The organism is Clostridium sp. TF06-15AC (genome assembly GCF_003481165.1).
GTDB lineage: Bacteria > Bacillota > Clostridia > Lachnospirales > Lachnospiraceae > Otoolea > Otoolea fessa.
On the sequence record NZ_QUKS01000003.1, the window covers coordinates 168494 to 283836 of the forward strand.

The 115343-nt window shown below is 48.8% G+C and carries 108 protein-coding genes, 1 pseudogene, 2 riboswitches and 1 other annotated feature (2 of these 112 running past the window's edge); of the genes and pseudogenes, 10 read left to right on the top strand and 99 right to left on the bottom strand.

The annotated features are described in order from the left end of the window. From DXC57_RS08160 to DXC57_RS08215, 12 genes are all read right to left on the bottom strand, one after another. Positions 1–214 carry the 5' end (the start) of a hypothetical protein gene (locus DXC57_RS08160; protein ID WP_118652020.1) on the bottom strand. It extends 2243 nt beyond the left edge of the window, so 214 of the gene's 2457 nt are visible here — the first part of the coding sequence; it begins with the start codon at positions 212–214; its stop codon lies beyond the left edge, outside the window. Between the two features lie 195 nt (positions 215–409). Continuing rightward, positions 410–1549, bottom strand: a complete 1140-nt coding sequence (locus DXC57_RS08165; RefSeq protein ID WP_333490916.1) for a HAMP domain-containing sensor histidine kinase — start codon at positions 1547–1549, stop codon at positions 410–412. Continuing rightward, on the bottom strand, positions 1539–2243 hold the full coding sequence (locus DXC57_RS08170) for a response regulator transcription factor (RefSeq protein ID WP_118652022.1): 705 nt from the start codon (positions 2241–2243) through the stop codon (positions 1539–1541). Before DXC57_RS08170 ends, DXC57_RS08165 begins: the two co-directional genes overlap by 11 nt. Positions 2244–2401: 158 nt before the next feature. Further along, entirely contained in the window at positions 2402–4531 is a 2130-nt protein-coding gene (locus DXC57_RS08175) for an RNA degradosome polyphosphate kinase (protein ID WP_118652024.1), read from the bottom strand. A 2-nt stretch (positions 4532–4533) separates the two neighbouring features. Continuing rightward, positions 4534–6099: an HD domain-containing protein gene (locus DXC57_RS08180; RefSeq protein WP_117796049.1), complete on the bottom strand. Its 1566-nt coding sequence runs from the start codon at positions 6097–6099 to the stop codon at positions 4534–4536. Position 6100: 1 nt separating this feature from the next. Next, entirely contained in the window at positions 6101–7399 is a 1299-nt protein-coding gene (locus DXC57_RS08185; protein ID WP_182427984.1) for an ATP-binding protein, read from the bottom strand. 106 nt (positions 7400–7505) lie between these two features. Continuing rightward, positions 7506–8630: a bifunctional chorismate mutase/prephenate dehydratase gene (locus DXC57_RS08190; RefSeq protein ID WP_118652026.1), complete on the bottom strand. Its 1125-nt coding sequence runs from the start codon at positions 8628–8630 to the stop codon at positions 7506–7508. 3 nt (positions 8631–8633) lie between these two features. Continuing rightward, positions 8634–9377 (bottom strand): lysophospholipid acyltransferase family protein, encoded by a 744-nt coding sequence (locus tag DXC57_RS08195; RefSeq protein WP_118538551.1) that lies wholly within the window; start codon positions 9375–9377, stop codon positions 8634–8636. A 296-nt stretch (positions 9378–9673) separates the two neighbouring features. Next, entirely contained in the window at positions 9674–10117 is a 444-nt protein-coding gene (locus tag DXC57_RS08200) for a type II secretion system protein (RefSeq protein ID WP_182427983.1), read from the bottom strand. Further along, positions 10089–10271, bottom strand: coding sequence for a DUF4250 domain-containing protein (locus DXC57_RS08205; protein ID WP_022360303.1), 183 nt, complete (start codon positions 10269–10271; stop codon positions 10089–10091). Before DXC57_RS08205 ends, DXC57_RS08200 begins: the two co-directional genes overlap by 29 nt. Before the next feature lie 20 nt (positions 10272–10291). Beyond that, complete coding sequence (locus tag DXC57_RS08210; protein ID WP_243098996.1) at positions 10292–10579, bottom strand: hypothetical protein; 288 nt, start codon at positions 10577–10579, stop codon at positions 10292–10294. A 116-nt stretch (positions 10580–10695) separates the two neighbouring features. Next, positions 10696–11649 carry a hypothetical protein gene (locus tag DXC57_RS08215; protein WP_118743071.1) on the bottom strand — a complete coding sequence of 318 codons (954 nt, stop codon included), beginning with the start codon at positions 11647–11649 and terminating at the stop codon, positions 10696–10698. A 697-nt stretch (positions 11650–12346) separates the two neighbouring features. On the opposite strand from DXC57_RS08215, the gene DXC57_RS08220 reads away from it, so the two are divergent. Continuing rightward, positions 12347–13291 (top strand): D-2-hydroxyacid dehydrogenase, encoded by a 945-nt coding sequence (locus DXC57_RS08220; RefSeq protein WP_022360306.1) that lies wholly within the window; start codon positions 12347–12349, stop codon positions 13289–13291. 120 nt (positions 13292–13411) lie between these two features. On the opposite strand, the gene DXC57_RS08225 is transcribed toward DXC57_RS08220, so the two are convergent. The 9 genes from DXC57_RS08225 to DXC57_RS08265 all read right to left on the bottom strand — a co-directional run bounded on the left by DXC57_RS08225 (position 13412) and on the right by DXC57_RS08265 (position 22454). Then, on the bottom strand, positions 13412–13846 hold the full coding sequence (locus DXC57_RS08225; protein WP_118492385.1) for a protease complex subunit PrcB family protein: 435 nt from the start codon (positions 13844–13846) through the stop codon (positions 13412–13414). A gap of 55 nt (positions 13847–13901) precedes the next feature. Continuing rightward, on the bottom strand, positions 13902–15044 hold the full coding sequence (locus DXC57_RS08230; protein ID WP_118652032.1) for an ABC transporter ATP-binding protein: 1143 nt from the start codon (positions 15042–15044) through the stop codon (positions 13902–13904). 28 nt (positions 15045–15072) lie between these two features. Next, positions 15073–16149 (bottom strand): iron ABC transporter permease, encoded by a 1077-nt coding sequence (locus tag DXC57_RS08235; RefSeq protein WP_118652034.1) that lies wholly within the window; start codon positions 16147–16149, stop codon positions 15073–15075. A 36-nt stretch (positions 16150–16185) separates the two neighbouring features. Further along, the gene (locus DXC57_RS08240; protein ID WP_118652188.1) at positions 16186–17502 is read right to left on the bottom strand and encodes an ABC transporter substrate-binding protein; all 1317 of its coding nucleotides are present in this window, start codon (positions 17500–17502) and stop codon (positions 16186–16188) included. A gap of 170 nt (positions 17503–17672) precedes the next feature. Continuing rightward, positions 17673–18467 carry a sirohydrochlorin cobaltochelatase gene (locus DXC57_RS08245; RefSeq protein ID WP_118652036.1) on the bottom strand — a complete coding sequence of 265 codons (795 nt, stop codon included), beginning with the start codon at positions 18465–18467 and terminating at the stop codon, positions 17673–17675. Positions 18468–18686: 219 nt separating this feature from the next. Beyond that, positions 18687–18968 carry a sporulation transcriptional regulator SpoIIID gene (spoIIID, locus tag DXC57_RS08250; RefSeq protein ID WP_117796058.1) on the bottom strand — a complete coding sequence of 94 codons (282 nt, stop codon included), beginning with the start codon at positions 18966–18968 and terminating at the stop codon, positions 18687–18689. A gap of 88 nt (positions 18969–19056) precedes the next feature. After that, positions 19057–19536, bottom strand: a complete 480-nt coding sequence (locus DXC57_RS08255) for an acyl-CoA thioesterase (protein ID WP_118638281.1) — start codon at positions 19534–19536, stop codon at positions 19057–19059. A 244-nt stretch (positions 19537–19780) separates the two neighbouring features. Beyond that, on the bottom strand, positions 19781–20995 hold the full coding sequence (locus DXC57_RS08260; protein ID WP_022360314.1) for a cytidylate kinase-like family protein: 1215 nt from the start codon (positions 20993–20995) through the stop codon (positions 19781–19783). Between the two features lie 13 nt (positions 20996–21008). Continuing rightward, on the bottom strand, positions 21009–22454 hold the full coding sequence (locus DXC57_RS08265; protein ID WP_243023766.1) for a sodium:proton antiporter: 1446 nt from the start codon (positions 22452–22454) through the stop codon (positions 21009–21011). A gap of 799 nt (positions 22455–23253) precedes the next feature. On the opposite strand from DXC57_RS08265, the gene DXC57_RS08275 reads away from it, so the two are divergent. Next, positions 23254–24147 (top strand): glycyl-radical enzyme activating protein, encoded by an 894-nt coding sequence (locus DXC57_RS08275; RefSeq protein ID WP_118652040.1) that lies wholly within the window; start codon positions 23254–23256, stop codon positions 24145–24147. A gap of 176 nt (positions 24148–24323) precedes the next feature. Next, positions 24324–25865 (top strand): BCCT family transporter, encoded by a 1542-nt coding sequence (locus tag DXC57_RS08280; protein WP_118652042.1) that lies wholly within the window; start codon positions 24324–24326, stop codon positions 25863–25865. Positions 25866–25936: 71 nt separating this feature from the next. On the opposite strand, the gene DXC57_RS08285 is transcribed toward DXC57_RS08280, so the two are convergent. The 12 genes from DXC57_RS08285 to DXC57_RS08340 all read right to left on the bottom strand — a co-directional run bounded on the left by DXC57_RS08285 (position 25937) and on the right by DXC57_RS08340 (position 39486). Beyond that, positions 25937–28195, bottom strand: coding sequence for an excinuclease ABC subunit UvrA (locus DXC57_RS08285; RefSeq protein ID WP_118522447.1), 2259 nt, complete (start codon positions 28193–28195; stop codon positions 25937–25939). A gap of 146 nt (positions 28196–28341) precedes the next feature. Beyond that, the gene (locus DXC57_RS08290) at positions 28342–28935 is read right to left on the bottom strand and encodes a TetR/AcrR family transcriptional regulator (RefSeq protein ID WP_107001407.1); all 594 of its coding nucleotides are present in this window, start codon (positions 28933–28935) and stop codon (positions 28342–28344) included. Between the two features lie 204 nt (positions 28936–29139). Continuing rightward, the gene (locus DXC57_RS08295; RefSeq protein ID WP_118652044.1) at positions 29140–29895 is read right to left on the bottom strand and encodes a HesA/MoeB/ThiF family protein; all 756 of its coding nucleotides are present in this window, start codon (positions 29893–29895) and stop codon (positions 29140–29142) included. 20 nt (positions 29896–29915) lie between these two features. After that, complete coding sequence (gene thiS, locus DXC57_RS08300) at positions 29916–30113, bottom strand: sulfur carrier protein ThiS (protein WP_022360324.1); 198 nt, start codon at positions 30111–30113, stop codon at positions 29916–29918. Positions 30114–30152: 39 nt separating this feature from the next. Next, positions 30153–32363, bottom strand: a complete 2211-nt coding sequence (locus DXC57_RS08305) for an aldehyde ferredoxin oxidoreductase C-terminal domain-containing protein (RefSeq protein ID WP_207661050.1) — start codon at positions 32361–32363, stop codon at positions 30153–30155. Positions 32364–32378: 15 nt separating this feature from the next. Further along, positions 32379–32765: a 4Fe-4S binding protein gene (locus tag DXC57_RS08310; RefSeq protein WP_022360326.1), complete on the bottom strand. Its 387-nt coding sequence runs from the start codon at positions 32763–32765 to the stop codon at positions 32379–32381. Then, entirely contained in the window at positions 32765–33217 is a 453-nt protein-coding gene (locus tag DXC57_RS08315) for a hypothetical protein (protein WP_118652046.1), read from the bottom strand. The genes DXC57_RS08310 and DXC57_RS08315 overlap by 1 nt, the downstream gene beginning before the upstream one ends. Positions 33218–33230: 13 nt before the next feature. After that, entirely contained in the window at positions 33231–35138 is a 1908-nt protein-coding gene (locus DXC57_RS08320) for a molybdopterin biosynthesis protein (protein ID WP_118652048.1), read from the bottom strand. Between the two features lie 74 nt (positions 35139–35212). After that, positions 35213–36442, bottom strand: a complete 1230-nt coding sequence (gene glp, locus DXC57_RS08325; RefSeq protein ID WP_118652194.1) for a gephyrin-like molybdotransferase Glp — start codon at positions 36440–36442, stop codon at positions 35213–35215. Positions 36443–36692: 250 nt separating this feature from the next. Then, positions 36693–36833, bottom strand: a riboswitch (molybdenum cofactor riboswitch). 142 nt (positions 36834–36975) lie between these two features. Further along, positions 36976–37686: an ABC transporter ATP-binding protein gene (locus tag DXC57_RS08330; RefSeq protein WP_118629304.1), complete on the bottom strand. Its 711-nt coding sequence runs from the start codon at positions 37684–37686 to the stop codon at positions 36976–36978. Continuing rightward, entirely contained in the window at positions 37673–38356 is a 684-nt protein-coding gene (locus tag DXC57_RS08335; protein ID WP_022360331.1) for an ABC transporter permease, read from the bottom strand. Before DXC57_RS08335 ends, DXC57_RS08330 begins: the two co-directional genes overlap by 14 nt. Before the next feature lie 209 nt (positions 38357–38565). Beyond that, positions 38566–39486 (bottom strand): substrate-binding domain-containing protein, encoded by a 921-nt coding sequence (locus DXC57_RS08340; RefSeq protein ID WP_022360332.1) that lies wholly within the window; start codon positions 39484–39486, stop codon positions 38566–38568. Between the two features lie 127 nt (positions 39487–39613). Beyond that, a riboswitch (molybdenum cofactor riboswitch) is annotated at positions 39614–39735 on the bottom strand. Between the two features lie 586 nt (positions 39736–40321). On the opposite strand from DXC57_RS08340, the gene DXC57_RS08345 reads away from it, so the two are divergent. Together DXC57_RS08345 and hypD are read left to right on the top strand one after the other, a co-directional pair. Continuing rightward, entirely contained in the window at positions 40322–41242 is a 921-nt protein-coding gene (locus tag DXC57_RS08345) for a trans-4-hydroxy-L-proline dehydratase activase (protein ID WP_118523290.1), read from the top strand. 5 nt (positions 41243–41247) lie between these two features. Further along, entirely contained in the window at positions 41248–43695 is a 2448-nt protein-coding gene (hypD, locus tag DXC57_RS08350) for a trans-4-hydroxy-L-proline dehydratase (RefSeq protein ID WP_118652050.1), read from the top strand. Positions 43696–43879: 184 nt separating this feature from the next. Here the strand turns inward: hypD and DXC57_RS08355 are convergent, their stop codons facing one another. The 33 genes from DXC57_RS08355 to DXC57_RS08520 form a co-directional block, all read right to left on the bottom strand. Beyond that, positions 43880–44962 carry an ethanolamine utilization protein EutH gene (locus tag DXC57_RS08355; protein WP_118652052.1) on the bottom strand — a complete coding sequence of 361 codons (1083 nt, stop codon included), beginning with the start codon at positions 44960–44962 and terminating at the stop codon, positions 43880–43882. Positions 44963–45059: 97 nt separating this feature from the next. Then, positions 45060–46352 carry a 2-hydroxycarboxylate transporter family protein gene (locus DXC57_RS08360; protein ID WP_118522454.1) on the bottom strand — a complete coding sequence of 431 codons (1293 nt, stop codon included), beginning with the start codon at positions 46350–46352 and terminating at the stop codon, positions 45060–45062. Between the two features lie 21 nt (positions 46353–46373). Then, entirely contained in the window at positions 46374–47519 is a 1146-nt protein-coding gene (locus DXC57_RS08365) for an SEC-C metal-binding domain-containing protein (RefSeq protein WP_182457246.1), read from the bottom strand. Between the two features lie 360 nt (positions 47520–47879). Beyond that, a complete protein-coding gene (locus DXC57_RS08370; RefSeq protein ID WP_118652054.1) occupies positions 47880–48392 on the bottom strand; it encodes a nitroreductase family protein in 513 nt (170 codons plus the stop codon). Between the two features lie 29 nt (positions 48393–48421). After that, on the bottom strand, positions 48422–48925 hold the full coding sequence (gene greA / locus DXC57_RS08375; RefSeq protein ID WP_022360596.1) for a transcription elongation factor GreA: 504 nt from the start codon (positions 48923–48925) through the stop codon (positions 48422–48424). A gap of 3 nt (positions 48926–48928) precedes the next feature. Continuing rightward, on the bottom strand, positions 48929–50281 hold the full coding sequence (glmM, locus tag DXC57_RS08380; RefSeq protein ID WP_118652056.1) for a phosphoglucosamine mutase: 1353 nt from the start codon (positions 50279–50281) through the stop codon (positions 48929–48931). Between the two features lie 179 nt (positions 50282–50460). Next, complete coding sequence (rfbD, locus tag DXC57_RS08385; RefSeq protein ID WP_107001395.1) at positions 50461–51315, bottom strand: dTDP-4-dehydrorhamnose reductase; 855 nt, start codon at positions 51313–51315, stop codon at positions 50461–50463. Further along, the gene (gene rfbB, locus DXC57_RS08390; protein ID WP_118652058.1) at positions 51315–52337 is read right to left on the bottom strand and encodes a dTDP-glucose 4,6-dehydratase; all 1023 of its coding nucleotides are present in this window, start codon (positions 52335–52337) and stop codon (positions 51315–51317) included. Before rfbB ends, rfbD begins: the two co-directional genes overlap by 1 nt. 14 nt (positions 52338–52351) lie before the next feature. Further along, positions 52352–53245 carry a glucose-1-phosphate thymidylyltransferase RfbA gene (gene rfbA, locus DXC57_RS08395; protein ID WP_022360600.1) on the bottom strand — a complete coding sequence of 298 codons (894 nt, stop codon included), beginning with the start codon at positions 53243–53245 and terminating at the stop codon, positions 52352–52354. 288 nt (positions 53246–53533) lie between these two features. Next, positions 53534–54313: a class B sortase gene (locus DXC57_RS08405; RefSeq protein WP_118538561.1), complete on the bottom strand. Its 780-nt coding sequence runs from the start codon at positions 54311–54313 to the stop codon at positions 53534–53536. Beyond that, entirely contained in the window at positions 54282–54770 is a 489-nt protein-coding gene (locus DXC57_RS08410; RefSeq protein ID WP_022360603.1) for a deaminase, read from the bottom strand. Before DXC57_RS08410 ends, DXC57_RS08405 begins: the two co-directional genes overlap by 32 nt. A gap of 31 nt (positions 54771–54801) precedes the next feature. After that, entirely contained in the window at positions 54802–55878 is a 1077-nt protein-coding gene (prfA, locus tag DXC57_RS08415; RefSeq protein WP_107001390.1) for a peptide chain release factor 1, read from the bottom strand. Positions 55879–55896: 18 nt separating this feature from the next. After that, on the bottom strand, positions 55897–56895 hold the full coding sequence (locus DXC57_RS08420; RefSeq protein WP_118472589.1) for a HemK/PrmC family methyltransferase: 999 nt from the start codon (positions 56893–56895) through the stop codon (positions 55897–55899). Between the two features lie 32 nt (positions 56896–56927). Continuing rightward, the gene (locus DXC57_RS08425; protein WP_022360606.1) at positions 56928–57884 is read right to left on the bottom strand and encodes a DUF1385 domain-containing protein; all 957 of its coding nucleotides are present in this window, start codon (positions 57882–57884) and stop codon (positions 56928–56930) included. Between the two features lie 86 nt (positions 57885–57970). Then, positions 57971–58180 carry a 50S ribosomal protein L31 gene (gene rpmE / locus DXC57_RS08430; protein ID WP_022360607.1) on the bottom strand — a complete coding sequence of 70 codons (210 nt, stop codon included), beginning with the start codon at positions 58178–58180 and terminating at the stop codon, positions 57971–57973. Between the two features lie 316 nt (positions 58181–58496). Then, a complete protein-coding gene (gene rho, locus DXC57_RS08435; protein ID WP_118468411.1) occupies positions 58497–60308 on the bottom strand; it encodes a transcription termination factor Rho in 1812 nt (603 codons plus the stop codon). 373 nt (positions 60309–60681) lie between these two features. Then, positions 60682–62004 carry a replication-associated recombination protein A gene (locus DXC57_RS08440; protein ID WP_022360609.1) on the bottom strand — a complete coding sequence of 441 codons (1323 nt, stop codon included), beginning with the start codon at positions 62002–62004 and terminating at the stop codon, positions 60682–60684. 9 nt (positions 62005–62013) lie between these two features. Beyond that, the gene (locus DXC57_RS08445) at positions 62014–62730 is read right to left on the bottom strand and encodes a polysaccharide deacetylase family protein (RefSeq protein WP_118652200.1); all 717 of its coding nucleotides are present in this window, start codon (positions 62728–62730) and stop codon (positions 62014–62016) included. Positions 62731–62964: 234 nt separating this feature from the next. Next, entirely contained in the window at positions 62965–63804 is an 840-nt protein-coding gene (locus DXC57_RS08450) for an undecaprenyl-diphosphate phosphatase (RefSeq protein WP_022360611.1), read from the bottom strand. A gap of 12 nt (positions 63805–63816) precedes the next feature. Next, positions 63817–64491 (bottom strand): uracil-DNA glycosylase, encoded by a 675-nt coding sequence (locus tag DXC57_RS08455; RefSeq protein ID WP_118652060.1) that lies wholly within the window; start codon positions 64489–64491, stop codon positions 63817–63819. A 165-nt stretch (positions 64492–64656) separates the two neighbouring features. After that, a complete protein-coding gene (locus DXC57_RS08460) occupies positions 64657–65319 on the bottom strand; it encodes a hypothetical protein (RefSeq protein ID WP_118652062.1) in 663 nt (220 codons plus the stop codon). Positions 65320–65483: 164 nt separating this feature from the next. Further along, positions 65484–65855, bottom strand: coding sequence for a 50S ribosomal protein L7/L12 (rplL, locus tag DXC57_RS08465; RefSeq protein ID WP_107001383.1), 372 nt, complete (start codon positions 65853–65855; stop codon positions 65484–65486). 104 nt (positions 65856–65959) lie between these two features. Beyond that, positions 65960–66448 carry a 50S ribosomal protein L10 gene (gene rplJ, locus DXC57_RS08470; protein WP_022360614.1) on the bottom strand — a complete coding sequence of 163 codons (489 nt, stop codon included), beginning with the start codon at positions 66446–66448 and terminating at the stop codon, positions 65960–65962. 47 nt (positions 66449–66495) lie between these two features. Beyond that, positions 66496–66630 (bottom strand) — a sequence feature (ribosomal protein L10 leader region). 37 nt (positions 66631–66667) lie between these two features. After that, positions 66668–67435 carry a 2-C-methyl-D-erythritol 4-phosphate cytidylyltransferase gene (ispD, locus tag DXC57_RS08475; RefSeq protein ID WP_118652063.1) on the bottom strand — a complete coding sequence of 256 codons (768 nt, stop codon included), beginning with the start codon at positions 67433–67435 and terminating at the stop codon, positions 66668–66670. A gap of 116 nt (positions 67436–67551) precedes the next feature. Further along, positions 67552–68721 (bottom strand): tRNA (adenosine(37)-N6)-threonylcarbamoyltransferase complex transferase subunit TsaD, encoded by a 1170-nt coding sequence (gene tsaD, locus DXC57_RS08480; RefSeq protein WP_243101389.1) that lies wholly within the window; start codon positions 68719–68721, stop codon positions 67552–67554. A 5-nt stretch (positions 68722–68726) separates the two neighbouring features. Then, a complete protein-coding gene (locus tag DXC57_RS08485; RefSeq protein WP_118652065.1) occupies positions 68727–69638 on the bottom strand; it encodes a ribonuclease Z in 912 nt (303 codons plus the stop codon). Between the two features lie 221 nt (positions 69639–69859). Continuing rightward, positions 69860–70102 (bottom strand): hypothetical protein, encoded by a 243-nt coding sequence (locus DXC57_RS08490; protein ID WP_181357235.1) that lies wholly within the window; start codon positions 70100–70102, stop codon positions 69860–69862. Positions 70103–70218: 116 nt separating this feature from the next. Beyond that, positions 70219–70623, bottom strand: coding sequence for an amino acid-binding protein (locus tag DXC57_RS08495; protein WP_118652067.1), 405 nt, complete (start codon positions 70621–70623; stop codon positions 70219–70221). Between the two features lie 85 nt (positions 70624–70708). Continuing rightward, positions 70709–71197 (bottom strand): ribosomal protein S18-alanine N-acetyltransferase, encoded by a 489-nt coding sequence (gene rimI / locus DXC57_RS08500; protein WP_118652069.1) that lies wholly within the window; start codon positions 71195–71197, stop codon positions 70709–70711. Further along, positions 71197–71946: a tRNA (adenosine(37)-N6)-threonylcarbamoyltransferase complex dimerization subunit type 1 TsaB gene (gene tsaB / locus DXC57_RS08505; protein ID WP_118652071.1), complete on the bottom strand. Its 750-nt coding sequence runs from the start codon at positions 71944–71946 to the stop codon at positions 71197–71199. Before tsaB ends, rimI begins: the two co-directional genes overlap by 1 nt. 23 nt (positions 71947–71969) lie before the next feature. After that, the gene (tsaE, locus tag DXC57_RS08510; protein ID WP_022360622.1) at positions 71970–72395 is read right to left on the bottom strand and encodes a tRNA (adenosine(37)-N6)-threonylcarbamoyltransferase complex ATPase subunit type 1 TsaE; all 426 of its coding nucleotides are present in this window, start codon (positions 72393–72395) and stop codon (positions 71970–71972) included. Next, positions 72392–72889 (bottom strand): YcxB family protein, encoded by a 498-nt coding sequence (locus tag DXC57_RS08515; RefSeq protein ID WP_118293358.1) that lies wholly within the window; start codon positions 72887–72889, stop codon positions 72392–72394. Before DXC57_RS08515 ends, tsaE begins: the two co-directional genes overlap by 4 nt. Positions 72890–72982: 93 nt before the next feature. Next, a complete protein-coding gene (locus tag DXC57_RS08520) occupies positions 72983–75136 on the bottom strand; it encodes a Tex family protein (RefSeq protein WP_118652073.1) in 2154 nt (717 codons plus the stop codon). 232 nt (positions 75137–75368) lie between these two features. On the opposite strand from DXC57_RS08520, the gene DXC57_RS08525 reads away from it, so the two are divergent. Then, positions 75369–75749 carry a hypothetical protein gene (locus tag DXC57_RS08525; protein WP_118492426.1) on the top strand — a complete coding sequence of 127 codons (381 nt, stop codon included), beginning with the start codon at positions 75369–75371 and terminating at the stop codon, positions 75747–75749. A gap of 93 nt (positions 75750–75842) precedes the next feature. On the opposite strand, the gene DXC57_RS08530 is transcribed toward DXC57_RS08525, so the two are convergent. From DXC57_RS08530 to DXC57_RS08550, 5 genes are all read right to left on the bottom strand, one after another. Further along, positions 75843–77060, bottom strand: coding sequence for a homoserine dehydrogenase (locus DXC57_RS08530; RefSeq protein WP_117796088.1), 1218 nt, complete (start codon positions 77058–77060; stop codon positions 75843–75845). A gap of 5 nt (positions 77061–77065) precedes the next feature. Continuing rightward, a complete protein-coding gene (locus tag DXC57_RS08535) occupies positions 77066–77509 on the bottom strand; it encodes an ACT domain-containing protein (protein ID WP_107001373.1) in 444 nt (147 codons plus the stop codon). 204 nt (positions 77510–77713) lie between these two features. Next, complete coding sequence (prfB, locus tag DXC57_RS08540; RefSeq protein ID WP_117796089.1) at positions 77714–78841, bottom strand: peptide chain release factor 2; 1128 nt, start codon at positions 78839–78841, stop codon at positions 77714–77716. 212 nt (positions 78842–79053) lie between these two features. Beyond that, positions 79054–81636 (bottom strand): preprotein translocase subunit SecA, encoded by a 2583-nt coding sequence (secA, locus tag DXC57_RS08545; protein ID WP_118652075.1) that lies wholly within the window; start codon positions 81634–81636, stop codon positions 79054–79056. 145 nt (positions 81637–81781) lie between these two features. Beyond that, the gene (locus DXC57_RS08550) at positions 81782–82165 is read right to left on the bottom strand and encodes a hypothetical protein (protein ID WP_118652077.1); all 384 of its coding nucleotides are present in this window, start codon (positions 82163–82165) and stop codon (positions 81782–81784) included. Positions 82166–82537: 372 nt separating this feature from the next. Here DXC57_RS08550 and raiA point away from each other — a divergent pair, with 372 nt between their 5' ends. Then, positions 82538–83065: a ribosome-associated translation inhibitor RaiA gene (gene raiA / locus DXC57_RS08555; protein ID WP_022360630.1), complete on the top strand. Its 528-nt coding sequence runs from the start codon at positions 82538–82540 to the stop codon at positions 83063–83065. Positions 83066–83177: 112 nt separating this feature from the next. Here the strand turns inward: raiA and DXC57_RS08560 are convergent, their stop codons facing one another. The 4 genes from DXC57_RS08560 to trxB form a co-directional block, all read right to left on the bottom strand. After that, complete coding sequence (locus DXC57_RS08560; protein WP_118652079.1) at positions 83178–84845, bottom strand: formate--tetrahydrofolate ligase; 1668 nt, start codon at positions 84843–84845, stop codon at positions 83178–83180. 123 nt (positions 84846–84968) lie between these two features. Beyond that, a complete protein-coding gene (locus DXC57_RS08565; RefSeq protein WP_118652081.1) occupies positions 84969–85613 on the bottom strand; it encodes a cyclodeaminase/cyclohydrolase family protein in 645 nt (214 codons plus the stop codon). A 255-nt stretch (positions 85614–85868) separates the two neighbouring features. Beyond that, entirely contained in the window at positions 85869–87416 is a 1548-nt protein-coding gene (locus DXC57_RS08570) for an SH3 domain-containing C40 family peptidase (RefSeq protein WP_118652083.1), read from the bottom strand. 211 nt (positions 87417–87627) lie between these two features. Further along, complete coding sequence (gene trxB / locus DXC57_RS08575; protein ID WP_118652085.1) at positions 87628–88545, bottom strand: thioredoxin-disulfide reductase; 918 nt, start codon at positions 88543–88545, stop codon at positions 87628–87630. A gap of 448 nt (positions 88546–88993) precedes the next feature. On the opposite strand from trxB, the gene DXC57_RS08580 reads away from it, so the two are divergent. Further along, the gene (locus DXC57_RS08580; protein ID WP_118652087.1) at positions 88994–89725 is read left to right on the top strand and encodes an SDR family oxidoreductase; all 732 of its coding nucleotides are present in this window, start codon (positions 88994–88996) and stop codon (positions 89723–89725) included. On the opposite strand, the gene DXC57_RS08585 is transcribed toward DXC57_RS08580, so the two are convergent. The 7 genes from DXC57_RS08585 to DXC57_RS08615 form a co-directional block, all read right to left on the bottom strand. Continuing rightward, positions 89722–91095 (bottom strand): MBOAT family protein, encoded by a 1374-nt coding sequence (locus DXC57_RS08585; protein ID WP_347501922.1) that lies wholly within the window; start codon positions 91093–91095, stop codon positions 89722–89724. The two genes, DXC57_RS08580 and DXC57_RS08585, sit on opposite strands and share 4 nt — an antisense overlap. A 609-nt stretch (positions 91096–91704) precedes the next feature. After that, on the bottom strand, positions 91705–92760 hold the full coding sequence (locus tag DXC57_RS08590) for an electron transfer flavoprotein subunit alpha/FixB family protein (RefSeq protein WP_022360637.1): 1056 nt from the start codon (positions 92758–92760) through the stop codon (positions 91705–91707). A gap of 29 nt (positions 92761–92789) precedes the next feature. Continuing rightward, a complete protein-coding gene (locus DXC57_RS08595; protein ID WP_022360638.1) occupies positions 92790–93581 on the bottom strand; it encodes an electron transfer flavoprotein subunit beta/FixA family protein in 792 nt (263 codons plus the stop codon). Between the two features lie 71 nt (positions 93582–93652). After that, the gene (locus DXC57_RS08600; RefSeq protein ID WP_107001362.1) at positions 93653–94804 is read right to left on the bottom strand and encodes an acyl-CoA dehydrogenase; all 1152 of its coding nucleotides are present in this window, start codon (positions 94802–94804) and stop codon (positions 93653–93655) included. Between the two features lie 130 nt (positions 94805–94934). Then, entirely contained in the window at positions 94935–95771 is an 837-nt protein-coding gene (locus DXC57_RS08605) for a 3-hydroxyacyl-CoA dehydrogenase NAD-binding domain-containing protein (protein ID WP_118652091.1), read from the bottom strand. A gap of 40 nt (positions 95772–95811) precedes the next feature. Continuing rightward, positions 95812–96588: an enoyl-CoA hydratase-related protein gene (locus DXC57_RS08610; protein WP_022358585.1), complete on the bottom strand. Its 777-nt coding sequence runs from the start codon at positions 96586–96588 to the stop codon at positions 95812–95814. Between the two features lie 101 nt (positions 96589–96689). Then, positions 96690–97871: an acetyl-CoA C-acetyltransferase gene (locus DXC57_RS08615; protein WP_107001360.1), complete on the bottom strand. Its 1182-nt coding sequence runs from the start codon at positions 97869–97871 to the stop codon at positions 96690–96692. 505 nt (positions 97872–98376) lie between these two features. Here DXC57_RS08615 and DXC57_RS08620 point away from each other — a divergent pair. After that, the gene (locus DXC57_RS08620) at positions 98377–99720 is read left to right on the top strand and encodes a butyryl-CoA:acetate CoA-transferase (RefSeq protein ID WP_118472575.1); all 1344 of its coding nucleotides are present in this window, start codon (positions 98377–98379) and stop codon (positions 99718–99720) included. Between the two features lie 219 nt (positions 99721–99939). Here DXC57_RS08620 and DXC57_RS08625 read toward each other — a convergent pair whose 3' ends face one another. The 6 genes from DXC57_RS08625 to DXC57_RS08650 all read right to left on the bottom strand — a co-directional run bounded on the left by DXC57_RS08625 (position 99940) and on the right by DXC57_RS08650 (position 106669). Beyond that, positions 99940–101619, bottom strand: a complete 1680-nt coding sequence (locus DXC57_RS08625; RefSeq protein ID WP_118652093.1) for a DUF5722 domain-containing protein — start codon at positions 101617–101619, stop codon at positions 99940–99942. Positions 101620–101905: 286 nt separating this feature from the next. Further along, positions 101906–103909, bottom strand: a complete 2004-nt coding sequence (locus DXC57_RS08630; protein WP_117796105.1) for a heavy metal translocating P-type ATPase — start codon at positions 103907–103909, stop codon at positions 101906–101908. A gap of 168 nt (positions 103910–104077) precedes the next feature. Then, the gene (locus DXC57_RS08635; protein ID WP_022358590.1) at positions 104078–104296 is read right to left on the bottom strand and encodes a cation transporter; all 219 of its coding nucleotides are present in this window, start codon (positions 104294–104296) and stop codon (positions 104078–104080) included. Positions 104297–104424: 128 nt separating this feature from the next. Further along, a complete protein-coding gene (locus tag DXC57_RS08640) occupies positions 104425–104784 on the bottom strand; it encodes a metalloregulator ArsR/SmtB family transcription factor (protein ID WP_022358591.1) in 360 nt (119 codons plus the stop codon). 500 nt (positions 104785–105284) lie between these two features. Further along, on the bottom strand, positions 105285–105482 hold the full coding sequence (locus DXC57_RS08645; RefSeq protein ID WP_117796107.1) for a tautomerase family protein: 198 nt from the start codon (positions 105480–105482) through the stop codon (positions 105285–105287). A gap of 17 nt (positions 105483–105499) precedes the next feature. Next, the gene (locus tag DXC57_RS08650) at positions 105500–106669 is read right to left on the bottom strand and encodes an iron-containing alcohol dehydrogenase (RefSeq protein WP_118652206.1); all 1170 of its coding nucleotides are present in this window, start codon (positions 106667–106669) and stop codon (positions 105500–105502) included. A gap of 667 nt (positions 106670–107336) precedes the next feature. On the opposite strand from DXC57_RS08650, the gene DXC57_RS08655 reads away from it, so the two are divergent. Then, entirely contained in the window at positions 107337–107603 is a 267-nt protein-coding gene (locus tag DXC57_RS08655) for a phosphopantetheine-binding protein (protein WP_107001355.1), read from the top strand. Here DXC57_RS08655 and DXC57_RS08660 read toward each other — a convergent pair. From DXC57_RS08660 to DXC57_RS08710, 11 genes and pseudogenes are all read right to left on the bottom strand, one after another. Then, positions 107600–107824 (bottom strand): annotated as a pseudogene (locus DXC57_RS08660) (SAM-dependent methyltransferase); the annotation flags it as partial. The gene DXC57_RS08655 and the pseudogene DXC57_RS08660 overlap by 4 nt on opposite strands. 45 nt (positions 107825–107869) lie before the next feature. After that, positions 107870–108334, bottom strand: a complete 465-nt coding sequence (locus DXC57_RS08665; RefSeq protein ID WP_118472572.1) for a low molecular weight protein-tyrosine-phosphatase — start codon at positions 108332–108334, stop codon at positions 107870–107872. Positions 108335–108501: 167 nt separating this feature from the next. After that, positions 108502–110157, bottom strand: coding sequence for a hypothetical protein (locus tag DXC57_RS08670; protein ID WP_118599388.1), 1656 nt, complete (start codon positions 110155–110157; stop codon positions 108502–108504). A 98-nt stretch (positions 110158–110255) separates the two neighbouring features. Then, positions 110256–111536 carry a site-specific integrase gene (locus DXC57_RS08675; protein WP_118652095.1) on the bottom strand — a complete coding sequence of 427 codons (1281 nt, stop codon included), beginning with the start codon at positions 111534–111536 and terminating at the stop codon, positions 110256–110258. Further along, the gene (locus DXC57_RS08680; protein ID WP_118652097.1) at positions 111536–111745 is read right to left on the bottom strand and encodes an excisionase; all 210 of its coding nucleotides are present in this window, start codon (positions 111743–111745) and stop codon (positions 111536–111538) included. Before DXC57_RS08680 ends, DXC57_RS08675 begins: the two co-directional genes overlap by 1 nt. Before the next feature lie 111 nt (positions 111746–111856). Continuing rightward, entirely contained in the window at positions 111857–112066 is a 210-nt protein-coding gene (locus DXC57_RS08685; RefSeq protein ID WP_118378557.1) for an excisionase, read from the bottom strand. Positions 112067–112333: 267 nt separating this feature from the next. After that, positions 112334–113272, bottom strand: a complete 939-nt coding sequence (locus tag DXC57_RS08690) for a phage major capsid protein (protein ID WP_118652099.1) — start codon at positions 113270–113272, stop codon at positions 112334–112336. A gap of 13 nt (positions 113273–113285) precedes the next feature. Next, positions 113286–113591: a hypothetical protein gene (locus tag DXC57_RS08695; RefSeq protein WP_117449270.1), complete on the bottom strand. Its 306-nt coding sequence runs from the start codon at positions 113589–113591 to the stop codon at positions 113286–113288. 19 nt (positions 113592–113610) lie between these two features. Beyond that, positions 113611–113901 carry a hypothetical protein gene (locus tag DXC57_RS08700; protein ID WP_118652101.1) on the bottom strand — a complete coding sequence of 97 codons (291 nt, stop codon included), beginning with the start codon at positions 113899–113901 and terminating at the stop codon, positions 113611–113613. Positions 113902–113904: 3 nt separating this feature from the next. Then, the gene (locus DXC57_RS08705; protein WP_118652103.1) at positions 113905–114534 is read right to left on the bottom strand and encodes a hypothetical protein; all 630 of its coding nucleotides are present in this window, start codon (positions 114532–114534) and stop codon (positions 113905–113907) included. Between the two features lie 333 nt (positions 114535–114867). Continuing rightward, positions 114868–115343, bottom strand: partial view of a phage/plasmid primase, P4 family gene (locus tag DXC57_RS08710; protein ID WP_207665177.1) — the final stretch only. Its footprint extends 1828 nt past the window's final position; only the last 476 of its 2304 coding nucleotides appear in the window; its start codon lies off the right edge, out of view; the stop codon is at positions 114868–114870.

Below are 115343 nucleotides of genomic sequence, written 5' to 3' on the forward strand. Positions count from 1 at the left end.
CCTCAAACGGCGCTGTATCATTATTCAGAAGGACCGTTACCCGAAGGTAACGGTCACTCTTTGCCGTATTGTCAAATCCATAGGAAACATCCATCGACAGCGGCGCATCTGCTTCCTTCTGTGAGGCATATGCGTACCCTGCAGGAAGGCAGAATAGTGCCATCCATCCGATCAATATCGCAAAAAAGAACTGTATTCCCCTCTTTTTCTGCATCCTTTCTCTCCCTATCTGTAACTGTTCACGCATACGTGCCCAGTAACGGAATTTGCCGTGGCTTCGCATTAAATACGGCAAATTCCTGCTGCCACCATGTTTTCTTACGGCACTTTCGGTTCCAAAAGTGCCTACCTGTGAACAGTAACCAAAAATCCATTAAAATGTCTATTAGATTCTTTCCCACACTCGCCTTTACGGCATCTGGAAATTTTCCCTGTTGATGTCAAAATTCGTCCGCAGGCGCACCGTAAACACCGTTCCATTCAGATCGCTCGTCACCTGAATCGTGCCGCCGTGCATATCGACGATATTTTTGGCGATCGCCAGACCTAACCCTGTGCCGCCCGTGTTGGTCGATCGCGACTGTTCCACGCGGTAGAATTTATTAAATAAAAGAGGCAGCTCGTCCGCCGGAATCACGTAACCGTAGTTCGTCACCGAGACAGTCACGACCTCTTCCTCCGCATGAATCTGCACCAGCACCCGTTTTCCGTCTGCACCGTATTTGATCGCGTTATTGATCAGGTTGTCAAAGAGGCGCGCCAGAAGATTTCCGTCTGCCGTGATAACCTTGCCCGGGACATTGCTCTGCAGCTCGTAGGAGAGGTTTTTGTCCTTGAAGCTCGGATAAAATTCCTCCAACAGCTGGCTGAGCAGTTTGACGATGTCCACCTTCGACACGTGCATTGCCACTTTTCCATAATTCATTTTGGTAAAACCAAACAAATCTTCGATCAGTTTTTCCAGACGTTTCGATTTTGCATAGGCAATATCAATATATTTTTTCTGCATTTCTGCAGGAATCTCCACCTTGCCGGACAGAAGTTCAAGATAGCCGATGATCGAGGTCAGCGGTGTCCGCAGATCGTGTGCCACATTGGTAATCAGCTCGTTCTTCGTGCGCTCCGCCTCGCGCTCCTTGTCCATCAGATTCCGGATATCCCCGACCATCTTATTTAAATTAACCGCCATCGCCGTAAACTCGTCATCGCCCCGCACCTCGATCGTCGTATTCAAATCGCCCTCGGAAATATTCTGAATCGCGGACGAGATCCGGCTGATATAGCGCATGGACCGCTCCTGAAGGGCAAAAAAAGTGACTGAGAAGATCGCGATGCCCGACAGAAGATAGACAAATGCCATCAGTGTCTCTGTCTCCGTCAGGCGCAGGAAAAAAGAATCCCGGTACCGCGTCTCCCGCAGATAGCTGCTGATCATCGAAACATTGGCAATCAGAAACACCTCCACCAGGCATGCCACCACGGTGCTGTAAACGATGTTCATGACCATCCGTGTCCGGAATCGGCGACTCATATCTTTTTTATTTTTCAATTTTGTATCCTACCCCCCAGACCGTTGTAATGATCTTGTTCTGTCGGGTGTCCTCCTTCATCTTGCCGCGAAGCCGTCTGATATGTACCATAACCGTGTTATTTGCCTCGTAGACTTTCTCATTCCACACCTTCTCAAAGATTTCATCGGTGCTGAAGACCCGCCCCGGATTGGATGCCAGCAGATACACAATGTCAAATTCGATCGGCGTCAGCTTGATCTCCTCGCCGTACACCATCACTTTATGATTATCTTTGTTGATCGTGAGTCCTTTGATCGAGATCTCATTTTTAACCTGATTTCCTGCACCGCTCTGCGGATTTAACTGCGTATAGCGGCGAAGCTGTGATTTGACGCGCGCCGTCAGCTCCAGCGGGTTAAATGGTTTCGTCACGTAATCATCCGCGCCGGTTCCCAGTCCCAGAATCTTATCCAGATCCGCTGAGCGCGCGCTCAGCATGATGATCGGGATATTGTTCGTCTCCCGGATCTTGCGGCACATCTCCAGACCATCCATCCCCGGCATCATGATATCGAGAAGCACCAGATGAATCGTCTCCTTCTCCAGAATCTCCAATCCCTCTAACGCATTGGATGCTTTATATACTTTATAACCATCACTGACCAGATAAATCTCCACCAGATCGGCAATCTCTTTCTCATCATCCACCACCAGAACGTGTATTTCAGACATAAAAAAACCTCCCTCATATGTAATGCAGGTTCCCGGTATCTCTATGCGAAATACCAGACGAATATACCTGTTTCCAGTTTACCATATGGGGAGGATTTATGCTTTAAAAATTTATTACATTTTTGGAGAATTTTGCTTATCTGCGAACTGCAATTTCTTTATTGTTCCAGCGGAATAAACACCCTCATCGCCGCCGGGTCCTGCTTTTTTCCAGCTTCCTTCGCCGCCTGCACTGCCTCCGCACAGAAGGTATCCTGCGCGCAGACCGGCTCTTTGCCGCGGCGGTTGCGTTTAGCGTAGGTTCCATCCGGTCTCAGGTACTGCGCCTTGACATTGTCGGCAAGCTGTACCTCTAAGATGTGACAGATGCGTGCTTTCAGCTTCTCATCCTCAACCGGGAAGAGAATCTCCACACGACGGTCGAGGTTTCGCGGCATCCAGTCGGCACTTCCCATGAAAATCTGCGGTTCACCGTCGTTCTCGAAGTAGAAAATACGGCTGTGCTCAAGGAAATTTCCAACGATCGAGCAGACCGTTATATTCTCGCTTAATCCCGGAATCCCGGCGCGCAGACAGCAGATGCCGCGGACGATGAGCTGTATTTTTACCCCCGCATTGGACGCCTCGTAAAGACTCTCAATGATCTCACGGTCGCACAGGGAGTTCATCTTTGCCACGATCCGCGCTGGAATACCTTCGCGGGCGTTGCGCGTTTCCCGCTGGATCAGGCGCAGAAAACGTCCGCGCAGCCACAGCGGCGCCAGCGACAGCTTGTTCCAGCCAAGCGGCTCCGAATAACCCGACAGCATGTTAAAGACTGCAGTCGCATCCTCACCGATCAGCGGATCACAGGTTAAAAGACCGCAGTCGGTGTAAAGTTTTGCCGTCGAATCGTTGTAATTTCCAGTTCCCAGATGGACGTAGCGGCGGATGCCCTCTTCCTCGCGGCGCACTACCAGCGTGATCTTACTGTGTGTTTTCAGCCCCAGCAGACCGTAGATAACGTGGCAGCCGGCTTTTTCCAGCATCTTCGCCCAGAGAATATTGTTTTCCTCGTCAAAACGGGCTTTCAGCTCAACCAAGACCGACACCTGTTTTCCATTGTCCGCCGCTTCGGCGAGCGCCGCGATAATCGGGGAGTTGCCGCTGACACGGTAGAGTGTCTGCTTGATCGCCAGCACCTCCGGGTCGCGGGCAGCTTTCTTGATAAAATTGACGACCGGCTCAAAAGTCTCAAACGGGTGGGTCAGCAATATATCGCCTTTGCGGATATTGGCAAAAATATCATCCCCATTCATCAGCGCCGGAACCGGCTGCGGCGTGTACGGCGGTGTCTTAAATTCATCAAAGCCCGGCAGACCGAACACCTTCATGAGGACGGTCAGATCAAGCGGCCCGTCAATCTCATAGATCGCGTGCCCGCCAACGTGCAGCTCCTTTTTGAGGATGTCTAAGAGGCGCTTGTCCGCCTTTTTCTCGATATCCAGGCGAATAACCTCGCCCCACTGGCGTTTCTTGAGCTTCTGCTCGATCTCCTTGAGCAGATCCTCCGCCTCATCCTCGTCGATGCTCAGATCGGCATTTCGCATGACACGGAACGGATGGCAGCTGATAATATCATAATTTAAGAACAATTTGTCGATGTTCCGCTCGATGACTTCTTCCAGATAAATGATAGATTTGCCCTCCTGGCACGGCAGCTCCACCACGCGTGGAAGCCCGCCCGGCACGCAGACCATCGCAAATTCCAGCTCGCCGTCTCCCTTTTTCTTGCGGACCAGCGCGGCGATATTTAACGATTTATTGTGAATAAGCGGGAACGGGCGTGAGGAATCAACCGCCATCGGCGTGAGGACCGGATAGACCGATTCCTCAAAATACCGATCAACGTACACCGCTTCTTCCTTCGTAAGCTTCTCATGCTCGGTGACCACGCGCAGACCGTGCTGTTTTAAGAGCGGCAGGAGCATCCGGTTGTAGGTCCGGTACTGATTCTCGACCAGCTCATGCGTTTTTCCATCAATCGCATCCAGCTGTTCCTGTGCCGTCATACCCGCAATATCCCGCTTCGTATAATTGGCGTGAACCATGTCCTTGAGGGATGCCACGCGGACCATGAAAAACTCATCCAGGTTCGACGCCGTGATGCTTAAAAATTTCAGGCGTTCAAACAGTGGGGTCGTCTTATCGCGCGCCTCACCCAGAATCCGGTAGTTAAATTCCAGCCAGCTCAGTTCACGGTTTACATAATTTTCAGGTTCTCCGTATTTCAACACTGCATCCGACATCCTTATACCCCTCTTTTCTGCCTGAGTACAGGCCGTATTCCAAAGACTTCCTCAAAGAAATCTGCCTTCTGGTCAAATGAATACTGCTCCAGCACGATACTCTCCGGACAGTCCGTCGTAATCACCAGACTGCCGTTCCGCACAGCGATGCGGCTGTCGCTCAGCTTCTGGCGGTGGCTGCGGTCCATCGAATTGGCCAGACGCAAAATTGCCGTCAGCTTCGCAATCAGGATCGTCAGCTCTCTCCGGGAGGTTCCAAGCCCCGCATACTGGGACAGATCCGACTCCAGGATGACCTCATCGTAGGCATATTCCTGAATGTTGTAGCGCACGATATTGGCTACAACCTCGCGCTCCAGATGGGAAATTCCGATGATCTCCGTATCCATGATGATCTGGTACGAGCTTTCCGAGCCGCGCGTGATGCTGACAAACTTGCCGCAGTCATGCAGGGTCGCTGCGATCTTTAAAAGCAGGCGTTCCCGCGCTCCCAGACCATGGTATTTTTTCGTTGCATCAAAGATCATCTCCGCCGACCGCTCTACCTCGCGCACATGTGCGCCGTGGCAGCGGTAGCGCTTCGCCATCTGGCGCGCCGTTGAGAGAATATCTGCCTCAAAATCATGATGGAAGCGGACCAGACGGTTTTCCTGTGCGTACTCTGCTGCGATACCATCGCAGAGTGTCGTCCCCGGTGCCCAGATATAGGAAGCACCCGTCATGTCTAATATCTTCCGGTAGAGAATCGCACTTGGAATCAGCACTTCTGCGTAATCCTGCGGCAGCTCATAGCGCTCCTGAATCTCCTCCGAGGACATTCCAATCAGCTTCTCGCAGAACACGCCAAATTCCTTTGCCGTGAACCGCGCCCCGCCTTTTTCATGCATGCCTCGGCTGATCATATAGTTCATTGTCTCGCCGGTCGCAATCAGCGTCTCAATCTGATGCTCTTTTAAAAATATCTTCCGAAATGTGTATAATTCATTTTCTACCAGCTCATCGATGATCGCCGGGATCTTCCGGTAATCGACGCGCCAGTGTGCTGACATTTCACTTAAGCGCAGCACGCCGAGCAGAAGGTTCTGCGTCGATACCAGTACCTCCTCATCAAAGAGGGAGATCTGGGTGCTTCCGAATCCGACATCCATCAGCGCCGCGCCATTTTTCACGGTGCGCTGGAATTCTTCCTCCCTGGCTGCAACAGCTTTATAACTCTTAAAACGCAGCTCCGAGTTGTTCATCGTGCGGACCCGGAGTCCGGTACGCACCAGAATCCGGTCCAGTACCATCTGGCTGTTCCGCGCCTCCCGAAGCGCACTGCTCGCAAATGCCCGGTAATCCGATACCCGGTATGTTTTCATCACTTCCCGGAACTTATTCAGGACCTCGCACATTTCCTCCACGATCTCGTGGCTCAAACGTCCGTCATTGTACGTGTCTTTGCCAAGCGCCAGCGCATGGCGCACATGATCAATCTCGCGGATTCCGGCGGAAGCAGAAATCTCGAAAATTCCCAGCTCCAGTTCGAAGGAACCCACATCAATAGCGGCAAAGGTTTTAACGGTCATATTACTTGATCTCTCCTTTCAGCTTGCTGCGTAAGTTTGCAATAAACTGGGTGGCAGTACGTCCGGACAGCCCGCCGTGGCTTAACTCCCACTTGTTGGCTTCCAGAAGCAGATCTGCCTCCGGCATATGGATGTGGTATTTATCTGCCAGTACGCGGACGATGTTCTGGAACTCTTTCTTGTCCGGTGAGCCGTAGTAGATCGTGACGCCAAAACGCGCAACCAGGGACAGTTTTTCCTGCACCGTATCGTTGGAGTGCAGATCGTCGTCCAGCTCGCGCTTATCGCTGAATTTCTCGCGGATTAAGTGACGGCGGTTCGATGTCGCATAGATCAGGACATTCTGCGGCTTGATGCCGAGACCGCCTTCAATGATTGCTTTCAGATATTTATATTCCAGCTCATATTCCTCAAAGGAAAGATCGTCCATATAAATGATAAATTTGTAGTTGCGGTCTTTGATCTGCTCCAGGACATCTGACAGTCCGCGAAACTGGTGCTTGTACACCTCGATCATGCGGAGTCCGCGGTCATAATACTGATTTAAGATCGCCTTGATACTGGATGATTTACCAGTACCGCTGTCACCGAAAAGCAGGCAGTTGTTTGCCGCGCGCCCCTCGATAAATGCCTCGGTATTCTCAATCAGCTTGGCTTTCTGCAGCTCATAGCCGACCAGATCGCTCAGCTCGATATGTTCCACGCGCGTGATCGGCTCGATATCGACCTGCTTTGCCTCGTCATCCATGATAATATGGAATGCTTTGTTAAGACCAAACTTGCCGACACCAAATTCTTTATAAAATTCGGTCACGATATCCTGAAATTCCTGATCACTCTCCGCATTCTCCAGGGAAACCGATAATTCAACGATCCGGTCGCGGATGCGGTGGTTGAACGCCTTGCTGTTTTCCAGCGCATTTTCGTAATGCTTCATCTCCGACCAGATGCCGTTCTCAGCCTCGTCCAGACGGGCAATATCCAGGGAAAAAAGCTCTCTGACCTGTGCAAAATCGTGACGGGCAAGCTCGCTTAAGCTGCCGCCGACCGGTCCGATGATCTCGCAGGATGTGCTGTAGGCATTTTCATTGTTTGCCATGCAGAACGCCAGGAAACAATGCCACAGGTTTCCGCGGAATCCATAGGTCACTGCCAGATCGATGAGCTGACTCGCGCATGCATATGCATCCGGGCGTGCCTCGCCTTCCTCTGGTTTTAAGAGGCTGCACATATCGTCAAATAACTGCTGATACCGCAGGTTGCGGTATAAAATCATCGTATTTTTTCTTTTTTCTTCCATTATTCTGCCTTTCCGGTTACCATCACATTTTTTTACAGTACTTTCAGTCTCAAAAATGCCTGCCCGTGGACAGCAACCCATTCTGTCTTGTCCTAAGCTAAAGAGTCTAGTAATTTCCTAATATTTTTACATTTTTCGCTTCGCGCATGATTCCGTACAGTGCATTCTGCACACCGGCATCCTCCAGGTTTCCCTCGATGTCCACGAAGAAGCGGTACTGCCAACTCTCCTCCGGGATCGGACGGGACTCGATCATCCGCATATTGACATCATTGAAAATAAAATTGCCGAGCATACTGTACAGCGTACCGCTGCGGTGCGGCAGCTCGAAACAGAGGCTGATTTTCTCTGCACCCGCCTGATAGACGCGATCCTTCGCCAGAATCAGGAAACGGGTCGTATTGTCCGGACAGTTGTTGATCGGACCTGCCAGCTTTTTGAGCCTGTAAATCTCACCTGCCACCTCACCTGCGACTGCCGCCAGTGACGGATCTTTCTCATCGCGTACCTTCTGTGCCGCCACAGCATTATTTTCCATGCTGAGCTGCTGCCAGTCGTGCTGGTTTAAGAAGTCGCTGCTCTGCATCAACGCCTGCGGATGGGCAAAAACACGCTTCACATCGGAAAGTTCCGCGTCCGGTGTGCCAAGCAGGTAGTGATGTACCGGCAGAAATGTCTCCGCCACGATCACATTGTCGTATTTTAAAAGCAGATCATAGTTGTCCGTCACGGCACCGGCGGAAGAATTTTCAATCGGAAGCACCGCAAAATCGGCTTTTCCCTCCTGAATCTCCACCATCATATCCTCAAACCGGCGTACATGATGGATATCCGCGTCTTTTCCAAAGAACTGCAGCGCCGCCGCATGACCGTAAGCGCCCTCTAATCCCTGGAACACCACGCGTTTTCCGGCGGTTTCAAGCTTCTCCACCTTATGAAAGCCCAGATCCGGACCGCCGACGCGCCCTGCGATCGTCTGATACTGATACCGGCGGCTCAGCGTCATCATCTGCAAAAACAGCTCGGCAACCGCCTGCTTGTTAAACTCGCCCTCTGCCATCGCCTGAACTGACTCGATCTTCTGTTTCTCACGCTCGGCATCGTAAACCGCCTTTCCGGTCGCGATCTTATACTCTGCCACCTCGCTGCAAAGGCGCATTCTCTCCTCAAATAACTTTTCTATCTGGGTGTCAATCTGGTCCAGACGCCCTCTTATCTCCAGCAAATCCATCTCTTAGTTGTTCTCCTTTTCCATCTCTGAAAGCATCCCTGCGATCTTTTCTCTCGTATATGCGCCGACAAACTTCCGGTTCTCCGGATCCAGCTCTTTCACGATAAACGGCTCGCCGAACTCAATCACGACATGGCTTGGACAAATAAGCGGAATATGCTTCTCAAAGACCTCCGCTGTTCCCTTGATCGCAACTGGAACAACCGGACAGCCAGATTTCTCTGCAATCTTCAAGCTTCCCTCTTTAAATGGAAGTAGATCTGAAAGCTGTTCATTTTTATTGCGGGTTCCCTCCGGAAAAATCCAGACAGAAACGCCGCGGCGCACCTTCTCGATCCCCGCCAGAATCGTTTTTAAACCTTCTTTTATATTATTCCGATCTAAAAACAGACAGTTGACATTGAGCATCCATTTTGACAAGAGCGGAATCTTCTCCATCTCTTTCTTTGCCACAAATCCCATCAGTCCCGGAACCGTCGTATAGCCAACCAGGATATCAAAATAGCTCCGGTGGTTTCCCACATAGAGCACCGGGCGATCCTGCGGAATATTTTCATATCCGCGCACCTCTACCGTCACACCTGCCATTTTGAGCAGTTTTTCAAAAATATTACGCACCATCTGGGTGCTTTCTTCCTCCACTGCGACCGGATCTACCTGTCCCTGTTTATCCATACGGTGCAATGTGCCGATGGAACCAACAAGGAAACTGACGATCGTTCCTACTATCTTTATCGCGCGAAACATACTGATACCTCTCTTTTCTCTTGTATCTGTCCGAAACCGTCTGGTTTTTATCCTGCTATTTTCATTTCCAGACAGACAGCTTTACTGTCTCATTATATAGAAAGAAGCAGGGTTTTACAAGACTTTCCTTGTAAGACATCCTGCCTCTGTTACTGTTCACGCATACGTGCCCAGTATCGGAATTTGCCGTGGCTTCGCATTTAAATACGGCAAATTCCTGCTGCCACCACGTTTTCTTACGGCACTTTCGGTTCCAAAAGTGCCTACCTGTGAACAGTAACCTGCCTCTCTATTTTTTATGGATTCACAATCTCCGTCTTTCCGCTGATCAGCGCTTCCACCTCGATTCCACCTATCTCGCACAAGATTCCCTCATAGCTTTCCAGTGTATCACTGTAATACACGCTGTAGATAGACACATCCTCAGAAATCTCTCCATCCAGATAGTTTTCCAGCGGATTTTCTCCCAGATCCCGGAAAGAACCACCCAGATCCATCATCAGCTCCCAGCTTTCCGGATGAATGTCCTGCTCATCCAAATCATGTAGGTACATCCAGAGCGCCATGCATAGAATCCTCGCCTCGGCTTTCGCCCGCACTTCCTTCGCTTTCTGTACCTGTCCGGACATGATCGGGATCGAAACTGCAACGAGAATCGACACAATCCCGGTCACGATCAGCAGTTCTGCCAGCGTAAAGCCTGACCGTGCCCTAGCGGAACTGGTTCTTTTCTCTGTCATAGGTATATCCCACCGCCTGCAGCTTCTTCTCAAGCTCCGACCGTTCTGTATCAAACGCACTGCATAATTCATCTAAATCCGGGTAAAAATCTCTGAGCTGTGTGTTCACAAAGCTCAGGCACATAATCGGATCGTTCGGTATTTTTCCTGCCATCTTTTTCCCTTTCTGTCCTTTTATTCATACTCAAACGTAACCGTCACATAGTAACCGCGGTCATTTTCCTCGATCGCCTTTACCACGCCGTGATCGGCGGGAATCCGGTCATTCAGCTTAAAAAGCCCCGACATCGCCACCGCCGGTTCAATCATATAATTGACATTAAACGGCGTCACCGACTCCGTCACCTCTACTGTCTGTCCGACTTCTACCAGTCCCGGACGTTCCATTTTAAATACAACATCTCTTGTCACGCCGTTTTCCCTCTTCTTTCTGGTCTGATCCCCGATTCTGGCTGCCGGCATATCCTCACGCCGTGCCTCTGATTTCAAAATTTTTTTTTACATGAACCATAACCGCCAGCTTACCAGTTTTCTAGTATACGGCACTTTTTTCCTTTTATCAACTGCGCCCACATAACCTACCGTTCATTTTTTTCACGCGCCATCCGCCGCAGCTGCCGAAATCCAAGCCATGCCAGTAAAAGCAGCAGCAGACTTATACTGATCGTCAGTCCGTAGTGAATCCACCGTCTCCAGAACGGAAGCGGGAGGTTTTCCACCGGCGCAGTCTCTGTTTCCACCAGAGTTCCCGGATCCGCTTCTATTTCTGTCATCTCTTCCACCTCCGGTTCCGCTTTTTCATACTCCATCCGCCTCCGGTAACGCTCATATGCCGGAAGTCTGACCGTCCCCCCGTACACTGCCCGGCAGTCCCATACGCGGCGTTTTGCCTGTACCGCCGCATTGCGGCACCAGATGCCAGCCTCATCCTGATAAGCATCTCCCTCCCAGCTTGCCGACTCAATCTGCACCTCATCCTCCGATAGCCCTGCACTTGCAATCAGTTCTTCCCTGCACGCCTCCAACGGCGGTACTTTTTCATCATGCATCACGACAGTTCCACCCAGCCGGTATGTGTCCGCCCCGTATTCGTGAAATACGACCGAAATCTCAAATCCATCTTGCCAGTGTTCGTTCTCATAAGAGGTTCTTTTCAGATCCAGCATAACCGATACGGTCTTCCGGCTCTCCCGATCCTCCACCTCCATCGGCGCTCTCGCCGGGATCTCCTGTTCCCGCGTCACGGATGGATAGACCATCTCCCCCGAAACCTCCCGCGTTCTGCCGCGCACCGGCACCGCCTCTATCTCTGTCCCCACAAGCCGGTAGGTAATTTCCCCCTCTTCCAGATATTCTTCCGGCGCTTCTGGTATCTCAGCCTCTTTCAAATAGGAAGAAGAATAACGGATCCGCCGTTCTCCCGCCTTATCTTCCTGTGCGTAAGCCTGTCCGCCGGTGCCCTGCAGGCACAGCAGCACAAATGTCAGCACTGCCAGCCTCCCGCCATATCTTCTGTCTTCTCTTTTCCCCATACATTCTCCCTTTCTGCCATTCCCCGGCAAATGTCTCCTGCCAGCCGAACCGCATTCTTTCGTAAGCACGTTCTAAATTTCCGTACTCCTCTCTCAACCTTCTCCATCCTTTCTAAAATTGTTATTGTTCACGCATACGTGCCCCGTAACGGAATTTGCCGTGGCTTCGCATTAAATGAACCGTAACCTGAAATTTTCTGTGCTGAGTTTAAATCAGCATAAAATACCGCATCACACACAAATATCATTCAAGATATAAGATGCCATGTTTTCTAAATGCCGATATGATACTTATATTCAGCATCACGAAATCATATGACTGTTTTTTTGTTTCATAGGACGCAGTTTCCCCTGAAACAAAAAATGCATTATGAAATTTCATAAATACCCGGATATTTCTGTGAATCACAGATGCCCTCTTTGCGGGCAGAATCATCGAATGCCGTCCGGAACCGGACTTTGAACTGCATCGTACCTTTATTATAGTCTGCCCTATCTCAAAATACAATTTATAAATCGCTCTCGCGGCATTTTCTACAAAAACACCTTTTTATCCAGCATTTACTTATAAGTGTTATATAAAAAATCGAATACGAGTTTCTGTTTGGTACGGCAAAATGACTTGACTGAACAGCAGATTTTAGGTATACTTGCATATAGGTACATTTTACAAAATAAGAGCGGAGGAAATTAAACTATGAAGTGTCTTATCATTGACAAAGTATACGCTGGTATTGCTGAAGAACTCAGCAAATACATGGAAGTTAAAACTGCAGAGAATCTGCCGTCCACCAAGGATCAGTTATTAGCTGAAATCGGTGACGTAGACGTTCTGATCATGCGTGTAGATCCGAAGATCGATCAGGAGATCATCGACGCTGCTAAGAACCTGAAGGTTATCGGCGTTTGCTCCGTTGGTCTGAACCACATTGATATGGACTATGCAAAATCCAAAGGAATCCAGATCTTCAACGCACCGGGCTTAAACGCTAACGCAGTTGCAGAGCTGACCATTTCCAAGATGTTAGATATCTCCCGTGGTACTTTCACAGCTAACTACGATGTAAAAGTAAAACACGAGTGGAACAAATATAAATTCGAAGGTCGTGAGCTTCGCGGCAAGACTCTGGGTGTTATGGGCTTCGGTCGTATCGGTAAGAGAGTCGGCGAACTTGGTCGTGCATTTGGTATGACTGTCGTTGCTTACGATCCATTCCTGAAACCGGAAGATTTCGAGAAAGAGCATGCAACTGGCATGTCCGTAGACGAGATGTTAAAGGTAGCTGATTTCGTATCTATCCACGTACCGCTGACACCAGAGACAAAGGATCTGTTCAACGCTAAGTCCATCGCTGAGATGAAGGATGATGCAGTTGTTCTGAACATGAGCCGTGGTGGTATCGTAAACGAGAAAGACATGTACGAGGCTCTGAAAGCTGGCAAGATCGGCGGCTACGCAGCAGACGTTATGGAGAACGAGCTGGCTGGCAGCGGTCTGACAGGTGATGATACATTCGCAAGCCCGCTGTTCGAGTGCGACAACTTCATCGTTTCCCCGCACATCGGCGCTCAGTCCGTAGATGCTTCCAGAGACATCGGACTTCACATCATTTCCAAGGTAAAAGAGGCTCTTTCCCTGTAATCAGGAAACCAGTCTTATACTCATATAGGAAATCCTGCGGAAATCGTTCTGCAGAAACTGCATAAAGACAGGAACCGGATGATACTCTCGCCGGTTCCTGTTTTTTTGTTTCATAGGAAACTACTGGAATACCACTGGTTCCTCCAGCAGTTCCGTCCGCAGCACAATATACGGATACGACGGCTCTTCCCCGGTCGGCTCGCTTCTCTCCGGTCCTTTTAACTCGGTCTTGACGATGATCGAATTGTCCGTCAGGTACAACTCCGGAACCGTAATGCTGTAGCCGCCGGTCTCCTGCTTGCCGTACCCGGCAGCTATGTAGAGGTCATTTCCGCTTGTGTAAGTCAGGCGGAAGGAATCGTTCTTCTTTTCTTCTATGATCTGCGACAGCTCCTGCGGCGTCTCATCGGGACCTATGACGGCAAATTCCAGATCCCGCAATTTTTCTGCCTGTTTTTCACCGCCGCATGCAACCGCATAGACCCCCGCCAGAAAGATTCCCATCACAGCCATAAGGCTTAGAAGCCATTTTTTTCTGCTTTTCTTACTTTTCATCAAATAAAAAACCTCCCGCTCCCCTGCACGCAGCCACGCGGCAAAATGCTTTGATTTACTGCATTTTATGAAGCGGAAGGTTGTGATATTCAATCTTTTTTCCTTTTTCCCTGGCATACGCCAGCAGCCGGTCGTTCGCCGCCGCCCAGCCCCCATACTGCCTGCGGCACGCAATCACGCACTGGCACGCATCCAGACATTCTCTGGCTTCTTGTTCCTTTTCCTCTGATATTTCTTCAAATGCGGGGACTGCAATCAATCTGGACGCCAATGTACAAGCCGCCGGATAATCTAAGTCGGCTTCCGATACGATCCCTGCCGCAAACGTGGTTCCAGCTCTCTGAAGCTGCCAGAAGACAGCGCGCCCGCTTCCTCCTCCTGCCAGCACAAACACCTCTGGTGCCCCCTCCGGACGCGGAAGCTCCATACTGCCGCCTGTCTGACGGAAGCGCCCTTCCTCGACCTGGAAAAGCTCGGAAAGATGTTCTGGAGTCAGCATCTCTTCCGGGCGTCCAAACTGACTTTTCTGCCCCGGGCTGACGCACAGCACCCAGTCAGAGACGCGCTCCGCCAGATCAAGTTCATGAATGGATAAAATGACTGCCACCTTCTTGCGGCGCGCCAGCTCCTGCAAGACCGACATAAATTCCAGCTTATAACGGATATCCAGATAGGAAGTCGGCTCATCGAGAAGCAGCAGTTCCGGCTCCTGACAGAGCGCCCGCGCCAGCATCACCCGCTGCCGCTGACCGTCGCTGAGCGTCTGGAAGTCCCGCTCCCGAAGCTCTGATACCTGCACTGCCTCCATCGCCTCATCAACTGCCTTCCAGTCCTCCTCCGAGAGGACACCAAACCGCCCCGTGTACGGATAACGCCCGGCTGCCACAACATCCCGGCAGATCATCCACTCTGCATGAACCTTTTCCGTAAACATGACCGCCATCCTCCGTGCGCGCTCCGTTCCCTTCATTCCCAGAAGGTCCGCGCCGTCCAGGTAAACCGCGCCTCCCAGAGGGGGAAGCTGCGCGGCGACACTCTTTAAAATGGTCGATTTTCCGGCTCCATTCGGTCCGACTAAAGTCAGGATCTCACCCTTCTTTATCCCGATCCGAACTGGATTTAAGATCTGTTTTCCACCGTATCCAACCTGTAAGTCCTCTGTATAAAAGTAGATCTTCTCCTCATTTTCTGGATTCATGGTATTTTCTCCTCTGCTGCTCTATGCTTCAGGTGCTCTTTCGATGTTTCCGCATCATCACAAAAATCACGACCGGCGCACCGAAGACAGCTGTTACCGTGCTGATGCTCAATTCCGTCGGGGCAAAGACCGTCCGCGCCAGCCAGTCGCTGAACAGGCAGAACACGCTTCCGCCCAGGAAACAGCCCGGAATCAGTACCAGCGGTCTTGTATCGGCAAACAGCCAGCGGATCAGATGCGGAACCGCGATTCCAACAAAGGAAACCGGACCGGCAAATGCCGCTACGCAGCCAGATAAGATGCTGGACAAAATCACCATAAAGAAACGCAGATGTGCGACATTGACTCCCATGCTTTTCGCATACGTCTCCCCCATCTGGTATGCGCCGATCGGCTTGGATAACAGAAACACCGCTGCCGCTGAGACAAAGGTCACGCCCGCCATGACTGCCACATTTTCCCATGTCATACCAGAAAAACTTCCGCGCGACCAGTTATGCAGGTTGACAATATCCGCATCGCTGGCGAAGGTCACAACAAAATCCGTGATTGCCGAGCAAATATAGCCGATCATCACGCCCCCGACGATCAGCATTGCCATCTGTTCCATTTTCCGCGCGACCAGGAGCACAAACAGCATAGAGAGAAGCGCTCCGGCAAATGCCGCTGCCACCAGCATCCCCGAATTGATCGTAATATTCCATTCCAGAAATCCGACCATCACAAGTGCTACCAAAAGCTTTGAACCAGAAGAAATTCCCAGCACAAAGGGACCCGCGATCGGATTGTGGAAAAAGGTCTGTAACAGATACCCTGACAGTGCCAGCGCCCCGCCAAGGATCAGCGCCGCCAGCGCGCGCGGCAGGCGGATCTCCCAGATGATCGTCCACGCCATTCCACGCAGCTTAGGCTCCCGCAATTCCTGTAAAAATTCCATAATCGGAACCGATACACTGCCTGAACAGGCACTCCAGATAAGCGACAGGAGCAGCAACACAATCAGAAGCAGAAATGTGGCTGCGATCCGCACCTGTCTGCCTGCCTGCGCCAGGTTTCTTTGTTTTTTTTCCTGTTTTTGTCTGTTTGCTTCTGATACTGAACGCATCGTTTCTCCTATCTATCTTTATTACACTTTCCATCCTCACGACTGCAATTTATACAGATATGTCCCATCTTCCTGGCTTCCGCTGAAAATCGCATGGATATCTTCCAGCATTGCTCCAACCGACATGGATTCCTGATAGAGATTCTTCGTCGTGCACCAGACATTTCCCGCCTGTACCGCCTTGAAATCCTTGAGAACCGGCGCTTTTGCCAAAAGCTCCGAAATTGAGTGAATCTCCCCGTCGATTGTACTGTTATAAATCAGATAATCGGATTCTTTCGCGGCTGCATAAAATTCTTCCATCTGCATATTGACGGTCGAAGACCTCTTTCCGTCATCCCCCAGATGCCCGAATATGTATCTGCCGCCCGCTAATTCTATCATTTTCGGTATATAATCAGAGGAACGGCGCACGTTCACGCTGCCCTGGTTCGTAATATAGAAAAATGCCGCCGACGGCTTTTCCGCCTGTGCCGTCTGTTCTGTTTTTACGCTCCCGCCTGCGTTCTCCGCATCCGAACCTTCTTCTGTAACACGCTGCAAAGCCGCTTCCTGCTTTGCAAATGCCGCTTCCGCCTCTTTTTCTTTTCCGGTCAGCACTCCATACAGGCGGATCCATTCCGTCCGCCCCAGCGGATGTGCTTCGTAGCTGGAATGATCCACAAGCACCGGGATTCCGAAACTTTCCAACTTTTCTTTTACCTCCGGCGAATGGAGAATCATCGTATTTTCTATTGCCAGACCGCAGCCCTCCGAGACGATCCGCTCATAATCCGGTTCGCTGTACTTGCCTGCGTAGAGAATTGACCCATTCTCCATCGCCTCCTTTGCCTCCGGGATGTACCAGCCCGACGCATCGGTTCCCGAAAACCGGATATCCGGGAGCGCTCCCAGCATCCGGAACATATCCATGGTCGCGGTCGCTACCAGATAAATCTGTTTGACCGGGCGCTTAAGCACCTGGATCGAATCCGGAAGATCTTCCGGCACCTTTCCGCCCTCTGGAATCAGAAGAAAACGGCTTCCATCCGCAACCGAAACTGCTTCGTACTGCATCCCGTCCGCATCCTCATAGGTATCAACCACAAACTGGGTCGCATAGGCAAGCTCCATCCGCGATTTCCAGGTCAGGGACGCACTGATCGCCTCACCCGGCTGTGGAAGTGATGCCTCCGCCACCTGTGCATCCACGTTTTCTGCCGGCTGGGACACTTTCGTACCTTTACCCGCCTCATTGGATGTCTCACTGGCGGATGTAGACGACGCTGCCGCCACCGCACTCTTTCCCGTATTTCCACAGCCACTCAAGAGCAGCACCCCCATAAGCGACAGCCCTGCCATCCTAAGTGCCATTTTCTTGTTACTGTTCACGCATACGTGCCCAGTAACGGAATTTGCCGTGGCTTCGCATTTAAATACGGCAAATTTCTGCTGCCACCACGTTTTCTTACGGCACTTTCGGTTCCAAAAGTGCCTACCCGTGTACAGTAACCTTTTCTTTCCCGTTATCCATCCTATTTTCTTCATTTTTCCCACTCTGCCTCTCTCACGTGCGCCACATACAGCTTCCGGATCGCCTCAAACTCTCCCAGTCCCCGGATGCAGCATTCCACCTGGTATCCGGCGCGTTCCAGGCGGCTCTTCCAGGAATCCTCCTCTTCACCTGCCATATCCTGATTCGCATGGTCGCCTGCAACCACCATGAGCGGCTGCAGCACTGCCCTCTGATAGTGTTTCTGCGCGCCCAATTTCTCGATCACCGCCTGTAAATCCGGCTGCGCCTCCACGGTTCCGATGTAATAATTTGCATAGCCGCCCGCAATCATCCTATCCTGCATCTTCTGATACACCTGATTGGAAGCCGCGTTCGTCCCATGCCCCATCAGACAGAGTGCCGTTTTTCCATCGTCATATCCGCCCAATTCTCCTGCCATCGCCCGGATCACCGCATCCAGATCCGCTTCACTGGCAAGAAGCGGTGCTCCCAGCGCCAGCCGTTCAAAACGCCCCTGATTCGCTTCCACTTCCGCTTTTACATCCATGTATTCAAATCCATCCATCAAATGGGTCGGCTGCACAATCAGATTTTTAATCCCATCGGCTGCTGCCCGGTCAAGTGCCTCCTTCAAATTGTCGATCGACTGTTGATCCCGCTTTTTCAATTTATCAATGATCCTCTGGCTGGTAAATGCCCGGCGCACCTCATATGCCGGAAATGCCTCCGCCACTGCACGCTCAACCGCTCCGATCGTCTTTTCTCGGCTGTCATTGTAGCTTGTCCCGAAGCTGACTACCAGGATTGCCTGTCTTGGTTCCATCTATCCATTCTTCCTCTTTGTTTTTTATCTTTCAATTCAGAATTTTCCCGTTCCTCCTACGCTGCCATATGCCTGAATCTGGCTGACATATAGCTTTATGAATCGAAGCTACTATAGCATATTTTGAAATAGTTTGCAATGAAGCAGAAAAAATGGCACTCCGCCCGTCCAGGCGGAATGCCCCTTTTTCTGCTTTCAGCTTCAATTTTACCAGCTTTTCTATTTCTCGTCCCGGCTGCACGCGCGCAGCTGGTGCTCATGCTCATATTTTTCTTTCGTCGCCATCCCGCCCCGGATATGGCGTTCCGCTTTGTTGATGTCCAGTACCACACGCGCCCGGGATGCAAGCGGCGGATTGATATGGGAAAGGCGCTCGGCCACATCTTTATGCACGGTAGATTTACTGATCCCAAATTTCCGGGCCGCCTGCCGCACTGTCGCATTGTAGTCTATGATGTAATTAGCGATCGCAACCGCCCGTTCCTCGATATATTCCTTCATGGGAGTTCCCCTGAGAACGTTTTTTACATCTTATTACATCTGTTTCCGGTTTATGCAAATTCCCTTTCCCAAACAAAAACACTGCCGATTAGTAGTTCTCCGCACGGCGGTGTTTCCGCAAGTCGTTTCTCTTCACGCCAGCTTCCCACTCTGCCTTCTCCTCATCGGTCTCGATAAGCAGTCCCGGAACTTCCATCGGATGCTCGTTTTCATCCAGCGCTACCATAACCACATAAGCGGTATTAACCAGTTTACGCGCGCCGCTTAAAGACTCTACGAATGTATCGACACGCACTTCCATGGAGGTTCTTCCAACGTAAGTCAGCTTACCCTCGATAATCAGGGTATTGTTCAGGTGGACTGCCTCTTTGAACTGCAGGTTATCAACCGATGCAGTTGTCGGATTGCAATGCGCGTGGCGGCGCGCAACAACGGTCGCTACAATGTCGATCCATTCCATCAGCTGACCGCCAAACAAACGACCAGCACCATTTAAGTGACTATTTAATACAAGCTGTGTCTGGATAACAGCTGAATCCGCTACGCGGCGCATAATTCTTTCTTCCATAATTTATTTCTCCTTTCGAGAAGGATGCCTCTTCCAATCTCCCGCTTTCGAAGGACTTCCCTGTGATATGGTACCTAGTATACTGGCTTTCCCTCAAATTTGCAAGTATTCCGCCGCAAAAATTCTGAATCTTTTTAGTTATACATCCTATTGGCAGTAAACTATAAATGTAAAAAAACGACCGAAGAATCTGGGGGCAGCGTCTGTTGTCTTTCGCTGACTCCCATCATCTTCAGCCGTTCTCTTATTTATCCTCTTCCCGCGCCGTGATCATCCGATAGATGAAATCCACGGTTCCATCGATACCGTAGCTGGCACTGTTGATACAGAGATCATAGTTGTTGGAATGTCCCCAGTTTCGGTTTGTATAGTAATGATAGTACTGGCTGTGGACATGATCCAGATGCTTTAACATATGGCGTGCCTGCTTGACCGTCAGGGAGCTGTCAATCTCCATCGCACGTTTGATACGCTGCTCAAACGGCGCCGTGATGTAGATACTGATATGCGGGATGTTGTTGTTTGCCATGATGGCATCTCCGCATCGTCCCAGAATAACAAAATCTTCCTTCTTCGCCATGTCAACCAGAAGGTCGCTCTCGTTGAAGAAGACCGCATCACGCTTCGGCAGTCCGTGGAAACGGCTGAACTCGCGCATGCGCTGGCGCAGGGTCAGATGGCGCTCCGGGATGAATGCCTCACTCGGGTTTACATTGGCATCCTGATCGTGCGCCGGCTCTTTCTTGATTCCCGGCTTGATTCCGTAGCTGACAGAATCCTGTATAGAATCCTTCTGAGCCTCGAGACGTTTCAGAACCGCTTCAAAGATCTCCGCGTCGTAGAAATTGATTTTCAGCTTATCTGCCAGCTTAAATCCGATATTTACACCGCCGCTTCCGTAGGTCCAGCTGATACATACGATCAGGTGGTCATTTTCGGAAAAACGGTTTTTCAGGTTAAATGTATTCAGCTTCGCCAGCTCTGCGTTGATAACGTCGCCGCTCGCGAAACTGGTCGGCAGACTCATGACTTCGGTCAGAATCCGGTTGTACTCGGTCATGACGAGCTTCCGCTCTTCCTTATTCTCGATGGTACGCGCCATGTTTCCGATCAGGGCAATCTCACTTCGAACCAGGTTACCCTGCGGGCGTGTCAGCATCAGATGAGTCAGCTCATCCACGCAGCGCTTCCGGTCACGGTTGAAAACACGTCCCAGAGAAGAACCTAACTGTGCATAAACCTCCGCATCCAGATCGTAAATACTCTCCGCCAGTTCACGGATTCGTTTTTCATCTCTTCCAGGCACCGTGCTGCCCGGCTTCTTCCCTGCCGAATCCTTTTCGGCTGCATTTTCCGCACCCGTTACTTCATTCGCATACTGGGCGCTGTCCTTTTCAAGCGCCTGCTGCGTCTGATTTTCCATATTATCTGTATTGGTATGTTCCTGATTGTTGCTCATCGTCACTCACCCCCTATAAAAAGAATAACAGCATATCAAGTGCAAAGACCGGAACCAGAATACCGAACGACCAGAGCAGATATCCGAAGAAGGACGGCATACGCACACCGTTTTCATCCGCAATCGACTTAACCATGAAGTTCGGTGCATTTCCGATGTAGGTGTTCGCACCCATAAATACCGCACCACAGGAGATCGCCATCAGCATCTTGATCGGAACCGTTCCTAACGTCGTCACCATGCCCTCCGTAAATCCAAGCGCACCTGCCGTTGTTAAAAATACCAGATAGGTCGGCGTGTTATCCAGGAAGCTGGACAGCAGACCGGCCGCCCAGAACATTTCAAACGGCTCGGAGATGCCCAGGTTCGCGCCATTTGCTTTCAGAATCATCAGGGCTGGCTGCATCGTGATGAAAATACCGATAAACAGAACCGCAACCTCCTGAATCGCGCCCCAGGTAAAGTGGTTCTCACGGCGGATCTCAACCTTCGTGGTCTTGAAGGACAGGAAGGCCGCCACCAGAATGATCACAATCTCAATGATGGCCGGATAGCTTAATTCTACCTCTCCAAACAGATGGATGCCAAGCACCTTTCCGGCTGCATCCTGGAACTGCGGCATGGACGGTAAGGTACCGCTTAAAATAACGGCTGCCACGATCATAACCAGGAAAATCAGGTTGTGCGCACCGCGCAGCTTTACTTCGGTACCCGGTTTGCTGATATCCGGTTTCAGACCGCTCGCAATATCCTGACGATATGCCCTCTTATCAATGAAATAGAAGATTGTCAGCAGCACCAGCATATTGAAGAATAAGATCGGCGCCAGATGTAAGCTCCAGAAGAACGGTACGCCGCGCATGAAGCCCATCAGCAGCGGCGGGTCACCGATCGGGGTCAGACATCCGCCGATGTTGGATACAAGGAAAATAAAGAAGATAATGATATGACGTTTCTTCTTTCTCCATGCATTCATCTTGACAACCGGACGAATCATCAGCATACTGGCACCGGTCGTACCGATCCAGCTTGAAAGCAGGGTTCCCAGTGCCAGTAATCCCACGTTGACACGCGGAGAACCTGCCAGGTCACCGGACATCGTGATATTACCGGCAACGCAGAAAAGTCCAAATAACAAAATAATAAAGGTCAAATAGTCATTGACCAGGCATTCCAGAACCGTTTCCAGTGCTGTTCCCGCACTGTAACGCATTGCAAACGGAATGATAAAAAGAATTGACCAAAGAGCAACCGCATGAGGCTGGTGCTCTTCCCACCATTCTGCCTTCACAAGCGGCAGAATCGCAATACAGAGAAGCAGTCCCGCAAATGGAATACACATCCAGAGCGGCACAGAGGATGCCGATGCACCGCCTTCCTGTTCTGCTGCCAGAGCCGTCATCGGATTTGCCATCAAAAATAATCCCAGGCTCGCGCAAAACGCACTCAATCTTTTCACCTTCGTAACCTCCCAACTTTTTTCTTTTTTGTTTTACATTTTCCATTTCAGCCACTCATTATAACAATTTTATTTCCTAAATACAACCGTGTTTTTCACGTTGTAAGCGTGATTTTCCGTGAATTTTTCGTTAAAAGTACCTTATATTAATTCTTATTAATAAGTGTTGTAAGCCTGTGCTCATAACATAAACAAATACCTCTTTTGTATATAGAAATTATGTATAATACTGTAATTTCACAAATGCTATATTTAATTCTACTATGAAACAAAAAACCGCCCGCCGATATCCCGACAGACGCTTCCTACATTCATATATAACTTTTTCTTGAAATATACTCTCTTTCCAGAGTTCATATTTCAATTCCATATCTTCCCCGCCATCTTCCATCTTTTTCCTGCAGCTGTTTTCGCGCTTCATTTTAAGACAGCCGCCCGATCTCTCGCGGTATTCCTTCGTGGTTTCTTTTTCGATATGTGCCAGTTGGCAAATCTGCCGCTGTATAACCTGCTCTTTCGCAGCGTTCACACATATTCTCCCTCGAACCTGTTTTATTATAGCGCTTTTTTGTAAAATTTATTCCCGCTTTTTTGTCAAATCTTTGTAAAAAAATCAAGCAGCAAATTGGAGAATCTGTCTCATTTACTTTTTATCTTCTTTATGCTATAGTTAGCCTGTATTTTGCATTCAGATGTATTACGAATCCATTCGGAAATTCCGGTGCCATCCCGTGCCGGAATTCTCAATGTCTTATCGTATTTTATAAATATCAGAAGGATTTTCAGGAGTATTGTATTCATGCAGGCGAATATATTTAAGATCAAACGAAATGAATTGGCTGACGGTTCCGGGCTGCGGACTACGATTTATTTTAAAGGATGCCCCCTGCGCTGTGTCTGGTGTTCAACACCGCAGGCGCATGAGCGCCCGACCCGGATTCTCTGGGACAGCAAGCACTGTCTCTACTGCAATCTCTGTGTCAGCGAATGTCCCACCGGAAGTCTGGCATTTTCGGGCAACCGTCTCACCTTTACCCCGGACACCTGTACATTCTGCCGTGCCTGTACGGACCACTGTCCGTCCCGAATGCTTCATTTCGTCGGTCAGATGATGGATATGGATGAAATCATGGAAAAAATTCTTGCCGACCGGGAGCTCTATGGAAATGGCGGCGTCATTCTCTCCGGCGGCGATCCGCTGATGCAGCCGGAAGCAGCCACCGCTGTCCTGAAAAAATGTAAAGAACACGGCATCCGCACCGCGATTGAGACGACCGCTTTCGCCAAACCGCTGGCTTTCTCCCGCTTCATCGCCAACGCGGACATGATTATCATCGATTTAAAACATTATTCTGAAAAGAAATATGTCCAGTTCACCGGTGTCTCAAATCATTCGATTCTGGAAAATCTGGACTTTGCCATCGCTATCGGCAAAAAAGTGGCGGTCCGCATTACCATTACCCCCGGCATCAACGACACGCTCATCGATGCCCGCAGGTATGCCCACCTTTTGTCTGAGCACCACATCAGACATGTAATTCTGCTCTCCTATTCAAATCTGGGAATCATTAAATATGAAAAATACACGCAATCTCCGGCGCTTGCCCGCGAGCAGACCTTCTCCGGTCAGGATATGGAGAATTATGCGAACATGCTGCGCGGACTGGGATTTGATGTGCAGATTGAACAGTAGGGAGGCGGCAGGATTTTTCCATTGCCGCCTCCCATATATTTTTCTCCAATTTTTCATTGCTTTTTTTCCCTCCCAATGCTATAATGTGTTCAATATTTAATTTGTTTATTAAAAAATGAACATGAATCATTTGCAAAAATCCTCATTTTTTCAAATGATTTAAAAGGAGGTTTCCCATGCAAAATCCACAATTCCAAACAGCGCCTGAGCCGAAACGCCTGGACTGGACCACGATGGTCGTCCCATTTCTTCTTATTATAATACTCTGTCTCTGCTTTCTGGCTGCGCCAGATGCATCCAAGGCAGTGTTGGAAAATCTCCGGAGCTTTCTCGGGGAAAACTTCGGTGTCGGCTATCTTGCCATCGGACTCGGCATTTTTCTTCTGTCAATCTACATCGCCTTTTCCCGCTACGGAACCATCCGGCTCGGAAAACCGGATGAGAAGCCGCTCTATTCCAATTTTGCCTGGGGTTCGATGATGTTTACCTCCGGACTTGCGGCGGACATTCTCTTTTACTCCCTGTGTGAGTGGGTTCTCTACGCCAATGACCCGCATCTGGCAGAAATGGGCAGTATTCAGGACTGGGCGAGCACATACCCGCTCTTTCACTGGGGTCCGATCCCGTGGAGCTTCTATGTCGTGCTCGCCGCTGCCTTTGGCTTCATGCTTCATGTGCGCGGCTGCCATAAACAGAAATACTCCGAAGCCTGCCGCCCGATCCTCGGAAAACACACAGACGGGCTTGCCGGAACCCTGATTGATCTGATGGCGGTCTTCGCACTGCTGGCCGGCACAACCACGACTTTTACGCTGGCGACCCCTCTGATGAGCCAGATCGTCTCCGAACTCTTCGGATTCAGCGACACCCGCCTCATCACCATCGCGATTCTGGCAGTTACCTGCCTGGTATACACCGTTTCCGTCGTGAGCGGCATGAAGGGCATCCAGAAGCTCGCGGCGTCCTGCGTCTACCTCTTCTTCGCTCTTCTGGCATATGTGCTGCTGTTTGGCGGTGAAGCACGCTATATCATCGAAACCGGCTTTTCCTCCATCGGAAATCTGGTACAGAACTTTATCGGACTGTCCACCTACACCGACCCACAGCGCACCACCTCATTTCCGCAGACATGGACAATGTTCTACTGGGCATATTGGATGGTCTGGTGCGTCGCTGCCCCGTTCTTCATCGGAACCATCTCTCGTGGACGTACGATCCGGCAGACAATCCTCGGCGGCTACGTGTTCGGACTTGGCGGCACGTTTGTGAGCTTTATTATCCTCGGAAACTACAGCCTGGGACTCCAGGTGTTCGGAAAACTGGATGTCATGGGGCTTTATGCCGCCAGTGGCGACCTCTATTCCACAATCACTGCCATCATCCGCACGCTTCCGCTCGCCCCGATGGTCCTCGTTCTGCTCGCGGCGGCGATGATCGCCTTCTATGCCACCAGCTTTGACGCGATCGTACTGGTTGCCTCCGCCTACTCCTACAAGAACCTGACAAGCGAGGACGAACCGCACATGGCGATCAAAACCTTCTGGTCCCTGAGCCTGATTCTACTGCCTATGGTCCTCATTTTCAGTGATAATTCAATGGCAAACCTGCAGACCGTGTCCATCATTGCAGCATTTCCGATCGCGTTTATCATTCTCCTGATCGTGGCGGCGTTTTTTAAGGATGCGAAGAAATATCTTTCAAGCTACCATGGTATTTGAACGAATTGATTGAGTGTTGTTAAAAATATCCCGAATGTACGTTCCGATGCATTCGGGATATTTTTCTTTATCTATAAGCTCTCCCGCAGATACTCCCGCGTCACACTCCGCTCCGCTTCCAGCATCTCCTTCGGTGTCCCGGCAAAGAGCAGGTCGCCGCCTGCGAGTCCGCCGCCCGGTCCGAGCTCCACGATATAGTCGGCGTCCTTCATCACATCCAGGCTGTGCTCGATGATAAACAGCGTATTGCCCTGATCGGTCATCCGGTTGAAAAGCTTCATCAGACGGCGGATATCGTCGAGATGCAGCCCGTCGGTCGGCTCATCCAGAATGAATATCTGTCCCCGCTCATCCAGCTTGCTCGCCAGCTTCACACGCTGCAGCTCGCCGCCGGAAAGCGTCGTCATCGACTGATTCAGGTGCAGGTAACCGAGTCCGACCTGTACCAGCGTATCGAGTTTCTTCACAAAATCCTCAGCCTCAAAGAACTGGATCGCCTGACGGACGGTCATATCCATGACTTCCGCAATATTTTTTCCCTTGTACTGATAGTGCAGCACTTCCTCCGAATACCGCGTTCCGTGGCAGACCTCGCAAACCGTCTCAATCGAGTCCATATATGCCATATCCGATATAATCACACCTTTACCCTGACACGCCGGGCAGGCGCCCTTGGAATTGAAACTGAAATATGCCTGTGCGACATGGTTCGCTTTCGCAAAAAGCGCCCGGATCGCATCCGCGATATCCAGATACGTCGCCGGGGTTGAACGCAAATTGATACCGATATCCTTCTGCCGGATCGAGATCACCTCGCCTGGATACTGGCTCGTAAAATATTCCATCAGGGAGCTTTTTCCCGAACCAGCCACACCGGCGATGACCGTCATCACGCCAAGCGGCAGCTTTATGCTCAGATCTTTTAAGTTATGAAGCTTCGCGTGCTCGACCTGATACCATCCGGTCGGCTTGCGGTACTCCATCTTCATCGGCGTTTTCGTCCGCAGCATCCGCCCGGTCACAGTGTCCGCTTTCAAAAGGTTCTCGTAGCTTCCCTGATACATGATCTGTCCACCGTTTATGCCCGCTTCCGGTCCCATATCCACAATGTGATCCGCCAGCGCAATGACTTCCCGGTGGTGTTCCACAATCATCACGGTATTTCCGTGCTCTTTCAGCTTGATCAGCGAATTTTTAAGATTCTGGATATCGCGCGAATGCAGTCCGACGCTTGGCTCATCAAGCACATACATCATATCGGTAAGCGGAGAATTGATGTAACGCGCGATCTTGATACGCTGCGCCTCGCCGCCGGAGAGAGTGTCTGTTCCACGGCTTAAAGAAAGATAGCTGAGTCCGATCTCAATCAGCGCATTCATCCGCTTCAGGATCTCGGTCTTGATATCGCGCGCCAGCGGATCATCGATCTGGCGGATAAACTCTGCCGCCTCCGGGATCGGCATATCCGAAACCTCGCAGATATTTTTTCCGTTAATCAGGCAGCTCCGGATCTTCGCATTCAGCCTCGCCCCGTGGCACTCCGGACACGTAAAGGTGCTGACAATGCGATCCAGCTCTTTCTTATGAAGCTGTCCTTCCTTAGATGTAATGATACTGCGGTACATACGCGGATAAATGCCCTCATACTTCGCGGATTTCGGCCAGTTTGCCGGCGGGTTTTTCAGGCGGATCTGCGGCGAATAGAGAAATAAATCCATCTCCTCCTTCGAATAATCCTTGATCTTCTTGTCCAAATCAAACAGACCGCTGTACGCGTACCGCTTCCACCGCCATGCACCGGTCGTGAACGCCGGCCACTGGATAACGCCCTCATCGTTTAGGCATTTATCAAAATCCACCAGCTTGTGGATGTCCAGCTCCGTCACAACACCCAGGCCCTCACAGCGCTCACACTTGCCGCTCGGATGGTTGAAGGAAAAGCTGTCCGAATAGCCGACAAACGGTTTGCCCACACGTGAGAAGAGCAGGCGCAGCAGCGCATATATATCGGTGTATGTGCCGACCGTTGAGCGGGAGTTTGCCACCGGCTTTTTCTGATCGATCACGATCGTGACCGGAAGATTCTCCATGCGCTCAACCTCCGGACGACCATATTTCGGCAGAAACTGCTGGACAAAACTTGGAAATGTCACATTCAGCTCCCGCCGCGACTCTGCCGCAATCGTATCAAGGCAGAGCGATGATTTGCCCGAACCGGACACACCGGTAAAAACCGTGATTTTCTTTTTCGGAATTTTCAACGACACATGTTTCAAGTTGTTTTCCGTTGCATTCACAATGCTTATGTACTCCTGATTTTCTCGTTCCATCTGGCATTTTTCCTTTCTTAAGCTGCATTTTCCCGTCCCAGGTTCCTTTATTTTAAAGGTACTCAATGCTATCCTGATCTGTACGCGGCTATCACGCACAAAAGCAGACAGAAAATACCCCTAAGAAGCATTTTCCGTCTGCTTTTTTATTTGACTTCCTGCTTTACACGCACTCCGCCGAACAGCAAAGGCATTGTCTTTCTTGTATACTCTCCAAGCGCATAGCCACCATCTGAAATGCAGTAATCATAGATGATTGCCCTCTCGCAGAGTGCATACATATGTGCAATCTCGTAATATGGCATACTGCGGGTAATCTGCCCCCGGCGCTGCCCCTCATCGACCAGCTGATTTACCATCTTATAGTAAAAACGGTTCTGGTTTAAAAGATGCTTATCCCCCTTTGTCACCACCTGTGAGGAATAGAGTGACGCCAGAAGCCCTACCGGGATATCCGACTCTATCAGATCATGTACACTGAAGCAGAGCGTCATAAGCTTGTCAAAGCTGTCCATCTCCGGATCCAGCGCCTGCATTACCTCTTCATACTTTGCATCAAAGATCTCTGGGAGAGATGCCAGAAGCTCATCCTTTCCACTATAATAATGATAGAAGCTTCCCTTTGATGTTCCAGACTGCAGGATAATCTCATCGATCGTCGTCTCCTCATATCCCTTCTCATGAAACAATTTCCATGCAACACGGGCAATTTTTGCTTTTGTGTTATTACCCTTCGCCATTTGCCTTTTACCTCTTAACTTCTCAATAATCGTAATTTCAGGGAAACATTCCTGGTCATCTAATTTACCTTTTTGTTTACCTGAATCCAGCCGAAAGCAGAGTGGATAATCTTCCTCATCTGCTTTCGACAATTTAATTTATTTTATCATTCTTTTCCTGTGAAGTAAAGAGATTGTTCATAGTGTCTATTTTTAATACCATTTTCACGTCCGGTGAAGTTCAGTATGTGCATGGCAGCTGCACTGGGGATGCACTGGAACTTCTATCAGATCCGTGGACCACGTTTTGGCATCAATGAACAGCATTTTTCCAATCAGCGGCTCTCCCTTGCCCAAAAGAAGCTTCAATACTTCTGCCGCCTGCATACATCCGATCATACCGGGAATCACGCCAAGCACACCATAAGCAGCCGAATTCGGGTTTCCGGATGGGTCCTCTGCCTCCGGACAGAGACAGCGCAGACATGGTCCGTCCGATGCGAACACGGTAACCTGTCCCGCAAATTCACAGATAGCTCCATATACATCCGGCTTTCCCAGCTTCATACATGTGTCACTCAGCAGATAGCGGGTTGGAAAATTATCTGAAGCATCCACAATCACATCAAACTTTGCAAGAATTTCTTCTGCATTTTCAGCTGTAATCCCCTCTGGGTATAATTCTACCTGCACCGAATGGTTCCGGCTCTGAAGCTGCTCCGCCGCCAGTTCTGCTTTTGCCTTTCCAATGTCCTGTTCCCTGTAAAGGATTTGCCGCTGCAGATTGCTGACATCCACCCGGTCAAAATCAGCAATCCCGATCGTACCGACTCCTGCTGCTGCCAGATAGAGGCTGACGGGAGATCCAAGTCCCCCCGCCCCTACTACCAGCACCCGGCTTTCCGCCAGCTTTTTCTGTCCTTCTTCTCCTACCTCCGGCAGGAGAATATTTCTTTTATAGCGTTCTTTGTCTATCTCCATACCAGCGTCTCCTTTCTGAATCAACCGCCCCCCAGTAAATGATAAATCTTCAAATCATCTGCTTCTTCAAGTGTTACTTTATCATAGTCTTCTGGCCAGACCAGCTGTCCATTTACCTTCACGACCAGCTTGGGCCAGGTAAATTTCATGTGTTCCATCACACCCCTGATTGTCAGTCCTTCATGCCAGTCCGGATATGGACGGTTATTCAGTACCATTATATCCACTTCCCTTCTGCAACGTATTAATGAATAGTCTTACTGAAGCGGCTCAACTACTTCCAAAAGCTCCGGAAGATCCATGCCAAGCTCTTTCAGGTGTGCAATTGTCGGAACGCCGTTTAAATTCCAGCCGCGCTTCGGATATACCGCATCAATCAGCTTCTCATATTCCCCTTCTCTGTGCTTTCTGGTCGCAGCCATCTTTTCCTTTAAGGACATTTTTTCGACTTCTTCTTTTGTAAAACCAACCAGCTCTACCAGCTGACCATCGTAGCGCTCCTGACGGGACAGATATTCTTCTTCCGTAACCGGTCCCTGGGAGCGGTATGGAATCGCATCGTCCGCACGCAGTCCCTTGCCCAGACGAATGTTGAAAACACGCTGGAAATTGTAGACACGCTCGGACATTTTAATCATCTCATCCCTATCAATCTTGACCCCAGTAACACCATAATAAAGATCCAGATAGTTATCTACGTGCTCCGGTACCTTCGCCGGTTCATCGGTCAGGCTGTTGTCAGCCGGTACAATATCATTCCACGGCAGCTTGCAAAGTCCCAGAAGACCAAACCAGGTTCTAAACATCGGATAGTAATACAGCGCCTCCGCCTTATCCTCAAAGGTAGGGATCTGGTTATTTACCTGATCCATGAAAATCAGCCATGCCTCATCATGCTGCGGTCCCTTATTGGTCAGACCATAGCCGCCCTGCTGCGCCAGGGATTCTTTGGAAGCATACTCTGAATATTCAAGTCCCTTCTGTTCCATCGCAATATCATTCATGAAATCCATATCGCCCCAGCCCTGCGCTGCAAAATACTCTTTCTGCTTGTGGCTTCCAAGTGCCGCAATCTTGCCAAAGCCTTCGTTTCGCGCCATCTGGTGCAGCAGCTCCAGCTCCGCCTCTGCATTGCCCCATACAAGCTCCAGACCGCCGGTTCTCTCCTTATTCAGGATACCATTTTCATAGCATTCCATCAGGAAGGCAGTCATGGTGCCAAAGGAAATCGTATCAATGCCATATGTATCACAGTAGAAATTCACTTCCAGGATTACCTGCGGATCGGTTACGCCGCAGTTCGGACCAACACCGGCTGCTGTCTCATACTCCGGACCATCCACACATACTTTATGTCCCTTATACGGACCTGTCTTTAATTCAAACTGATCGGCTGTTTTAGCACACGCCATCGAACATCCATACCAGCATCCGTCCGCTCCGCCCTGGGTCAGCCATTTATTTCTCCATACCTCCGGTGCCATCTCATCGATCTTATCCGTTCCGCCATATTTATAATTGCGCGTCGGCAGAATATCATAATCGCTCATGATACGCAGGGAGTATGCTGTTCCGGATTTACGCATTGAATTCTGTTTGTCATCCTGTGTCGCCACCTCACGATGGAATTTCAGGCCATCCCGGTTCAGGATACTGATATCATATACATGGTTCAGATTTGCTTTTACGCCTTTAAAATGGCATACCAGCGCTTTAATGTGCTTGTCCGCAAAGACACGTCCGATACCACCACGTCCAGCCTGTTTTAAGCGGACTACATTTCTTTTCGGATCATAGAATGTAAAATTCAACATAGAGAGGTTGCAATGATCCGCCGCTGAACCAGAACATACGACCGCCACGTTTTTGCGATCATTGTCATCCTCCGCATACATGGTTGTCAGCTCTTCTCCCAGTACATGTGCATCTTTATGCTCTAACGGTGCTTTTTCAATTGAAACGGTTCCCTTATTGCCATCGATGACAATAATCACGTCTTCCTCCGCTTTTCCAGTCAGCTCGATCACATCAAATCCGGAGAATTTTAAGAATGGGCCAAAATATCCGCCGACGTTTGAATCAATCGGGATATCTGTCATCGGTGAAATGCTGCATACCAGGCATTTTCCGGTACCGCCGTACTGCGTAATTCCGGCAATCGGTCCTGCCGACATGGTAATGGCATTTTCCGGAGAGTTCCACTTTGTATCTGGATTCGTTGCATCCCACAGATAACGCAGGCAATAACCTTTGCCGCCGGTAAATTTTTCTTTGACCTCCTGAGGAATGTCGATCATATCGATGGTGTTATCTGTCACATTGATTCGAAGGCGCTTATCCGTATATCCATGATACAGCGGCTTTGGCTCGTATGTAACCTGATTGAGAACCGTGTGGGCCTCTTTCATTTTTTTGATTTCTTCCATATCTGCGTCCGCATAACGCGGAAGATCACACATTTTAATCATGCCTTTCTCCTCCCTTTACTCTTCTACCAGACGGATCGCTCCGGTCGGACATGCTTTTACGCACAATCCGCACGCCGTACATTTGGACGGCTCCAGATAATCATCACACTGTACCATAACATTCTCCGGACAGAATCCAACGCACATCAGACAGCCGGCACATTCTTTCTTATTCAGCCGGTAAACGCCTCTCGCATCCTCCGTAATCACACCCGTATTGCATACTTCTGAACATTTTCCACACTGTGTGCACACAGCAATATGATGGCTTCCATCCTCCTTGTCGGTAATGCGGATGCAGGATTTCATTGGATCCGAAACCTTGTAAAATGCCTTCGAACAGGCTTCTTCGCACTGGTGGCATCCAATGCAGAGTGATTCATCTTTCTCTAATCGTCTCATCACAGTTCCTCCTTTTTGTTCAATTTCATTATTTCATCCGAAACAGATACATACCCGTCCCGAATCACTTCCAAAAATATGGCTCCTGCCGAAAGGCGGCAGAAAACTCCTTTTTCATGGTAAATACACTCTGGAAAACACTTTTTTCCATACCCGGAGACACGGAATACCGCCCCTCCCGCCGCCAGAAGATCCCCCGTATTTAACTGGGTGGTATCTATTCCCTCCGTTATCAGGTTTGCCTTGTAGCGGCGGAAGCAGAGTCCCGGTTCTGTCTGCTTCTCCATCCAGTCCCGGGCTTCTCCCTCCAACAGCGAAGTCTGCCTTTCACCTCCCGCTGCATGCCGGTCACCCTCCATTCCGATCCCCCTTCGGAACCAGGCGCTCTCCACGGCTTCTCCCGGCTGTCCCCTCTGCCGGAACACATATAATTCACGCACAACTGCTCCCATCTAATCCCCTCTTTTATAAATATAAAATTTCTCCGGTTCTTGCCAGCCCATAACCACCGAGCTTCTCCACTCTCTCTGCAAACTCCCGGCTTTTCAAAACCGCCAGAAAATGCTGTACCGGTGGAAAATCCAGAAATCTGACTGGAATCGCAAAGTCATACTCTTCCCGTCCAATCTCAATAAAATCAAGTCCCATTGCCCTGGCTGCCGACTGGATTCCCATGCCCGCGTCTGCATCGCCGCCGGACACGGCAGCCGCCACTGCCATATGCGTTGCCGCCTCTCTGTCATATCCGTGAATCTCTTCCGGTGAAATACCGGCTTCCTTCAGCTTATAATCAAAAAGGACTCTTGTCCCCGCTCCTCTCTGTCGGTTGACATAATTCAAACCACGTAGATCTTCAATTTCATGGATTCCAAGCGGATTTCCTTTTTTTACGATAATTCCCTGAATTCGCTCAACGCCCTTGACAAGTGCCATTTTTTCACCCGCAAACAGTTTTTTCAGGATCGCAATATTATATTCTCCTGTCTCTTCATCCAGCAGGTGGGTCGGAGCCAGATGCGCTTCTCCCCGCTTTAATGCCATTAAACCGCCCATACTGCCTACATGCGTACTGGAAAGGTAATTACCCGGGTACATACACGGCAGCAAATCTGCCATCACATCCAGAATCAGATCATGGCTTCCGATTGCCACTGCCGTACTTCCAATTTCCTCCAGGGAACGGTATAGCTCTACGTCAACGGTATCTCCCGCCTCGACCCCCTCGCTGTTCTGAGGAATCACACAGAACCCGTCTGCCCGCACCAGGCTCATCGCTGCTCCCGCCCCGCGCGCCAGTGGAGAAGCGACGAGCTTGTCGCCCACTTCTCCTACCTTCACCCGCACATACTCTTTATGTTTCAGGGATGATACAAGGCGTTTGGATATGACAGCCCGCACCGTCGTGCCGACTGTTTCTGTACGTCCTGCCAGTTTCTGCAGCACAGGAATCACAAAATTTTCAAAGTTGATATAGGCGGATACCGGATATCCCGGAAGTCCAATCACCGGTTTTCCATTGACAATCGCCAATATTACCGGTTTTCCCGGCTTGATTGCCACCCCGTGTACCAGAACCTCCCCCAATTCCCGAAGTACATGAACCGTAAAATCTTCGGTTCCTGCACTGGAGCCGGCATTGACAATCACCATGTCATATTTTTCAACTGCCTCTGCCACCTTTTCTTTCAATGTTTCATACTCATCCGCAATCGGCGGAAAACGATGGGGCACACCGCCATGTTCCGTTACCAGCGCCTCAAACACTCTCGAATTCGATTCGATGATGTCCCCATCCTTGGGTTCCTGTCCCGGCTCTATGATTTCGGTTCCCGTCGGAAAAATCGCTACCGACGGCTTTTTCAATACCTCAATCTCTGTAATTCCGCCAGACAGGAGAACACCTATATCAATCGGGCGTATCTCATGATAACCGGGCATCAGCATCTCACCCGCTACGATATCTTCTCCGATCGGGCGCACATGCTGCCATGATGCAGCTGCATCCGTAATCTGCACCGATCCATCTTCCTGCTCCAGCAGATCCTCCGCCATGATAACTGCATCGCATGGTGCGTGAATCGGATCGCCCGTATCCACCACTGTAAAATCTGTACCCGGATATAGGGTAAGTGGTTTCCGCTCCGATGCTCCCTTTGTTTTCTCTGCCTCAACCGCGATTCCATCCATCGCCGCCGCATTGTAAAGCGGGGAACAATATTTCGCATAGACTGCCTCTTTTGTAATCCGGTGCAGACTTTCCGTCACGGGAATCCATTCTGCCTTGGGGCTTAATAATTCCCCCAGTGCTTTCTGGTAAAGGGCTTTTGCCTCGTCCACCGGTGTATTATTCAGATATAAATTTCTCTTTGCCATCTCTGCCTCTATTCTGTTTCCATCAGGCTCTGCCGATCCTTTATCCTCCGCCGCCCTTCTGGAAGCAATTCATTTTAAAAACGGTATACCTTCACCTGCTCACCCTTCTTCAGTCCCTCCTGATTCATATCAATCAGAACGTAGCCGTCTGCCTCTGCCATCGTCGAAATCAAGCCTGATTTTCCAAATACCGGTTCTGCCTCCAACCCCTGCGGAGCCATCTGAAGCTTTACCAGCAGGCAGGTTGTTTTTCCGGGTGCACCCGCCAGGTTCGTTGTCATAAAGGCTTCTAACGGAGGTTGATCCGGCTGATCGGTTACCTGCTTCCAGAGCCACACAAATAATAAGTGGAAAACGGCAAGCGCTGCTGCCGGATGCCCAGGAAGTCCTCCTAACAGCGTATGTTTCTCTTTATCATATCCCAGAATCGTCGGTTTTCCCGGTTTCAGTGCCAGCCCATGGGTAAATACTCCCTCCTTGGAGATGCGGTTTAATATCTCCATAGTCATATCTTTCTTTCCCTGGGAACTTCCTCCTGAGATCAGAATCAAATCACAGGCTTTGACCGCCTCCCGGATTTTCTCCTCTAAAAGCACTTCTTCATCCCTCACTGCCTCTGCCGAAACAAGCTCCAGACCTGTCTTCTTCACATAACAGGACAGCGCCCATGTATTAATATCCCGCACCTGCCCCGGTCCAGGAACCTGATCGATCCTGACCAGTTCGTCGCCCGTCGATAGAACCGCCACCTTCCACGGTTTAAAAACCGGCACCTGCACCACGCCAAGCGCTGCCAACGTTCCCGCCTGCGCCGGGCCAATCCGGGTTCCCGCTTTAAGGACTATATCCCCGGTTTTTACATCTTCTCCCGGAAGCACGATGCATTTTCCATACGGAACATTTTCATACAGGGCAACCTCATCTGTTCCGAACCGTTCACTGTATTCTACCATCACCATGGCATCTGCCCCTTCCGGAACCATGCCGCCGGTCGGTACATAGGCACAGGTACCCGGTTCAATCTTTGATACCGCCGGATGTCCTATCTCTACTTCTTCCAGCACCTTCAGAAAAACCGGGATACTTTCCGTTGCGCCCGCCGTGTCCTTTGAACAGACTGCGTACCCGTCTACACTGGAACGGCGGAATGCCGGAATCATTTCCCCAGAGACAATATCTTCTGCTAAAATACGGTCAGATGCATCTGCAAGCGCAACCTGCTCCGTTTCTGGCAGGCATTCTTTTGCCGCTTTAAGCAAACGTTCCCGCGCCTGCGCCAGCGTATCAACTTTCAATAACTTCATAGTTCCTCCCTTGCGGCATGATTCTTCTTTGCGAAGGTACGCATCCACGCGAAGTGCTTTTGATTCATAGACCGCCCTCTCCGAATGAAACAAAAAAACGAATACAGAAAACATTCCGCTCTCTGTATCCGTTCCTGATGATGCAGTCTGCCTCTTATGGCTTTCTGCTGATATGCACTTATCTACATCAGGCTTTGCTTGCGCTGGCGGAATTTACTGCTCTTTTCCAGAACTTCCGGGGCTTCATCCCGATCTTCCGAGAGCTATTCCTTTCCAATGCATCGTCTGATGCGGGGAGGCACCCGCGTTTCCCCGGATACCCATTGGCTTTTCTTCCATCCTGTCAATCGGTTCACAGCTTAGGCAGAAAAGCTCGAAATCAACTCTGTATAACTGCCGCTCTCGTGCGACAATTCTCTTTTTCATGATTTTCTACCAGAAATTATACCACATTTTCACAAACTGTGTCAATCATCCCAAGCAAAACTCTTCCCATTTTTTTCATATTCAGCGCAATCGCCTCGCATTTATATTCATATTTCTGAATTTTTTTCATTTTCACGATATGAAACCTCTGTATCTGCCAGATATCGTCGTATGGACGGGTGAGACGGGTGAAGAAGGATTTCTTCCGGTGTTCCGGACACCAGAACATTCCCCTGCTCCATAAAATGTACCTGGTCACAAATCTTGCGGACATGCACCAGCTGATGGCTGATTAGCAGCCATGTCATCTTATTTTTCGTCTGCTGCTCCCGCATCAGCTGTTCAAACAATTCTGTACTGTCAGGATCCAGGTTGGAAAGCGTTTCATCAACAATCACAAACGCAGGGTCAAATACCAGGGCCCTGATAAATGATAATTTCTGCTGTTCCCCGCTGCTCAGGGAACGAGCATACTGATTTTTTTTCTGCAAAAGCCCACATCGTTCCAGCCAGGCATCCATCTTCGCCTCATCTGGGCGGATTCCCCGTATTTTCAGTGGATAGATCAGGTTCTGATACACCGTATCATGCAAAAGATACGGTCTCTGTGTTGTCATCGTGATATCCCGGGGTGTCAGTCCCTCGTAATCAATCCTCCCACCATCCGGAACCAATATCCCCTGTATCAGCTTGGAAAGAGTTGTTTTTCCGCAGCCATTGGTTCCTATCAGACCATGGACCTTCCCGCTCTCCAGATACAGTTCCTCGATTTGAAGCGTAAACTGACCTATCTTCTTTTGCAGTTTAGAGATTTTCATCCGGTGTCTCCTCCTGTCTGAAATGTTCTGCCAATGTCTGTACCGCAAATGCCAGAAGCATCAGGATCACTCCCAAAAATACCCCTTCATAATAATCGCCTGCACCTTTCAGGGTTGAAATCGCAGTTGTCATTGTCCGGGTGCTGTTTTTTATATTTCCACCTACCAGAAAGACCGCCCCGACCTCACTGATGGAACGCCCATATCCAGACACAACCGCAAAATAAATTTCATTTTTCATTTCACGCAGCAGAAGCCGCGCGGTCTGATGCCGGTCAGCTCCCATCGTCCTGGCAAACGCCCGGATCGAAGGCGCCGTGCGGACCGCATATGAATATACCATTCCACAGACGATCGGAGTGATGATCAGAACCTGGGCTGCCACCATTCCTTTGATCGTAAATACCCATCGAAGCGCCCCAAACGGACCTTTTTTTCTCAAAAGCATATATGTAAGCAGTCCGATGACGACCGGAGGTGCTCCCATCAAGGTCCGGTTCACGCGGACTACCAGCTTTTTTCCTGGAAATTTCGTCTGCTCCAGCACAAGCCCCAGAAAAATTCCAAGCATGGACGCAATCAAGGTTGACCAGAAAGACATCACCAGCGTTACCCGGATAGAATCTATCACTCCGACCGTACCAAAAAATTTTGAAAACAAGTTTCCCATATTTTTTCTCCCAGCATATCCACTGAAACACCTTATGTTCTGCAGGCGTTCTCATTTTCTCAATTCTTAATGACAGAAAACCGGAAAAAGTGCATCCTCCCTTCTCCGGTTTCCTGTTTATACATTATAAATTCTGCAAGGTTCAACTGCCTGCTTTATTCGTTTAAATACGCTAATCCCAGCACTGCCGCATATCATCCGGCAGTATTCTATTTCTGCTCTGCATTCGGGAAGAATAGCGGCTCGCCGTACTCCTTTACGCCGTATTCACCGATCAGTGTCTGGATTTCCGGAGAACAGATCCACTTGATAAACGTATTCGCCGCCTCGTTGTTGACATCCGGATATTTCTCCGGATTTACTGCGATAACGCCGTACTGGTTTAAAAGTTCCTTGCTGCCTTCACATACAATATCCATATCCGGGAAATCTGCCTTCTTGGCAAGCCAGGTACCACGGTCAGACAGGCAGTAGCCGCCTTTTTCATCTGCCATCGCCAGTGTATCAGCCATTCCAGCGCCTGCCGATACATAGTTTGGATTGCTCTCATAATCTGTAATTCCCAGCTTCTCCCAGATTCCGGTCTCCTTGTTATGGGTACCAGAGTTGTCTCCACGGGACACAAATGTCAGCTGCTCGTCCATGATCTGTTTAAATGCAGCGTTGATATCATCCGTCTTTGCAATCGGACCATCCTTCGGTCCTACGATCACGAAATCATTATACATAACCTGGAAGCGCTCTACACCGTAGCCGCTCTCCACGAATTCTTCTTCTTTTGCTTTGGAATGAACCAGTATCACATCGACTTCACCATCTTTTGCTTTCTGAATCGCATCACCGGTTCCTACTGCCGTCCACTGTAAGTCAATACCTGTATCCTCTAAAAAGATTGGCTTTAAGTAATCCAGAAGACCCGTATTATCGGTACTGGTCGTCGTTGCCATCAGAAGCGTCTCTCCGGATGCTTCCTTGGTCTCCTCTGCACTGCTTTCCTCAGCAGCCTCTGCGGTTGTCTCTGCGGCGCTTTCCGCCTCCGTCGTCTCTTTTGCACTTCCAGAGCAGGCTGTCATAGACAATGCTGTCATAGCCGCCATTGCTAATGCAATGATTCTGTTTGTCTTCTTCATAAAATTGTTCTTCTCCCTTCTTTTGTTTAAGAATACTCTGAAAAACATTTCATCGGAACGAGACTCTGGCAGAGGATGCGCCGCCTTTTACCAGCTGCCTTTCTTCCTGATAAGCAGCAGGTCCTACTTCTCTTTCCAATGCATTTCTTTCCAAATGCGGGAGGCATCCGGGTTTCCCCTGATACCCATTGGCTGTAAACCCTGACAATATACTGTGTTAGGTTTTTCAGCTCGAAATATAGTTTTCCTGGCTTCTGCTGTCCGGGTTCTTCTAATACTTCCCGAAACATCCTTATACATTTTTACTATACCATGTCAAAATTCTTCTTGTCAACCGGGCAACTTTCACATGAGCGAAATTTTTTCATTTTTTCAAGCTTCTTATTTATTTTGTCTTTTGTTTTCTACTGCTCTTTTCTACTGTTATTCTGGATTTTTAGTCTTTTTTCACTTCTATCTTGATTTTCCCTTTTCATATTTGTGCGATGCCCTTTTAACTGTGCTTAATTTTTTGTTTTTATTTTATATATTATGAATATTCAAACCATTCTATCTTTTCTACAATTTTCACTTTCTTTTCATGCATAATATCCTCATTTTTGCCGATTGTAAGCCCCCATTTTCTATGATATCTTATATGTTATATTAATTTTCTTTTATAGCCATTCCGCATTCCGCTTGTTTCAGCGTAATCGGATGATTATTTTTCAGATTCGTCTGTTAAAAATTAAATTAATACATTTTTTTCAATTTACTCTTGTATTCTTGAGTTGGTTGTAGTATTATAGACTCAGAACTAGAACACAGTCTAGTTTTTGCAAAGGAGGGGGAAAGGATGGCAGAAACTCCTTACATATTTAACATCCAGAAATTTTCAACGCACGACGGCGATGGTGTCCGCACCACGATTTTCTTCAAGGGATGTCCCTTACGCTGTATGTGGTGCCACAACCCGGAGAGTCAGCATTATTATAAGGAACTGATTTTTCATCATCACAAATGTACCGCCTGTGGTCGATGTGTTGCAAAATGTAAACAGGGAGCCAATTCCATCGTAGACGGCAAGATTGTATTTGACCGTTCCAAGTGTACCGCCTGCGGCGTCTGTACCGACTGGTGCATCACAGAGGCCCGGGAGTTAGCCGGTAAGGAATACACGGTAGATGCACTTGTCAAGGAAGCGATGAAGGACAAAATCTTCTATGAGCAGTCCGGCGGCGGTGTGACACTCTCCGGTGGCGAGGTTATGGCTTCCCAGCATATGGACTATGTGGAAGAGGTCTGTCGCAAGCTCCACGAGAACGGTGTCAGCGTTTTCATCGACACCAGCGGCTACACAGACTATGAGAATCTGAAGCGGATTCTTCCTTACGTAGATGTTTTTCTCTACGACATCAAAGTGATGGATCCGGAAGACCACAAGAAGTATATCGGCGTTGACAATTCACTGATTCTTGAGAACTTAAAGAAATTAAGTGATGAGGGCGCTGGTCTTTACATCCGGCTTCCGATTATCCAGCAGGTCAACGCAACCGATGAACACATCGAAAGTGTCATCCATTTCCTGAAGGAAAACAATATTCACGCGCGTCAGGTAAACCTTTTACCTTATCATGACATCGGAAAGGGTAAATACGCCAGCCTCGACATGGAGTACCATGATGACGAGATGAGCGTACCGGTGTCCGAGCTTATGGAACACTTTAAGTCCATGTTCGAAGAACAGGGATTCAACAAAGTCAATATAGGAGGATGATTTAAATGGCAGAGAAAATTGATACTTCATTCGTAATCAACACACCAGAAGGTCTGTTAAAAGACAACGACCGCGGATGTACCGAAAGAATTAAAAGACTGAGAAGACTCAGCCACTCTACCCAGCCGCATCTGGATCTGGAAAGAGCCAAAATTGAAACCGATGTTTACAAAGAGTACGAAGGTTCCGTATCTGTACCGGTTTTAAGAGCTCTCGTTCTGAAAGAGTACTTCTCCAAGAAAACTCTTTACTTAGGCGAGGATGAGCTGTTAGTTGGTGAGAAGGGCAAAGACCCGCAGTGTTCACCGACTTTCCCGGAGCTGTGCTGTCATACCATCGAAGATATGCACATTATGAATGATCGTAAACTGGTTAACTTCACCGTTACCGAAGACGATCTGAAGCTTCAGGAAGAAGAGATCATTCCGTACTGGAAGAACCGTGCAGTCAGAGAGCATCTCTTAAAAGCTATGACCCAGGAATGGAGAGACTGCTATGAGGTTGGTATGTTCACCGAGTTCATGGAGCAGCGTGGACCGGGTCATACAGCCGGCGGCAAGAACTTCTACATCAAGGGCTACGGCGACTACAAGAAAGAGATCGAGCAGGCTATCAAAGAGCTTGACTACTTCAATGATCCGGAAGCTTATGACAAAGAGCAGGAACTTCGCGCTATGGATATCTGCTGCGATGCTATCATTATCTTAGGTAAGAGATATCACGATCTGGCTCTTGAGAAAGCTGCTGAGGAGAAGGATCCGGTCAGAAAAGCAGAGCTTGAGCAGATTGCAGCTAACTGTGCGGTTGTTCCGGAGCACAAACCGGAGACCTACTGGCAGGCACTTCAGATGTACTGGTTTACACACCTTGGTGTTACAACCGAGTTAAACCCGTGGGATGCATTTACACCGGGTCGTCTGGATCAGCATCTGATTCCGTTCTATGAGAAAGATACCGCTGCAGGTACTCTGGATGATACAAGAGCTCTTGAGCTTCTTGAGTGCCTCTGGGTTAAACTGTTCAACTCTCCGGCTCCGGTTAAGGTTGGCGTAACCTTAAAAGAGTCCGGTACATACGTAGACTTCGCAAACATCAACTCCGGCGGTGTGAAGGAAGATGGTACTGATGCAGTTAACGCTGTTTCTTACTTAATCCTTGACTGTATGGAAGATATGAGACAGAACCAGCCGAACTCCAACGTACAGATTTCCAAAGTTACTCCGGATAAGTTCTTAAAGAGAGCTTGCGAGATCGCTCGTCAGGGCTGGGGTCAGCCGGCATTCTACAATACCGATGAGCTGATTCAGGAGCTGGTAAATCAGGGCAAATCTCTGGTAGATGCAAGAAACGCTGGATGCTCCGGATGTGTTGAGACAGGTGCCTGGGGAACCGAGGCTTACTGGCTGACCGGTTACTTAAACATCCCGAAGTGCTTACAGCTTGCTCTGTATGATGGCTACGATGTAATGTTCAAAAAACAGATCGGACCGCACACCGGCAAGGCAGAAGACTTCAAATCCTACGACGAACTGTGGAACGCATTCAAAACACAGCTTGAGTACATCATTGATGTTAAGATGCGCGGCAACCTGGTTATCGAGAGAATTTACGCAGAAATGATGCCGGCTCCGTTCCTTTCCATCTGTACCGATGACTGTATCAAGAAAGGTAAAGACTACAACGCAGGCGGTGCAAGATACAACACAAGCTATATCCAGGGTGTTGGTATCGGAACCATTTCCGATGCACTTTCCTCTATCAAGTTCAACGTATTTGACAATCAGAAGTTTACCATGAAAGAACTCATCGACGCTATGAATGACGACTTCAAGGGTCATGAGGATATCCTGAACCTGGTTAAGAATAAGACTCCGAAATACGGCAACGATGATGATTATGCTGATGACATCATGGTAAGCGTATTCAACGAGTACAAAGATTATATCACCGGCAGACCTACCACCAGAGGCGGTGTATATCATGTAGATATGCTTCCGACCACCTGCCACGTATACTTCGGTGATGTTATGATCGCAAGCCCGAACGGACGTCTGGCACATATCCCGCTGTCTGAGGGTATTTCCCCAGAAAAAGGCGCTGATATCAACGGACCGACCGCAGTTGTTAAATCCTGCTCCAAGATGAATCACTGTGAGACCGGCGGTACTCTGCTGAACCAGAAGTTTACTCCGGCTGCTATCGCAGGCGAGAAGGGTATTGACAACCTGGCTGCTCTGATTCGTTCCTACTTCGCTATGAACGGACATCATATGCAGTTCAACGTTATCGACCGCCAGACTCTGATTGAAGCTCAGAAGAACCCAGAGGAATACAAGGAGCTGATCGTCCGCGTAGCTGGATACAGTGACTACTTCCGTAACCTGGACAAACCGCTTCAGAACGAAATCATTGAGAGAACCGAGCAGAGCTTTGGAGGCTGTGGCTGCTGTTAATTGCTCGCAACCGTTTGACAACTCTAAAAGTCTTCATTGCATCATATTAATACCTTCTATGAAAATGATATAGCCCCAAAAGGGCAGAAAGCCCCGGCAGCGAAACTGTCGGGGCTTTCTTATTTCTTTCTTTTTCTATCTATCTTCCCATTCTTATCGCAATATCCGATTCCTTACTGTAGCTCTACTCTGCTATCATTTTTGACCTTCTCAGACAAATAACCGCCAGGGCAACTGCCAGTCCGCCTGACAGCACCTTGCTGATCATATAGGCTGTTACCCAGTTTCCCGGTATCAGGGATGCTACGAAGGGCATCTGACCGCCTACCACATAGGCGCCTGCAACAGAGAAAGCGGCGTTTAATACTTTTCCGCGCTTATCCATCTTGGAAAACAATGGCAGCATCGCAAGGCTCTGTATAAAGGAAAGGAACAGTCCGACAACTGCCTCCTCATTGATACCCAGGACCGCTCCGATACGCTGGATTGGCTTTTGGAGACGTTTTAACGCTACCTGCGACAGCACCAGACCGCCGCACGCTGCGATGACCATACGGAGTACCATAAAAAGCATTTCCTCAATCAAGGCATCCTCGACAACCGCATACTTCGGCATGAAAATTCCGAAGACTGCCACACCAAACAGGAGAAAACTAAAAATACGGATCGCATTTCCGAGGAAAATCATGATCTTCATCGTCAGCGCCGGAACCAGCACAAATGCCGCAATCAGCACCATGCACAGCACCAGAACCGGGATCATATTAAAAAAGAGCTGACGGACAGGCAGACCCAGCATCAGACCTCCGACCGCCAGACCAGACGGTATGGCAATCAGACCGAAGATGAATCCTCGCATCAGCTCTCCTATTTCATCTTTTCGAACAGCTGCCAGAAAGACCGGCAGCTGGTATCCGACCGTCATTCCCAGACTGCCTGCTACCATCGCACCGGTAAATGCCGCCAGCGCCGGTGTCGCCGCCAGCTTCTGTGCCATGCCAAGCGCCCCCATATCCGGCGCCAGAAGGCAGCTTGGAATGAGCGCCGGATCAAATGGCATATGCTTTGCCGCCTCCGCAATCGCTTCCGCGTGCGTCTGCACATATGTAACTCCGATCGCATAAAATCCGACCGTGGACATCGCCAGACCGCCCATCGTGGCAAGCCCCTTTTCAAAGTTCGGCATCAGCCCCAGCTTTCCTCCCAGTATCTCATCCAAAAGCCCGGCTGCCGCAAATACAAGCATGATCGCAATGAATATGTTCATAAGACCTACCTCCCAGCTTTTCCCTATTTCTCTATTCCCCTGTTTTCACTTATTTTCCCTCTATCAGACACATTTCTCTGTCAATCACAATTCTTTTTTACCTCGCCAGCAGCTGTATCAGCACGCCCCCGATCGTCAGCATCAGTGCTCCGCAGGAACGCGTCACAATCTGTGCAAATGGAAGCAGTTCCATCCGTTTTGAACTGCTGAGCACCGCCACATTTCCGGAACCGCCCATGTTCGTCGTACACATCCCCGCTGCGATCGATGATTCCAGCGGATAAAATCCCATCTTGATGCCGATCAATCCGGCGGTCAGTGTGATCGCCCCGACAATCAGCACAACACTGAGCAGATAAAATGGAGTGATCGTGTGTAAAATCGTCTTTAAATCAATCAGCGTCGCCCCGATTCCGGTCAGCGCCGCCGCTGTCCAGCTGTGGATCGCGAACTGTCCCCACTCTCTCGCCGCGTCCTCCAGCCGCTCTGAAAGGATTCCCGTTCCCTTCACAATCACAACTGCTACAATCATCCACGCATACGTCGGTACAATCGAAATAAAATGATGGCAGAGCGCCCCCAGTTCATAAAATGCCATTGAAATAAAAAGCCCCGTACATAAGAGTGCGAAGGTCGGTTTCATCGGAGGCTGTTTCTTCACTTCGTGACCGTCATTGACAAGGCAGCCATTTCCGGTCAGGGATGGCTTTCGCTCGCCGATATTATTGGCTAAACCGCCAAAAATGATCGCCACACAATTTCCCAGCACCGTCGCCGGTGCGATCCGCGTCAGGATCTGTCCGGCGTCCGTCCCCAGAACCGACGAATACATTGCCGACAGAGGCACTGCTCCCGCCGTCATGCCGCCGCTCGTCATCGGAATACCGATATACAGGATGCCTTCCAGAAAACTATCCCCCATCACCATACCGAGCAGACCTGAAAGTATCACGCCGACTGCCAGCGATATGACAGCTGTCGGAAGCAGTTTCACTGTTGCGCGGATCAGAAGCCCGCGGTCGATATTGAAAAGACTTCCTGTGATCAGCGCTGAGATATAGAAGACCAGAAATCCTTCTTTGTTGACAAAATTGTCCAGGATCTCATGCGTCTGCTCCGGAATCAGCCCCAGCGCCTGGATGACCGCCGCCCCCAGAATACAGATGACCGAGCCGCCCAGGTACGTTTTCACAACCGGTGTATGATTTCCTAAAAAATTGAGTCCCTCGCCCAGCACCATCAGCGCAATCATGCCGCCGACCAAGCCTGCCGGAAGACAGTCCATATACATACAGACCACCACCAGCGCCAAGATGCCTAGATACAGAGGGATGGAAAAACCAGCGATCGTATTAGCTTTGCCAGATATTTCTTTCCTCTCTTGCTGCATTTTTCATTTCACCTCTGAGTATTAATTTCTTCCACAACACTTCTTATATTTCTTCCCAGATCCGCAAGGACACGGATCATTCGGATAAATCTTCTCCACCTTTTTCGCGGTTACCGGTGCTGGCTGGGACATTTCCGGCACCATCGCCGGCATGCCGCCGATCATACCTCTCTCACTTAATTCCCACGGTTTATTTCCGCGGTTTTCTTTTGTTCTCGTATTGTTGAACGCATCCATGAGAAGTCTTAAAAATTCGCCCATCTGCTGCTCGCTCTGGAAGACAATCCCTTCCTCATGCATCTTATTCATCAGTTCTGCCGGTGATTTTCCTTCATAGCTGCTGGTCCACGTCTCAAAGCACCATCTAGCCGCTTTCTCATACGACACATCCAATTTTTTTATGAAATAGGACTCCAGCTCCTTATAAGCCAGCGCACCTGCCTCATACCCTTTCTGACAGATTTCATCCAACTGCTGTGCAGACGGAATATAGAATTTTTTATTCTGCTGCTGTTTCAACAAAGCAGTGAATCCATCCCCCTCAAAAACTGGAAGATGTACATACAAGCCCCTCTCGGAATAAAGCGGATTCTCTTTCGGCAGGTCCTGCATTCCCAGTTTCTCCATCGGGAAAATGCAGGATTCTGTGATGTCCTCCGGCATTTCCTCCAGCATCCCGATCATTTCTTCGATCGTGCCTTTCACCTTCAATTTGTACAGTTCATACAAAATTTCCAGCGGCGCAATCTCATAATAATCGATAAAGAAGCTGATACACTTCATCAGCCAGCCTTTTTTGCTCTGAACCGCCCGGAATGCCTCATCGTCAATCCCGCTAAAACCCTGTGCAATCTCTTCAAAGACAGTAAAGCAGTCACTCACTTCCTCAAAACTTCCAAGTACGTATTTATATAACTGCATTCCATCCATAATCTCTTCTGCAGAAATTTTCTGTGGCTCGGTACAGGCTTTGCAAAAAAGCACCATCTGCTCTTTCGTCAGGCATGAAAGTCTGCCCCGGAGTGCCTCTTCCGTCGTTAAATATTCTACAATTCGGTCAATCAGGTCATCCTTTTTAAGCCGGGAACAGTTCTTTAACTCGTAGCTTCTTGCTTCGTTTAATAAGTCTTCTTTGGTCCATTCTTTTAAATATTCTCTTAATAACATACCATTTCCTTTTCTCATCTTACATCGTTTCATGCTTCTCTTCATATTTTTTTATTATACTTTTAAATGCACATGGATTGCAAGATATATCGTTACATATTTCTGCTTCGCGCGAGTGCGCATCATTGGCATTACACAAAAATACAGCCTGTCTCCAAGCTTCTCAGGAAACAGACTGCATCAATTAAGGATTATGGTAAATAAAGGATTGTCGTAACTGTTCAGTAGGTCTGCGCATTTACTGCGCTGACCGTACGAAAACATGGGCCAGCAGGCAAAAATCCCATTGCCGCAGGCAATTTTTAATGGATTTTTGCGCGTGACTGTGAAGGTACTGAACAGTTACGGATTGTCTATATTTTACAGAAATACTGCCAGCTCTTCTAGCGGCTTGCGATCTGTATGCAGCCTGGACGGATGAGCTGTCTCTGCCGGATATCCAAGCGGCAGATAGGCCGTCGGCTGTAAGCCCTTCATCTCTGGGAACTGCTCCAGCAATTTTTCTGGATTAAACATACCAACATACGTTGTTCCCAGTCCCAGTTCTGCTGCCTGCAGCATCATCTGGGAAACCGCCAATGTCACATCGATCTCTCCATGGTTTTTCCCGTCCTCTTCCCTTTTCCAGGAAATCTCTGGATCATAGGCTGCTACAATCACAACCGGCGAATGAAAATGACACGCCGTACATGCATCCGCTTTCGCCAGAGCCTCCTCACTCTGCATCACGAAAAAGCGCTGTGGCTGTAAGTTATGTGCCGTCGGGGCTTTGCGTCCTGCCTCCAGCACTTTCTGTAATTTTTCCACCTCAACCGGGCGGCTGTCAAATTTACGAAGTGAATAACGTGCATCACATAATTCTTCAAATTTCATAGTAATCAAAACTCTCCTTTGTATTGCGACTAATAACTACGAATCCGATCCGAATCCTCTTCTCCCGTTTTCTCGATCTTTCGGATCTCCACCACATAGCTGCTCTTATCGTTGACCTTCACTTCCACCTGATCACCCACATGGTGTCCTTCGATCGCTTTTCCGAGCGGCGACTCGATGCTGATCCGGTTTTCCAGAGAATTGCCCCGGATGCTCGTTACCAGACGGTATACTTCTTCCTCGTCGTCATCCTCAAAATACAGGGTAACCGTATCATTCATTCCGACCTCATCCGGGCGGGATTCTTCCGATACGATCTTGGCATGCTTCAGCATATTTTCCAGATAGCGAATACGGCTTTCATTCCGGTTCTTATCCTTCTTAGCAGCATAATATTCGAAGTTTTCGCTCAAGTCACCCTGTGCGCGCGCCTCCTTGACCGCCTCGATCGCTTCTTTGCGGACCACCAGCTTCCGATGGTCGATCTCTTCCTGAATCTTCTTTACATCACTTTCTGTCAACTGCTCTCTCATGTCTTACTCTGCCAGTCCCTTTTTCTCTATCATTTCTACAACCTGTGCTACATATTTTCCGCAGATTTCATCCGTCGGTGCCTCGACCATCACGCGGATCAGCGGCTCCGTACCACTCGGACGAACTAAGATTCGACCGGTATCGCCCAAGGCATCCGATACCTTCTGAACCTCCGCCTGCACGTCGCGGTCTGCCTGCGCCGCCTCTTTATCCTTGACTCTGACATTTTTCAGAACCTGAGGATAAATCTGCACCTCATCAGCCAGCTTTGCAAGTGTCTCTTTCTTCTCCAGAATCACTTCCATCAGCTTTAATGATGTCAAAATGCCATCTCCGGTCGTCGCGTGCTTGCTGAAAATGATATGCCCCGACTGCTCGCCTCCCAGGCAGTGACCGTTCTGGGACATATTTTCATAGACATACTTATCACCAACCGCCGTCTTCTCATAGGAAATGCCCTCGCGCTCAAATGCCTTATAAAGACCGAAGTTCGACATAACCGTGGTGACAACCGTATTGTTGACCAGCGTGCCCTGTTCTTTCATGTATTTTCCACATACATAGAGGATCTTGTCGCCATCTACCAGCTTGCCCTCACTGTCCACTGCCAGGCAGCGATCCGCATCTCCATCATAAGCAAATCCAACATCCAGATGATTTTCAACCACATATTTCTGCAGTCCCCCGATGTGGGTGGAACCGCAATTTGTATTGATATTCAGACCATCCGGCGTGTTGTTGATGACATGTGTCTCCGCGCCCAGTGCGTCGAATACGTTTTTCGCAATCGCGGAAGCGCTTCCGTTTGCACAGTCAAGACCTACCCGCATATTTTTGAAAGACCGTGTTGCCAGGGAAATCAGATAACCGATATAGCGGTTGCGTCCCGCCGCATAGTCAACGGTGCGTCCGATCGCATCGCGTTTGGCAAATGGAATTTCGCCCATCTCGCCATCCAGATACGACTCAATCTTCTCGATCGTCTCCTCCTCCAGTTTCTCGCCGCGTCCATTGATGACCTTGATTCCGTTGTCATAGTATGGATTGTGGCTTGCGGAGATCATGATACCGCAGTCAAACTCCTCGGTGCGTACAACATACGATACACTCGGAGTAGTTGTCACGTGAAGCAGATAGACATCTGCGCCGGAAGCGGTCAGTCCCGATACCAGCGAATACTCAAACATATAGCTGCTGCGTCTCGTATCCTTGCCGATCACGACCCGGCAGCGATCTGCTTTCGTCTTCTGTCCATAGTACCAGCCCAGGAAACGACCTACTTTATAGGCATCCTCCACGGTCAGCGTCACATTTGCCTCGCCGCGGAATCCGTCTGTTCCAAAATATTTACCCATTTTGAGAGTTCCTCCTACATCATCAAATACAGAGTCCAAAGGTCATGTACATTTATGGAAATACCCCACTAACATACATGACCTTCTACGATTTTGATTCCAACCTGAAGAAAATCCTGCAGCCAACGACGCTTCACACTTTCTGCCGCTGCTGCTTTCTATGTCTGATTGCACATTTTTTACTGAATTTCTTTCAGATAGCGACCTACCGCATCCTGCCAGGACGGAAGGCGCTCAAATCCGTTGTCCGAAAGTTTTTCTTTGCTGATCCGGCTGTTCATCGGGCGTTTTGCCTGACCCGGATAAGCAGCTGTATACTCAGCAGTGCTGACCGGCGTCACCTTGACGTCCATGCCCGCCTGCTTAAAGATCTCAACTGCAAATTCATACCAGCTGCAAAGTCCCTCATTCGTCGCATGGTAACGACCATATTTATCACTCTGAATCATATCAACCAGCAGACGTGCCAGATCGTATGTGTAAGTCGGGGAACCGATCTGATCATCCACAACACTGACTGCCCCGCGCTCTTTGCCAACGCGCAGCATCGTCTTGATGAAGTTCTTGCCGTTCACGCCAAATACCCACGCGATACGGACGATGAAAAACTTCTTTACCAGCTCCTCGACTGCCAGCTCGCCCTCATACTTCGACTGACCGTAGGCGTTGAGTGGTTCCCGGTGGTCATCCGGCTCCCAAGGGCGGGTGCCCTGACCGTTGAATACATAATCGGTGCTGATGTACATCATTTTGATGTCCAGACCTTTGCAGACCTCAGCGATATTTCTCGTTCCATCTGCATTGACTTTACGGCAGAGTTCCATGTTCTGTTCCGCTGCGTCTACTGCAGTATATGCAGCGCAGTGGATCACTGCATCCGGCTTTGCCTCGGTGATCACGCGGCGGCATGCCTCTGCATCGGTAATATCCATCTCATCGACATCCACACCGATGCCAGTAAGACCCTGTTTTTTCAGCTCATTCATCACGTCATAGCCAAGCTGGCCTTTAACGCCTGTCACTAATACTCTCATTATAATCTATCTCCATACATTTTTTCGAAGTACTGGCTGTACTCACCGCTTAAAATGTGTTTCCACCAGTCCTGATTGTTCAGATACCAGTCGATCGTCTGACGAATGCCGGTGTCAAAATTGTATTTCGGCTTCCAGCCAAGCTCTGTCTCGATCTTGGTCGGATCAATCGCATAACGGCGGTCATGACCCGGACGATCCTTGACGTAACGGATCAGGCTTTCCGGCTTGTCCAGCGCTTTCAGGATGGTTTTGACAACCTCCAGGTTGGTCCTCTCATTGTGTCCGCCGATGTTATAAACCTCACCGACGCGTCCCTTGTGGAGAATCAGATCGATCGCCTCACAATGATCGGATACGTGCAGCCAGTCGCGGACGTTCGCGCCGTCGCCGTATACCGGAAGTTCCTCGTCTGCCAGCGCACGGCTGATCATCAGCGGAATCAGCTTCTCCGGAAAATGATATGGACCGTAGTTGTTGGAGCAGCGGGATACTGTCACCGGAAGTCCGTAGGTTCTATGGTATGCCAGTACAAACAGATCCGCACTCGCCTTGGAAGAAGAGTACGGGCTGGAGGTATGAAGCGGGGTTGTCTCCGTGAAGAAGAGATCCGGGCGGTCTAACGGCAGATCGCCGTATACCTCATCGGTCGATACCTGATGATAACGTTTAATTCCATAGGTGCGGCAGGCATCCAGCAGGGTGGTCGTTCCCATGACATTGGTACGGACAAATGCCTCCGGGTCTGTGATGGAACGGTCTACATGGCTCTCTGCTGCAAAGTTTACTACGACGTCCGGCTTTTCTTCCTCGAAGAGTTTAAACACGAAGTCGCGGTCTGCGATATCGCCGTGTACAAATTTGTAATTTGGTTTGTTTTCAACCGGTTTCAGTGTCTCTAAGTTGCCCGCATAGGTCAGAAGATCCAGATTGATGATCTGATACTCCGGGTATTTATTTACCATATGGTGTACGAAGTTTCCGCCGATGAATCCGGCTCCGCCTGTCACGATAATCTTCATTGTTTTAACTCCTTTTAATTCTGATGTATTTTATCAACATATTTCCCATCCAGTACGTCTTTCAGATATTTGCCATACTGGTTTTTCTTGTATACCTCGTATGCCTCCAGCACTTCTTCCTTGCTGATCCATCCGTTTAAGTACGCAATCTCCTCCAGGCACGCGATCTTGCGGTGCTGGTGGGTCTCTACTGTCTTAACGAAATTGGTTGCCTCAACTAAGGACTCATGTGTACCGGTATCGAGCCAGGTAAAGCCCTGTCCCAGAAGAATGACATCCAGATCGCCATTTTCCAGATAGATGCGGTTCAAATCGGTGATCTCAAGCTCGCCTCTGGCAGACGGTTTTAACTGTTTCGCATACTCTACTACCCGGTTGTCATAGAAATACAGACCCGTTACACAGTAATTGGACTTCGGTTTCTCCGGCTTCTCCTCGATGGAGATCGCCTTGCCCTGGTCGTCAAATTCTACGATACCGAAGCGCTCCGGATCATCGACATAGTAGCCGAATACAGTCGCGCCCTCTTTCTTGGCAGAGGCAGCACGCAGGCGTTTCACAAGTCCCTGACCCTGGAAAATATTATCACCCAGAATCATCGCTACGGAATCATCCCCAATAAACTCCTCGCCTATGATAAAAGCCTGTGCCAGTCCATCCGGGCTCGGCTGTACAGCATAGCTTAAATGTAAACCAAACTGATGTCCGTCGCCCAGAAGTTCTTTAAAACGCGGTGTGTCATCCGGTGTCGAAATAATCAGAATATCCCGGATTCCCGCGTTCATCAGAACGGAGATCGGATAGTAAATCATCGGTTTGTCATAAATCGGAAGCAGCTGTTTGGAAGTTACGCGTGTCAGCGGGTAAAGGCGTGTGCCTGAACCGCCTGCTAAAACGATACCCTTCATATCTTGTTCTCCTCATATGTTTTATTTTCACGCCTCTTTTCTAAAAAAAGGCAGATCTCATCACTATAAGTAATATACCACATTTGCCTGCTGCTTGCAAATTTATTTGCTTTGCACTTCTTTCTTGCATTGTACAATCGTAACTGTTCACGGGTAGGCACTTTTGGAACCGAAAGTGCCGTAAGAAAACGTGGTGGCAGCAGGAATTTGCCGTATTTAAATGCGGAGCCACGGCAAATTCCGTTACTGGGCACGTATACGTGAACAGTAACGTACAATCCATAAGCATCATTCATCCACTGCATACACAATCGTCCGCGCATCCGCAAATTCATAACTGCACGTCACAAAGGAATACAAGTGGGAAACCTCCTCGTCTGGAAGTTCGCGAAACCGGCATCCCTCCGTCATTTCTTCTATATAAGGATGCATCTCCGACCGATCCGCAAATTCCGTCCTACGCCGTTCCCCCTGACTGCCCGCAGTGAGCGCTGCAATCAGACGGAGTGTCCGCCTTTTCCCATCTGGAAAATAGAGATAAGCCGTCCGATGCTTCTGGAAGAAATCTTCGTCTTTCAGGCGGATCAGCTCGGAAAACCGGCTTCCGTCCTTCATATGATGCCCGTAAAAAATCGAATGAAAATCCGATGCATCCGGTGCACTCTCGCAGTCCAGAAAGACAGTCCCGGCTGGATCTGGTTTTCCATCCAACCCGATGCTGCGGTACGATTCATTGTCGGTTGTCTGGACAATCGGTTCGTCGATGTGAGTACCGGGAATGCGAATCCAGGCGATGACGTCGGCATTCTGACATTTTAAGGCTGCGAAATCTGGCTGCCATATCGGCTCTGACGCATCTGAATCAGATTTTCCAGATAACTTCTGCTCTACATTTCCTTCAGATTGGAAACCTCTGTTTTCCGCCCTTCTAACCGCATCCCCCACACCATCCGCCAGAACCAGACATCCAATCACGATCAAAAAAGCACAGAAGATGCGGCGTGCCCAGCGGGCAGCGCCGTCTCCTGTGCGCTTCTTAGTACCCAAATTTTCCTTCCAGCGATTCATCTTCGCGGATCCAATCTTCTACATCGACTTTTCGGTACTCATTTTTCGTATCACGGATATAGACGTGTTCAATTCCGGCATTGATTACCATGCGCTTGCACATCGAACAGCAGCTCGATTTTTCCACATACCCGCCGGTTCTCGCATCGACACCGGTCAGATACAGCGACGCGCCGATCATGCGCTCTCTGGAGGCACTGATCAGGGCATTGGCCTCGGCATGGACACTGCGGCACAACTCGTACCGCTCGCCGCGCGGCACATGAAGCTCCTCGCGGATGCAGCGACCGATATCGGAACAGTTTTTCCGTCCGCGCGGGGCACCCACATAGCCGGTCGAGATAACCTCATCGTTATTCACAATCACTGCCCCGTAGTGCTTTCGCAGACAGGTACTCCGCTGCGAAACCATTTCCGCCAGATCCAAATAATAATTGACTTTATCTCTTCTTTCCATATAGGATCCCCCTTCCGTTTTCTCTAATTCTTTAGATGCCCTCATTCATCTTCGCCAGCTTCGCCGCCTGATCGGCTGCAATTAAGCTGTCAATGATCTCATACAGATCGCCGTCCATGATCGAATCGATCTTATACAAGGTCAATTTGATGCGGTGCTCGGTCACACGTCCCTGCGGGAAGTTATAGGTACGGATCTTCTCGGAACGGTCACCGGTACCGATCTGGCTGCGGCGTTCTGCCGCTTCCTCATTCTGGCGTCTCTCCAGCTCCAGATCATATAGCTTGGAACGCAGAAGACGGAACGCCTTTTCCTTGTTCTGTAACTGCGATTTCTCAGTCTGGCTGTAGATCACGATACCGGTCGGAATATGGGTCAGACGTACCGCGGAGTCAGTCGTGTTGACACACTGTCCACCGTTTCCGGACGCACGCATAACGTCAATACGGATATCTTTATCATCGATGACAACGTCCACATCCTCTGCCTCCGGCATCACGGCAACCGTCGCGGTCGAGGTATGGATACGTCCGCCGGACTCGGTCTCCGGCACACGCTGTACACGGTGGACACCGCTCTCGTACTTCATCTTGGAGTAAGCGCCCTGGCCGGTAATCATGAAAACGACCTCCTTGAAGCCGCCGATTCCATTTTCACTGACGCTGACAAGCTCAGTTTTCCAGCGGTTGCGCTCTGCAAAGCGCACATACATACGGTACAGTTCGGACGCAAATAATGCCGCCTCATCGCCGCCTGCACCTGCACGAATCTCGACGATAACGTTCTTTTCATCATTCGGATCCTTCGGAAGAAGCAGAATTTTTAATTCCTGCTCCAGATCTTCAATGCGCTTTTTCGCAGCATTTAACTCTTCCTTCGCCATCTCGCGCATCTCCTCGTCGGATTCCTCATCCAGAAGCGCCAGACTGTCCTCTACGTCCTGTTTTGCCTTCTTATACTCTTTATATGCCTCCACAATCGGAGCCAGATCCGACTGCTCCTTCATCAGCTTGCGGAAACGATTTGTATCGCTTGCCACTTCCGGGCTGCCGAGCTCTTCCATCAGCTCTTCATAACGGATCAGCAAATCATCCAATCTGTCAAACATGATATCCTCCTCTATCGTCTAACGGTTCCACCGTGCCTTTACCACGCGGTTAAGCCCCGGCTCATCCTTTATCACTTCTATCTCCCGATACCCGGCGATGGTCAGTATCCGGCTGACCGCCTCCGCCTGGTCATATCCTATCTCAAAATATACGCAGCCTCCCTTGTTCAGATGTTTGCTGCACTCCAGCGCCAGAACCCGGTAAAAATACAGACCGTCCTCGCTGCCGTCCAGCGCCAGCCGCGGCTCATGGTCGCGTACCTCCGGTTCCAGACCGTCGATCACCGCCGATGGGATATACGGCGGATTCGACACAATCACATCGTACATGACATCCGCCTCCACCGCCTGAAACAGATTGCTCTGCAAAAGTGTCAGACTGTGTTCCTCGATCTCTGCCTGCAGGCGCGGTCCCTTTGCCAGCCACGTTTTCAGGCGGATGCACCACGGATCCTCCGATACCTGAAACGATTCTGACCGCGCAGTTCCCTTCTGAATCAAAAAGAGACGTCTCGCATTTTTCTTTGCCACGCGCAGCGCCGCCTCGGAAATATCCACCGCCGTCACGTTCTGGTAGCCGCCAAGCACGGCAAGGCTGATCGCGATACAGCCGGATCCGGTACACATATCCAAAAGTTTCAGATCCTTTTCCGGGTAATCCCGAAGAACCCGCTCAACTAACGTCTCCGTATCCTGGCGCGGAATCAGGACATTTTCATCGACAGAAAATGTCATTCCCATAAAATCCTGCATTCCCAGAATCTGCTGCAGTGGAATGCGCTCTGCCCGTTTCTGAAGCATTTCCTGATAGCGCCCATAGCCCTTTTCCAGGCGTTCCGCATGGATCGGACGGTTCTGATCCAGATAATAATGCACCCGGTCAATCCCGAACGCCGCTTCCATCAGATACCAGGCATCCGTCCCTGCGTCCGGCACACCCGCCTCACTTAAGCGCGCGCCGCCCTCATCCAACAGTTCTCTCCAGGTCAGGTCTGTTCTTCCGTTTTCCTCGCTCATCGACTCATCCCCTCTGTCGTACCGTGTTCTATTTATGACTCTTCCAGCTGCTTTTCCCAGCCTGGGAAATTCTCCGTCAGGTATTCTCTCCAGTCAAAAACTGCCTCGGTCGCCGCGATCGCCACCTCAATCATCGAGTCATCCGGCTCCTTCGTCGTCAGACCCTGCATCCACATACCCGGACGGCTCACCAGATCCATAAACTTCGAATTGCTCCGTCCGGCGCACTGCAATACCTCATATGATATACCTGCAATGACCGGAACCAGAATAATACGGCTCAGAATCCGCATCCAGATCGTATCGACCCGGATCACCATAAACATCAGAATACTGATCACCATGACAATCAATATGAAACTGGTACCACAGCGCTTGTGCTCCTTAGAGCTCTCGCGCACATATTTTACCGTCAGCGGATGTCCGTGTTCCACACAGTTGATGCACTTGTGCTCCGCCCCGTGGTACATAAATGTCCGCCGGATGTCCTCCATCCGCGAAACGAGTTTAATATAGATAATAAAAATCGCGATCCGGATCACACCTTCCAGCACTGCCATCAGATGATCCGATGTGATAACTCCCTTAAACAGGTTCGCAATCCCCAGCGGCAGGAGCATAAAAATACCAATTGCCAGGATAAACGAAATTACCAGAACTGCTGCCATGATCGCACTCTCCAGCTTCTCGCCGAACACACGGTCTAAAAACTGTTCGAATTTTCCCGGCTCTGCATCCTCGTCATCTTCAAAAAAGCTGGCGGAATACGTCAGACTCCGCATACCGATGATCATCGAATCTGCAAACCGGAACACGCCGCGCACAAACGGAAGCTGTAAAATCTTCGCTTTTTTCGTGATACTCTGGTATGTGTCTTTTTTTACTTCTATCTCTTTGTCAGGCCGGCGGACTGCCACTGCATAGTCCTCACCTTTCATCATCATGATTCCTTCAATTACCGCCTGACCGCCAATTCCTGAATACTTCATGCTGTCCTTTCAAAATAAAAAAAGAAGAAAACAAAAAGGCTGAGTTTAATGTCGCCACTAAAACCCAACCTTTACATGGTTCAAACTTATTTGCCTGCGTTGATGCCGTACTTGCGGTTGAACTTATCGATACGTCCGCGGGCAGCGGCTGCTTTCTGCTGGCCTGTGTAGAATGAATGACACTTGGAGCAAACCTCTACGTGGATGTCTTTCTTGGTAGAACCAGTTACGAACTCGTTACCACAGTTGCAAACTACTTTTGCCTGATAATAGGCTGGATGGATTCCTTCTCTCATTTCTTTCACCTCTCTGAATTTTTCATTGCGATTTCCGACCGCTTTTTTAATTGCAAGCCGTCTTAAAACGGCTCTATATAAAGCTCCGCACATCCAGGCACGCTATTCCATCATTTAAGCGTTCCTTCCACTCGTAAGGACGACTCACGCAGATGTCAGAACTACCGTCTGTTAATACAGCCTTATAATTATATCATGGTGTGTACTTTTTAGCAAGCAATTTTATCTATTTTTCAATACTATTTTTCTTCCTACAGTCCTGTTTTCCTGCCTGGAAGAAAGTCCTCACAGATGCGCTATTGGTGAAACATGATTTTTAGTAAAATGACCCCTTTTTCCGCGTGATCTCCACAAATTCCGTATTGTTCTTCGTCTTGGCAAACAGATCCAGGATCCGCTCGACGGTATCCTCCGGTTTCTGCGTGTTGGTCGCCTTGTGGACGATATCGACCGCTTCCGCCTCGGCGGACGAAAGAAGCAGATCATCTCTTCGCGTACCGGAACGCAGGATATCAAGCGCCGGGAAGATGCGCTTCTCGGAAAGTTTGCGGTCAAGCACCAGCTCCATGTTGCCGGTTCCCTTAAATTCCTCGTAAATAACATCGTCCATGCGGCTGCCCGTCTCAATCAGCGCGGTCGCCAGAATCGTCAGGCTGCCGCCCTCGCGGATATTTCTCGCCGCACCGAAGAAGCGCTTCGGCATATGCAGCGCTGCCGGATCTAAACCACCTGAAAGAGTTCGTCCACTCGGCGGAACCACCAGGTTGTAAGCCCTCGCCAGACGGGTGATACTGTCTAAAAGAATCATAACGTCCCTTCCGTGCTCGACAAGGCGCTTCGCCCGTTCTACTACCATCTCCGACACACGTTTATGACGCTCCGGCAGCTCGTCAAACGTCGAATAGATGACCTCGACATTTTCTCCCGTTACCGTCTCACGGATATCTGTCACCTCCTCCGGACGCTCATCGATCAGAAGGATGATCAGGTGCATTTCTGGATGGTTCTTTGTGATGGTCGTCGCCACCTGCTTTAACAGGGTGGTCTTTCCGGCTTTTGGCGGGGATACGATCATGCCTCGCTGTCCTTTTCCGATCGGAGACAGCAGATCCATCACGCGCATCGCCATGGAAGTCTTAACCCCCGGATATTCCAGGTGCAGGCGTTCATTTGGGAAAATTGGCGTCAGATTTTCAAAATTCGGACGTTTTTCCACCACGCTGGTCGGGTATCCATTGACCGAATTAATATATAATAATGCGGCAAATTTCTCCGTCGCCGACTTCACACGACGGCTTCCGCGCACGATATCACCAGTTTTCAGATTAAAACGGCGGATCTGGGACGGCGCCACATAGACGTCATTTTCACCCGGCAGGAAGTTTTCACAACGGATAAATCCAAATCCATCCGGCATAACCTCCAGGATTCCGTTCGCCTCGATGCCGCTGTCCAACTCCTGAAATTCATTTTTCAGATCCTCCATGCGTGCATTTTCCACCTCGGTACGGGTGCTTTCCATCTGCTGCACCGGCGCGGTACGTTCCGGCTGACTGTACTCGGAGGCTGCTTCTGCCATCTGCGGTGCCGGTGCGGTATGTTCCGGCTGGCTATACTCGGTTCTTGCGCTCATCGCTTCATTGTAATTGTTACGCGGCACATAGGAATTTCTCTGATACCCCTCTCGCTGCGTGTACTCGCGTCTGCGGTTATCCTGATAACGGGTATTATTATTCTCACGGCGTGTATAGGAGCCGTATTCATTCCGGCGGTATCCGCCTTCGCTTCGGCGCTCATAGCTGGAATTCTGCCCTCCCGCAGCCCGTTCTCCGTTGGCAGATCTCCGCGGCTGCGAATACGTCTGTGCCGATGTATTCTGCCCTGCATCCGTTCTGCGCGGCTGCACGTGCATTTCCGTTCTCTCTGCCGGTTCCGCCGATCCAGCCGGATGCTCACTGACAGAAGCCTGGGGCGTTTCTTCTTTCTGTCCCCCTTCCGCCGGCTTCTCAAGTTCGCACAGCCTGTCTATGATCTCCGCCTTTTTCAGGGTGCTGATCCCCTTTAACCCCTGTGCCTTCGCCATTTCCCGAAGCTGCACCAGAGGGAGTGTCTTTAATTTTTCTCTCATATAATTCTCCTTACCCTGTTTAATTGTGTCATATTCTCTGGGATTCAAAAATCAGAAATAAGAAACGTGTGGATGTCTTCCAGGTACTTACACGAAACCGGACAGGCAGATACCTGCCCAGCATACCTTTTTAACATAGCCTTTTATGCTGTGACTGCTCTTTATCCTGCAGCCACCTTGGTTTTATTATAAACGGTTTTCATAAAAATTCAAGTAAACATTTTCTTCATACATATCAATTCAGGAACATAGTAACTGTTCACAGGTAGGAATTTTCTGAACTGAAAATTCCGTACGATACAGTTCCGGCAGCAGATTTTGCCGATTTGGAATGCGTAGCATCGGCAAAATCCATCTAAAAAGAAGCTTTTTCTCATTCAGAGCCCTTCAGGAAGTGCAGCCACTCCCCAATCTTCTTCTCATACCCATTTTCTGACGGGCGGTAAAATGTGCTGCCCTCCAGTCCATCCGGCAGGTACTGCTGCTTCACATAATGGTTCGGATAATCATGTGCATACTTGTACCCGTCGCCATGCCCCAGCTTCTCCGCCCCGCTGTAATGGCAGTCGCGCAGATGGGACGGCACCGTAAAGTTGCCCTTTAACCTGACCGCCTCCTGTGCCTCATCGACCGCCATATACGCCGCGTTGCTCTTCGGCGCGCTCGCCACATAGGTAGCCGCCTGCGACAGGATAATCCGCGCCTCCGGCAGACCAATCCGCTCCACTGCCAGCGCCGCGCTGACCGCAACCTGAATCGCCTGCGGATCCGCATTGCCGACATCCTCCGATGCACAGATCATGATACGCCGCGCAATAAATTTGATATCCTCGCCTGCATCCAGCATCTTCGCCAGATAATAAACTGCCGCATCCGGATCGGTACCGCGCATACTCTTGATAAACGCTGAGATCGTATCGTAATGGTTGTCCCCCGTCTTGTCATACTTCACGGCACGGCGCTGGATGCACTCCTGAGCTACATCGAGTGTGATGTGAATCAGCCCATCTTCACTCCGTTCCGTTGTGAGAATACCAAGCTCGATCGCATTGAGCGCCGCGCGCGCGTCTCCGCCTGCCATATCGGCCAGAAAATCGAGCGCCTCGTCCGTCGCCTCCGCGCGATAGCTTCCCATACCCTTTTCCTTGTCATGGAGCGCCCGCTCTAAAAGCTCGCGGATATCCGCATTTTCCAACGGTTTCAGCTCAAAAATACGGGATCGGGAAATCAGCGCCCCGTTGACCTCAAAATACGGATTCTCCGTCGTCGCACCAATGAGCAGAATCGTACCATCCTCAACAAACGGCAGAAGATAGTCCTGCTGCCCCTTATTAAAGCGGTGAATCTCGTCGATAAACAGGATCGTGCGCTTTCCGTACATCCCCAACGCATCCTTGGCATCCTGCACGACCTGTTCCATATCTTTTTTCCCCGCCACCGTCGCGTTGAGCTGCTCAAAACGCGCGCTCGTCGTGTTGGCAATCACGCGCGCCAGCGTCGTTTTGCCCGTTCCGGGCGGTCCATAAAAAATCAGCGATCCGAGCTTATCCGCCTTGATCGCCCGGTACAAAAGCTTATCCTTTCCTATGATATGCTTCTGTCCCACCACCTCGTCAAGCGTAGACGGGCGCAGCCTGGATGCCAGCGGCGCCTCCTGCTCGATCGTATTTTTCCGCATATAATCAAATAAATCCATCGTATCCTCTCAATCAATCAGACATTCTTCTATTGTAACAAAAGTATATCCCTCCGCCGTCAATGTGTCAATCGTCTCAAGCGCAGCATCGACCGAAGTCTGATATGCATCATGCATCAGCACCACCGTGTGCACCGCCGCATTTTTGCAGATATGCTTCACAATCCGCGCCGTATTCCGGTTTTTCCAGTCCAGCGTATCGACGTCCCAGAACACCGGCGTCATCGACACCTTCTCCTGAAGCTCCGTACTCCATGAACCATACGGCGGACGTATGTATTCCGGACGTTTTCCCGTGACCGCCTCGATCCGATCGGCCGTCTCCCGAATCTCCTCCACGCTCTTTTCAATCGGCTGGCGTGCCAGATCCACATGCGCCATGCAGTGAACCCCGATGAGATGACCATCTTTAGCCATCTGGCGCACCAGTTCTTCATTACCCGGAATATTTTCCCCGACCAGAAAAAAAGAGGCTTTCACGCCCCTCTCGCGCAAGCCGTCCAGCAGCTTTTTCGTGTACACCCTGTGCGGCCCGTCGTCGAAGGTCAGCGCCAGCTCCCCGCCGGAAAAGCATTCCGGTGAGGAAACCGTCTGGTCCGTCTGGTCCGCCTGCTCCACTTTTGCCAAATCTTCCCACTGCATCCCCACTGCCAGCCTGCACACGATTCCCAAAAAACACAGATCCAGCAGCACTGCCGCGCACAGGCAGAGCAGTTTTTTCCTCATGGAATCCTTATTTTGAATGATCCGATTTACCATTTTAGATGTGTCAGCCCTGAACTGTGGCAGGACATCCCCTTTATATTTGCGCTCCCGCTTCCATGTATTATATGAACGTAAAAAAGGATCCAGACCTCCGCATTTCTGTCAGGTCTGAATCCTCTTTTTCTATTTAATGTGCTCTCGGAATCTTTCCGCCAGCCGCAAAAGCAAGTGCAGGAAAGACTCCGAGCGTACATTTTAACCTACTAGCGCCGAAATACCAAAGTAGGACAGCACCACGATACCAAGCACAATCCGATAATATCCGAAAAACTTGAAATCATGCTTGCGGACATATCCCATCAGGAACTTGATCGAGTACACGGACACGCCAAATGCGACCACCATACCAAGAACCAGATAAATGAACTCCGCGAAAGAAAATCCGCCGCCCTGAATGAAAAATTTCACAATCTTTAAAAAACTCGCACCGAACATAACCGGAATCCCAAGGAAGAATGAAAATTCTGCCGCCGCCGGACGTGAACAGCCGATCAGCATCGCGCCCAGAATCGTCGCGCCCGAACGGGAAGTACCCGGAATCATCGCCAGCACCTGGAAACAGCCGATCAGCGCCGCTGTCTGGAACGAAATCTGCGTCACGCGCTCAATCGGAAAATGACGGTGCACGTTTCGATTTTCCAGTACGATAAACAAAACGCCGTAGAGAATCAGCATCGCTGCTACGACATAGCCGTTCATCAGCTTATCCATGAAATGGTCAAGCGGAAGCCCAATCACTGCTGCCGGAATGCAGGCTATAATAATTTTTATCCACAAACGGATTGTACCGCGCTTCTGCGCCATCGATTTGTGCGGTGAAAACGGATTCAATTTATTGAAATACAGCACCATAACCGCCAGAATCGCACCCAGCTGGATGACAACCATAAACACTTCCCGGTACGCCTCGCTGACATCCAGATGGATGATCTCATCCACCAGAATCATATGCCCGGTACTGCTGATCGGAAGCCATTCCGTGAAACCTTCCACGATTCCCAGTACAATTACCTTTAAAATCTCAACAAAACTCATGTCTGCTCCTTCCTACACGTTTTCTATCTGCCAGTCGATCGGGGCAACACCATGTTCTTTTAAAAATTCATTGGTCTTGCTGAATGGGCGGCTGCCGAAAAATCCGCGGTACGCAGACAGCGGGCTCGGATGCGGTGCTTCGAGAATCAGATGCTTTGGATTATTAAGCATCGATTTCTTCGCTTGTGCCGGACGTCCCCACAGAATAAATACCATCGGACGGTCCTGCTCATTTAAGATCTTGATCGCAGCGTCCGTAAACTCCTCCCAGCCGATTCCACGGTGGGAATTAGCCTGATGCGCGCGGACGGTCAGAACTGTGTTCAGCAGCATGACTCCCTGCTTCGCCCATTTCGTCAGATAGCCATTGTTCGGGATGTAGCAGCCGAGATCATCGTGCAATTCCTGATAAATATTCACCAGGGACGGCGGGATTTCCACATCCGGCTTTACCGAAAAGCAAAGCCCATGCGCCTGTCCCGGACTATGGTAGGGATCCTGACCTAAAATAACCACCTTTACCTCGGAAAGAGGGGTAAAATCAAATGCATTGAAAATATCATTCGCATCCGGATATACAACATGCGTCTCATATTCCCGTTTCACAGTATCGTATAACTTTCTGTAATATGGCTTTTTAAACTCTCCGCTGAGCGGAGCCAGCCAGTCATTACTGATTGCTCCCATTGCCCTATCCTCTCGTCCATGTCATTTTCTGTCGTTTTCTGTCAAACGATGGTTCCATTTTAGCACAATCGAAGCGGTTTCTCAAGTTTTGCTTCCCAAATGTCCCCTCCGCAGATAAGTGGACGTTACTGTTCACGCATACGTGCCCAGTAACTAAGTGGACTCTCAATCGCAGGAAGCAAAATTGCGGATAAAGCCGACCGAATTCTGCGGAATCGATACGGTCCTCTCCTGAATATCTCCGACAATCTGGTAAAACTTCTGGTTTATCCGATACATATGCGATTTGCGGTTAAAAAAGACCGTCTTTTCAAAGGGCCAGCGGATGACGGTCGGCGTCTTGAAATCCACTCCCAGCTCGAGAATCAGAAGCGCATGGTTTAAGGTTCCAGCCAGCCATTCCCGGTAGAGATTCCAGCTTTTCAAATAACCTTCCTCGATATACGGATTCGCCAGAACTGTGTTTTCTGTCAGCGGCGCCCCACAGTGCGGGCAGATACCATCCGCCACCTCGCCGCGCTCCCAGATATCCTTCGTACAGCCTTTCGAACACTGAAGCCAGTTCACATTACCGCACGGCGCCGTGATCTTCGCTTCATCCAACGAACTTTCAAAGATGCGCGCATCCTTTGCGGTTGTCACGATAAAATAATCCTTCCCCTCTGTCATCGATGCCAGCGCCCGGTATGCCTCCTGTACCTCCGCGCCTCCCGCCTTCTCCCATTCGCTTCCAAGCCCAATCAGCAGAAATTCGCACGCCTTAAGCCGTTCTCGAAGCGTTTTAAGTTCCTCATCTGCTGCCGTTTCATTTCTTATCTTCTCTGCCATCTTGATTTGATTCCCCCGTTTAAAAAAGAGTCTGCATCTTCGCGGAGCGTTTTTTATTTCATAGGACGCAATTTCCTATGAAATAAAAAGAGCCCGGCATGCGCTCACGCACACGCCAGACTCCCCATCTGTAATGCAATTAGCTCTATGCGAAATTACTTAAATTACTTTAAGGTAACTTTAGCGCCTTCAGCCTCTAATTTAGTCTTGATGTCCTCAGCCTCTTCCTTGGAAGCGCCAGCCTTAACTACCTTCGGAGCACCGTCAACTACTTCCTTAGCCTCTTTCAGACCAAGACCTGTAGCTTCACGAACTACCTTGATAACTTTAACTTTGTTCGGGCCAACCTCTGTCAGCTCTACGTCGAACTCAGTCTTCTCTTCTGCTGCCTCAGCTGCACCTGCTGCTGCTACAACAACGCCTGCTGCTGCGGATACACCGAACTCTTCCTCGCAAGCTTTTACTAAATCGTTTAACTCTAATACGGATAATTCTTTGATTGCCTCAATGAACTCAGCTGTTGTTAACTTTGCCATTTTAATATTCCTCCTGTGATTGAATTTTAAATCGACCTTATGCGGCCTCTTGCTTTACTATGCGGCTCTCACGCACCTTACACCCTGCTTTGCAGGTAAGGGTCTTATGCCTCCTGCTGCTCTGCGATCTGTTTGATAACACGAGCGAAGTTTGTGATCGGAGACTGCATGCTTCCAAGAAGTTTTCCAAGAAGAACTTCTCTGGACGGGATGGTTGCGATAACCTGCATGCCCTTTGCATCGTAGTAAGTATCCTCTACAACGCCGCCCTTGATCTCAAGCTTGTCTGCTTTTTTAGCGAACTCAGCTAAAATTCTTGCCGGAGCTGTAGCATCCTCTTTGGATACAGCCAGAGCGGTCGGACCCTCCAGATTCGGCTCCAGAGCCTCGAACGCGGTACCCTTAGCAGCGAAACGAATCATGGTGTTCTTATATACTTTATAAGTAACACCAGCTTCTCTTAACTGCTTACGGAGCTGTGTGTCCTGCTCAACTGTCAGTCCACGGTAGTCAACTACTACTGCGCCCTTAGCGCCGTTGAATAATTCTGCGATTTCAGCAACAACCGGCTGCTTTAATTCAACTTTTGCCATGATTGGTTTACCTCCTGTTTTATTTCTATAACCGCCTGGTAAACGTTTTCTGTAAAATAAAATCCCTCCGTCACTCGCAGGACAGGGGGATAGAAATATACAACGATATCAGTTCCCTCGGCAGGCGTATTAACCTTATGCCTTTCGGCACCTGCTGTCTTCGGCAGTTAAACACGATAAATACTATAACATAGAAGTCAAGGGTTGTCAATAGACCTATTAACTTTTTTTATTTTGTAAAAATGCAGCCGCGACCTCCATATCCTCCGGTGTTGTCACCTTGATATTCCGGTAAGAACCTTCGGTCAGGCGTACCTTGTGATCGGTCATCGTCTCGACCACCATCGCATCATCCGTCACTCCCTGCTGGTACTCTTCCCGACTCATCATCTTGTCATACGCCGCGCGGATCAGCGGGTAAGTAAATCCCTGCGGTGTCTGAATCATCCAGACATACGCCCGTTCCGGCGTCACAGAGGCAAATCCGTCCGCATCCGCCAGCTTGACCGTATCCTTTGACGGCATGCCTGCCACTGCTGCGCTATAACTTCGTATATCTGATACGATACGTTCAATCATCGGCTCGTCCACAAACGGACGCGCCCCGTCATGAATCAGGACGCAGTCTCCCTCCCCATAGGAAAGCTGGCTGCCGAGCGCCTTTAAACCCTCGTAGACCGAATGGTAGCGCTCTTTTCCGCCCGCAACGATAGCGCGCACCTTGGAAAATCCATATTTTCCTACAATCTCGTCCCGGCAGTACGCGATCTCATCCGCCCCGGTCACCAGAATCACATCATCGACCCGGCTTTCCTCAAACGCGTGAAGTGCATACCAGATGACCGGCTTTTCCTCCAGAAGGAGAAACTGCTTCTGAATCTTGCTTTTCATCCGTTTTCCCTGTCCGGCTGCCAGAACGATAGCGGCGGTGCGGGTCGGATGCGGTGTAATTTTCTCTTTCCCAAATTGATCCAATGTATGTTCCATCTCGTTTCTCCTCCATGCCAGAACAATCTCTTAAAACACTCTTTTTCCACTTTTTGTCAAATCAATATTTTTTAAAAAAACTAACCGCAAAACAATTCTTCCTGAAAAAATTTGTATTATCTCTCGCCCAGCTTCAAATTCGGCACCGCATTCAGATCCCAGCCTGCGCGCGCGCCCTTCTTATATTCATAGTACGCCGCCGCGCCGATCATCGCCGCATTGTCCGTACAGAAGATCGGTGACGGATGGAAGAACTGGATGCCCGCCTCTTTACAGGCCTTCTCCATGCCCGCCCGGAGAGCGGAGTTGGATGCCACACCGCCGGCGATCGCCACGCGCTTATAGCCGTGCTGTTTCGCCGCCTCGATCGTGCACGATACCAATACTTCCACAACCGCATTCTGGAACGAAGCCGCCAGATCCGGCACGTTGATCTCCTCGCCCATCATTTTCGCATGGTTAATATAATTTAAGACCGCTGATTTTAAGCCGCTAAAGCTGAAATCATATGGATTGTCGCCCACTTTTGCCCGTGGAAACTCAATCGCATGTGGATTCCCCTCTTTTGCCGCCTTATCGACCTTCGGGCCGCCCGGATAACCGAGCCCGACCGCGCGTGCCACCTTGTCAAACGCCTCGCCTGCTGCATCGTCTCGGGTGCGTCCCAGAATCTCAAATTCGCCATAATCTTTCACAATCACCAGATGTGTATGTCCGCCTGACACGATCAGGCACATGAACGGCGGTTCCAGATCCGGATTTTCGATGAAATTTGCCGATACGTGCCCCTCGATATGGTGTACGCCGACCAGCGGCTTCTTCGCCGCATACGCGAGTGCTTTGGCTTCCGCCACACCGACCAAAAGCGCGCCAACCAGCCCTGGACCGTAGGTAACTGCAATCGCCGTCATCTCCTCCAGACTCATATGTGCCTCTGTCAGCGCCTCTTCAATAACCTGGTTGATCTTCTCGATATGCTTTCTCGACGCAATCTCCGGCACAACGCCGCCAAACAGCGTGTGAAGATCGATCTGGGAAGATATGATATTGGAAAGAACGGTACGTCCGTTTTTCACGACTGAAGCTGCTGTCTCATCACAGGAACTCTCGATTGCAAGAATGTAAACATCTTCTGATGGGTGTCCGTTTTCTGTATCATGCACGGAAATCTCTGCCCCCGATACCGGAGCTTTCCCTGGTCCCCGTTCCAATGCTCCTGAAACTGGCATTTCCATCCGTTCTTCCTTCTTTTCTTCTATATTCTCTCTCTTTTCTTCCGTCTGCATCGCCCTTACTCCTCATCAAATCCCAGCTCTGCCGTCCAGCCATCGCGGGCGGCTTTCGCTCTCGGGAATATCTCACGCACTTTATCCATATAATCATCCGGACGGATGAGCGACGGGCTGTAATGAGTCAGCCACATTTCCTTCGGCTGGGCCTCCTTCGCCAGGTGCGCCGCCTCCTGGAATGTCATATGCTTGTATTCTCTCGCCTTGGCTTCTTTCCCGTCCTCGCCGTACATGCCTTCACAGATAAACAGATCCGCATCCTTCGCGTACTCCGCAATTACCGGAAGCGGTCTCGTATCGGTACAGTATGCCACCTTGATTCCCTTCCGGTCACCTCCGAGCACCATATCCGGTGTCAGCGTTCTGCCTTCCTCCTCGATCGTCTCCCCCTTCTGCAGGCGGCTCCAGAACTTCTGCAGAATCTCCTGCGCCCGCGCGCGTTCCACATCGAACCGTCCCTTTCTCGGAATCGAAATCGAGTACCCATAACAGGTCACATTATGGTTGACCCGGTACGCATCGATCACATACGGTCCAATCTGAAGCTGCTGTCTCGGCTCCGTCAGCTCGATAAACTCAAGCGAAAACGGCAATTCCGGCGCGATCGTCCGCAGTGCCGTTACCACGCGTTCCAGTCCCTTCGGTCCAATCATCGTGATCGGCTCCGTCCGCTCCGCATTTCCCATCGTCAACAAAAGTCCCGGCAGACCGCTGATATGATCCGCGTGATAATGTGTAAAACAAATCACATCCACCGGCTTCGGGCTCCAACCCTTTTCTTTCAACGCAATCTGCGTGCCTTCCCCGCAGTCTATCAGCAAATTGCTGCCCGAGCAGCGGACCATCAAAGCCGTCAGCCACCGATACGGCAGCGGCATCATCCCGCCCGTTCCCAGCAAACATACATCTAACATGAAACATCCTCTTTTCTATTAAATAAATGATTCATAATAAATCTTTTTAATTAAAAGTCATGCAAAAAGCTGTCAAAACAGCTTTCCCCCTAACTCCCATATCATTTAATAATATCATAAAGAAATACTATGTTGCAAGCCAGAAATTCAGCAATCCAATTCACTGGAGAGACGCAGATGGCGCACCGCCTGTCCCGCGTTTCTCCGTTCCCCTCACGACTCTACAATAGTTCCGTCCTCTCCTCCTTATCTGCCTCAATCAGAAATTCCCGCGTCACTCCATCATAACACTCCTCGCACAGATCAAAATGATGCACCTCCCCATCTTTCTCCGAAAAATAGTCCCATGCCACATCAAAATGCGCCGCTCCTTCGCGCAGAATGCCTTCTTTCACCGCCAGCTTCTTCCCGCACCGGTTGCAGACAACCGACAGAAGAATGCCGCTCTCTCCATATTTTCTCATGCTCTCCTCGCCTTTCTCTTCTATATACGCAAAATGGAGAAGCCATGTCCTCCACAGCTTCTCCATCATTATACTGTTTTTTATACCGGTTTTTAAGCGGAAAGTGCTGGAAATACTTACAGTACCTTATATCCCTTCGATGTCAGGCAGATGCTGACCTCCCTCACATCGTCCGTGTGAAGCACCATAACCGGCTTGCCAGAATCACGATTGAAGGAGAGATACAGGTAATCTACATTGATATTGCTCTCTTTGAGGGAAATTAACAGACGGTTGAGTGCTCCGACCTCGTCATCCAGTTCGACGCCAAGCACCTCTGTCAGACGGCAGAGATAACCAGCTTCCGCCAGCACTTTCTCCGCGTGCTCTGGATTAGAAACAACCATACGGATAATACCGTACTCCGCACTGTCATTCGTGATCGAACCCCAAATGTTAATATTCTCCTTCTGAAGAAGGGATGTAATATTCTGTAAACGCCCTTTCTTATTCTCTGCAAAAATAGATACCTGACTCAGCATATGAACCTCCTACCGTTCTTTTCTTTTGGTTTAACACTGTAAAGTGTTACGCTTTTATCTGTTAAACAGTATACTCATTTCCATTTCATCTGTCAATGCTTTTTCCGCTTCTTTTCCAATAAATCAGCGCATCTTCCGTCGGCCCGCTGTAATAATTCTTCCGAACCGCCTCTTTCTGAAAGCCATACGCCTCATACAGCGCAATCGCCGGGGCATTGGATGCACGCACCTCCAAGGTGATATCCTCGACGTTTTCTTCCTCTGCTTCCCTTAACAGCCGTTCTATCAGAAGCCGCCCATAGCCGCGCCCCCGGCACGCGCCGTGAACCGCGATCCGCATCAGCTCGCCTTCCCCGGCAATGACGCGGAAATTGCTGTAGCCACGGACGGTTTCATCCTCTTTCAGCACCCAGGCTTTATCCCAGCTGCTCGTCAGCAGATCCTGTAAAAGCTTCTCCGACCATGCATCCGAAAAGCATTCCAGTTCCAGTGCCCGGACAGCAGGAAGATCCCCCGGCTGAAAATCCACTATCTGAACACGAAGCTTTTTTTGCGTTCCCGTTCCTGCCGCCATTATTTCTTCTCCACAACCACAATACCGGCTGCCAGCTTATCCATCTCGCCCTGGCGCTCTGCGACCTCGCGCTCGCGCTCCGCCTGCGATTTCCGCAGATAATCCGGCTTGTGCTCGGCTGCCGTCTCGGTCTTTCCCTCTGCCAGATACACTGCGCCAAGCGCTGCCACCGCCGAAGCTCGCTGACGGCTCGCCTGTGCCGGTGCAAACGAATACGGCACCTTCATCTCTTCCTCGATCACCGCCCGGTTGACCGGCACACCGTCCCCCAGGAAAATCACGCGCTCGCCGCGCTCATTTAACTCGGCAATCAACGCATGGATATCCGTAATGTACTGTTCTTTCACAATCTCGAACTTCTCTTCATACCGATAGAGTCCCGTGTACACCTGCTGCCGTCTCGCATCCAGCATCGGGCAGATGAGCGCCGAAGCCCCGTACAGACAATATCCCATCGCATCCATCGTCGGCACATGGATCAGCGGCTTCCCAAGCGCCAGTCCCAGTCCTTTCGCTGTCGCAGAGCCAATCCGAAGCCCCGTAAAAGATCCTGGACCGCCGGATACTGCGATTGCATCGATGCTTTCCAACGGCACCTCCAGCATTTTCACAATCTCATCAATCATCGGAAGAAGTGTCTGCGAATGCGTTTTTTTCTGATTCACCGTATATTCCGCCGTGATCACATCATCCGTAACAATAGCAACCGATGCCACCAGGGATGCGCTTTCGATTCCCAAAATTCTCATTTTCTCTTTCCTCCTGTCGCCGGCTACTGCTCGTTTACTGAAATTTTCCGGTAATCAAAGCCCTTTTCCAGATCCTTTTCAATCGTGATCTGGATCGGATGTTCCGGCAGGATCTCGCGGATGCGCTCCGACCATTCGATCAGGCAGATGCCCTCGCCGTAGAAATAGTCCTCATAGCCAATCTCATCCATCTCGTCCACATCGCCGAGACGATATACATCAAAATGGTAGAGCGGCAGGCGCCCATCGTCGTACTCCTGCACGATCGTGAAAGTCGGGCTGTTGACCGGTTCCTGAATTCCAAGTCCCGCGGCAAACCCCTGCGTAAAAACCGTCTTTCCTACGCCCAGATCACCATTCAAACAATACACCTGCCCTGCCTGCGCTTCCATTCCAAGCTTTTTTCCAAACGCATACGTCTCTTCCGGGCTGTTTGTTTCTATCATCATGCTCGAATTCCTCTTCTCTTTTCCTGCGGCAGATTTCTTGTAAGCATACTGAGAAAAATCTGCTCCTCCGAACCTCTGAACACGCGCTTCGGCATCAGGTACGCCTTGTCTCGACCCAGGTAAAGCACATATATTCCCGCGATCTTTTTCACTTTTACCAGCTTATCCCAGCTGATCTCACCCTTGCCGTTCGCCTGGCGGGCACGGATGCCCTCGTCTCCAATGTGAAATACAATCTCAGCTCCCGTTTTCGCATCCCCGGCGGTGCGCTCTGCCTGTTTCCAGATTGCAAAAATCTGAAAGCCTGTCAAGGCAATCACTCCCAGAATCACCAGATTCGTCACCTGCGTTCCCAGACGTTCCTCGCTGGCTGCCGCTGCAATAATAACGAGCACCGTCAGTATGATGCATCCGATTCCACGCAGTCCCGCCCAGAAATTGTACATCGAATAAATAAAAATCTCTTTTGGCTGTATTTTTACACGTAAGTCCATTTTATCTTCTCCCTAATTTTCTATGCCTTATCCGCCGCCCCATTCCAGTCAGCGCTCCTGCATCCTATAACCAACGGCTGAATCTGCCGTGGTTTACTTCGTCTCCCGGATTTTCATCGTCAGCGAAATGCGCTTCTTCGCCACATCAACCGCCAGCACCTTGACCTCCACGATATCCCCGACGCTGACCGCCTCCAGCGGATGCTTGATATAGCGGTCTGTCATCTGGGACACGTGAACCAGACCATCCTGATGCACGCCGATATCCACAAACGCACCGAAATCAATGACATTCCGCACGGTTCCTTTTAAAATCATGCCCGGCTTCAAATCCTTCATTTCCAGCACATCCGTGCGGAGAATCGGCTTCGGCATCTCCTCACGCGGGTCGCGCGCCGGTTTTTCCAACTCGCTCACAATATCGAGTAAGGTCGGCTCGCCGATCGAAAGCTCTTTTGCCAGCTTTGCCGTATCCGCGATCTCCTTGCGGATATTGCGGATGCCGCCCGCCGCGATCTCCTTCGGATCATGTCCAAGCTGCTTTAAAAGTGCCTCCGCTGCTTTATAGCTCTCCGGGTGCACACTCGTCGCATCGAGCGGATTCTTGCCGCCCTGGATCCGCATAAATCCGGCGCACTGTTCATACGCCTTCGGTCCCAGCTTCGCCACCTTCAAAAGCTCACGGCGCGTTGAAAATGCGCCATTCTCCTCCCGATATGCCACGATATTTTTCGCAATCGTCTTGTTAATGCCGGAAATATAGGCGAGCAGAGGCGCCGATGCCGTATTCAGATCCACGCCGACCTTATTTACGCACGTTTCCACCACGCCCTGCAGCGCTTCGCTTAAATTTTTCTGGTTCATATCATGCTGGTACTGACCGACTCCAATGGATTTCGGATCAATTTTTACCAGCTCCGCCAGCGGATCCTGCAGGCGTCTCGCGATCGATGCCGCACTTCTCTGTCCGACGTCAAACTGCGGAAATTCCTCCGTCGCCAGCTTGCTCGCCGAATAAACCGACGCGCCCGCCTCATTGACGATGACATACTGAACTTTCTCTGGAATTTCTTTTAAGAGTTCCACGATGATCTGCTCAGATTCTCGGCTTGCCGTACCATTCCCCACTGAGATCAGGGAAATGCCGTACTTGCGGATCAGCTTTTTCACGATCTCCTTCGACTCTTCCACTCGGTTCTGCGGCGCAGTCGGGTAAATGACCGTCGTATCGAGCACTTTTCCCGTCTCATCCACAACTGCCAGCTTGCAGCCCGTCCGGAATGCCGGATCCCAGCCGAGCACCACGCATCCTGCGATCGGCGGCTGCATCAGGAGCTGTTCCAGGTTCTTGCCAAATACCTGAATCGCGCCGTTCTCTGCCGTTTCTGTCAGCCCCGCGCGGATCTCGCGCTCGATCGCCGGTCCGATCAGGCGGCGGTAGCTGTCCAGAATCACTTCTTCCATCACGCGCGCCGCATCCCCATCCGGGCGGATAATCAGCTGTTTCTCCATATACCGGACAATCTGCTCCTCCGGCGCTATAAGCTTCACGCTCAGAATCTTCTCTTTCTCACCGCGGTTGATCGCCAGCACACGGTGTCCCGCCAACTTTTTGACTGGTTCGGAGAAATGATAGTACATCTCGTACACCGACTGTATCTTCTCATCCTTTGCGGATGCCTCCAAAAGACCGTCCTGCATCGTCTTTTTACGTGCGTAGTTGCGGTATTTTGCCATCTCGCTGATCTGCTCAGCCAGAATATCACGCGCGCCGTCTATTGCCTCTGAAACATCTGCAACACCCTTTTCTTCCGACACGTACTTCGCCGCCTCCGCCTCCAGGCTGCCGCCCGCTTCCTGCTTGTAAATCCAGACTGCTAACGGTTCCAGCCCTTTCTCACGGGCAATTCCGGCACGGGTGCGCCGTTTCGGGCGGTACGGAAGATAAAGATCTTCCACCGCAACCAGCGTCGCCGCATCGCGGATCTGTTTCTCCAGCGCCGGAGTCAGCTTCTCCTGGGCGCGGATCGCACCGATCACCTGCTCCTTTTTATCCTCCAGATTCCGAAGATAGCGCAGTCGCTCATCTAGCTGGCGCAGCACCTCATCATTCAGGGAACCGGTCGCCTCCTTGCGGTAGCGCGCGATGAACGGGATCGTGTTTCCCTCATCGATCAGCTTTACCGCCGCTTCGACCTGATTTCTCCCTATCTGAAGCTCTTCTTTCAATGCCTGTATAATATCCATGCAAAAACTCTCCTTCAATATCAATACGCTGTTTAATCATACCATTCCAGCGCATATTTCGCAAGTCAATGCCTAACTGGACAAGCGGCTTTATTCATGATACACTTTTATCGGATTCAATCCGCCAGATGGGCATAGATTTTGTTTTGCCCTATTCAGCGGCTGTCTCTAATTTTCAGAAAAGGATGTAGCTGTTTTCTTTTTTCACAGTTATGAAAGGATTAGATATACGATGAGTTATTACGATGAAACACCTTCTCCGAAGGAACATTCAGATACAAATGAAACCCGGCGCAATCGTTCGCGCCGCTATGCTACGATGTCAATGATGTGCGGCATCTTCGCATTTTTCTCCCTGTTTTTGAGTTTTTCCGCCGCGATTCTGCTCGGAATGTCGGCGAATGTACTGTTTGTCCTCTCCAAGGAGGAAGGACAGCCGCGGCGCGGCAGCGCAGTGGTCGGGCTGATACTGGGAGTTATGTCTACCATCTTTGGAGTAGTTGAGTTTTTCTGCCTGATCCAGGTGTACCATATGATTACGGATCCGCAATATGCGCCGTTTTTTGATCAGGCAATGGAGTTGTATGAGAGTTTGATTGGTCCGTTACAATAAAATGATTGGCAAGGGGACCTTTTTCTGTGTATTTCTTGCGTTAAAAAGCACACCGCGTCATGAATGACTTTGGCGTGCTTTTTACTTTATATCCTATTTTGTATAGCGAATCGTCTGGCGGATATCTTCCTCGAATGCCGCTGCCAGTTTCCGGAAGCGTGCTTCGGTCATTTCTCCGGTTATGACCGCAAATTCGTCCATCTCCGGGAGTTCGATGGTTTCTGCTTCACCGAAGGCTGCACGCACATCGGCAAGTTTGTCGGCTGATTTGCCTGCCAGTCGGAGGAAGTAGCTGAAGGTTACTTCGCCCATTGGTGCAACTGGCTGTTTTTCGTCGGTCCAGCCGGTCGGGATGTTGTCTTCCATGTGTCCGGCGATCTCTACGATGTCGCTGACGACTGCGCTGGCGGTCGGGAGTTTTCCGGCGCCGCTGCCGTAGAACATGACGGTTCCAAGTGTATTGCCGCGAACCATGACTGCATTGTATACGTCATTGACTGCAAAGAGCGGATGATCCGGTCCGATCATCATCGGGCATACATAGACGCTGGCTTTATTGCCTTCCATGCGGCTGGTTCCAAACAGTTTAATCGAAGTTCCCAGCTTTGCCGCATATTTGAAATCGGTATCGGTAATCTTTGTGATGCCCTCGGTCGGCACATCTTCGTAATTTACTTCTTTTCCAGTTGCCAGTGAGGTAAGAATCGTGATCTTGCGGCAGGTATCGTAGCCTTCTACGTCTGCCTCCGGGTTGCGCTCTGCATATCCGAGTTCCTGCGCTTTCTTCAAGGCTTCCTCAAAGGTCTGACCTTCTCTTGCCATCTTGGTAAGGATGTAATTGGTTGTACCGTTTAAGATACCGCTGATTTCCTCGATCTTCTCGCCTGCAAGAGACTGGGTCAGCGGACGCAGAAGCGGGATGCCGCCGCCTACGCTGGCTTCAAAGAGGAAGTTTAAGTTCTTCTCGCGTGCAATCGCCAGAAGCTCGGTGCCGTGTGCCGCTACAAGTGCCTTGTTGGAGGTCACAACGTGCTTACCGGCTAACAGGCACGCTTTTGCAAACTTGTATGCCGGATTGACGCCGCCCATCGCCTCTACAACGATCTCTACGTCTTCGTCTTTTTCAATGATCTCAAAATCATGAACAATCTGCGCTTCGTGCGGATCACCCGGAAATTCACGCAGATCCAGAATATATTTTACTGCAATCTCTTTGCCGGTTTTTTCTGTGATTTTGTCTTTGTTGGTTTCTAATACTTCTACGACTCCGGAACCAATTGTTCCATAGCCCATCACTGCTACCTGAATCATAATCTTTACTCCCTGGCTATAATTTTTACGTTGTGTACTCCCGAATTTTCTTCCATCTCTTCGACCATATGCGATATATTTCCGGTATCCGAACGGACTTCCACGCTGAGTGTCAGCGTCGCCACATTGTTGACCGGAATACTCTGATGAATCGTCAGAATATTTGCCTTGTAAATCGCTACGATATGAAGAAGATCCGATAAAAGTCCCTGTTCATCATCCATCTGCAGCACCATGGTAATCGTCTTGCCCTTGGCGTTGTCATAAAATGGAAAAATATCGTCCTTATACTTGTAAAAGGAACTCCGGCTGATCCCCAGCTGGTCGGTCGCCTCCTGAATCGTCATCGCTTTTTCTGACGCAATGAGCTTCTTCGCTTCCGCCACCTTCAAAAGGACTTCCGGCACTGCTTTCTGCTTTAACAGATAATACTTTGTTTTTTCTTCCATTCCATCTCCGCTTGTGTACGCACCAGAAATACATTTGTGTTTACCAGAAAGATATTATCACATTTATTGACACTCTGCAATCTATTTCTTTCATTATAGTCGAATTGTATCTGTAAAAAAACAGCCCAAACTGACGGCACTCGACAGAGCGCTTTCTTCTCCGTCAAACTTTTGTGCCGCCAATCCAGGCTGTTTTATCTTCTTTTATGCTTCTTCTGTCTTCTGGTTTTTCAGGCTGATCCACTTTAAATACGCACTGATAAACAGATCAATATCACCGTCCATCACCGCGTTCACATTGCCGTTTTCCGCGTTTGTCCGGTGATCCTTGACGAGCGTGTACGGCTGCATAACGTAGGAACGAATCTGATTTCCGAAGTTGATGTCCTTGACATCGCCGCGGATGTCGGACAACTTCTCGGCATTTTCCTGTTGTTTGAGCAGGTACAGCTTTGCCTTTAACATCTGCATCGCCTTGTCCTTGTTCTGGAACTGGGAACGCTCATTCTGGCACTGTACGACGATACCGGTCGGCAGATGCGTGATACGGATCGCGGAGGACGTCTTGTTGATATGCTGTCCACCGGCACCACTCGAGCGATAAGTATCGATCCGCAGATCGTCCGGATTAATCTCCACATCCAGATCTTCTTCAATATCCGGCATGACATCACAGGAAACGAATGAGGTCTGACGCTTGCCAGCCGCGTTGAACGGGGAAATACGGACCAGACGATGGACGCCTTTCTCCGATTTCAGGTAGCCGTAGGCATTTTCGCCGTTGACCTGCAGTGTGATGGACTTAAGTCCCGCCTCGTCGCCGTCCAGGAAATCAAGCACCTCGGTCGTAAAGCCCTTTTTGTCCGCCCAGCGCTGGTACATACGATACAGCATACTGCACCAGTCCATCGCTTCGGTACCGCCCGCGCCCGCGTTCAGCTTAAGGATCGCGTTGCAGCCGTCGTACTCGCCGGACAGGAGTGTCTTTGTGCGGAGTTCTTCCAGCTCTTTGACGAACTCATCTAACATCTCCTGAATCTCCGGAATCATCGCCGGGTCATTTTCCTCATAGCCCATCTCGATCATGACCTGGATATCCTCATACTGCTGTTCAAGGTGCTTGTAGCCATCCACGGTATCTTTGAGATTTTTCGCCTCACGGACCGTCTTGGTCGAGCGCTCCGGATCATCCCAGAAGCCCGGTTCTTCCATTGATTTGTCAAGCTCCGTGATGCGGCGCTCCTTATTTTCCAGATCCAGGGAATCCTTGACCTCTTTCAGCGTCTCATCGTAGGTTGATAATGTATACTTAAACTGATCTAATTCAACCATGCTCTCACCTTCTCCATTCTCATCTATCTGCTGCCATTTTTCTCAACGGTTCAGCATTCTTTCAGTTATATTTTGTTACGGATCACACACATATAGACCGTAACTCTTTTTTATATTTGGAAAAATTCCCGGAACCAGGTATTTCGCCATAGTTTCGGGAATTTTCTGCACAGACTGCTGCAAAATCACGGCAGCCTGCCTTCTTTCATCTATTAATTCTTCGCGTACAGCTTCCGTCCACAGCACTGTTTGTACTTCTTGCCGGAACCGCATGGGCACGGATCGTTCGGGTAAATCTTCTTCTCCTCACGCTTCTTCGGTGCCTGCACGGTGCTGTCGTCACGGTTGGTTCCCGTTACCTTGGCAGCCGGTTCACGCTCGACCTTCTGCTCTGCACGGATGTGGAACAGAATACGGACGGTATCCTCACGGATCGCTGCCGTCATGCTGTCGAACATCTCATAGCCGCTCATCTTATACTCAACCAGCGGGTCTCTCTGACCATATGCCTGCAGACCGATGCCTTCGCGCAGCTGATCCATATCGTCGATATGAGCCATCCACTTTGCATCAACCACTTTCAGAAGGATCACGCGCTCCATCTCGCGTACCTGTTCCGCGCTTGTAAACTCTGCCTCGCGTGTCTCATAAAGCTTCGTTGCCGCCTCTTTGAGCATATGTTTCAGCTCATTTTTCTTCATATGCTGCTGGTCTTCCGTCAGCTGAATCGGCTCTAACGGGATAACCGGAAGCAGCAGGGAATTTAACTCGGACAGATCCCACTCAGCCGGTTCCTGCTCATCAGAGATGGACATATCTACGGCGTTTTCTACGATATCCGTGATCATCTTCATGATAACGGAACGCATATTCTCGCCATCCAGTACACGGCGGCGCTCTGCGTAGATTGCCTCACGCTGCTCGTTCATAACCTCGTCGTATTTTAACAGGTTCTCGCGGATACCGTAGTTGTTGGTCTCGATCTTCATCTGTGCTTTCTCAATCGCCTTGGAAAGCATCTTGTGCTCGATCTGCTCATTCTCCGGTACGCCCATGGCGTTGAACATATTCATCAGACGCTCTGAACCGAAGAGACGCATCAGGTCATCCTCCAGGGACAGGTAGAAACGTGATTCACCCGGATCGCCCTGACGTCCGGCACGACCGCGCAGCTGGTTATCAATACGTCTGGACTCATGACGCTCTGTACCGATAATCTTTAAGCCGCCCAGTTCTCTGGAAATCTCATCCAGCTTAATATCCGTACCACGACCTGCCATATTAGTCGCGATCGTAACGGCACCGTGGATACCTGCATCTGCTACGATCTCAGCCTCCAGCTCATGGAACTTCGCATTTAATACCTTATGCGGAATGCCGCGTCTTGTCAGCATCTTGCTCAGAAGCTCGGAAGTCTCGATCGTAATGGTACCAACCAGAACCGGCTGTCCCTTTTCATGGGCTGCTGCCACTTCCTCGACAACCGCATGGAATTTCTCTTTTTTCGTCTTATAAACCGCATCCTCGTAATCAATACGCTGTACCGGGCGGTTCGTCGGGATGGAGATAACGTCCATCTGGTAAATGTTACGGAACTCCTTCTCCTCGGTCTGTGCCGTACCGGTCATACCAGCCTTCTTGTTGAACTTGTTGAAGAAGTTCTGGAAGGTAATGGTTGCCAGCGTGCGGCTCTCACGGCGCACATGTACGTGCTCCTTCGCCTCAATCGCCTGATGGAGACCATCGGAATAACGGCGTCCCGGCATGATACGTCCGGTAAACTCATCGACGATCAGAACCTCGTCATCTTTTACCACGTAGTCCTTATCGCGGAACATCAGGTAGTTGGCACGCAGTGCCAGGATGATGTTGTGCTGGATCTCTAGGTTCTCCGGATCCGCCAGGTTCTCGATGTGGAAGAAATCTTCAACCTTCTTCACACCAGCCTCGGTCAGGTTGACTACTTTATCTTTCTCATTGACTACGAAATCGCCTGTCTCCTCGATCTCCTCGCCCATGATGGCTGCCATCTTGGAAAATTCTGCTGATTCCTCGCCCTTTTCCAACTGACGTGCCAGAATATCGCAGACCTCATAGAGCTTCGTGGACTTGCCGCTCTGTCCGGAAATGATAAGCGGGGTTCTCGCCTCATCGATCAGGACGGAATCGACCTCATCGATGATCGCATAGTCCAGATTCCGCATAACCATCTGCTCTTTGTAGATCGCCATGTTGTCACGCAGGTAATCGAAACCAAGCTCATTGTTGGTAACGTAGGTAATATCACAGTTGTAAGCTTCCCGGCGCTCGTCGGAATTCATTGAATTTAAAACCACGCCGACCGTCAGACCGAGGAATCTGTGAACCTCGCCCATCCACTCTGCATCTCGTTTTGCCAGGTAGTCATTGACGGTAACGATAAATACGCCATTTCCAGCCAGCGCATTTAAGTACGCCGGTGCGGTGGAAACCAGGGTTTTACCTTCACCAGTACGCATCTCTGCGATACGTCCCTGATGCAGGACGATACCACCGATCAGCTGAACCGGGTAATGCTCCATATTTAATACCCGTCTCGCCGCCTCACGCACGGTTGCAAATGCCTCCGGCAGGAGGTCGTCCAGCGTCTCGCCGTTTGCAAGGCGCTCTTTGAACTTGCGCGTATTGTCGCGCAGTTCGTCATCCGATAAGGCAACCATCTGCTCGCGCATACCTAAAATCTTATCCACAATCGGGCGGATCAGCTTCAGCTCGCGTTCGCTGTGGGTACCAAACACTTTCTCTATCAGATTCATGCTTTTCTCTCCTATTTCTTGCTTTCTCATTCTTTTTTCGTTTTTATAGCTCAATGTATGATATGTTTTAGATCGAAAAGATCGTATAGGTATAGTTATACAATCTTATTTATTCTAACACTAACAGGGATTTTATTCAATGATTTCATGATTTTTTTACATTTATTCTGCGCACACGCCCGGCTGAGATAAGCCGAACCTGCCGTACCCGGAAAATCCCAGCCATAAAACAAGACCCTCCATACACGAACAAAGGAACCTGCTGTAAAACGCTGCCTCCCTGCCTATCCAGGTAAAACGTTTTTTCTTCTGCCAGCCCGCCAACTTTATGGTAAACCAGACAAGTTGCACAAAATATATGTTCGACTTTCTTGTTGTCCACATTATCCACATTTTGTCCCCAGTTTTGTGGATAAGTTTTGCACACCCGTTTTTTCCCTTTTTTAGGGAAAATGGAGTTTTGCACCGACTTATCCACATTATCCACAATTTCCGTCTGTTCACGAAGCCCCCATTGTCCCCGGCGCATTTTGATTTCTTTTTTGTTCAGATCTCATAAACTTGCATATTTCTTCCAAAAATACAAGCAGATCTATTGACAAATGAAGAACCCTTGCATTGCCTCCAAACCCCCGTTTTTTCTAGCTTTTTCGACCTTTTTCTGTTGCAAAAACACACCCATTCTGCCCTATCCTGCAAGACTCTTTTTTCATATTTCATTGTCCGCCGCACAAACCGCGCGCAAATCCCTTATAAAACAACAGCAATTCGTGAAAAATCAAACGACACAGTATTTCGACCTGTTTTTCAATTAATTGTGTTGACAATTTTGCGAAAAAGGTTGAATTTAACATCCAAAAGTGGTATACTATAGCCATCCCAATAAAAAGGAGCGATGATTATGCGTTATAAGATTACTGGAAGAAATATCAATGTTACCCCGGGGTTAAAAGCAGCTGTAGAGGAGAAGATCGGAAAGTTAGAGCGATACTTCAATCAGGACACTGAAGTGAATATCACACTTACGGTTGAGAAAGATCGTCAGAAGATCGAGGTTACCATCCCTGTCAAAGGCACCATCATCCGTGCAGAGCAGGAAAGCAACGATATGTATGTATCGATTGATTTGGTAGAAGAAATCATCGAGCGTCAGCTCAAAAAATATAAGAATAAAATCGTAGACAAGAAACAGGCAGCTGTTGCATTCTCTGACCTCTTCATAAACGAAGAATATGATTCCAACGACGAAGTAGATATCGTCAAAGTAAAGAAATTCGCTATGAAGCCGATGGATCCGGAAGAGGCTTGTGTACAGATGGAACTCTTAGGACATAGCTTCTATGTATTCCTGAATTCCGAGACCGAGCAGGTCAATGTTGTTTACAAACGTAAAGGCAACACCTACGGATTGATCGAACCAGAATTTTAATTCATCGCTTCGTACTATAAGTAGACAAGTTTCCTGGCAAAAAGGGGAGCTGCCATGTGGCAGTTCCCCTTTTTGCGTTGTGTTAAGTTCCATTCATATCCAATTTCTTTTCTTAGAACAGACCCGTGATTCGTCCATTCTCATCGACATCGATCTTCTCTGCCGCCGGCACCTTCGGAAGTCCTGGCATCGTCATGATGTCGCCGGTCAGCGCTACGATGAAGCCTGCGCCCGCGGATACTTTCAGGTTGCGAACAGTTACTGTAAAGTTCTTCGGTGCGCCGAGCAGCTTCGCATTGTCCGAAAAGCTGTACTGCGTCTTCGCCATACAGATCGGATAGTTACCAAATCCAAGCTCAGTCAGGCGTTTTGCCTGCTTCTTTGCTGCATCCGTGAGTACAACGCCGTCGCCGTGGTAGATCTTCTTCACGATCGCATCCAGTTTCTCCTCGATCGTTGTATCGGTCTCGTAGCAGTAGTGGAACTCGCTCTCAGTCTCGCACAGGCGGATGACTTCCTTTGCCAGCTCCTCGCCGCCTTCTCCGCCTTTCGCCCATACCTCGGACAGAGCTACATTGACACCGACCTCATGACACTTGTCCTCGATCAGCTTTAATTCTGCCTCGGTATCCATTGGGAAACGGTTGATCGCTACGACACACGGAAGTCCATATACCTTGGTAATATTTTCTACATGCTGCATCAGGTTCGGAAGTCCCTTCTCCAGTGCTTCCAGATTCTCTGCGTTTAAGTCAGCCTTCGCCACGCCGCCGTGATGCTTCAAGGCACGTACCGTCGCTACTACAACGACCGCCGACGGTTTCAGCTCTGCCATCCGGCACTTGATATCCAGGAATTTCTCCGCACCCAGGTCAGCGCCGAAGCCAGCCTCTGTGATCGTGTAATCACCCAGCTTTAATGCCATCTTTGTCGCAATGACGGAGTTACATCCATGCGCGATGTTCGCGAACGGACCGCCGTGGATAAATGCCGGTGTATGCTCTAAGGTCTGTACCAGGTTTGGTTTCAGGGCATCCTTTAAAAGAGCCGTCATCGCGCCCGCTGCTTTCAGATCACCGGCAGTGACCGGTTCCTCGTCATAGGTATAACCTACGATAATCTTGGAAAGGCGTTCTTTCAGATCCGTAATGTTGCGTGCCAGGCACAAAACTGCCATGATCTCGCTGGCAACCGTGATGTCATATCCGTCCTCACGGGTCACGCCATCCACGCGGCGTCCCAGACCATCTACGATGTTGCGGAGCTGACGGTCATTCATATCGACAACACGCTTCCAGGTAATGCGCTTCGGATCGATGCGGAGTGCATTGCCCTGATAGATATGATTGTCCAGCATCGCTGCCAGCAGGTTGTTTGCTGCGCCGATCGCGTGGAAATCACCGGTAAAATGGAGGTTGATATCCTCCATTGGAATGACCTGTGCATATCCGCCGCCAGCTGCACCACCTTTAACACCAAAGACCGGTCCCAACGACGGCTCACGAAGCGCTACAGTTACCTTTTTGCCAAGACGTTTCAATCCGTCTGCCAGACCGACCGTGGTCGTGGTCTTTCCTTCTCCGGCTGGAGTCGGGTTGATCGCGGTCACCAGAATCAGTTTTCCATCCTTGCCCTCGGTCTCTTTCAGAAGATTGTAGTCAACCTTTGCCTTATAATTTCCATACTGCTCCAGATACTTCTCGTCTACGCCTGCCGCCTGTGCAATCTCACCGATTTTCAGTGGATTCGCTGCCTGTGCAATCTCAATATCTGTCATCATTACTCCTGTACCTCCCTGTTTTTGCGGTTTTGCCTGTTCCGGAAGTTTTCACACAATGAATGTTATCTGCTTTATCTTCTGTAAAAAAGATCCCCTGTGAATTTCCCGGAAAGGCTGTGAATGTTATCTATTATATACTGTGTCTGACAATTTGGAAAGACACAAAATTGATTTTTCACAAAAAATTGCATCCGATTCCAGTTTTTCTACTCTTTTCTCAAGTTCTGATACATAACTTTCGTCCTTGATCGATGCCAGATTGATCTTCACATTAAAGAGCGCACCCACAACCGCTGTCCGGGCTAACATCGCCGCAATCAGACCGTCGGAAACGGCACCTTTATTGCCCCTCTTTACGACCGCTTCCGCCATCGGAAAAATCTTTGCCGCTGACTCCGCAATCGCAAGCGGCGCTTCGGTCGCCTCTTTTAACCCCTGCTGCAGGGCGGCAGTGCGGATTTTTTTCTCCTCCTCCGTCTCCTTCGGAAGCTTCAGCGCTCTCATATATCCATTGAACGATTCGCTGTCCTTTTTGATCCCCGCCAGCAGCTCCTCATGCAGCGCAGCGCCCTCAGCTGCCAGCGCCTGCATTTTCTCCTGCACCCCGGCATATTTTTCCTTTCCGATCGTCAGATTTGCCACCATTTCCATCAATGCCGCACCCAGCGCCCCCACCAGCGCCGACACGCTTCCGCCTCCCGGTACAGACGTCTTCGAAGCAGTTTCTTCTACGAACTGGTTTACGGAAAGTTCTCTTAATTCTGCCATGATTTTTCTCCTTTTTTATGAAAAAGAATGTGCCTTGGCACATTCTCGCGCCGAGCGCGGTCGCTTGCGACATGTTTCTGCTTCGCGCGAGTGCATACATTTTCCTATGAAAATGAAAAAATACCGCAAAATTGCTTGTCTCACCGATCAGAAATCTTCTGCCCCGCTGGCAACGTAATTTTGCGGTATTCCCACCGCGCCCTACGGATATGAAATCGTTCCGTAAGAACCGATATACTCCTTTATCTGCGTTTACTAATTTAAGAATGAAACTGCCTTACACGGTGTTCGGTAGTTGGACGGCGAAATCTTGATGCCGCTCTTTGCCGTACTTGCGTGGATAACCTGTCCATTGCCTATGTAAAGTGCTACGTGATTGATATAATTGCCGCTCGCATAAAAAAGCAGATCGCCCGGCTGTACTGCGCTGACCGCAACCTCCTTGCCCTTTGCCGCCTGATCTCTCGAGCTTCGTCCGGTTGAAATACCGAAATGTGCAAATACACTCATTGTAAATCCGGAACAATCCGCGCCGTTTGTCAGACTGGTTCCGCCGTATACATACGGATTTCCAAGGAACTGCTTTGCATATGCCACAACCGCAGAACGGGTAGCATTTGTTACTTCATTTCCAGAAGAGGACGTACCGCCTGTGCCTGGTCCGCCGCCCGGTCCAACGCCGCTTGCAGTGGTCGCTTTCGTCGCTGCCGCGGTAGTCGGCGCTTTCGTCTCAGCTGCCTTTGTCGTCTCCTTGGCTGCCGCTGTCGTCCCAGCTGCCTTGCTTTCGCTCGGATTCGCCTCTATTGTTCCGCTGTAGGAAGTCTCCGATGCTTTGGTCGTCTCTTTGGCAGCTGCCGTGGTTTCCTTCGCCGCTGCCGTGGTTTCCGCTGCCCTCGACTCTTCCTCGGCTTTCTTCTTTACCTGTTCCAGGTTCTCGATCGCCGCATTCGCTTCCTGTTTCAGTTTTTCTTCTTCCGCTTTCTGCTGCTGTTCCTCAGCTACGGAAACTGCCTGCTTAAAGTCTACCTGTGTCGTAATATAATCTTTATACACATATCCGACCAGATCATTATCGACGGAAATCTTGGCAAAATCGCCCTCTTCTCCAATCACCTCATACTCTGCATCGGCAGAAAGAAGATCCAGCGTCTTGCCCTCTAAGCTCGGCGTCTCTCTCAGGCGAAGCGTAGAGGTATTTGTAACCTTCGCGTAGGTTGTGCCGACTTCCCTGGCAATCTTGGACGCCTCCTCGCCGGTCACAAAATACTGTGCTTTAATATAACCGGTCACGGAACCCGACTGGATATGGTACCATTTGCCGCCCTCGCCGTCCACCGTGTCCAGAATTGTCGCCGCACAGTTATTATAAATCTTTCCAACTACCTCGCTGCCTGTGCTCGCCTGTGCGCGAACATTGACATAATTGGTCACACGGGAAATCGCGATATTATCGTAGATCGACTTGGACATCGCGCGGACAACCGCCTCAGTCTCGCCAGTTGTCTCCTTTGGCTGGGCTTTCGTCTCTGCTGCCACCTGTGCCGGTCTGGCTGTCTGCGCGCCGCCTGCCACGCCCATCTGACCGGCTCCCGCCACTGCCAGAACTTCTTTAGAAGCAAATGCCTCCGCCAGCTCTTTTTCCGGGTTCAAGCTGCTCGCATAGTAATTATTGATCGCCACTGACGCACCAGCGACCGGGGCATCCGTCTCCAGATTCATCGCCGCCTGGGCGCTCATCTGTCCCGTCCCTGCCATCACAAGGCACGCTCCTGATGCTATCAGAAATTTCAGCGTTTTTCTCATAAGAACCTCCTACTCTTCTGTCCGTTCTGTTCCGTCGTTTTATCTCAAACTGTAACTGTTCAGTACCTTCACAGTCACGCGCAAAAATCCATTAAAAATTGCCTACGGCAATGGGATTTTTGCCTGCTGACCCATGTTTTCGTACGGTCAGCGCAGTAAATGCGCAGACCTACTAAACAGTTACTCTGTTTTCTTCTATGTTAAAAATGAGTTATGCCTGAAGATATCGCTCTGCAGATGCCACGCAGTTTGCACCGTCCGATGCCGCTGTCAGAATCTGGCGCAGCGCCTTGGTCCGGACATCTCCGGCTGCAAATACGCCCGGAACGCTCGTCTGACCGCTCTCATCCGCCCGGATATAGCCCTGCTCATCAAGCTCTAACTGACCCGCATACAGCTCACTCTCCGGTGCGATTCCGACCGCAATAAAGACGCCATCCACGTCCAGCCGCCTCTCTTCTCCGGTTTGGGTCTGTCTCAGCCGCAATGCCTCCACCTGACCATTTCCTTCAATCGCAGCCGTCTCACTGTTCCAGACAAATTCAATATTTTCAAGCGCCTGTAAGCGCTCCTGCAGCCGTTTTGCCCCGCGAAGCTTGTCTCTGCGGTGGACGATATATACTTTTTCACACATCCGCGCAAGAAAAATTGCATCTTCCAGCGCCGCGTCGCCGCCGCCCACAACGGCAACCGTCCTTCCCCGGAAAAATGCCCCGTCGCAGGTCGCGCAGTATGAAACGCCTGCCCCGCGAAGTTCCTCTTCTCCCGGCACCTCCAACGTCCTGTGATGTGCTCCGGATGCCAGAATCACACAGCGTGCCTCATACGTCTCTTCCTCGCAGACTACTTTCTTCACGTTTCCTGAAAGCTCGACCTGCACGACCTCATCCTGTACAACTCTTGCTCCCAGCTTGTTTGCATGCTCCCGGAACTGTCTGGAAAGCTCAAAGCCGGTCACACCCGGAAATCCCGGATAATTGTCCACCTCCCAGGTATTCAGCACCTGTCCGCCGCTGATTCCATTCTTCTCTATCACAATCGTGTCCAGACACGCCCGCTGTGCATAAATCGCCGCACTCAAGCCAGCTGGTCCGGAACCAATGATTATTATATCATACATGGTATACAGTCCCTTTCTTCCGAATCTGTTCGGTAATTGATCCGCTCTATCGCTGTGTCAGATCCATTTGGTTTTAGTATAACACATTTTGGCACTTTCATACAATGCTGTAAAACACTCAGAAGAGCAAAAAATGGATGAAAATTTCTTACGATTTTATGACAGGCGGAAAAATGAAACTATTTCATGAATTTTAAATACATGCTATAATTCAATCAAATATGATGTTGGGGTCAAAAGCTTTTGACCCCTCTGATACCGAATTGCTCTGCACTGCGTGCTCCCGCAATTCTCAAAAACATTCGCAATTCGCTCATTTTTCTTTGAAAAATGGCTACTTACTCATGTTTTTGGCGGGTCCCAAGGTCAAAAATTCTCCTGCAAGCAAGCTTGCGTCGAACTTCTGACCTTTTGACCCTGGTATCATCAAATATACGCATATAAGGAGTTTACTGCCATGAATCATAAAACTATCCTCGTAACCGGCGCTTCCCGCGGAATCGGGAAAGCGATTGCATTAACCTACGCCAGGAATGGCTGGGATGTCGTGATTACCTGCCTGAGGCGGGAAGAAGAATTAAAAAAGACCCAGCGCGAAATCGAAGCGCTGGGCGTTTCCTGCCTTGCCTGGATGGGCGATGCGGGCGATTTTGAGAGCTGTTCCCGCCTGTTTGACGCGATCCGGGAGCGCTTCGGTTCCCTGGATGTCCTCGTCAACAATGCAGGGATTTCCTACATCGGTCTGTTCCAGGATATGACGCCGGACGAGTGGAACCACATTCTCAATACCAACCTGACCTCCGTCTTCAACTGCTGCCGCCTCGCCATTCCGATGATGGTGTCACGCAAATCGGGACGCATTCTCAATATTTCCTCCGTCTGGGGCATCTGCGGCGCTTCCTGCGAAGTCGCCTATTCTGCCACCAAAGGCGGCATCAACGCCATGACGCGCGCCCTCGCGAAGGAACTTGCGCCGAGCAGCATCCAGGTCAACGCGATCGCCTGCGGCGCTATTGACACCGAAATGAACCAGTTTCTCGATGAAGAAGAACGGAATGCCCTGCTGGAAGAAATTCCAGCAGGACGTATGGGGCGTGCCGAGGAAGTCGGAAAACTGGCATACCAGCTGGGGAGCGAGGACTCCTATTTAACGGGACAGATAATTCAACTGGACGGCGGCTGGATCTAAAACCTGAAATAAATAAACGGATTATATGTGCTGCTGACGAGATACATGGTACACAAAAACAGCAGCACAGCCATAATCACAATATCCACTGTCTTTGTCACTTCTTTCTCATACAAATGCTCCCGCAGCTTCGGGCATATACTCTGCACGATGCCCGAAAGCAGCACGCCCAGCACCGCAAGAAAAATCACTTTCCGATTCACGAACAGCGACGCCGGATAGATGCCGTTCTCCCAGGTAAACATCTGATGCAGGATCACTTTCGCATCCGCCAGCGTATCGGCGCGGAAGAACACCCAGCCAACCACTACAACCAACGTCGTATAGATGTGATTCAGTCCCCGGAAGCAGTTCTTCTCCAATAGCTTCCCAAGTCCCATGCGTTCCACCACCAGAAACAGCCCATGGTACAATCCCCAGATGATAAAGGTTGCCCCAGCGCCATGCCAGAGCCCGGTCGCAAAAAAGACAATCAGCAGATTAACATACGTCCGCACCTGCCCTTTTCGGTTGCCGCCCAGCGGGATATAAAGATATTCCCTAAACCAGGTCGAGAGTGAAATATGCCAGCGTCTCCAGAACTCGCGGATCGAGGTAGAGATATACGGATAATTGAAGTTCTCCATAAAATCAAATCCAAACATTTTTCCCAATCCGATCGCCATATCCGAATATCCCGAAAAATCAAAATAAATCTGAAGTGTGTACAAAACCGCCAACATCCACGCATTGACCGTTCCCAGCTGTGCCAGCGGTTTCTCCATCATCCAGTCCACCGTCGCCGCAAAGGTATTAGCAAACAACATTTTTTTCGCCAGTCCGTAGGAAAAGCGCTTGATTCCATACGCCATCCCCTCCGCCGTACACTGCCGGTTCCCAATCTGTTCGCAGACATCGTGATACTTGACGATCGGTCCCGCGATGAGCTGCGGAAAGAAGGAAATATAGAGCGCCAGATGAAAGATATTTTTCTGCGCCTGAATCGTCCCCCGGTACACATCCACCACGTAGGAAAGCGCCTGAAACGTGTAGAAGGATATTCCGACCGGAAGAGCAATCTCGCGGAAAGAAAGGGTATGTGCGCCGCCCGCAAAGCGGCTTAACAGAGAATTTGCAATCTCGACTGCGAAGTTAAAATATTTGAAATAGCCCAGAAGAAGGAGGTTTAAAAACACGCAGGTTGTAACAGCAAGGCGCATTCTGCGTTTACTCTGCATCCTCCCAATCCACAATCCAAAGAAATAATTCAGCCCGATCGAAACAAGCATCAGAATCACATACTTCGGCTCGCCCCACGCATAAAAAAAGAGGCTGGCAGCCAGAAGGACGCCATTGCGGATATGCAGATTTTTTGTTATAAAATAAAGCAAAAATACCGCTGGCAAAAAATACCATAGGAACACAAGGGAACTAAATAACATAAATCATACCATCCTGTATTTGTTACTGTTCACGCATACGTGCCCAGTAACGGAATTTGCCGTGGCTTCTCATTTAAATACGGCAAATTCCTGCCGCCACCACGTTTTCTTACGGCGCTTTCGGTTCCAAAAGTGCCTACCCGTGAACAGTAACCTGTATTTTCTTATATAGCAGATAAATCATATCTATATTCCAGACACTCTATTATACGGGTAATCCCCCTTAATCTGTCAAGTGTTTTTGACCAGAATAAAAAATGTGCCTTGGCACATTCTCGCGCCGAGCGCGGTCGCTTGCGACATATTTCTGCTTCGCGCGAGTGCGCATCCTCGCGGAGCGTTTTTTGTTTCATAGGACGCAATTTCCTATGAAACAAAAAAACCCTGCCTCCCAGGTTCATCACCTCGGAAACAGGGTTCTCTTTACTCGCTGGCACGGGACTGCGGAGTACTGGGTGGAGTAAATCCGTCCAGCCGGCGCTGTCTCATATATTTATCAGAGAAAAACATACAAAACTCTACTGCTATATGCTAAGAAGATTTCTCTTCCTATTTTAATTAGTTGTTCTTAGCTGCTGCTTTTGCTTCTTTGATCTTCTCAGTCAGCATCGGAACGATCTTGTTTAAGTCACCTACTACGCCGTAGTCAGCAACATCGAAGATCGGAGCAGACTCATCTTTGTTGATAGCAACGATGATGTCAGACTCTTCCATACCTGCCAGATGCTGGATAGCACCGGAGATACCGATTGCAAAGTATACGTTCGGACGAACAGTCTTACCTGTCTGACCTACCTGAAGATCCTTCGGTTTCCAGCCAGCATCTACAACTGCACGAGAGCAGCTTACGGTACCGCCGATAGCCTCTGCCAGATCATCCAGAATCTTGAAGTTCTCCGGGCTTCCTACGCCACGGCCGCCGGATACAAGGATCTTAGCATCCATGATATCAACGGTGTTGGATACAGCCTTAACAACTTCCAGAATATCAACATATTTGTTGTTCTTTGTGAATCCCGGATTGAACTCAGTAACAACAGCTTTTTTGCCAGCTTCCTTCGGAGCCTTCTGCATAACACCCGGACGAACGGTTGCCATCTGCGGACGGAAATCCGGGCAAGCGATGGTAGCGATGGTGTTGCCGCCGAATGCCGGACGAGTCATAAGCAGCTGATTGTGCTTTGTCTCTCTACCCGGAACCGGATTCATCGGGAAATCGCCGATATCAAGTTTTGTACAGTCTGCAGTCAGACCTGTATGGATTCTAGCGCAAACACGCGGACCAAGGTCACGACCGATTGCAGTTGCACCGATCAGGAAGATTTCCGGTTTGAACTCTTTGATAACAGATGCGATTGCATGTGTGTACGGCTCTGTACGGTACTCTTTTAATTCCGGATCGTCTACAACGATAACCTTATCTGCGCCGTACTCTGCTAACTGATCTGCAAGACCCTTAACGTCAGAACCAACTAAAACAGCGGTTACTTCTACTCCTAAATCTTTTGCTAATTCTTTACCTTTGCCAATCAGCTCATAAGCGATATTGCTGATAACATTATCCACCTGCTGTGCAAAGACAAATACGCCCTTATATGCTTCTAAGTTGTTCATCTTATTCACCACTCTTTTCTATAAAATAATTAGATAATGTGTTTCTCTGCCAGTTTGCCAACGATATAATCTGCGGAAGCTGCCGGATCAAGTTCTACTTTCTCGCCAGCACCCTTTCTTACCTTATCGGAAGCTTTTGCGATCTGTGTCGGTGATCCCTTCAGACCAAGGTTGGAATCCTCAACATCTTTCAGATCTTTTCTGCCCCAAACGGTGATCTCTTTTGCATATGCATCAAAGATTCCGCCCGGAGTCATATAACGCGGCTCGTTTAACTCTGCAAGAGCGGTTAAAAGACACGGAAGCTGTGCTTTTACTACATGATATCTATCATCATACTGACGCTCAACTACGATGTATTTCTCAGCTTCGTTTACTTCACGAATCTTCTGAGCGTAGCTGATTACCGGAAGGCCAAGGTGCTCGGAGATCTGCGGACCTACCTGAGCGGTATCGCCATCGATAGCCTGACGGCCAGTAATGATTAAGTCATAATCCAGGTTGCGAAGTGCGCCTGCGATTGTCTGGGAAGTAGCCCAGGTATCTGCACCACCAAGTACACGGTCAGTTACAAGAACACCATTGTCTGCGCCCATAGCCATAGCCTCGCGAAGAACCTCTTCAGCCTTCGGAAGACCCATAGTAACTACGGTAACTTCTGCACCATACTGATCTTTTAAGCGAAGCGCTGCCTCCAGACCTGCTTTATCATCTGGGTTCATGATTGCCAGCATTGCGCTTCTGTCAAGAGTACCATCCGGGTTAAATTTAACTCCGCCTTTGGTATCCGGAACCTGTTTTACACAAACTACAATTTTCACGGTATTTTCACTCCTTATTTTTTTCTTTTTTCTCTAGGACTGAGATTGTTCTGATTTCTCTGCAGACTGAATTATTTTAACAGATCAGCGGAGATAACCATTCTCTGAACCTCAGATGTACCCTCGTAGATCTCAGTGATCTTAGCATCACGCATCATACGCTCTACGTCGTACTCTCTCGTGTAGCCGTAACCACCGTGAAGCTGTACAGCCTTGGTTGTAACTTCCATAGCAACCTCTGCTGCATACAGTTTAGCCATAGCTGCTTCTACAGAATAGGTTTTCTGTGTCTTCTTAGCAACGGCTGCTCTGTAAACAAGGAGCTGAGCTGCTTTAACTTTGGTAGCCATATCTGCCAGCTGGAACTGAGTGTTCTGGAACTGACCGATAGCACGACCAAACTGTTTTCTCTCTTTTACATAATCAACAGTTCTCTCAAGAGCGCCCTCTGCAAGACCAAGTGCCTGGGAAGCGATACCGATACGTCCGCCATCCAGGGTATGCATAGCGATGTGGAAACCTTTGCCCTTCTGGCCAAGCAGGTTCTCTTTCGGGATACGGCAATCTGTGAAGATCAGCTCGTATGTAGCAGATCCACGGATACCCATCTTCTTCTCTTTGGTACCGAAGGTGAAGCCCGGAGTTCCTTTCTCTACGATAAATGCAGAGATCTCTTTTTTCTTTCTGCCCTTTACTTCAACAACGCCTGTTACAGCGATGATAACGTAAATGTCAGCCTCTTTACCATTGGTAATGAAAACTTTGGAGCCGTTTAATACCCACTCGTCGCCGTCTAATACAGCCTTGGTCTGCTGACCCTGAGCATCTGTACCAGCACCCGGCTCAGTAAGACCGAAAGCACCAAGCTTCTCGCCCTTAGCAAGCGGAACCAGGTATTTCTGTTTCTGCTCTTCAGTACCGAAAGTCTGGATCGGATCGCAGCACAGAGATGTGTGTGCAGATACGATAACGCCGGTAGTACCACAAACTTTGGAAAGCTCCTCAACGCACATAGCGTATGTTAACGGATCACAGCCCTGTCCGCCATACTCCTTCGGAACCGGGATGCCCATGAAGCCAAGCTTCTGCATCTTTTTAACGGTTTCCTCCGGGAAGTGCTCTGTCTCGTCAACTTCCTGTGCCAAAGGTTTTACTTCGTTCTCGGCGAAGTCATGGAATAACTTTCTCGCCATTTCATGCTCTTTACTTAATGTAAAATCCATGTGTCTATTCCTCCATCATTTTCTTATATACGCTTAAGAGGCGGCTTTAAGCGCCGCCCCGTTGCGGTTCTTAAAAATCTGGTACTCTATTATGTTTTCATCTGGTCAAGAAGCCAGACTTATGTACATATTAGTTGTACTTGTAGAAGCCTTCGCCAGACTTACGGCCAAGCTTGCCGCCGCGAACCATCTTTCTAAGAAGCGGCTGCGGACGGTACTTCGGGTCACCAGTCTCAGACTGAAGTACTTCCATGATAGCCAGAACAACGTCCAGACCTACCAGGTCGCCCAGTTCAAGCGGTCCCATCGGATGGTTAGCACCCAGCTTCATAGCGGTATCGATACCCTCTACAGAAGCCTCGCCCTCAGCGTAGATACCGATAGCTTCGTTGATCATCGGGATGAGGATACGGTTTACTACGAAACCAGCGCCCTCTTCTACCTGTACCGGGATCTTGCCGATCTCTTCAGAGATCTTCTTAACTTTGTCAACAATCTCTGCCGGAGTGTTTAAGCCTGCGATAACCTCAACCAGCTTCATAACCGGAGCCGGGTTGAAGAAGTGCATACCGATAACCGGGCGGTCAAGACCTGCACCGATCTCAGTAATGGACAGAGAAGAGGTGTTGGTAGCGAATACGCAGTCTTCCTTGCAGATAGCGCCCAGCTCTTTGAAGGTCTGTTTTTTGATCTCCATGTTCTCGATTGCTGCCTCAACTACGAGATCGCAGTCGCTGCAGATAGTCTTAACGCCGGTATGGATTCTGGCAAGGATCTTGTCTGCATCCTCTTTTGCCATCTTTCCTTTTGCTACTCTCTTCTCAAAGTTCTTGGAAATTTTCAGTTTGCCGTTGGAAGCAAACTCTTCGTTAATATCACACAGGCATACTTCATATCCATCTACCTGGGCAAATGCCTGAGCGATTCCGGAACCCATGGTTCCTGCACCAATAATACCAACTTTCATGACAAATCCTCCTGAAATTATACAACTATAATTTAACTAACTATCTATTGTTAAACTGCTCCACTTTCCGTTTCTCAAGGAATGCCTGCATACCGTTCTTCTGATCTTCTGTCTCGAAGCATCCGCCAAACAGTTTTTCCTCGATCACGATAGCCTGATCCATATCAGTCTGAAGTCCGTCGTTCATCGCCTTCTTGCTGTTTCTGACAGCGATCGGAGCCATCTTTGCGATAGCGCCTGCCAGCTTCTTCGCAGCCGGCATCAGCTCTTCCTGTGTATAAACAGCATTTACAAGTCCGACACGGTATGCCTCGTCCGCTTTGATGTTGCGGGACGCAAATACCATCTCTTTTGCCTTGCCCGGTCCGATGAGACGTGCGAGTCTCTGTGTACCGCCGAAGCCTGGTGTGATACCAAGACCTACTTCAGGCTGTCCGAATAATGCATTGTCCGAGCAGATACGGATATCACAGCTCATGGCAAGCTCGTTGCCGCCGCCGAGTGCGAAACCGTTTACTGCCGCGATAACCGGAACCGGGAAAGTTTCGATCTTGCGGAAAATATCGTTGCCGAATTTACCGAAGTGCTCGCCCTGCTCCTTGGTCATCACGCTCATAGCAGCGATGTCAGCACCGGCTACGAAAGATTTCTCTCCTGCGCCGGTCAGGATAATTGCACGAATTTCGGAAAGGTCTACTGCATCAAATGCAGCTTCAATATCCTTCAGCACATCCTCGTTTAACGCGTTCAGTGCCTTCGGACGATTAATAGTTATGACTGCGACGTGTCCGTCTACCTCATAGTCTACAAATCCCACTTCCAGTTCCTCCTAAAAAGCTCTTGAATTGAAATACGTAAAACCAGAAACAGCCGGAGCGCCGGGGATAAGCCCCGACGACTCCGGTTCTGCGTCAGAGATTAGTCTCTCTCAACGATCGTTGCGCAGCCCATGCCGCCACCGATACACAGAGTAGCCAGACCCTTCTTAGCGTCACGTTTCTGCATCTCGTATAACAGAGTTGTCAGGATACGGCAGCCAGATGCTCCTACCGGATGTCCGATAGCGATTGCACCGCCGTTTACGTTCAGGATGTCTTTGTTGAAGCCAAGGTCACGAGCTACAGCGATAGACTGAGCTGCGAATGCCTCGTTTGCCTCGATCAGATCGAAGTCTTCTACCTTCCAGCCTGTCTTCTTCAGAACTTTCTTGGTAGCTGCAACCGGTCCAATACCCATGATGCTCGGATCTACACCGCCCAGAGCGCCTGCTACCCATGTAGCCATCGGTTTGATACCCAGTTCTTTTGCTTTCTCTTCGCTCATAACAACTACAGCTGCTGCACCATCGTTGATGGAGGAAGCGTTACCAGCTGTTACACGTCCGTCTTTCTTGAATGCCGGACGAAGCTTGCCAAGAACCTCTACAGTGGAACCCGGACGCGGACCCTCATCGGTATCTACGATAACAGTCTCTTTTTTCTTCTTAACTTCGATCGGAACGATCTCGTCTTTGAAACGTCCAGCCTCGATAGCTGCGCAAGCCTTCTGCTGGCTAGCTGCTGCAAACTCATCGAGTTCTTCTCTTGTGATACCCCACTGATCGCAGATGTTCTCAGCGGTGATACCCATGTGGTAATCGTTGAATGCATCCCACAGAGCGTCATTTACCATGGTGTCGATCATGGTCGCATTGTTCATACGGTATCCGTAACGAGCCTTCATCAGAGCATACGGAGCTGCGGACATGTTCTCTGCACCACCAGCTACTACGATGTCAGCATCGCCTGCAAGGATCATATCTGCTGCTGCGTTTACAGCATTCAGACCAGAACCGCAAACCACGTTCAGGGTAACTGCCGGAACTTCTACCGGAAGACCAGCTTTCAGAGACATCTGACGTGCTACGTTCTGACCAAGGCCAGCCTGGATAACACATCCCATGTATACGTGATCAACCTGCTCCGGAGCAACGCCTGCTCTCTTCAGAGCCTCCTTGATAACTACGGCACCCATCTCAGCTGCTGGAACAGTACTGAGCTGGCCACCCATAGAACCTACTGCGGTACGGCATGCACTTGCAATTACGACTTTCTTAGACATTGAAAAAATCCTCCTTGAAAATGATCCACCACGTAAATAACACAACTGCAGTAAATAGTAAAATAGTGATAAATATGATAGTGTATTTGTATCTTAACACCCCACGCGGCTCCTGTCAAATAATTATCAATGGATTTATAAAGATTTAAGATTCTCATTTTTCCGCGTACAATCCACTTATTTCTACATCGTTTTGATCGTCTTTAGGCGGAATGCACAATTTTTTTCTTCCGTTTTCTCAATAAAAGTGATCTTCTCTGGCATTATAACCAACATGGTATTTTGTTTGTGAATTAATAGACAAACTCATTTCTCTTCCATTTACATACACTTATATCTGTAATTCATAAATATGAATATGTCGTCATTTTCCCCTATTTTGTCCTCCGCCTCTTTCGTTGACAAGGGGTAGTGGAGATGATACACTGATAAACAACGGGGGATGTCCGAATCACGCATTTGTACGGACTTCTTCATATTATTAAAAAGGACAAGGTGAATAAGTATGGATTACAAGAAACTGTATGCAGAAAAGCTGGTTTCCGCTGAAAAAGCTGCTTCCGTCGTTAAATCTGGCGACTGGGTTGACTATGGCTGGACCACCGGCACTCCGGTAGCAGTCGATGCTGCTATCGCAAAACGTCTTCCGGAACTGGAGAATGTAAACTTCCGCGGCGGTATCCTGATGTGGGTACCGGAGATCTTCAAGATCGAAAACCCGGCAGCTCATATGACCTGGAACTCCTGGCACATGAGCGGTATCGAGAGAAAGGCAATCGCACAGGGATTCAGCTTCTATGCTCCGATCCGTTATTCCGAGCTTCCGAGATACTATCGTGAGTCCGCAACCAAACCGGATGTAGCTGTATTCCAGGTTGCTCCGATGGACGAGCACGGTTATTTCAACTTCGGACCAAATGCTTCCCATATGGCAGCCTGCTGCGAGACTTCCAAGGTTGTCATCGTAGAGGTCAATGAAAATATGCCGGTCTGCCTCGGCGGATTTGAGAACGGCGTTCATATCTCCAACGTAGACATGATCGTAGAGGGCAGCAACCCGACCATCGCAGAGATGGGAGGCGGCGCAGCAGCGACTGATGTCGATGAAGCAGTTGCAAAACTGATCGTAGACGAGATCCCGGATGGTGCCTGCTTACAGTTAGGTATCGGCGGTATGCCGAACGCAGTTGGTTCCCTGATTGCGAAATCTGACTTAAAGGATCTGGGTGTTCACACCGAGATGTACGTTGACGCATTCGTTGATATTGCCGCAGCCGGCAAGATCACAGGCGCTCACAAAGCACTGGACAAAGGCCGTCAGGTATACGCATTCGGCGCTGGTACCAAGAAACTGTATGACTACTTAAACAACAACCCGGCCTGCATGAGTGCTCCGGTTGATTACACCAACGACGTCCGCACCATCGCAGCCCTGGACAACTTCATGTCCATCAACAACGCGGTTGACCTCGACCTCTTCGGTCAGGTAAATGCAGAGTCCGCAGGAATCAAGCACATCAGCGGTGCAGGCGGACAGCTTGACTTCGTTCTGGGCGCTTACCTGTCCAAGGGCGGAAAGAGCTTCATCTGCTGCTCCTCCACTTTCAAGAACAAGGCTGGCGAGCTGCAGTCCCGTATTCTCCCGACCTTAAATCAGGGTTCCATCGTAACCGATACACGTGCAAACCTGCACTACCTGGTAACCGAGTACGGTAAAGTAAACTTAAAGGGTCTTGCAACCTGGCAGAAATGCGAGGCTATCATCTCCGTTGCACATCCGCAGTTCCGCGATCAGCTGATCAAGGAAGCTGAGAAGATGCATATCTGGAGACAGAGCAATAAGATCTGATAAGAACTCAAGATCTGATAAAATCGGCAGGATTCGGAGACAAAATCCAGCAAACCATCTATGGTATCTGAGACTCCCGGTTCTCCGATACATCAGATACGTTTATTTTCTAAAAAAAGTGCTTTTCCTCTCAAGAAATTTTCTTCGAGAAGAAAGGCACTTTTTTATTTATACTTTTTTCTTATAGTTTTTGTTCTACAAGTCTGTGTCTACCATCCGCTACTGTTCCAGAGACTTCCACCGGAAGTTCGGAATCACATCCGACCACTTATTAATTCCGATGATTGATTTTGCAAAATTCGAAGTTTCCAGCGTGTATCTCTTCTGATCAATGTCGTGGAAAACTCTCCAGAGCTTTCGATCCTTTACCGCTACAATCTCATTGCCCTGATTCATATCACAGGACCACAGACCGAAGCTTAAGCCTGCCCTTACCTCTGACGGCGCATCGACCTGACGACTCAGAATGTACGCGTCGATATACGGGTTGCTGTCTACGATATAGTAAGAATATGCAAATGCCGCCGCCTGGATATCCGACACATCGCCGCGCGTCAGACTCTGTGCAGTAAATCCTTCCTCCGTCAGAATGACATGGCGCACCTCGCCAGATGCTGTCTTCATCGAATCCTGATTCAGATAATCGGTCAGTACATGCAGGTTTGCAAAGTTGACAATCGGTGAATCTGCACTCTCGGTTACCAGCCCCGTTGCCGGATCATCCCAGAATTCCGGTTCCGTCATCGGGTACGGATACGGATGGTAGGCAATGCCCCAGTCCATCTGACCTTCCGTTACTGCCAGGGCGTTAAACGTATCAACAATGCCTTTGCCCGTATAATGCACCTGATCGTTCAGGTTCTCATACGGAGCTCCCCACCAGAAATCAAGTGAAAAATAAACCCGGTCATTCGCACTTGTGCTCTTGATCGCCGTGTAGAACGTGCGGAATGCCTGCTGATACGTGGATACATATGTATTCAAATCTGCCGGTCCCATGTAGTTCCAAATCTGGTTGTTGATCTCATTGCCCAGAATCCAGTTGGAAATCTTCGCATAATTTGAATTATGATTCTTGCCGCTGTAACGATCCGCCAAAAACGCGAAGATCGCACGCGTTGTCTCAAATCCTTCCTGTGTCTTCGTGTTAAACATATAATAATTGGCGCTCGAAGATTTCGCAGTTCCCGCATGAACCAGTTCCGGGTGCGCGTCATTCCAGTCATTTAAAACGATCGCCGTCACAGATATATCTTTTCCGATATATGTACTGATCACCTTGTCATAATTTTCAACCACCGACTTATTAAAATGATACGTTTTTCCATCGTACTCATAATCAATGCCACTTCCTAAAAACTGGGAAAATGCGATATTGACCGCCACATGTTTGACGCCCAGTGTAAATGCATCGTTGAGCATATTTAACTGGATATTCAAGCCCTTTTTCGTCAGCGGCGTCTTAAACGCATCCTGATTGGATGCAACCACCTCCGGATTTGTGATATAATGTGCCGCGCCAACTGCCGTAAATGCAGTTCCGTCAAACACTGCCGGAACAAACCGGCTGTAAAGGCGGTCCTGGGCAGTTCCCTTGTTTAAAGGAATCGAGACGGTCCTCGTCTCCCCTGCGCCTACGCTGCTGACATAATCAGTCCGGCTTCCAATCTCCGACTCATACGGCCGCAATTCAAACAGATAAATCTTTCCGTCCGTCCCCGTTGTATCACCGTTGCTTGAAAGTGAAATATCCACTGTATTCTGCCCCGAACCAATCAGACAGGAGCCGATCGAAGCGGTTATCTGAAACGTCTGCGCCGCCAGTGCTGTGAACGCAGCCGCCACACTCAGGCAGACCGCTGCAGCCAGGACAAGCGCCGTTTTCATCCATTTTTTCATCCTGTTCCTTCCTTTCCGTCTAATATCCTATGGTATTTGATCATACTTCATTCTTCCGTCAGATTCAATTACTATTTTATTAAGGATTATTACAACTATTTTGGAAATCCTGTATGATTCCCAGCATTTTATCTTTTCCAAGCCTTGATTTCTTTCTTATTCCTATTCTTTTACCACTTGCAAATATTGGTTTTATATATAAATCCCTTAGAGCCGCAAATTTAAAAAGCTACAGTTTCCGGAACCATCAAGTATTCCTTCCGCCATAGCTTTTTGATATTACCGATTATTTAGTTCTTAATGCCCTCATCGCATTTAAAATTGCAATGACGGAAACACCGACGTCCGCAAACACGGCTTCCCACATATTCGCCACTCCAGCCGCGCCCATCAGAAGCACAACCGCCTTAACCGCCAGGGCAAACACGATATTCTGGTGCGCAATTGCCATTGTCTTGCGTCCGATTTTAACCACACCTGCAATCTTCGCCGGGTTATCATCCATCAGGACAATGTCCGCCGCCTCGATCGCCGCGTCACTTCCCATGCTTCCCATTGCAATACCGACATCTGCGCGGGAGAGAACCGGTGCATCGTTGATGCCGTCGCCGACAAATGCCAGCTTCCGCTTTCCGGTCATCTCCGCCAGCATCTCCTCGACCTTCTGCACCTTATCCGCCGGAAGCAGCTCCGTGTACGCCTGATCGATGCCAACCTTCGCAGCCACCGCCTCGCCGACCGCTTTCCGGTCGCCCGTCAGCATAACAGTACGGCGGATTCCAGCCGCCTTCAGTCCACGGATCGCATCCTCCGTCTCCGGCTTGATCGTATCGGCAATCAGGATACTTCCGGCAAATTTTCCGTCCTTTGCCAGATAAATCACAGTGCCGATGCCGTCGCATTCCTGATACGGTATATTTTTACTCTTCATCAGGCGTCCATTACCCGCCAGAACTTTGTGACCGTCGATCGTTGTCTCGATACCATGACCGGAAATCTCGTTGGTTTCACCGATGCGGGTTAAGTCGATCAGGGGTTTGCGTACTACTCCCTGCACACCCTCTTTGGACTGCACCTCTTTTATTGTGTCATTGTCAGCATCCAGAACGATTTCCGCTGTTCCCGCATTCGCCTTTTGAGTTTCTGCTTCTGCCAAACTGCCTTTTCTCTCACGATACGCCTCCCGTATCGATTCCGCGATCGGATGCGTCGAATAATTCTCGGCATACGCCGCCAGCTCCAGAAGCTCATCCTCACTGATTCCCGCCGGATACAGCTCCGTCACTTTAAACTCGCCCTTCGTCAGGGTGCCTGTCTTATCAAATACAACCGTATCCAGCTCCGAAACTGCCTCCAGATAATTGCTTCCCTTGACTAACACACCGATGCGGGATGCAGCACCAATGCCGCCAAAGAAGCTAAGCGGAACCGAAATCACCAACGCACACGGGCAGGAAATTACCAGGAAAATACAAGCTCTCTGAATCCACTCGCCAAATTCTCCGCCCAGCACAATCGGCGGCACAAATGCCAAAGCAACCGCCGCGATCACGACTACCGGCGTATAATATCTGGCAAACCGGGTGATAAAGTTCTCCACCTTCGCCTTCTTGCTGCTGGCATTCTCCACAAGCTCCAGAATCCGCGCCACCGTCGAATCATCAAATTCTTTCGTCACGCGCACCCGCAGAAGCCCGCTGCCATTGACACATCCGCTGATGATTTCATCCCCGGCTGCCGCACGGCGCGGTACCGATTCACCAGTCAGCGCCGAGGTATCGATCATCGATTCACCCTCTACCACCACGCCATCCAGCGGAATCCGCTCTCCCGGCTGTACCACGATGATGTCATCCACTTCCACATCATCCGGATCGACCTGCTCTATTTGTCCATCTTTTTCAATATTGGCATATTCCGGACAGATATTCATGAGATCGCTGATCGATTGGCGCGAACGGTTGACCGCATAACTCTGAAACAGCTCGCCAACCTGATAGAACAGCATAACCGCAACCGCCTCAGAAAACTCGCCCACACCGAACGCCCCGAACGTCGCTACTGTCATGAGGAAATTCTCATCAAACACCTGACCATTTTTAATCCCCCGGAACGCCTTGTATACAATATCCCATCCAATAATCAGATACGGAATTAAAAATACGACTAACTCTGTCCACGGCTGCGGCATTCCGGCAAATACATTCATTTTTTTCGCTGCTGCCGCCGCGATATATACGATTGCCGCCGCAACGATCCGCTTCAGCATCGTTTTCTGCTTCTGATTCATAAAGCCTCCCTTCATTCTGGAAACACATTCCCAGAAAAAAAGATATAGGAAAATGTGCCGGCACAGCTCATTTGCCTATATCTTTTTACTTTGCCCTTCTGTGCATTACACAATCTGATTTTATTCTTTTAAAAAGCAGCTTTTGATCCGATTATGCCTTTTCCAATTTTACATATTAATAATGCAGTCCGGTTCCACCTTCTTGCACACTTCTACAACCTCTTTCATGATCTCGTCGAAACGTGCGTCATCCGCATCGATCGTCATTTTCTGCATCATAAAGCTGACACTCGCATCATTGACTCCATCCAGCTTCTTGATCGCATCCTCCATCTTTGCTGCACAGTTTGCACAATCCAGATCAGTTAATTTAAATTTCTTCTTCATGATAATCCTCCTCTTTTTATTGAGTTATAAATTTTTAATGTTTGCTTTTCGAGACCTGCAATTTTTTTCTTTACAGATAGCACCGCTTTCACATTCATTCAATCCATTATCATCATTCAAGGAACTTGCTATTCTTTAATATGCTCAAAGCCCTGGTTGATAATCCGGTAAACATGGTCGTCTGCCAGCGAATAGAACACCGACTTTCCGTCCCGTCGGCTCTTGACAAGCTGCGACTGCTTGAGAATCCGAAGCTGATGCGAAATCGCCGACTGCGTCATATTAAGCAGCTGTGCAATGTCGCAGACACACATCTCCGACTCAAACAGCACAAACAAAATCCGGATCCGCGTCGAATCACCAAATACCTTAAACAGCTCCGCCAGATCATACAAATCATCGTCATCCGGCAGCATTCCCCGGACCGACTGCACAACCTCATCGTGAACAGCACACTCCTCACAGCACTCTACATCATGAATTGCCATCCGATTTCTCCCTTCATGCTACGCGTTTCTGCCCTGCAAACTGCCTCTTTCGTGAAAGCAGTTTGCAGGATTTTATCAAGATTTCTTTGAAATATTTTTATTTATATGAATCATTGTTCATATGTTCATTATATGAATGTAACTGGGAAATGTCAAGAAATATTTGTGGGAATTTAAAAGGAGTAAATGAAATATTTTCTCAATTATAAAATGCTGCAAAAAAACTGTTCATACAGACAAAATCCACTAAGTAATGCGCGTAAATGTGCTTCTTTCTGCCCGGTTTACAGATGATACTCTGTAAACCGGCACAGTTCAAATATCTATTCTCTACATCCTATGCTTTTTTGTCTATTTATGAACAGTCCGTTCTTTTTTATTCATTATTATATATCTTTTGCAGTTTATTTTTTCGACACTGCTTGAGCTATATTATCCATTGGTATATTATCCATCGTCTGATGATCTTTTGCCTCTTTCTGCAACCCCGACTTAGACTTCTAATAGAATCTCTCCTCGCCCGGAATCGCATCCAAATGTTCCTGCCATTTCTCAGCCGGTACATCATGAACCGATACCGTCACAACCTTCGGATCCTTCTTTAATTCTTCTGATACCAGCGTTCTGACCTTCTCAGCCAGCGCTGCCTTCTCTTCCCGGCTCCGTCCCGGGTACATAGATATTGCAATGTGTGGCATGATTTTCCTCCTTTGTACTAATAGCACTCTTCCAAAATATCCAAGATTTCCGCGTGCGTCAGCTGCCGATACCCGCCGTCATTGCGGATACATGAATCAGCAATCGTTTTCAGCAGGCTCTGATCTGTGATCCCCAGTTCCCGCAGCGTCCCCGGCAAACCAATCTCATGAATAAACGCCTGCAATGCGTCAATTCCGCCAAATGCCAGTTCTTCCTCATCGCCGCCATCTGGTGACATTCCCCAGACATTTACGGCAAATTTCACAAATTTCTTGATGCCGTCCCGGCAAATTCGACGATAATACGCCGGATGGATCACGCCAAGTCCCATGCCGTGGTTGCAGTCCGTGTAAGCCCCCATCTGATGTTCAATCATATGCGCCTCAAAATCACACTGTTTTCCTAATTTGATAATGCCAATCTCCGCCATCGTGGACGCCCACATCAGGTTGCTGCGCGCCTCATAATTTTCCGGTTCCCGGATCGCCACCGGCAGGTTCGCAATAATACTCCGCATCAACGCCTCCGAGATCGCATCCGAAAGATTATCCTCATCCGGTGCACTGAAATATGTCTCCATCACATGGCTGAGCATATCAAAACCGCCCGCTGCCGTCTGGAGTGGAGAAACCGTGTAGGTATATTTCGGGTCCATCATCGCAAACACCGGATTGCAGCGCGGATAATTCCGGCTCGTCTTAATTTTCTGTTCCTCATGGGTGATTACACCCTCGCCGTTGACCTCGCTTCCAGTGCCGACCACGGTCACAATCACGCCCACCGGAACCGGCTCAAAATCAATCTCGCCCTTTTTGATCCAGTATTCCTTCCAGACGTCCTTGTCCGTCGCAGCCGCCATTGAGATCGCCTTGCTGCAGTCCATGACCGAACCGCCGCCCACTGCCAGAATCAGATCTACCTGATTTTCCTGTACGACTTTTTTCCCTTCCATCACCTTGCTGTAGGTCGGATTCGGCATGATGCCTGAAAATTCTATCACCTGTTTTCCAGCCAGCTTTAAGACATCCATCACTTCCTGATAAATGCCATTCGTCTTGATCGAGCCGCCGCCATATGCCAGCATCACCGTTTCCCCATACGGCTTCACCGCCTCCAGCAGGTGCTCTTTCACACAGCCTCCGCCAAAATAAATCTTTGTCGCATTTTCAAATGTAAACGCCCGCATCGTTCCCTGTCCTTTCTGAACCCGTTCCGGCAAATGCTTTTGCATCCGCCTGATGTTCTGCCTTCTTCTTTGTAGATATGTTTTTTTGAATCTTTATTTTGATTATTTTTCTCCTTTATCCCAGATTCATCAAATGTTCATCTATAACTCACACTAGATTTGACAAGTTCTCTGTAAGTGTTCATATTATATCACGATTCGCCGTTCGCCATAAATCTGCAAGCAGCTCTCTGGCTCACTTGCGCTCATTATATCATATTACCTTTTTACATTCTATCTTTTTCAGAAATTTCACGCATATATTTTCATTTTTATGAATAAAATTGCACAAACTTATATCTGCGTGTCATTTTTATTCCCCCATCCACTTCCAAAATATTTTCCGAAATTTATGATTTCTTCACATTCCGAACATACTTTTATCACATTTTTTCGATATAGTAATACGCGTAAAGGCAAAAGACCTTTCATAATATACTTTTTCATACCTACGCCGACAGGAGTCCGTTCCTGTCGGCTCCTCCTATTTTAAGGGATATATCTACTCAAGCGGGCAGTTTCATGATAAAATAAACACACAGATAGAATCATCTCTCAAACACAGATTCTATGTTAAATTTACAATAAAAATAGCTGCATGAATCACATATATTAGGAGGAACTTCTCATGAAACACGAACTGACGCAGGAAGAAATCCTGGTTGAAATAAAAGACATTCTATCAGAATACGTAGAAATCACCCGCCCGCTGACATCGGCTGACCGCCTGATCGACGATCTGGGGCTGGATTCATTTTTGATCGTATACTTTATCACAGAGATCGAAGACTGCTTCGAGATCGATATTCCGGAAACGGATTTTATCGAGCTTGTCACGGTCAAGGATCTCTGCGAACGGATTCAGCTGGAAATAAAAAAGCACTCCACTTATTAATACCAGCGTGTCATCGACAAGTCATTATTAATTCCTTTTGTAAATAAAATCTGGTGCAGACGTAGATTTTCCATATCCAGGATATAAAATCCATCTGCTGAACCACAAGAAATCATTTCCCAGAGACTTAGAACCATTACGCCCGGGAAAATATATTTTTTAATCCACGAATCGCCCGGATGTTCCTCCAGCACACTGATAAATTGCAGCAGAAACAATCCGTTCCTTCCATCTTAACCTGAAATGGATACTCATCAAACTTTTGGTTATATCTGTCCCTGTTCTTTCAGATATGCCAGAAAACCCACACAGCCCTCCAGAACATCTTCATACGTCGCGTCAAAATCACCCGTATACCACGGATCCGCGATGTCACGGTCTGAACCTGCAAATGTAAGAAATTTATATATTTTCCCCTCCGGATCGCCTTTCAGCATCCGGTTTAAATTTCGGATATTGGCACTGTCCATACCTATGATATAATCAAATTTCTCATAATCCGCCCACGTCACCTGCCGCGCCCGGTGCGGCACCAGAGGAATTCCAACCTTCCTCAGCTTATTCACCGTCCCCCGGTGCGGTGGATTGCCGATTTCTTCGGTGCTTGTGGCGGCGCTGTCGATAAGGAAGTGGGCGGAAAGCCCTTGGGATGCGACTTTATGGGTGAAGACACTTTGGGCTAGGGTGGAACGGCAGATGTTGCCGTGGCATACGAAAAGTACTTTAATCATAGTTTTGTTTCTCCTTGATTTGTCCCGGAATGCCCCGTTTTGCAAGGGTTTCCGGGGTTATTGTGATATGCTCTGAAATTACAGATTGTGGCAAATCAGAGCAAGATTGAGCAAGTTATTACTACCTGTTAGTAGTAAAATTGGTAGTAAAATGAAGCTTCTTACTACTAAGCATTCTCGTGATATATCATCCTTATATTTTTAGAACCACATATCGGACATTTTTCTGGTTTCTCATGTATTGCCACATCATGATCTTGCATTAAACAATTTTCACAAAACAGATATTCTTTACTAAACAATGCTTTTCTTTTTGCCGCAAGTTGTCGCATTATTTCCCATTTGCTAGGATTTTTCCCTATAATAAAATCAGGCGTAATAAAAAGTGATGTTTTAACTTTCAAGAATGTATCATCCAATTCTGTTTCAATATATTCATAATCGTCATATAAAAAAATAACATATCTTCTTTCTCTTTCAGCTTTCCATTTGCTATCTTTAACAGAAAGAATCCAATATTGCAATATCTCCTGTAAAAACATTTTCTTATTATTGTCAGATAAATCAAACATGTCTATAACGCTAAATAAGTATTGTAATTCCGTCTTTGCTTCTTCAATGTCATATAAAACATCAAATGTTATTACTTGAGCTATATATGGTCTTTTCATAGTATCTGGCAAATCTGCGTCAGCGTCAGCCTTTTTTGTCAATGTATATAATCCAATAGGTCCAATCAGGTCCACAATTCTATCATTTTTATATCCATACAAACATTCTCCATAACCGTCTTGCATATGGCTATTATTTATTGACTTACTGAAACATGACACATAATAGTTTCGTGTCTCAGAAAAATCAATGTCTTTTATCCAGTCATAATGAATCCATGACATATCTTCAAACAATTCTGGAATAACTTTTTTCTCTCGCTCATCATTAAGCAGCTCTGTTTTCTTCATCCAAATTTGATGATTACTAATACTACTCTTTGCAACTTCTATTGGCAGATATTTACAAATATAATCATTGTTATACCCATTTCTCGATTTTAAAATGAAATTGCTTATCATCATCATAAGCACACCCTTAACTGGTCGAATGTTTGCAGGCTGCTTATTCATTCTAAGTAGTTTTGCTTCTATTGCTAATAATTTGTATAATTCTTCTCTTGTAAATTCCCATAACTTTTCTCTTTTACTTCCATGCATATTACTAATATCCAGTAACATAGATGTATATGAATGAGTCAAGGTATCAATCTCTTCTTCCGTTTGGCAGCTTTTTAACGTTTCCTCTACAATTTCTATTAGTTGTTCTGCAAATGACTTATTCTTTTCTATTGTGAACTTTTGATACACTATGTGATACAATCTCAGTGGGAATATAAGCCCCTGTTCATATGGTATTACACGATATGTATTTTCTTCATCACAATTAATCACAGGATTAAACCAAGAAGTAATTTTCTGTAATCTAGTTACCTGCGTTATAATATTGTATATATATGTTTTTAATGAAGATATTTGATATGCATTACCAACTAAATAGAGAAAATTCAGTATCCCAACCTCATACTCGGTTACACGAACCAATCCAAAATTCTCATTCAAATTCAAATCATGCTCACACGTTAAAGACAAAAGGACTTCTCTTGTCTTATAAGACGGATTTTTCTTAAATTCTTCTACACATTCACATAATGTATCTAAAATCTGTTCACGAGCATTCGCAGGCCATTTTTCTGGCTTCTCCGCTGTTTTTTCCTCGTAATACATTTCACAACCATTCCTTTCATATGAAATCAAAACCGCTTTTCCCATCTTCCTAAATCACCCTGATTATATTATATCCTCTGAACCTACTTTTTTCCACAAAAATAACGCCCCAGTCTATACCAGAGCGTCATCCCATTTCCATATTATACAACTTTAAACACTTTCTGCGACATCGGTTTCTCTTTCTTCTGCTCAACCTCTGCCTGTGCCTTCCTAAACTCTTCCATCCGTTTCAATTCTTCCTCTGCATCATCGAATCCGATATGCGTGTACACATTCATTGTAACCGATATATCCGAATGCCCCATGAGGTACTGCAGCGTCTTTGGATTCATTCCCGATTTTGCCATATTTGAACAATACGTGTGTCGGCATACATGAGGCGTGATATTTGGCAACTGCACCCGGTAGATGTCATTGTATCTGCCGACCATATGATTGAAACGATGTTGCCAGTGCATTGCCACAAGCGGCATTCCATTATCATCGTAAAACAGGAATCCGCTATATCCATCTATGGCTTTCTCCACTTTCGGTGCATTTCTATCCTCAATGATTGCCTGAAACATCTGTGCCACATCCTCCGTGATTGGCAATACTCTTGTTCCGGCATCCGTCTTTGTGGTTTCTATGATGTATCGCATATCTGATGTTCTCTGCAACTGATGGTCGATATTTATGGTTCTATTTTCAAGATCAATGTCCTTCAGCGTCAGTCCACAAAATTCCGATATTCGCATTCCCGTATGAAAGAGTATGTACACAACTTCATAGTATTTACAGTACACCACATCGTCATGCACAAACTTTAGGAATTTTCTCATCTGGTCTTTGGAAATTGCCTCTCTTGTGACTGCGTCATTTACCAATACTCCAGCAAGCTGGAATCCGAATGGATTCTTTACCAGAATGTCATCATCCACCGCCATCTGAAAGGCTGGTCGCAACACTCCACGGATGGTATGAATGGAACTGTAGCTTTTGCCATCTTCCTGCTGCAATTTGATAAGAAACAGCTTTGCATCGGAAGTTTTTACACTTCGTATCGTCTTTTTTCCAAATGCTTCCTTTGCAAGTAATCTCTGTACTGTAACATATCCCTGTTTCGTGCTTTGCCTTACTCCGGTCTTTGTTTTCAAATATCGGTCTACCAGTTCACAGACAGTCATCTGTCCGTCTACGATATTTACAAGCAAATCCAAATCTGTGTTTACCTGTTTTTCCAGTTCCCTAAGCGACAGACATGGCTTTTTGCCCTTTGGAAGTTTGTCCGTAGGCTCCAGTTTCCAACTGTATACAAAGTGTGGTTTTCCATCAATGTGATATTTATATTGATATTTTCCGTCTGCTCTTACACTCTCTCCCGGTCTTAATACTCTACGCTTGGAATCCCGCCTTGTCTGTCCTCTTCCTGCCTTTGCCATTATCCTCGTCTCCTCAACTCTGGATGGTGCAGTAGATATTTTTCAAACGCAACCCGGAGAATCAGCTTTCGTTCTCCGTAGTATGCCAGAAAATCTTCTCCATCCGTATTATTCAATAAATCATAAAATTTTCTCCGGCTCAAAACAAAATATTCAATTGCCTCAGAAGGATTCAAAATATCCTTTTCTGCTAAACTTGGTCTTGCCATAAAATCACATTCCTTTCTGCCAAAAATGGCTATTTTTCAAGGGTTTTCGGGGTCATCCTATGTTCGCTCTTATGCCCTGTAATAGCAACTACTTTTGGCAGATAAAAGGAACTATATTTCTGAAGAATTAAGGATAAATTCTTCAAACTTCGGGCGGATGATCAAGAATCTGTTTCCGCAGTACACCGCCACCGTTCCAAGGTTATCCTCTGCAATTCTTCTCAGTTTCTTTATACCAATATTAAAATAAGCTGCTGCCTCCTTGATGGTGAGCATATACTTCTCACTAACAGGAAGCGCTTCATTGCTTTCTGCATTCATAGTATCTCTCCTTCCGACAAGGTGGTCACACAGCTGACTCCTTTGTACTATTTTTTCTTTTTTGTCATTTTCACTCTGATTCTGTGATATTTGCCCCCAGGGGCGGTCTAAATCTCTGTCACCTTTTATGCCGAGCAACGGTGCCGCCCCTTCACGCACAAAAACTGCGAATTTAAACGGGGTATTAACCCCCAATACAGCTAAATACCATACAAGGGGCATATATCCCATTCAAGATGATAGAAATAAAATCAAACAATTCTATGATTATTTCCCTGCATCTGCCATCTGGATAACCTTGATTGCTTCATTTCTTACAAGTTTTCCGTCAAGGAACTCAAATGCAAGATATCCAATCTGATCATACAGTACAAATTTTTCCAACAATGTTCTTACCGTCACAGGCTTTCTTCCCACAATCCAGTAATAAGAAAAGTCACCAAATGCAATCGGCTTAGTACCTGTTTCGATATCCGGCATATATTCCGAAATAATAACCTGTTTGCCAAGAATTGTATCATTTGCCTGATTCCACAAATAATTGCCATCGTTATCCTTCAGCTTTCTGAGTGCAAGTGCTGTCTTATCATTCATAAGCCAGATGCCATTTTTTCTGTATCCCTTATCAACACTAAAATATAAAGAAATCACATCATCATAAGTCAGCGTTTCTACTGTCAGTGCTGTTTTGGCTCCATCTGTATGATGAAGTATACCTGTAGGCTCATCTGCTCCGGTTCCATTAATAAATGCGTTATCCTCTGCTTTTCCAAATGACTTCCCAAGCTTTTGTGTCAGATACTTTTCAATATCAAATCCTACGTCATTTACAAAATCCTCATCCAAAGTAACGATAGATGCCAGCTTATAGCTTTCAATCGTTTTTTCATCGAAATCTCCGGCACTTTCATATACCGGGATTGCAGCTCCCTCTGCTACAAATTCCGCCTTATCCTTGCAGTCCTTTGCAAAGATTTTGTAGCCATTTTTGTATGCACGAATAACTGTCGCTATCTTTCTGAAATCAGATTCCTTTTCAATTTCATTCATGACCTTTCCGGCTGCAACAGTCGGCATACTGTAAGTTCCTGTGCTAATATCCCTGCCCTTTGCAAGAATATCCTCTCTCGCCTCTTTGTTTCTCATCGCATTCCAGAACTGAATATCATATTCCGGCTGCGCCGTAATCTGTGTATTACTAATCATGTTCTTCTCCTCCTTAATTTCTGTCGCACACAGGGCATTTATAAAGTCCAAGTGTATTTAATGTCAGCTGTCTCCCAATCTGTTTCAGATGATTGCCACACTTCGGGCAATGAATTTCATACGCAAATGCCATTTCCTCTGTATGATCATTGCTCGCATGAAGTCTGTACGTTCTCTTTATCTTTCCTGTCTCATCCCGGCTCAGTTCATCCGTCAAATACAAGCTGCACATTCTCTGTGCATATTCTTCAGTATAATAAGAATGGGACGCATTCAGCAATGTCCCTTCCTTATTCAGTTTTGTTAATGGAAATACCATAGTAAAATCCTCCTTCTTTCTATCGTCTGCACCTGTCACAGGTGTACAGACCAAGTTTATTTGCATCATGGTTTTGAGCCATCTGCCTTAATACCGCACCGCACAGAGGACAGTGAATTTCTATGCTGTCAGTAGCATTCTGGCTCATCGGCTCTTTTGAATAAAGCCTGTAATAATTGGAAATAATCTCCGACAGGTACATTCTACTGTTCTGCCGTACTGTTTCCTTGTCTATTGATAAAAACATCGGTACCTTTTCCAGTCCATCTGTATCTCCATCAATCAGAGGATGGTATCTTATCATCTGCATCCACTACACCGCCTTTCCATCTAATCTTGTAAATCTGTCTCTGCAGAAATCCATTGCATCTTCATAAGTAGGGAACACCAGACACGAAAATCCATACTGCACTTTCCATATTGGAAAATCCTTGTCCTGCTTCTGAGATACCACCACAGGCAATCCTGCCCTTCCCTGCAATAAATCCTTGCATTCATACCCCTCTCTTGAAAACATCTTCTTATCAGAATCTGTCAACTTAAAGTCTGTTCCATAAAATATTCTGTGTGTCATGTTCTTCACTCCTCCTGCGTAATTTATTGTTTTTCCATACTTTAAGCGAAATAACTTATCGTAGCTGTCATAGCCTTGTGCAATCAGCAAATTACTATATTTCATCAGTTCTTCAACATTCTCGCCAATCAGCTCTCTTGGAATATCTCTGACAGTTTTTACGATGATGCATTCGGTCATTGTATCTCCATACCAAAGATATATTGTTGCCTTTTTCTTCATGCTGGACGTATGCATTCCACTGATTTCTACGTTAAATCCATTTCCAAAATCTCTGTAAATTACTCTTTCAAGATCTATAGTTGTTACTCTGTAATCAACTCCGAGGCTCTTACATAATGCTCGGATCATTGTGTCTCGTTTCGACATCTTCTTCTCTCCCCTTTTATCTGTGGGTAGCAGTTCTATCTTCCGAGGTAGCAGTACAGGTAGCAGCAATTCTTGTAACTGCTACCCGGCTTATCCCTTGTTTACCAAGGGTTTCCGGCTATTCGGTAGCAGAAGGTAGCAGTTCTCACGATTTTATAATCACAATTACTCTTTTTATATGCCGTTTTATTTCTGCATTAAACTTTTTATTTTTCAGCTAAGAAGTTAAAAACTCTGCTACCCATTGCTACCAATATACTCAAAGCCTTGTGTTTACTGACTTTTCACGGGTAGCAGTACCTAAAATCACTGCTACCCGTACTGCTACCTCTGCTACCCGGCAAGGAACTCTGTTTCCTCATATCCGTATTCCTTGGCATAAAGTTCCTTAGTTTCCTCTGTTATCGTGAAATCTTTATAATAGGTATTACCCTTCTGTCTTGTTGTCACATCTGCAAATGTGCCACCAAGATATCCTGCAAGCTGTTCTCTGAACTCTTTTGCAGTTCTGGCATAACCATGATTGTTCTCCCTGCACCATGCCTGATATACCTTGTATATTCTCCCTGTGGTACAATGTCTGACAATTTTGCCATTCTCCCAAGGGCACATACATTCTTCATAAAAAGAAATCACTGTACTGTTTGCGCTTTGGTAATCTCTTCTTGCCTCTGCAATGCTGTCCGGCTCTGTAAATCGATATCCATTTGCTATAACAGTCTGCAACGCTTTCACAGCTTTTTTCACAATACCTCTGCGCTCTGCATACATTTTTTCTAAAAGCTGCTTGTCCTGCTGTTCTTTCGGTA

Excerpts from the sequence above, each read along its gene's own strand:
- DXC57_RS08245 (WP_118652036.1), bottom strand. The coding sequence starts at position 18,467 with ATGGAACCAAGACAGGCAATCCTGGTAGTCAGCTTCGGGACAAGCTAC.
- DXC57_RS08620 (WP_118472575.1), top strand. The coding sequence starts at position 98,377 with ATGGATTACAAGAAACTGTATGCAGAAAAGCTGGTTTCCGCTGAAAAA.
- tsaE (WP_022360622.1), bottom strand. The coding sequence starts at position 72,395 with ATGATGATAGAAACAAACAGCCCGGAAGAGACGTATGCGTTTGGAAAA.
- DXC57_RS08335 (WP_022360331.1), bottom strand. The coding sequence starts at position 38,356 with ATGGGAAACTTGTTTTCAAAATTTTTTGGTACGGTCGGAGTGATAGAT.
- DXC57_RS08170 (WP_118652022.1), bottom strand. The coding sequence starts at position 2,243 with ATGTCTGAAATACACGTTCTGGTGGTGGATGATGAGAAAGAGATTGCC.
- DXC57_RS08640 (WP_022358591.1), bottom strand. The coding sequence starts at position 104,784 with ATGGCAATTCATGATGTAGAGTGCTGTGAGGAGTGTGCTGTTCACGAT.
- DXC57_RS08625 (WP_118652093.1), bottom strand. The coding sequence starts at position 101,619 with ATGAAAAAATGGATGAAAACGGCGCTTGTCCTGGCTGCAGCGGTCTGC.
- DXC57_RS08285 (WP_118522447.1), bottom strand. The coding sequence starts at position 28,195 with ATGGAACGAGAAAATCAGGAGTACATAAGCATTGTGAATGCAACGGAA.
- DXC57_RS08655 (WP_107001355.1), top strand. The coding sequence starts at position 107,337 with ATGAAACACGAACTGACGCAGGAAGAAATCCTGGTTGAAATAAAAGAC.
- DXC57_RS08515 (WP_118293358.1), bottom strand. The coding sequence starts at position 72,889 with ATGGACTTACGTGTAAAAATACAGCCAAAAGAGATTTTTATTTATTCG.
- DXC57_RS08295 (WP_118652044.1), bottom strand. The coding sequence starts at position 29,895 with ATGGAGATAGACAAAGAACGCTATAAAAGAAATATTCTCCTGCCGGAG.
- DXC57_RS08405 (WP_118538561.1), bottom strand. The coding sequence starts at position 54,313 with ATGAATCGCTGGAAGGAAAATTTGGGTACTAAGAAGCGCACAGGAGAC.
- DXC57_RS08175 (WP_118652024.1), bottom strand. The coding sequence starts at position 4,531 with ATGTCGGATGCAGTGTTGAAATACGGAGAACCTGAAAATTATGTAAAC.
- DXC57_RS08690 (WP_118652099.1), bottom strand. The coding sequence starts at position 113,272 with ATGATTAGTAATACACAGATTACGGCGCAGCCGGAATATGATATTCAG.
- tsaD (WP_243101389.1), bottom strand. The coding sequence starts at position 68,721 with ATGCAGACGGAAGAAAAGAGAGAGAATATAGAAGAAAAGAAGGAAGAA.
- raiA (WP_022360630.1), top strand. The coding sequence starts at position 82,538 with ATGCGTTATAAGATTACTGGAAGAAATATCAATGTTACCCCGGGGTTA.
- DXC57_RS08365 (WP_182457246.1), bottom strand. The coding sequence starts at position 47,519 with ATGTTATTAAGAGAATATTTAAAAGAATGGACCAAAGAAGACTTATTA.
- thiS (WP_022360324.1), bottom strand. The coding sequence starts at position 30,113 with ATGGTACTGAATAACCGTCCATATCCGGACTGGCATGAAGGACTGACA.
- DXC57_RS08240 (WP_118652188.1), bottom strand. The coding sequence starts at position 17,502 with ATGGCACTTAGGATGGCAGGGCTGTCGCTTATGGGGGTGCTGCTCTTG.
- DXC57_RS08665 (WP_118472572.1), bottom strand. The coding sequence starts at position 108,334 with ATGATTAAAGTACTTTTCGTATGCCACGGCAACATCTGCCGTTCCACC.
- DXC57_RS08580 (WP_118652087.1), top strand. The coding sequence starts at position 88,994 with ATGAATCATAAAACTATCCTCGTAACCGGCGCTTCCCGCGGAATCGGG.
- DXC57_RS08485 (WP_118652065.1), bottom strand. The coding sequence starts at position 69,638 with ATGTTAGATGTATGTTTGCTGGGAACGGGCGGGATGATGCCGCTGCCG.
- DXC57_RS08675 (WP_118652095.1), bottom strand. The coding sequence starts at position 111,536 with ATGGCAAAGGCAGGAAGAGGACAGACAAGGCGGGATTCCAAGCGTAGA.
- rfbB (WP_118652058.1), bottom strand. The coding sequence starts at position 52,337 with ATGAAGATTATCGTGACAGGCGGAGCCGGATTCATCGGCGGAAACTTC.
- DXC57_RS08180 (WP_117796049.1), bottom strand. The coding sequence starts at position 6,099 with ATGACCGTTAAAACCTTTGCCGCTATTGATGTGGGTTCCTTCGAACTG.
- DXC57_RS08200 (WP_182427983.1), bottom strand. The coding sequence starts at position 10,117 with ATGACAGAGAAAAGAACCAGTTCCGCTAGGGCACGGTCAGGCTTTACG.
- DXC57_RS08315 (WP_118652046.1), bottom strand. The coding sequence starts at position 33,217 with ATGGGAGCAGTTGTGCGTGAATTATATGTGTTCCGGCAGAGGGGACAG.
- DXC57_RS08340 (WP_022360332.1), bottom strand. The coding sequence starts at position 39,486 with ATGAAGAAGACAAACAGAATCATTGCATTAGCAATGGCGGCTATGACA.
- DXC57_RS08525 (WP_118492426.1), top strand. The coding sequence starts at position 75,369 with ATGAGTTATTACGATGAAACACCTTCTCCGAAGGAACATTCAGATACA.
- DXC57_RS08440 (WP_022360609.1), bottom strand. The coding sequence starts at position 62,004 with ATGGATTTATTTGATTATATGCGGAAAAATACGATCGAGCAGGAGGCG.
- DXC57_RS08275 (WP_118652040.1), top strand. The coding sequence starts at position 23,254 with ATGCAGGCGAATATATTTAAGATCAAACGAAATGAATTGGCTGACGGT.
- rplJ (WP_022360614.1), bottom strand. The coding sequence starts at position 66,448 with ATGGCAAAAGTTGAATTAAAGCAGCCGGTTGTTGCTGAAATCGCAGAA.
- DXC57_RS08680 (WP_118652097.1), bottom strand. The coding sequence starts at position 111,745 with ATGGCAAGACCAAGTTTAGCAGAAAAGGATATTTTGAATCCTTCTGAG.
- DXC57_RS08645 (WP_117796107.1), bottom strand. The coding sequence starts at position 105,482 with ATGCCACACATTGCAATATCTATGTACCCGGGACGGAGCCGGGAAGAG.
- DXC57_RS08410 (WP_022360603.1), bottom strand. The coding sequence starts at position 54,770 with ATGGAAAGAAGAGATAAAGTCAATTATTATTTGGATCTGGCGGAAATG.
- DXC57_RS08450 (WP_022360611.1), bottom strand. The coding sequence starts at position 63,804 with ATGAGTTTTGTTGAGATTTTAAAGGTAATTGTACTGGGAATCGTGGAA.
- DXC57_RS08210 (WP_243098996.1), bottom strand. The coding sequence starts at position 10,579 with ATGCCGGCAGCCAGAATCGGGGATCAGACCAGAAAGAAGAGGGAAAAC.
- DXC57_RS08190 (WP_118652026.1), bottom strand. The coding sequence starts at position 8,630 with ATGGATTTGCTGGAGATAAGAGGGCGTCTGGACCAGATTGACACCCAG.
- DXC57_RS08570 (WP_118652083.1), bottom strand. The coding sequence starts at position 87,416 with ATGAGAAAAACGCTGAAATTTCTGATAGCATCAGGAGCGTGCCTTGTG.
- DXC57_RS08370 (WP_118652054.1), bottom strand. The coding sequence starts at position 48,392 with ATGAAATTTGAAGAATTATGTGATGCACGTTATTCACTTCGTAAATTT.
- DXC57_RS08695 (WP_117449270.1), bottom strand. The coding sequence starts at position 113,591 with ATGGTATTTCCATTAACAAAACTGAATAAGGAAGGGACATTGCTGAAT.
- rho (WP_118468411.1), bottom strand. The coding sequence starts at position 60,308 with ATGAGAGAAAAATTAAAGACACTCCCTCTGGTGCAGCTTCGGGAAATG.
- DXC57_RS08185 (WP_182427984.1), bottom strand. The coding sequence starts at position 7,399 with ATGGAAGAAAAAAGAAAAAATACGATGATTTTATACCGCAACCTGCGG.
- DXC57_RS08235 (WP_118652034.1), bottom strand. The coding sequence starts at position 16,149 with ATGCGTTCAGTATCAGAAGCAAACAGACAAAAACAGGAAAAAAAACAA.
- DXC57_RS08615 (WP_107001360.1), bottom strand. The coding sequence starts at position 97,871 with ATGTCTAAGAAAGTCGTAATTGCAAGTGCATGCCGTACCGCAGTAGGT.
- ispD (WP_118652063.1), bottom strand. The coding sequence starts at position 67,435 with ATGGAACATACATTGGATCAATTTGGGAAAGAGAAAATTACACCGCAT.
- secA (WP_118652075.1), bottom strand. The coding sequence starts at position 81,636 with ATGAATCTGATAGAGAAAGTGTTTGGTACCCACAGCGAACGCGAGCTG.
- DXC57_RS08305 (WP_207661050.1), bottom strand. The coding sequence starts at position 32,363 with ATGATTAAAATGTGTGATCTTCCGCGTTATGCGGACGCAGATATGGAA.
- DXC57_RS08630 (WP_117796105.1), bottom strand. The coding sequence starts at position 103,909 with ATGAATCAGAAGCAGAAAACGATGCTGAAGCGGATCGTTGCGGCGGCA.
- DXC57_RS08495 (WP_118652067.1), bottom strand. The coding sequence starts at position 70,623 with ATGCTGAGTCAGGTATCTATTTTTGCAGAGAATAAGAAAGGGCGTTTA.
- DXC57_RS08345 (WP_118523290.1), top strand. The coding sequence starts at position 40,322 with ATGGCAGAAACTCCTTACATATTTAACATCCAGAAATTTTCAACGCAC.
- DXC57_RS08205 (WP_022360303.1), bottom strand. The coding sequence starts at position 10,271 with ATGGCAGGAAAAATACCGAACGATCCGATTATGTGCCTGAGCTTTGTG.
- glmM (WP_118652056.1), bottom strand. The coding sequence starts at position 50,281 with ATGGGTAAATATTTTGGAACAGACGGATTCCGCGGCGAGGCAAATGTG.
- DXC57_RS08310 (WP_022360326.1), bottom strand. The coding sequence starts at position 32,765 with ATGAGACGATTAGAGAAAGATGAATCACTCTGCATTGGATGCCACCAG.
- DXC57_RS08455 (WP_118652060.1), bottom strand. The coding sequence starts at position 64,491 with ATGGGAGCAATCAGTAATGACTGGCTGGCTCCGCTCAGCGGAGAGTTT.
- DXC57_RS08330 (WP_118629304.1), bottom strand. The coding sequence starts at position 37,686 with ATGAAAATCTCTAAACTGCAAAAGAAGATAGGTCAGTTTACGCTTCAA.
- DXC57_RS08650 (WP_118652206.1), bottom strand. The coding sequence starts at position 106,669 with ATGCGGGCGTTTACATTTGAAAATGCGACAAAGATTTATTTTGGCGGA.
- DXC57_RS08290 (WP_107001407.1), bottom strand. The coding sequence starts at position 28,935 with ATGGCGAAGGGTAATAACACAAAAGCAAAAATTGCCCGTGTTGCATGG.
- DXC57_RS08550 (WP_118652077.1), bottom strand. The coding sequence starts at position 82,165 with ATGCGCCGGGGACAATGGGGGCTTCGTGAACAGACGGAAATTGTGGAT.
- DXC57_RS08320 (WP_118652048.1), bottom strand. The coding sequence starts at position 35,138 with ATGGCAAAGAGAAATTTATATCTGAATAATACACCGGTGGACGAGGCA.
- greA (WP_022360596.1), bottom strand. The coding sequence starts at position 48,925 with ATGAGAGAGCAGTTGACAGAAAGTGATGTAAAGAAGATTCAGGAAGAG.
- DXC57_RS08220 (WP_022360306.1), top strand. The coding sequence starts at position 12,347 with ATGAAGTGTCTTATCATTGACAAAGTATACGCTGGTATTGCTGAAGAA.
- rpmE (WP_022360607.1), bottom strand. The coding sequence starts at position 58,180 with ATGAGAGAAGGAATCCATCCAGCCTATTATCAGGCAAAAGTAGTTTGC.
- DXC57_RS08635 (WP_022358590.1), bottom strand. The coding sequence starts at position 104,296 with ATGAAGAAGAAATTTAAATTAACTGATCTGGATTGTGCAAACTGTGCA.
- DXC57_RS08670 (WP_118599388.1), bottom strand. The coding sequence starts at position 110,157 with ATGGGAAAAGCGGTTTTGATTTCATATGAAAGGAATGGTTGTGAAATG.
- hypD (WP_118652050.1), top strand. The coding sequence starts at position 41,248 with ATGGCAGAGAAAATTGATACTTCATTCGTAATCAACACACCAGAAGGT.
- DXC57_RS08560 (WP_118652079.1), bottom strand. The coding sequence starts at position 84,845 with ATGATGACAGATATTGAGATTGCACAGGCAGCGAATCCACTGAAAATC.
- DXC57_RS08705 (WP_118652103.1), bottom strand. The coding sequence starts at position 114,534 with ATGTCGAAACGAGACACAATGATCCGAGCATTATGTAAGAGCCTCGGA.
- DXC57_RS08605 (WP_118652091.1), bottom strand. The coding sequence starts at position 95,771 with ATGAAAGTTGGTATTATTGGTGCAGGAACCATGGGTTCCGGAATCGCT.
- DXC57_RS08520 (WP_118652073.1), bottom strand. The coding sequence starts at position 75,136 with ATGGATATTATACAGGCATTGAAAGAAGAGCTTCAGATAGGGAGAAAT.
- DXC57_RS08260 (WP_022360314.1), bottom strand. The coding sequence starts at position 20,995 with ATGAGCAACAATCAGGAACATACCAATACAGATAATATGGAAAATCAG.
- DXC57_RS08255 (WP_118638281.1), bottom strand. The coding sequence starts at position 19,536 with ATGGAAGAAAGAATTATGCGCCGCGTAGCGGATTCAGCTGTTATCCAG.
- DXC57_RS08225 (WP_118492385.1), bottom strand. The coding sequence starts at position 13,846 with ATGAAAAGTAAGAAAAGCAGAAAAAAATGGCTTCTAAGCCTTATGGCT.
- DXC57_RS08425 (WP_022360606.1), bottom strand. The coding sequence starts at position 57,884 with ATGAAGTATTCAGGAATTGGCGGTCAGGCGGTAATTGAAGGAATCATG.
- DXC57_RS08280 (WP_118652042.1), top strand. The coding sequence starts at position 24,324 with ATGCAAAATCCACAATTCCAAACAGCGCCTGAGCCGAAACGCCTGGAC.
- DXC57_RS08360 (WP_118522454.1), bottom strand. The coding sequence starts at position 46,352 with ATGCAGCAAGAGAGGAAAGAAATATCTGGCAAAGCTAATACGATCGCT.
- rfbA (WP_022360600.1), bottom strand. The coding sequence starts at position 53,245 with ATGAAGGGTATCGTTTTAGCAGGCGGTTCAGGCACACGCCTTTACCCG.
- glp (WP_118652194.1), bottom strand. The coding sequence starts at position 36,442 with ATGAAGTTATTGAAAGTTGATACGCTGGCGCAGGCGCGGGAACGTTTG.
- DXC57_RS08530 (WP_117796088.1), bottom strand. The coding sequence starts at position 77,060 with ATGATTCAGGTAGCAGTGATGGGCTATGGAACAATTGGTTCCGGAGTC.
- rplL (WP_107001383.1), bottom strand. The coding sequence starts at position 65,855 with ATGGCAAAGTTAACAACAGCTGAGTTCATTGAGGCAATCAAAGAATTA.
- DXC57_RS08600 (WP_107001362.1), bottom strand. The coding sequence starts at position 94,804 with ATGGATTTTACATTAAGTAAAGAGCATGAAATGGCGAGAAAGTTATTC.
- DXC57_RS08590 (WP_022360637.1), bottom strand. The coding sequence starts at position 92,760 with ATGAACAACTTAGAAGCATATAAGGGCGTATTTGTCTTTGCACAGCAG.
- prfA (WP_107001390.1), bottom strand. The coding sequence starts at position 55,878 with ATGTTTGACAGATTGGATGATTTGCTGATCCGTTATGAAGAGCTGATG.
- rimI (WP_118652069.1), bottom strand. The coding sequence starts at position 71,197 with ATGGCGGCAGGAACGGGAACGCAAAAAAAGCTTCGTGTTCAGATAGTG.
- DXC57_RS08565 (WP_118652081.1), bottom strand. The coding sequence starts at position 85,613 with ATGGCAGAATTAAGAGAACTTTCCGTAAACCAGTTCGTAGAAGAAACT.
- tsaB (WP_118652071.1), bottom strand. The coding sequence starts at position 71,946 with ATGAGAATTTTGGGAATCGAAAGCGCATCCCTGGTGGCATCGGTTGCT.
- rfbD (WP_107001395.1), bottom strand. The coding sequence starts at position 51,315 with ATGAGAGTATTAGTGACAGGCGTTAAAGGCCAGCTTGGCTATGACGTG.
- DXC57_RS08685 (WP_118378557.1), bottom strand. The coding sequence starts at position 112,066 with ATGAATGCAGAAAGCAATGAAGCGCTTCCTGTTAGTGAGAAGTATATG.
- DXC57_RS08355 (WP_118652052.1), bottom strand. The coding sequence starts at position 44,962 with ATGAACATATTCATTGCGATCATGCTTGTATTTGCGGCAGCCGGGCTT.
- DXC57_RS08230 (WP_118652032.1), bottom strand. The coding sequence starts at position 15,044 with ATGAATCCAGAAAATGAGGAGAAGATCTACTTTTATACAGAGGACTTA.
- DXC57_RS08460 (WP_118652062.1), bottom strand. The coding sequence starts at position 65,319 with ATGGCAGAGAAGATAAGAAATGAAACGGCAGCAGATGAGGAACTTAAA.
- DXC57_RS08195 (WP_118538551.1), bottom strand. The coding sequence starts at position 9,377 with ATGTTTCGCGCGATAAAGATAGTAGGAACGATCGTCAGTTTCCTTGTT.
- DXC57_RS08700 (WP_118652101.1), bottom strand. The coding sequence starts at position 113,901 with ATGCAGATGATAAGATACCATCCTCTGATTGATGGAGATACAGATGGA.
- DXC57_RS08535 (WP_107001373.1), bottom strand. The coding sequence starts at position 77,509 with ATGGAAGAAAAAACAAAGTATTATCTGTTAAAGCAGAAAGCAGTGCCG.
- DXC57_RS08215 (WP_118743071.1), bottom strand. The coding sequence starts at position 11,649 with ATGGGGAAAAGAGAAGACAGAAGATATGGCGGGAGGCTGGCAGTGCTG.
- prfB (WP_117796089.1), bottom strand. The coding sequence starts at position 78,841 with ATGGTTGAATTAGATCAGTTTAAGTATACATTATCAACCTACGATGAG.
- spoIIID (WP_117796058.1), bottom strand. The coding sequence starts at position 18,968 with ATGAAGGAATATATCGAGGAACGGGCGGTTGCGATCGCTAATTACATC.
- DXC57_RS08490 (WP_181357235.1), bottom strand. The coding sequence starts at position 70,102 with ATGAGAAAATATGGAGAGAGCGGCATTCTTCTGTCGGTTGTCTGCAAC.
- DXC57_RS08445 (WP_118652200.1), bottom strand. The coding sequence starts at position 62,730 with ATGAGGAAAAAACTGCTCTGCCTGTGCGCGGCAGTGCTGCTGGATCTG.
- DXC57_RS08420 (WP_118472589.1), bottom strand. The coding sequence starts at position 56,895 with ATGAGCGAGGAAAACGGAAGAACAGACCTGACCTGGAGAGAACTGTTG.